Consider the following 115343-nt stretch of genomic DNA (forward strand, 5'->3'; position numbering starts at 1 on the left):
GAAAGCTTGCCGGACTACATGATCCCTGCGCACTTTGTGTGTTTGCCTTCATTTCCGCAAACACCTAATAACAAGGTTGATCGCAAGGCCTTACCTAAGCCTGAATTGGAAAGTTTCTCTGATGATTTGAGTGCTAGTTACGCGCGCAACGACTTCGATCGCGCTTTAGTTTCCGTTTGGAGGCGAATATTAGCCCGAACAGCTGTTAGTATCGATGACGATTTCTTTGCGATGGGCGGCGACTCCATGTCGGCGATTACCTTAATTAAAGAAATGAAAGTCGCTACCGGCGTTGAATTTCCTTTGTCGAGTATTTTTGAGGCCCCAACGATAAGGCTACTAACTGCTGATGCGGGCGATGTCTCGTCGAAAAATGCGAGCGTGGTTAGTCTCAACAAAGTTGACGCTTCAGTCGATTGTGTTATGTATTGCTTAGCCGGTGTTGAGATCTATAGACCCTTAGCCGAAAAGTTCTCCGATATTCCGGTTTACGGCGCCTATGCGAAACAAGAAATAAATATTATTGAGCATCAGGCGAGCGGCGCATCGAAATTAACCATCAATGGTTTAGTGGATGCCTATATAGAGGCTATTACGAGACAGGACGCCAGTAAGAATATTATTTTAGCCGGGCTATCATTTGGTGGACTATTGGCCTTAGAGGTTGCGGTGCAATTAGTCGCACGTGGATATAACGTTAAGCATATTGTGCTTTTAGATACGCGCTTACCCAACCAGAAAACACGGCGCTTTAGAAAAATAGTCCCCGATATTATTAAGCTCTGTCGGCGCCAGGGTGTGGTTAATGTGGCGAATCGGCTGTTAAATAAGGTAATAAAACCAAAGCAGGTTTCAGCAACGGTTAATTTGAAACGGCCAAATCCGCAGGGCGCAGCATTACGCGTACTTACTCAGATGTATAATGTTGATGAGCATAACTATCCGTTTGATGTCTTGCTAGTTAAAGCAAGCAGTGAGCAAGTTGGCATCGGCTATGAGCTCAAGCACGATTATGGTTTCTCAAAAATAGTAAAAGGTAGCATCGAGGTTGCAGAGATAGCCGCGACTCACACGGGTATTGTTCACGGTGGCGCAGTAGATAAGCTGTATGAGCTAATGAGCAAATATTTTAGTCGGTAATTTTGTTCGAAGAGCGTGTATTAGAAAAGGTAATAGCCTGTGAACGCCCCCGCCAAAAGTTACTTGGCGGGGGTATTCAAAATACTAAACAACCCCGAACACCAGGATAAGTGTGGTGTTCCATGGGAGCGGTATTTTTCGTAAATATCGACTAACTGAAAGTCATATTGGGCAAGGAAGTCGATCATTTGGCTTGGCGATCCTTGCTTGTCGTAAAGTGGGCAGAAGTTCATTTCTAGAAAAACGTTCTTGATCAATCCTTGTTCGAAACTCTTTTTCGCCCCTTTAAGTACGTTGAGATCAAAGCCTTGGGTATCTATTTTTAAAAGATCTATTTGGCTTAGATTGTGTTCCTGCACAAAGAGGTCAACAGTGGATACCTCAACGGTTTCCAGTGTGGTTACCGTATCTTTATTGCCGTGAAAAGGATTTCTGGTGTCATCAGCCAAATCTAAAAATGAGCTTAGTAAGGTGTTGCCGTAGTTTTTAAATTCAAGTTCGCTAGGTGCTTCCCCTAAGGCAAGTTTAAAAAGCTCGACATTATTCCACTTGGGTAGATTTTGGCGAATCTTGTCGGCTAGCGCCTGGTGAATTGCGGTAGACGGTTCGAAAGAGAAAACCTTAGGGTTATCTAATGAGTCGACTAGCATTTCAATGGTTTGACCAACATTGGCGCCAACATCTAGGCAAATCGGAGAGCGATTGTTAATGATAGTGGCCAAATCTTCATCAATTTTGTAACCCTTAACGGCGTAATGAGGGTTGGGCTCGAGCCGTTTCCCCAGCTTGTTGAGTGCGCCAAATACTATTGTTTTTAGGAGTCGCTTCATGTGGAGTGTCCTTATAAATAAATGCTGGCGTAGGCTATTGGAAATGCGGTAAGTATTGCACAGGAGATATCCGCGATACTAGCGCAACGTGGAGCATCATTAATGACAACTAAATGTACCTGCGGGGGTTCATTAGAAGTGATTAAAATCTTTGATTTTGCTAAGATCACAAGCCGTAAGCCAGCGTTGTCTAAGCCTGAGCGTAACCCGTTCAAAATCCGAACGAGTACGTTATTAATTCATGTACGTTTAGACTGCCGATCAGCCGTTAGTATCTGCACGGTTAGCCTGCACATGACCCCCGAATTCAACACTAATTCAGTTGTTACTTTCAATTATTGAGGAATCTCTACAGTGACCCCAAGACGAATACCCAATGCAGTCTTTGTTTTTAGTGGCTTACTCTTACTGATTGGATTAATCGCTCGACTACTTCCGTTGTTCGGTGGAGTCGATAGAATAATGCAACAGTTCCCATCTGAAGATGGCTACTTAATGCTGACCATTGCACGTAATTTAGCCCTAGGGTTTGGGATGAGTACCGCCGAGGGTACGATACCAACTAACGGTACACAGCCTTTCGTCACCTTTATTTGGGCTTTGGGGTACTTGGCTGTAGGTGCAGATAAATTCTACGGCGTGATAGTGTCACATTTGGTGCAGTTTGTAGCGAGCTGCCTATTTGCCTTGGTGGTTTACCGTCTATTTTTGAAAGTGTTTAAGACCCATCTTTACGGTAATCAAATTGCAATAATTGGAGCGGCGCTTCTCTTTGCGAGCCCGCAGTTGCTTCCCCATAGCATGAATTTCTTAGAAACGGGCGTATACGCGCTTGTTATCGCTGTGGTAATCAGTACTTTTTATGAGACGGATGCAGATGCAGGTAATCTCTGGAGCTACAAGAAATCCATCGCTGTAGGCTTGCTGTTGGGGCTTTTGTTTTGGGTGCGAATAGATTCCGTTTTTATTATCTTCGCGGCATGCGTGTCGTATCTATATAGAGGTGCACATCTTGGCGCGGCGCATTTACGCGAACGCTTTGTTCGCACCTTGGTATTTGGAACGACCTCCGTTATTGTCGCTTCACCTTGGTTGATTTCAAATTACCTCAACTTCGGTTCGTTTATGCCGATTAGCGGTCAGGCGCAAGACGCTAAGTCGTTCGCACAGAATCTCGTTGTCATACCCTCTACGCTAGTAGAATACCTATCGATAATTGTTCCAATCCCACAAAGCCTGCAGCAGCAACCCGCGGTAGTCGCATTTTGTTGTTTGCTTATAGCGCTGGCGATAGTGTTGTGGGTGATGATGTTTCGGAAGCTTAACCGCGGTCATCGCACCTTGATGATCTTTGGCGCAATAGTCGCATTTTGTTTTGCGTTTTATTACGGAATATTTTTTGGTGCGAAGCATTTCGTAGCGCGCTATTTATCAGTGCTAGCGGTATTTTTTGCCATGTTTACAATTACTATCGCGTTTCATATCTGGTCGATGGTCGGCCGCGCGAAACTGCCTAGCGCGAGTATCGCAGGCCTTGTGGTGGTGTTACTCGTTGCTGGATTAAACGTGCGAATATATTTTACTGGAATGCCCCACGAACATATTCAAGTGATTAATTGGGTGGAGCAGAATGTGCCCGACGACCAATGGGTAGCAGCGATACAAACCGGCACCCTTGGCTATTTTCACGATCGCACTAAGAATTTAGATGGCAAGGTTAACCCCGATGCCTTAGCCGCTAAAAAAGGTCGCGCGTTTTGTCCAGAAGTTGACGATGAAACCGTATTTATTAACGGTAAGAAAAATTGTCTAATGCACTATATTGTACAGAGCGATATAGCTTACTTGGCCGATTGGCAGGGCATTACCGGTTGGTCCGAATACGAGCCATTAAAAAGTAACTTTGAACTCGTGGTAAATGATTCGAAATCGAATTTAGGTGTCTATCGCCGGTACGGAGCTAAAACCAAAGCTATGGTAGAAAAATAGCTGTGGGAAAAATTAATAAAGTACTCACAGTAACCGTAGCCAGTATATTCCTCTACGCCGTTTGGGCATTCTATTCCGGTTTTGATGAAGTTTATGCGGGGCTGCAGCGCGTAGGCTGGGTAGGCTTCGGCCTATTGTTGGTATTGTCACTTTTTAACTATGGCCTGCGTTTTTTTCGCTGGCATTTGATGATTGGTCAGGTTACTGGCGTTTGGGTACCGCTGCGTGCGCATCTAAGTTGTTATCTTTCCGGCTTTGCCTTAACTGCAACCCCCGGTAAAGTAGGTGAGGCGCTACGCTCGTATTATCTACGCCCTCACGGTGTCGCCGTTAAAGATAGTTTGGCGGCACTGTTTGCTGAACGCCTTATCGATTTGATTTCGGTTTTATTCATCGGTGCACTAGCACTTACTCGGTTTGCCGAATATCGCTGGATCGGTATAGCGGTAATCGTGGTTGTATTGTTGGCGGCAGGCTGTGTGCGTAGTCCATATCTCGTAATATTCTTGCGTTGGCTGCAAGCAAAAATTAACAATCAGAAGTTACACTATACGCTCTCTCACCTTATCGACATGATGGAATCAGCTGCACGCTATATGGTTTGGCGAGTGTGGTTAATTGGTTTGATATTGGGTGTAATTGCCTGGGGAGCTGAAGCCTGGGGGTTAATGCTTCTGGTAACCTGGTTAACCGGCGAAGATGCCACATTAATTGTCGCTGGCATCTATGCCCTGAGTATGATTGTTGGTGCGATTTCATTTTTACCCGGCGGCTTGGGCGGCGCCGAAGCGGTAATGGCTGGGCTATTGGTTGCTTTGGGGGTTAGCTTTTCCGACGCGACTGTGGCGACCATCATCTGCCGTGTAGTTACCTTGTGGTTTGCAATCTTTATTGGTCTTGCGGTGATGATGCGTTATCAATATATCGCTGCACAAAAACTAAAACTCTCAAGTGAAGAAACATTATGAGTGAAAATATCGAAGGTGTTCCGCTGCTGGTGGATCTCGATGGATCATTAGTGCGCACCGACACCCTGTTTGAAACAGCCATTCTGTTTATTAAAGGCCAGCCTTGGTTGTTGCCGCTGATGGCGTTGTGGTTGTTGCAAGGAAAAACAACGTTAAAACGAGAACTCGCCGAGCGTACCAAGCTTAATGTTGAGGTGCTTCCGTACCGAACCGAGGTGATTGATTACCTCGAAAATGAAAGAACTAACGGACGGGAAATAATACTGTGTACTGGTAGTTGGTCTGAAGTTGCAAATCGAGTTGCTGCGCACCTAAATATTTTTAGCGGTGTTATGGCGTCGGATGCTAGTCAAAACCTTACCGGCAAAAATAAAGCGCGTACTGCGGTCGAGAGGTTCGGCGAGCGGGGGTTTGATTATCTAGGTAACGAAGATAAAGATCTTTTAGTCTGGAAGCATTCTCGTCGCGCCTTGGTGGTAGGCGATGAAAAACTAGAGAAAAAAGCGGCAGCAGTGACGGACGTCGAAAAAAACTTTAAAGATGAGAAAGCTGGGTTTAAGGTTTTCCTAAAAGCAATTCGCGTTCACCAGTGGGCGAAGAATGCATTATTGGTGGTGCCATTGCTTACTGCGCATCAGCTCGCCAATGTGGGAATGATATCCGACGTTATCGTCGCCTTTATTAGTTTTGGCTTATGCGCCTCGGCGACTTATCTGTTGAATGATATGTTCGATCTGGAGGCCGATCGTAAGCATCGTACCAAATGCCGGCGCCCACTGGCTGCAGGTACCATCAGCATTCCGGCTGGGGTATTAATGTTTACGGGGCTAATGGCTGCCGGCTTAGGCCTTGCCGTTTGCTTGAATCTTCTTTTCGTAATCGCGTTATTGGTCTATTTGTTTCTAACCATTATCTACAGTTTCAAACTAAAGCGTTTGCAGACGGTAGATGTGATCGTATTGGCAAGCTTATTTACAATACGGGTAATTGCAGGTGGCGCAGCGATCAGTGTACCTTTGTCGTTTTGGCTACTGTGTTTCTCAATGTTTTTGTTTCTCTCTCTAGCGATTGTAAAGCGTGTCAGCGAACTGATTAAAACGGCCGAAGAAGTTAATGCTAGCGAAAAGTCTGGAGAAGAAAAGGTGAGTGGCCGCGGATATTATATTTCCGACCTTGTGATCTTACAAAATCTAGGTGGTTGTTCCGCGTTTATGTCGGTGCTTGTTTTGGCTTTCTATATCAACAGTGACGAGGTAGTACAGCTCTATCGCCATCCAGAAATTCTCTGGTTGATTTGTCCGATTATAGGTTATTGGGTTATGCGTGTGTGGATGCTAACTGCTCGCGGGCAAATGAATGAAGATCCAATTAGCTTTGCAATTGTAGATAAAAATAGTTGGTACGCGGGTGGATTGGTTTTGATGGTGTTATTTGTAGCTGGTTTAATTTAGCGGTAAATGTCTATGAAAACGTGGTCGTGGGGAAATATACCAGTAGCTGAGCATCGCTTACTGCCGTTAACTTGGAGCGATAGCGCACCTGATTTTTCTCGTGCCGAAGGCCCTTTCCTCGCCTATGGATACGGCCGAAGTTACGGCGATGTGCCTGTCAACGATGGTGGTGCACTACTGCAAACATCAAGTCTAAATCGCGTTTTATCGTTCGATCGAGACAGTGGTGTTTTGCATTGTGAAGCCGGTACAAGCTTGCAAGATATACTCAGTTTTTGCGTTCCCGCGGGCTGGTTTTTACCGGTAACACCGGGGACTCAATTTGTGTCCTTAGGTGGCGCTGTGGCGAATGACGTCCACGGCAAAAATCACCACTGTGCAGGCACCTTCGGTTGTCACGTGTTGGGTTTCGATTTAGTTAGATCGAATGGTGAAACAATGTGGTGTAGCTTGACTGAAAACAAACCGTTGTTTGCTGCAACAATCGGCGGCTTGGGTTTAACCGGTTTGATACTTACCGTTAAGTTACAGCTTAAAAAGATAGTAAGCAATTTAGTTGATGTCGAAAATATTCCCTTCGCCAATCTTGCTCAGGGGCTAGATTTATTCAAGCAATATAACGCCTCGACCTATAGCGTGGCCTGGATCGATTGTATCGCCGGCGGTTCCGCTCTCGGGCGTGGAATATTTTCCTATGGTGAGCATAGTGAGCGTCGCTCGATTACAACTCCTGCTAATCGTCAAGTCTCCGTGCCTTTTAATTTCCCATCATTTGCGTTGAATAAATACTCAGTGCGGGCGTTTAATGAGGTTTATTACAAAAAAGGTTGTATGGGCACGCCTGGAATTCAGCAGAGCTATTACGAACCCTTTTTCTACCCGTTAGATAAACTTCTTAAGTGGAATCGCATCTATGGAAAGAAAGGGTTTTATCAGTATCAGTGCGTTGTTCCCTTTGGTGATAATGACGAAGGCGCAGCGGCAATTGAAAAAATGTTAACCCTGATTAGTCATTCGGGTAACGCGTCGTTTCTTGCCGTTTTAAAAGTTTTTGGGGATAAGCAATCACCTGGAATACTTTCATTTCCAATGAAGGGTATAACCTTAGCGCTGGATTTTTCTAACCGCGGTGCCCGCACCCTGGCGCTATTTTCTGAGTTAGATAAAATCGTCATTAATAATGGTGGACGGGTGTATCCTGCAAAAGATGCGCGTATGTCCGCAGACGCATTTTCACGCTTTTTCCCGCAGTGGCAGGAATTTGAGCAGTATATAGATGATCAATTTAGCTCGAGCTTTTGGCGGCGAGTGACTGAGGGATTGAAATGAATAAAATACTTATCGTAGGTGCGACATCCGCGATTGCCCAGGCAGTGGCGAGACAGCTTGCGGAGTTGGAGAAGGACACGGCACAATTTATTTTGGTTGGTCGAAATGTGGATCGATTAGAGTCTATCGGTACTGATTTAAGTGAGCGGTTTGGCTGTGTTGCAACTTCGGTAGTTGCTAACTTGGATGCACTCGATGACATCGATGCTTTGATTCAACGTTGCTGGGACACCTATGGCGGTGTAGACATTGCGCTTATCGCCCATGGCGATTTACCCGACCAAGCTAAGTGCGAAAATGACTGGGCAGAATTTAGTCGAGTGTACAATGTAAACGCATTGTCCTATATGGCGGTTATGCACGCGCTTGCATTAAGAATGGAAAAGGTACGACAGGGGACGATTGCTGCGATTGGCTCAGTAGCGGGGGATCGAGGCCGCAAGAGTAACTACGCCTATGGTAGCGCTAAAGGTGCTGTCGCTATTTTTTGTCAGGGGTTACGCAATCGCTTATTTTCAAAGGGCGTTCATGTGCTTACGGTTAAGCCGGGTTTCGTTGATACTCCAATGACGGCCGCTTTTGACAAATCGGGGCCGCTTTGGGCAACGCCAGATGTAGTTGCGAAAAGTATTGTGAAAGGGATCGTTTCGAAGAAAAATACCATCTATACGCCGGGGTTTTGGTGGTTGATTATGACCGTTATAACAAACATTCCCGAAATGATTTTCAAGCGTTTGTCACTCTAACCACTATGCCCAATTCACTCGCTCATATTATGTTATTTGGCTGGCCAATTTTGGCTGGCTTTGTAATTAAGGGGCGGAGCGCGTCTGAAGCAGCGGTACTGTTATTGTTGGTACCCTACTTACTTCTTCCCTATGGATTTGGGATAGACCTACCTTTACTTCCACCAATTGATAAGTCAACGTTGCCATCGCTGGTAGCGTTGTTCTACATGCGTTCGCGTTATTACAAATTCTCGCTAATCCCCGACAATCCAACTTTAAAACTGCTGTTATTTTTATCGATACTTTACCCACTGTGTACCGCGTTAGCGAATGGCGATGCTTTGGTGTATGGGCCAACGGTTCGCCCTGGGTTAACCATTTCCGATATTATCAGTATGGAATTTAACAGTTTTACAAATCGCTACGTGCCGGTGATGCTCGGTGCGACGTTTCTAGCTACGGCCAAGAGCCATAGAGAGTGCCTTAGAATTTTTATTATTGCTGGTGTGATCTATACAATTCCTTCGCTTTGGGAGGTTCGTATGAGCCCGCAGCTACACGCGAAGTTTTACGGTTATTTCCCTCATTCTTTTGGCCAGCAAATGCGCGATGGTGGCTTTCGTCCCGTTGTATTCTTAGGGCATGGACTCTACGTTGCGATGTTTATTGCTATGAGTTCAATAGCATGTGCGATTTTTTGGAAAGAAAAATTTGCCGAGATGAAAAAGTTCGGCTTTCTAAAAATGACATTTATGATCGTTGTTTTAGCGCTGTGTAAAACCTGGAGCGCGGTGATCTATGCAGTTATAGCCTTGTTGGTAATTCAGTTTACCTCGACAAAAATATGGACAAAAGTCGCCTTTGTGTTTGCGTTAATTGTGTTTCTTTACCCGATGTTGAGGGCGGCAGAGGTCATCCCAACGGATGATATTTATGAATTTTTCTTGGCAAGAAGTGAAGATCGAGCACAAAGCTTAGGTTTTCGCTTTATGCATGAAGACCGATTGCTAGAGAAAGCGGGTGAGCGATCTTTATTTGGATGGGGTGGCTGGGGCCGTCAGCGAATTTGGGATCCGATTACCGGCGAGGATCTTAGTGTAATTGATGGTACATGGGTAGGTGTGTACGGCGCCTATGGATGGTTAGGTTACCTTTCATTCTTCGGTTTACTCTGTATACCGATATTTCTCCTAATGTTTGGTGAGGCAAAGAAGAAGTTTGTTGTACCTGTTTATACCGCTGGGCTAGGTTTTTTACTTTCAATCAATTTAGTTGATTTGTTACCTAATTCTTCTCTAAATTCGATAACCTTCCTGATTGCCGGGGCCATCTTCGGTTACGTAAATCGTGGCTACACTGTTGAAGAACGATTGACCTGATCGGTTGCAGTTTGGCAGTGTTTAAAGGGGTTCCCTAGGGTTACTGCTGCAGTTCTGCCCAACTTCTATTCGCTCTAAAACGTCCGTCGGATGTTATAAAATGTAATAGCTGGAACTATGTCACATTAAATGCGCTGCCCGCTCAAGCGCTGAGGTGTTAGTGATATAGCTCAAGTCCTACAATAGAGTTGCCCCGTAAACTACCCACCTGCGGCATAATGCGCGCGTGATTTCGTTCCACCTTCTATTTATTTTCTGAGGTTCACTTATGTTTAGGGCCATTACGAAGCTATCGACTATAGCCCTTACGGTACTTTTTTTGAGTGCTTGCGGTGGCGGGGCTAGTGAAAATAGCTTAATCAATGAAACAGCCAATGGTCCCGGCGATGGTGTCGGTAATGGTTCTACTACAAGTAGCAGTTCGACCAGTAGCTCATCGAGTTCAAGTGGTAAGTCCACAAGTGGCGGTAGCACTAGTTCAAGCACCAGTACTAGTTCCAGTAGCAGTGGCGCCAGCTTCCCGAGTTTACCGCCACCAGAGATACCCACTGAAAATTCTGCGCGCGTATGTGAGGGTGATCCGGTAGAGGTTGTGGGTTTGCATCCAGAAGTAACACCGCCCGATACAACCATGCACGACGATGTCATAAAGCAAAATGAACATATGGCGGCAATGGAATTGGTATCGGGTGATGACGTAACCCATACCGCTGTAGCGAGTGGGCGCTGGTGCGATACCAGTACGTGGGAGGGCGGTCGTATTCCTGGCCATAATGCAGCTGTTCTGATCCCCGCAGGACGAACAGTTGTCTACGATGAAGTGTCTACAGCAACGATTAAAACAATACGAGTTGACGGCACGCTGAGTTTTTCAACGTCCAAGTCAAGCCGTTTACGGCTGGACACCATGGTGGTTGGTGTTAACGGTAATTGGATTATTGGTACAAGCAGTAACCCTGTTCAGAGCGGCGTAGAAGTTGAAATCATCATTGCCGACAATGGTGATATCGACGTCGATTGGGATCCACTGTTGCTTAGCCGCGGTATTATCGCGCACGGCCATACGTCCATCTATGGCCAACAAAAGACTTCTCATGTGAAAGTTGCGTCTGATCCTTCACAAAATGACAGTACACTTACCTTAATGCAGACGCCGCTCAACTGGCAGGTTGGCGATACCATTGTTATCGCTGCAACCAAATATATTGGTTGGCGCTGGGATGGCTCTGCCGTTAGCTACGGTGGTAGCGAAGACGAAGTTCGAACCATAGCCGCAATTAACTCGAATCTTGTTACCTTAAGTGCGCCGCTTGCCTTTGACCATCACTCCCCACGCAGTGATTTAAAAACCAGCGTTGCTAACTTCACCCGCAGTGTCACGATTCGCACCGAGAACGCGGATCAACTTCCCGTGCATCGTCGTGGCCATGTGATGTTTATGCACAGCAATGATGTCGACGTACGCTACGCGGAGTTCCACGAGTTAGGTCGTACCGACAAGTCTATTGATAGCCAAGATATTGAAGACATAGTAGATAGTGCAACCGGCGTACACCCAGATAGCAATGCGCGAGGCCGCTACAGTTTTCACTTTCACCGTTCCGGAACCGCTGATCATAGCAAGCCGGCGATAGCCGTTGGCAATGCGGTGTTTGGGTCTCCCGGCTGGGGATATGTCCACCATGATAGCCACGCGATGTTCCACAATAATGCGAGTTTTAATACCCACGGCGCTGGCTTCGTTGCGGAGACGGGCAATGAAATTGGTATTTGGAGTAACAACATTGCGATTCGCGCTAAGGGTAATAAAAACGTCAATCCGAAGTTAGGCAACGATGAGGCGTCTTTTGATATTGCACGTAGTGGCGACGGCTTTTGGTTTCAGGGTCGCTTGGTTAAATCGTTTGGCAATATTGCGGCGAGTGTTGGTAGTGGCTTTACCTATTTTCACCGCGATCACACTGGAACAATGATCTATGTAGACCCTAATGACTACAGTCTTTCCGATGCTATCGCATTGCGCAATGACAGCGTTCATGTTGAAGATACACCTATCCGTAGCTTTACCGACAACGAAGCCCTGGCGTCGAAAATCGGCTTGTTTGTTGGTAAAGCAAACCCTGAGCAGGGTCACGATATCTACACTGTATTGGCCAATTTTACCGCGTGGGAAGTGAAGAATGGCGTTAACCTAGAGTACACGGGCCATTACCTGTTGCATGATTTTGATCTTATTGGCGCAACTGGCCAGGCGGAGTTAGGCGTTGAGTTTGGGCAAAACACATTTGATATGGTTGTCGCTAATACCAGTATTGAAAATTTCTCCGAAGGTGTGTTGTTGTCTAAGGTTCATGCGAAAGATAACGAGCGTTATATGGGGCATGATCAATATGCGCTAGTGGGTGTGAGCTTTAAAAATGTTGAAACTGAATACCTAGATTACGATTCTAAAGTGGACCAAGTGCTTTCAGTTACAGATCTAGTTCCCGGTCGGTTTAGTGTAAGCATTGATAACGTAAGCGAAGATCTGTTGGCAACTGGCGGCGGAACTATGACATTTTCCGGCAGTAAAGCCGACAGTATTGGCACCAACCCCTTGCCTGGCGGCGGGGATGTTTTGACGTTTAGCAGCAACCATTTCCGCCGTATTCTAAGTGAGGATGGTTACTATATAGAGCCGCTTAGCGGCGATTACTTCGTTGTATTCCGACAGTACTTTAGTGACCGCGCGACCGGGGAGTTACATAAATATGGGTTTAAGGTTCGCCTAACAGATGAAGCGAAAGACACGGTTGAGCGGGGAAGCTGGGAAGCGCAACTCAATGGTGAAATCAATTTACTAAGTGTACCGCCGGTTGCAGGTAACGACGTGTTTAACGTTGATGCCAATACTGACGTAACTCTCGACTTAATTGCCAATGATCTTGATGTTGATGGCGACAAGTTAACGATCGACAGCTACGAAGACCCAATTCATGGATACCTTTTTTACGATTCCAGTGCACGCTTAACTTATAGACCAGCGATTAATTATGTTGGCACCGATACGTTCAACTACTGGGTGAGTGATAATCAGGGGAATATATCTAAGGCAAATGTCTCGATTCGTATTGGTCTGAACTAACGAAGATATTGGCGTTAATCGGCTCCAGGTGGGTATTTTTTGGATAGGCTACTGAGCGAGATTAGTTGGTCGCCGCAAATTGGTGACCCCAGTGTTGTTGGCTGGTTAACCGTGTTGGCCTATTTGGTGGCGGCGGTAACGGCGACACTGGTTTACACAAAATATAACCCGCCAGCCTTAGCTCAGTATCCTGTGCGGCTAGTAAAGCTACGCAGGTTCTGGTTGTTTGTCGCTATAACCTGCATGTTGCTGGCAATTAACAAACAGTTAGATTTACAGAGTCTGTTTACCCAGCTGCTGCGCTATAGTGCGGCAGAACACGGTTGGTATAGCCAGCGACGCCATTTTCAGCTCTTGTTTATTTACAGCATGGTGGCGTTAAGCCTAGTGGGTGTGATCGGGTTAACCGCCTACTATCGAACAGAAATGGTCTTTATTGCTACTGCGATTGTCGGCATCGGGCTTCTGATATGTTTTGTATTGGTCCGCTCTGCTTCTTTTCATCACGTTGATTTTTTGATCAATTCAACGCTCCTCGGTGCCAAAGTAAATTGGCTAATAGAACTAACAGGAATAAGTCTTGTTATATTCAACGGTACTATTTCGCTGCTAGCATCAAAAAGGCAGGTATGAACTCGCCCCAACAAAAAACACCACTAAAGTATGATTAATTGTAATAAATGGAATATAGAGTTTATGTTGTACGGTGGAGAAGCACATACCAACTTCTATTATTTTATCTAGATCAACAGTGTATAACCTCGGATAATCGTTAAAAAGAGGTTTTTCGTGCCAGAGTTAATTATAAAAACCGATTATCTATAACCTATTGCGATTAAAATGGCGCCTAGCTATTCCTATTTCGGAACTATCTCACACTATTTAATTGGTACTTTAGTTCCACTCATTTGCTGTGACCGACTTCACTATTCACATCCCATTAATGGCTAAACTGCCGTTGAAGTCTGCTGATCGAGAGATTCGGCAACATACGTATAATGAGGTATCGGAATAATGAGAGTAGTAAATTTTAAATCTGTAGTATTGGTTGGTTGGGTCGCATTAGCGGTTGGTTGTGGTGGTGGCACAGGCGAGAATAGCCTTGTGACTGGGTCGACTCCCAGTTCAACGCCGCTCAATACCGATAATACACCTGCTGTACCAACAGACTCGCCTGTCGTCGAACCTACTCAAATCCCCGTACCACAGCCAACTACAGTCACAACATTAGTACCTACCGTTGCACCAAGCTTGGCTCCAACAGTTTCACCTAGCTTAGTCCCAACAGCTAGCCCAACGGCATTGCCTACTATTGCACCAACCGCAGCGCCAACCGCGATACCAACTGTCGCACCAACCGCGTTGCCGACTGCTTCTCCTACAGTATCGCCAACGGCTGCACCGACTACTACGCCAACTGCGCTGCCAACAACTGCACCTACCCTAGCGCCGACAGTGGTACCAACCGCTGAACCAACGCCAATCCCTACCCCAGTTCCAACAAGTGTAGGCTCGAAGCCCAATAATAAGGCGTGTAAGGGACTTGCCTTGGCTGAGATGGCAACGCAAACGAACATAGAAACGACGGATGGCGTTCCTAATCATCAGGACGTTTCGAAAATGAACGAGCACATGGCGATGATGGAGTTGGTTGACTATCAGCTTGTGACTCACGCAGTAATAGCCGACGGCGACTGGTGTTCAGCGAGCATTTGGGCCGAGGGCGCAATTCCTGGGGATGATGCACGAGTACTTATTCCAGAAGGCTTCACGGTAACCTTGGCAGATGTCGCCGGTGCCCGCCTAGACACCTTGCGTGTTGATGGCAGCCTGATTTTCTCTTCGAGTTCTTCATCACAACTAACCGTAGATACCATGGTGGTTGGTACACTTGGTGATTGGATTATGGGTACCGAAGAAAACCCTGTTCAAGAAGGTGTAAGCGCAGAGATCGTCATCGCTGATAACGGCGATATAGATGTTAGCTGGGACCCAATGTTATTAAGCCGCGGCATTATTGCCCATGGCCACACGGCAATTCACGGTCAAGAAAAAACAGTACACCTGAAAGTGAGTCAGGATCCATCTCGCGGTGACACAACGCTTACACTCGTCAAGGCTCCAACAAATTGGCACGTAGGTGACACCTTGGTAATTGCAGGAACGAGTTATATGGGCTGGGGCTGGGACGGTTCTGCCGTTAGCTATGCAGGCACTCAAGATGAAGTTAAAACAATTGCATCAATTAACCGCAATGTTATAACGCTCGATTCTGCGTTAACTTACGATCACCACAGCCCACGGGCCGACCTTAAAACCAGCGTTGCCAACTTTACTCGCAACGTTACTATCCGCTCAGAAAATGCAGCGAGCCTGCCAGTACATCGTCGCGGCCACCTGATGTTTATGCATAGTAAAAATGTGGATGTACGCTATGCGGCTTTCGACGGCTTAGGTCGCACCGATAAATCTGTAGAAAGTTTTGATATCGGCAATATTGCTGACGTTAAAGCGGACAGCAATGCCCGCGGCCGTTACAGCTTTCACTTCCATCGCAGTGGAACAGACGACCACCGCAACCCAGCGATGGCGATCGGCAATGCTGTATTTGGTTCGCCAGGCTGGGGCTATGTTCATCACGATAGCCACGCAATGTTCCACAATAATGCTAGTTACAACACCTTTGGTGCTGGCTTCGTAGCCGAGACGGGTAACGAGATTGGTATATGGAGTAATAACATCGCCATCAAAGCTGAGGGCAACAAAAAGATAAATCCAAAGCTAGGCAACGACGAGCATAAGTTCGATATCGGACGCAGTGGTGATGGCTTTTGGTTTACCGGTCGTCTAGTAAAGTCGTTTGACAATATTGCTGCTAGCGTGGAAACCGGGTTTACCTATTTTCATCGCGACCACACTGGCACCATGATTCACGTAGACCCAAACGATTACAGTCTGTCTGATGCTATAGCACTACGCGATGGTACGGTACACGTGGAAGATACCCCGATTCGTGGCTTTGAAGATAACGAAGCCTTTGCCGCAAAAATTGGTTTGTTTGTTGGTAAAGGTAACCCAGAGCAGGGCCATGATATATACACAGTGTTTAGCACCCTCACGGCTTGGGAAGTACGAAATGGCGTTAACTTAGAGTACACCGGACACTATCTATTAACAGACTTCGATCTGATTGGTACAACTAACGACTCTCAGCTTGCTGTTGATTTTGGTCTCAACACGTTTGATATGGTTCTTAAAAATACCAAGATTCACCATTTTGAAGAAGGTATACGTCTTTATAAGTCACACGCGAATGACAAGGTGGAATATATGGGCCGTGACCAATATGTTCTTGTCGGCAATACAATCACAGACGTGGAACACACCTATGTTGATTATAATGAGGGCGTTGATAAGGTCATCAATCTCAACAATCTGAGTTTGGATCGCTTTGAATTGTCGTTCGATGGGATTGGCGAAGATCGAGTGATTACATCGGGTGGCTCGGTAAGTTTCTCGGGCACTAAAAAGGATAGTATCGGTACTAACCCACTGCCTGGTGGTGGCGATAAGCTTGAATTCAGTAGCACCCATTTTCGTCGAATCCTCACTGAAGATGGTTACTATACTGATCAAGCGAGTGGCGACTATTATCTAATATTCCGCCAATACTTTAGTGATCGTGCGACTGGTGAACTGCATAAAGTTGGATTTAAAACTAAGTTGAATGCTAGCGCTGTCGATGCAGTAGATCGTGGTAGCTGGGAGGCGAACGACCTAGGCACTATAGATCTAAATAGCAAAGCACCTGTTGCTGTAGATGATCTACTGGTTGTAAATTCTGGAGGAGCGATTACCGTAAATCTAACCGCTAATGATCTAGATGTTGATGGCGACACTCTCAGTATGGATGGTTACGAGCCACCAATACATGGCTACATTATTAACAATCAAGACGGCACTATCGAGTATCGTTCAGCCCACGGTTTTACCGGAACCGATAGCTTTCATTACTGGGTGACCGACAACCAAGGTAATTTCAGTAGAGCGACCGTGTTAGTAACGGTTAATTAAGAAACAGCAGAAGCTGCTGGAAACGCAAATAAAAAGCCGTCGCTAAAGTCACTTTTTAGCGGCGGCTTTTTGTACAAAACGCATAATTGGGTTAGCGCAGATAGTGTTTACTGGATCGTAAAATTGAATGTAGTTGATGGTTTTTGCATCATCTTCACCGTCGTGAAAATAATTTGAAGACAACAGAAATTGTGAAACAACATTATTCTCTAGGCGTCGCAGCGGATTGCCCTGCGGCAGTAAAGCATAGGGAGAAAAAAATCGCATGGGATGCGATGCAAGTGAAAGCAGCCGTAGCTTTTTTTGTTCTGACTTTTTAAATGCAACATAGTCAGAAGAAAATTTCAGTAGATCGTCATGGTTGATATTCAAATACCCCAGGCGCCGCTTTAATATAGCAACAACGATATCTTGAGGTTGACCGGTTAACCATTTAAAAATGCCGTAACCCGTAACTGAAATGCCAGAGGCAAGACCACCCAGCAGGAAAAGTCGTCGATTAAACTTAATAGTCATAAATTTGCCCTTAGCTCATTATCTGCCGTGCAGCACGTACTGACAGCGCCGATAAGGTTAATGTCGGGTTTGCTGCCGGGCAAGATGGAAATGCACCGCTACCGAGCGCCAGTAAGTTGCGGACCTTGTGATGAATTAACCCCGCGTCGACCACGCTTGTATTTGGGTCTACTCCCATTCGCGTTGTGCCCTGCACATGGGCTTCACCGCCTAGGCCTTCGGGGTGTTTTATCGAGAAACTTTCAACTGGCAGGCCGTCGAGTAGATCAGCAACTATCGCTTCGGCGTTTGCCAGCGCATTATTAGCGTAGGCAGAATTATCTGCGTAATTCACCTCAGGTTTATCTGGGTGTGCAGCCGAAAGGCCAACAAAATTGGATTCTTGTGGGATCTCTTCAAAGACAAGTTTGAAATATCCGCGTTCGCGAAAGCGTCCAGCTTCGGCACGTAACCAAGGTACGTTCCAGTTTTCGAGTAAAAACCCTGGGGTGTCTTTTCTAAAATCACCATCCAACTTCATTATTCCTAGGCCCGTCATAATCTGACTGCCGTCATAATTTCTTACGCCGTCGAGTAATACATCCACGCCAATCGAAACTTGTTCGTTTAAATAGCGTCCGAGTGCGTTATCGGTTAGTCCTGAGTTTAACAAAATATAGGGTGTCATAATGCCGTGCGCACCGACCGCGGCTAAATCGCAATTAACGTAATGCTCGGCACCATCTTTCGTGTAATGAATGCCGGTTACTATCTGATTGCGAATATCAAGGCTGGTAACATTTGCTTCGGTAATTAACGTAACTCTGGGGTCTTGATAGATAGCGCGCATATGGAAATCGATTTGAAACTTTGCAGCCACTGGGCAGGTGTCGCAGATACCGTTAGCACAACAGATGGCTCTACCTGCACCAGCGGCACTAGGCCGTGCGCTCGGCATGGGAATAAGTTCACCGGGGTATTTCCGTAAGAACTCGCGATCGAGTGCATTTAGTCGATGCGGCGGAAGTAAATAAGGTTTAGAACGTGGAAAGGGGCCGTCGGCCGAACCGCTAATCCCCATGGTATGTTCGACGTCTACATAAAATGGTTCGAGATCTTGATAGGTAATTGGCCAGTCTTCACTGTGGCTGTATAGGCTTTTGGTCCTAAAATCGTTAGGGTGCATGCGGGGAGTGTTGCCAGTCCAGCAGGTGCCTCCGCCAAAACCGATACGTTGTACCCAGCCTTTACTTGGGTTGGTGTTAACTATTGATTGGTCAAACGAAAAACCTTTATGTTCGCCGTATTCTCTTCCTGGTGCACCGTTGTTAAAAGTGCCTCTTTCTAGCACCACGACGGTATCGTTTTCACCAAGATGGTTTAGATACTCCTTTAGGAAAAAAGAAGAGGCGAAACCGGTTCCGACTACAGCGAGGTTGTAATGAGAATTTTTCATTTTCTGAATGTTGGCCAAGTTTGTTTAGTGAAGTTAGTTAAATACCAATAATTTTTCTAACGCTGTTGGTGCTGCGCCACGAAAATATTTCCTCGCTTGCGCCAGCGGTGACACGAAGCGCCTCAGCTGAGTCGACGTAACTAATTCTCAACCATTCCGCCAAAATTTGCGCGGGAATATAGCCGAGATCGGCAAAGTCTTGCTGAGAAAACTTAGGCAGTTCAGCCGTTTCAGCGCGCGCTCGTAACACCGCCTCTTGGCCGCGATTGAATACTGACATCCAAAATTTGTTTATGGCGATCTGTTCAACAAAAAAATCCACAGCGATAGTAAGAGTAGCTGAATCTAGGTGTGGGTTTCGCAGGCATAACATTTTTAAGAGGCGCGGCTTATTGTCGAGTGAGACCTTTGGGAAATTTCCCAGATGCATATTACTCATCGCTTCAAAGTTTTCCATAGCTCGCAAAATCGCGAGTGTCGAACGCTTTCTAAATGCGCCGAAACGGCTCAGTCGTGTTCTACTTTCACTATGAAGTTTTTCGCTAGGTATGGATTCCAAAATCTTTTGAACGGCATTCCTGCAATTGGCCTCATAGACGATCTTGGTGGCAAAAACGCGCGTGACCGAATCGGCATAGATAAACAAACCGCGCACGCCGCGGGCACCAAGGAGTTGTTCGAGAAAGCTCCCGCCGTCACATTTCCCGGAGCCAAGCACCGCGCTGTTAACAAACGCTTTAATCATTGCTGGAGGGCCTGCGCAGGCACGGTCGCCATCCATAAACAATTCTCGCGACTCGATAAACTGTATGAGTTGGTCGGAGCAAACAGCTGAATCAGGATCAGCACCATCCAGCAACATGACCTCCGGCGCTAGATGTAAGCCTTGCGCGGCTTTAAACATTGCCGAGACTCTAGCGGGGACATTGTCCTTAGTAATGCTGGATTTCTGCTTGACCAAATAGACCGGAAGAGAGTCTAAGGCACGGGTAAAGAACCAAAAGTTTTGAAGGTTGAATTCTGTGCAGCCAATAAACTTTAAGTAAGCATCACGCAAATAAATCGTATCAGAAATAACATTTTTAATTTGTTGAGATAAGCCTGGAAGCGCGCTTACATTCATGTTCTTTTCATAGCGACTCCCGGAATAGGGGCAGCGTCGCAAATCAAACTCAATATCTTTTTTTAGCTCGGAAACCGCCGTTAATTCTGCCAGCGGTCGGCCATCCGTCGCCATATAATTCGAAGCAATAAATACTGGCTCTAATAATGTTTCGTGTTGTAGTTCGGTAATGTCAGTCATCGCTGTGTGGCCGAATGGTGGCAGGGAAATTAAAGTCCGATTTGTAGAGTTTTTCTGTAATGGCCTGTGCCATACCAACAACGTTGGGTTGCTTAAGTACACCAACGTGGTCGCCGGTAATATCAATGCGTTGAATGCCGCCGATAATGAAATTATTCCAGCCGTGGTCGTAAGAATCGATACCTTCTGGTTCAACAGCACCATCGAGCGCATGTATTAAAATGGTATCGACGTTGATGGGTTGCATCTGCTCTGCGTATCTTAGTGCCGCACGACGGTAGGCCAAACCGCGATAAAGATTGAAATCAACATCGTCAAGTTGTTTGGATTTTTCTTTCAGTGTATGTGTTAGCCGCTGCTCCCGGCGCCACGCGGTATACACCTTTACGATCTTTCTCATAACGAAGGTAATGTAGCCTAGGCCGTTAAGTTTTAATCGATCAAACTGACCGACTATACGTTTTAGGCTGATGGCTTTACGACGACAGGGGACGAAGGAGTCAATCAAAACGAGATTCTCTACTTTTTCACCATCGGCGATTAGTTGACGGCTAATTTCAAAAGCGAGTATCCCACCGAATGAAATACCGACAAGCTTAAATGGCCCAAAAGGTTGGTTCTCGCGAATAACCTTTACATACTCTGCAGCCATTTCTGGTACGGACGGAAGTCTGAAGTCGCCAGTTTTGGCACTAAAAGATTGCAGCATCTGTTCTTCAACGGGAAGGAAAATACCGTAAACCGGTTGGCGCTCCCCAAGATTAACCGCGAGCTCTTTATAAATATCGACACCGCAAATGCAATAGATGGGGCAGCCTGAGCCTTTTGCCTGTAGCGAGAATAGGCTGCCGATAGATGGCAGTGTTTGTTCAATGTTTACTGAGCCTTGTGTTTCGAACTCGGCTATCAAAGCATTTAATTGCTTAACTGAGGGGTCGGAGAAAAATTCCCGTATCGGAATCGTTACGCCGTACTGGCGTTCTATCTCGGAAAATAACCGAACCGCCAAAAGCGAGTGACCGCCAAGATCAAAAAAACTGTCGTTAATCGAGCTGGGTGTAATCCCTAAGAGTTTTCCCCATAGCGCGATCAACGCTTGTTCACGCGGTGATAGTTCTTGGGTATGACTCGTGTTCAGTTGGTCACTCAAGTTACTGTCGAGATAGTCTTGCCAGAGCGCTGCGCGATCTATTTTGCCGGCGCGAGTTGTTGGTATCTGGTTCAGTATTCGAATAATTGATGGAACCATATGGGACGGTAACAGAGTCGTCAAATGGGCTTGCAAGCGTTGGGTATGACGTTCGCTTGAACCTTTTGCTTCGACGAAGGCAATGAGAGTGCCCGTATTGTTTGGATCGGTTAACACGGCGGTGCTGAGGCTGCCGGGGCAAGAGAGAATAGCGGCTTCAATTTCGCCGAGTTCAATTCTATAACCACGCAATTTAATTTGATGGTCTGCACGGCCAACGAAATAGAAATCCTGCCCGTCGTTAAATACTTGATCGCCGGTGGCGTATACACGCTGGTTTCCCAGTGCGGGATGGACGAATTCTAGAAATTTAGTTGCGGTGAGTTCTGGGTTGTTTAGGTAGCCGCGAGCGACGCCCTTGCCGCCGATGTAGAGTTCACCCGTTACACCTGGAGGGCAAAGGTGCAGATACTTGTCGAGAATAAAATGGTTTGCACCCGCGATCGGTTGACCAATAGGAAGCGAGAGTTTGGAAAGCTTTTCCAGCTCTGTTTTCTGCGATGAAAATACCGAGGGGACAACAAAGCAGGTTGAGGTAATGGTTGTTTCGGTGGGGCCGTAACCGTTAATAAACTTAATATGGCCGGTTTTTTGTTTTCTAAACAAAGAAAATATATGTGTGTCGATACGCTCACCACCGACAACCAAGGTTTTAATGCACAGTGGCCAGCTCACCTGTCCTATGGCTACGGCATCGACTAGGGTCGCCCAGAAAGCGGTTGGAATATTCAAGATTGTGATATTGAAGGTGCTAACCCCGGTGAAAAAGGTTCGCGCCGTTTGCAGCATTTCGCTACTGCGCAATACCAATTTTGCGCCGCGAGTGAGGGTGGTGAATATCTCTTCAATATGAACATCAAATACGGTTGACGAAAACTGCAGTGCACAGGAAAACTTGTCGACATCAAAGGTGTTAGCCAGGGCAGTACAGTGGTTTGCCAAGCTGCCGTGTTCAACTAGAACGCCTTTGGGGTTACCGGTGGTGCCAGATGTGAAAATCGCATAGGCCGCTGAATCCTCGCTTACCTTTGGGGAAACCACCGAGCTGCTGGTGGCGGCTTCAGGCTGATCAACAAGCAGTGTAGGTACCGCCGCCGCGGCGAACAGATTGGCGAGCTCTGTACTGGTAACCACAGCGGTCAGTTTGGCGTCTTCGAGAATGGCATTCAGTCGTGTTTGAGGTTCGTTGGGATCGATTGGCAAATAGGCTGCGCCAGATTTTAAAATGGCGAGAGCAGTGCTGACAAAATTGATCGACCTAGGTAGGCAGATACCGATTAATGCATTTGCCTTGGCACCTTGCTGGATAAGTTTACGGGCAAGCTTTTCACTGCTAGAAATAAGTTCTCTATAGGTAATTTCATCGAAGCCATCGATAACTGCCGTTGCATTTGGCGATTGCAGGGCAACCGCTGCAATCGCGTCGTGCACTGGGACAAACGAGCTGTCAGCTTCGGAATAAGTGTTTGCACCTAGCGTACTTAAGGACTGAACATTTGCGCTAGCGGCCGAGGTTAATAGCGCTATATCGGATTTGTCGAGTGGGTCGATCTCGCGTACCGACGGATTCGCGGTAGTGCTGAGTGTTGCCAGTATGTTGGTGTAGTGACGTAAAATTTGGGCGACGCCATCGCGATCGAACTTATCCACATCGTAGTCGATGCGGACGACTATTTGCTCGCCGATTCGAATATTGCAGGCCAGCTCAAAGCTACTTTCGTAACGGTCGAATAGCTCACAGGCTTGCCAGCGTTCGCTGACTGAATTGCGTAGTCTTTCTTGAATATAGGGCTCTACATGTACTGCAGTACTCAACAGTTCGTGGCCGTTAGGGTGACCGCGAAAGATCTCGGTGAGGGATGTATCAGGGTACGTGCGGCGTGCGTTGGATTGTCGCTCTAATGTATGCAGCAATTCATTTAGCGTGGGGCAATCATCGAGCACTACGCAGACTGGGAAGGTATTCAAATTAAAACGTGTTGTGCTATCGGCTGGCGAGAGTTGCTCCGTCGATGCGGCGAACACAATCTCATCTAGCTGGCAGTAGCGATGTAGTAATATCACCCAGGCTGCATGGGCTAATGTTTCTATGCTGATGTCGCGCCGCTCGGCTTCGGCAATCAGTTGCGAGCGGAGCCTGTTGTCGAGCATCTGCTCATGTTGCCAGTGACGTACGTAATAGGCGGAGTCGGACACGCCGATACTGAGTTTTGGCACAGGTGGATGAGGTGTCGCGCTAATGAGTTCACGCCAGTAGGTTGGGTTACTCTTTTCGCTACCGCTAGACACTGACGCCCTATTTGCGCCAACAGCGGGCGCTGTTCGACCGTCGAGTTGGTTTAACAGTTGGGTTAAAAAGCCCGCAAAGCTGGCATTATCTAATAGTGATTGGTGGTAAGAGAAAATTATCGACGTGCTGGATTCATCAATATCGAGTTGCGTTGTGCGGAAAAGTGGTACGCCATCTTTGCAAAACCCTTTGCGGCGGTCGATTGCAATGATTTGCTCAATCTGTTCTTGCTCGTCATCTGATGATGAAGTCGTTAGCCGGTAATGGGTGGGGGCAACCAGCGAAGGCGTACCAAGGCTAAAGAAATATGCAGATGATGTAATCGATAGGGTATAAGTTAAAAATTCATAGTGTTGTGTAAGTGCGACGAGTGCAGCAGCAAGTTCACTATCGGCAAGTAAAAAAGGCACTTTTAGTACCCATTGAACTACGTTGACAGAGAGTTGCGATTGCGACTGCAGGAGCAGTGCTTCTTGCATCGATGTGAGTGGGGGGACAGAATTCAACGACTGCTCCTTAACTGCCTAAAGATTCGAATTCAAATTGTTATGGTTGTTGAAGGCTGCCGAATCATTCCTTTAGGCAAGGTTACATCTATTTCGTTTAAACTAAGTTGAATACGATACCGGAACTGACCTTACATATCGAGTCAATTCTTTCGCAAAATACGAGTACAATAGCCGCTATTAGGCTCGTAATAAATTGCATTAACACGCTGCTGCACGGCGCAGCCCTGCAGTGTGCCGACTTTTTTAACACTATTTAAAATTGACCGGCGTTGCTTAGCAGCTGCAGGCTCAAACTTAGGGGGAAGAATGCAGCGCGTAATCAACGTTGCGGAGTTGGCGAAACCCGATTGGAACTTTATTGAAGACCATTATCAGGGCCATCCCGTTACTTGGAGTTACCACTCCGCAAATCCATGCAATGTTCTCGAACGGTTAATTACACGCCCTAAAATTGGACGGTATCGAGCCTGCGCTGCCGCCAGCCTGAAGTTAAAATCAGAGCGCGACGTCGTGATTTCTCATTTGCCCAGAACCAGCCATTGGCAAAGCGTATTCATGAAAAAGTTGGGCAAGGAAAATCGCCATCTCGCCTTCTCATTCAATTTCACTGATTTGCCCGATGCCAAACTGCGTGCAAAGATGACTGAGAGCTTTCAAACAATCGACGCATTTGTTGTGTACAGTGAATACGAGAAAAAACTCTATTCTGACTTTTTTAGTATCCCCAGAGAAAAAATTGACATGTTGCACTGGGCAGCGGGTGAGCCGGTGTGTGATGACACCATTGTTAGCCAACTGCCAAAAAACTATTACTGCTCGGTGGGCGGTGAGGGGCGAGATTATCGTACCTTAATTAAGGCATTCGCAAAGATGCCAAATTTGCAGCTCGTAATCGTAACCCGACCTCACGCGATAGAAGGTATTTCATTGCCGAGCAATGTGCACCTCTACTGTAACCTACCGAGCAGCCAGTATTGGAGTGTGGTGGCAAATAGCCGAGCGTTACTGCTTCCATTGCGTGACCAAGACACACCCTGTGGCCACATAACTTTGGTAGGCGCGATGCGCTTAGGTAAACCGATTATTTCCAGTTTTTCGCAAGGAACGACCGACTACTTTAAACCCGGCGAGGGCGGTTTGGGTTTTGAAGCAAAAAATATTAGTGCGTTGAAGCAAGCGGTAGAAGCCTTTGAAGATGATTTGTCTGAGCTAGATCGCTACGGGGATTTTAATCGAGCGTTTGCCCGAACCCATTGTGACGTGAAAGTGTGGAGCCGTTATGTGCAAGGCTTTATCGAAGCGGGACTTAGCTAAGCTCGACGTGACTACTGCAATCATAGGATAAGTTGAAAATGAATTCTTCGTTAAAGGTTTTAATTGTAGCGCCGAATGCCTCGGCAAAATTTGGTGGCGAAGCAATCTTGCCGCTTCATTATTTTGAAAAGCTAGCCGCGCGTAATATTTCGGTATTCATGATCGTGCACGAACGTACCAAACTCGAATTAGAGGTGCGCCTTGGTGAAAACATTGAAAAAGTTACGTTTATTCAAGATAGAAAGCTACATCAAATATTGTGTAAGTTGAGCATGGCACTGCCGCGAAAAATCGGCGATTTTAGTTTCGGTGTTCTCTTGGATTTGGCGACTCAATGGGAGCAGCGAAACATTGCGCTTAAGCTTATTAAACAACATGATATTTCCGTGGTGCATCAGCCTACGCCCGTTTCGCCGAAATCCCCATCAATGATGTATTCAATGGGAGTGCCAGTCATCATTGGGCCAATGAATGGTGGGATGGTTTATCCCGCGGCTTTTGCAGGGAAAGAAAGTCTATTTGAGCGCGTTTTTATGCGCTGTGGACGTGCTGCATCGAACTTGATTAATCAATTGATCCCCGGCAAGCGCAATGCCAATACACTATTGGTGGCGAATAATAGAACACGTTTAGCCTTGCCAAGTGGTTGTCATGGTGAGGTTGTTGAGCTGGTTGAGAATGGTGTTGATCTTAGGGTTTTCAAACAACCCGAGCGCAACAACGCCGGCGAGCAAGATAATGAGAAAATAAAATTAACATTCGTTGGGCGTCTGGTGGGATGGAAAGCTATTGATATTCTTTTGGATGCCGTCGCGACCATAGAGAATAAAAATTTCGAACTGCATATCTTGGGCGATGGAGATCAGCGCATCAATTTACAACAACAGGCGAAATCTCTAGGGATAGAACAGCAGGTTATCTTTCACGGATTTCTTGAGCAGCGTAAATGCGCTGAATTTCTAACCAGTTGCCGATGTTTAGTACTGCCAAGCCTTTACGAATGTGGGGGTGCTGTAGTATTGGAGGCAATGGCGTTGGGTGTCGCGGTGATTGCATCTAATTGGGGAGGCCCAGCCGACTACTTGGACGATTCTTGCGGAATTTTGTTAGACGTGAGTCGCGGCCGCGAAGCATTTAAAACAGAGATTGCCGAAGCGATAGCGAAAGTCTTAGACGATCCTGATTCCTGTAAGGAGATGGGACGTTGCGGTAAACAGAAAATACAGGATCTCTATAGTTGGGACAAAAAAATAGATTCAATTCTAGAAATCTACCAAGGTGCTATTGCCGGTTAAGCGCAAAAGACGCTTAGCGACTGATCAAACCTTCTACCATATGAAGCTTCAGTAATTTAACAATATTTTGTTGCGCGCCAGTCAGACTAAACTCAATACCGTGATTATTTAAGAGCGCCTGAAGGATAGCTAGTTTGGCTATCGCGGGTGCTTTAATATCCGTTGCCGAGGTTATATCCAAACTCATTTGTTTAGAGTCCTGCTCAGCCTGCAATATTTCTTTCAGTTGCGCTAGCAAGGTGTCGCAATCACGCGCAGAAAACGTACCGTTAAATAACACCGATATGGGCTGGTCCAAACTATCTGCACGGATTAACAAGGTCGCGGTTGAATCTTCGGTTTGATTATTTTCGCGAAGCTGACGAAGGTACAGGGGAATAACCCGCGTAAAAAATAGTTGAGTGAACATTTTTCCGTCGGAAAAATAACGTTTCCATAAAGACGGCTCTTCAATAATTCGCCACAGCCATTCCGCACCGATACGCTGCCAGAACTTCGGCGCGCGAGAAACAGAGCCGGCGACAAAATTAATGACGGCACCTAGGTGACTAATCACCGACGCGTCTAAGCGATGTTGGTTGTGTTGTATCCAAGCTTGTCCTTTTACGGCGCCGAGCGCGATCAGCAGAAAATCTGGCTTTGCAGTATTTATTTTTTCGATAATGTCGGCGCTGCTCATATCGTCGATGGAACCAAAACCCGGATCGTAAAACCCCACCGATTCCATTCCAGGACTGACGCGGTTGGTTTCTTGGTGAGCAAGCTCTGCTACACCTGGGTTGCCGCCAAAATAAAAAACTTTAATTTTACTATTAGCCGGTGTTTTGTAGAGCTCCTGAAATACGCTTGAGCCCGCTACTCGCTCAGGTAGGCAGGGCCCTGCTAGTTTTGAAATCCAGATTAGTGGCATACCATCGGCGACACTTAGATCACTCTCTAGAACAGACTGCCTAAAGCTTCGATTGTTTTGCGACGCGATTGCAAAATTTAAATTAGGTGTTGATAGAAAGCAGCGTTTGTTAGATTCAATACAGGAAATCAAATGGTCGATTGCTTGACGTTCGCTGACGACATCGAAAGGTAAACCAAAAATAGACGTGAGCTGTCTGGCCTGAAGGTTCTCTAGGGCCGCTAAAAGCGATGTGTTGTGCATGTTGGGTCTCGGCCAGAAGCTAGAATTACGTGTTGCTATTGTCTTTGTCGGCGTTGGTACTGGTATCGCTGTTGCTGGTATTGTCGTCACGCTCGGTGCGAATCCAGCTGGTTTGGCGCTTTTTAATAAAGCCGGTATAAATCAGCAACTTGGAAACGGCATAAAGAGGAGCGTGGATAATCTCAGCGGCGGAGAGCACGTGCCGTGCGAATTTCCACCAAGATAAAATGACACTACCGCAGAGTAAACAAAATACCGTTACCACGATAAAAAATGGCATTAAGTTTTGAGTAAAGAAAATACCTAGAAATTGAATAATAAGGATGAGTAGCGTAATCGCAATTAACAACGATAGCGGCGGGATGATCAAGTCTAAGGTAAATAAAGCGATAGATAACTGACGCTGCTGGAATGTGCTTTTTAGTAGCGGCAGGCCGTAGCGTTGTATCAAACCCAAATGGCCGTGCTCCCAGCGTTCGCGCTGTGTCTTTAAAGCGGCGGCTTGCGTGGGAAGCGTACTGGTAACCAGAGCGCTATCCAAGTAATAGGCTCCCTTTCCCTTACAAGCAAATTCAATCCCGAGCTTCATGTCTTCAACAATTTCACCGGAGGCAAGGCTCACCTTGGCAATGTCATCCCAGAGAAAGGCCATTCCAGAACCAACAAGGGGAACTGGAGCCTTGAGTAGGTTTTGGCCTAAGGGTCGCACTCTGTTTTTGACGAGAATTGCAAACTCAGAAATTTTTGCAGAGATTGCCGAGTTGGGCGGTGCTTGGATAAGGTATTGGCCTTGAATAGGGCGTTGTAGTTTTATCGAGGCCTGCGCTAAACGCTCGATACTATGCGGCTGAACTTGGCAATCAGCATCCACAAAAATCACCAGCTGTGGGGGCTGGTCGGCAAGGTGTGCTAACGCGTGAGCGAGGGCGTAACCTTTACCTCGCTCGGTATCATGTTGACGCTCAAGTACCGTGCAGCCAGCGGCGCGTGCAATATCAGCCGTCTCATCAGCGCAATTGTCTGCAACTAACACAATATCTGTCGCACTTTTTAGCTGTGGAATAAGGCTGCTAAGCGTCGCGTCTAAACACGCGGCCTCATTGTGTGCGGGAATTATGATTTTCAAATTATAGTTTTGCTGCTGTTCGTTCTCAGCCTCGCTGTGCTGGCGGGAGAATGCCGCGCCGATGCATTGCGTTACAAATAGTAAAGCGGGAATAGTTAGGGCAATGGCTAACAGATAAAGCAAGCTAAGCAACACTAGGCGATAACCTCTGCAAATTTTTCCGCAAGCTTGTTCGCTTCGGTCAAGCTGTTGTGCCGAGCCGACACACGTTCGAAACCGACACTGCCTAAATTTGAAATTACGTCTAGTGGGGTTTCGGTAATTAATTCAATTTTAGCGGCGAGCGCATCAACGTTACCGGCGGCAACCAGCCAGCCGTTGTCGGCATCAATAAGTTCGGGAATACCTGCGATATAAGTACTTAATACCGGACGGGCGCGAGCGTAGGATTCCATAATCACAACCGGCAGCCCCTCTGCAAAACTCGGTAACAAGAGTGCGCATGATCGATCCAGTGTGTCGACGATCTGTGCGGTCGACTGCCAGCCCAGCAATTTGACAGATGTGGAGAGGTCGTTCGCTAGAATAAAGGCTTCGATTTCGGGGCGTAGTTCGCCGTCGCCAATTAAGTCGAGCTGAATATTCACACCTTTACGTTTTAATTGTGCGATGGCGGCGAGTAATAGCATCTGGCCTTTTTGTTCACAGAGCCGACCAATACTCACAAAGTGGGTGTTGCTCGTAATAGGTAGGCGCGGCTTGGCTAATAATTCGGGGTCTACAGCGCAATGTACTTCTAGCATCTTGTTCCAATCGGCGAACTCGCACCAGCGGTAAAGCTGGCTGGTGCAATAGGAGGTAATTGCAACGACGAAGGCGGCGCTAGAAATTTTCTCGGAAAGTGAAATTTGCAAAGGCTTATCGAATTCTTCCGGACCATGTACGGTAAAGCTATAACTCGGCCCGCCGAGCAGTTTAACAAGCATAGCGACCGTGGCGGAGTTGGTGGCGAAATGGGCGTGAATATGCTGAATGTTTTCTTTTTTACAAATGCGCTGCAACAGACAGGCTTCGATGAGGTAAATACAATAACTCACAAAGCGGTTGCGATCATTCAGTGCCAACTTGACGCTGGCGATTAGGGCACGAAAAAAGAAAAGTGGGCTGGAGACCGCAACCAAAAGTGCTGAGCTAATTAATGCCGCCTTGCTGCCCGTGGCGATACAGCGAGTTTTTTCCATCTCTTGTTGGTCTAGCGGATCGACAAGTTCTGCAGGTGTATTTCTTGCGGCTATACGAACAACCTCAACACCTAAAGTTTCCAGCGCTAAAATTTCTCGCCGGATAAAAGTATGGCTCACTTTTGGGTATTGATTAACGAAGTAACAAATTTTCATTGTAGAGTTAGCGTCACTATTTATATTCGATGATATTAAGCGCCTGGCCGCGCTTTAATTTCCAAAAACATTCGATTGCGCCTAAGGCCTCGGGGATTTTCCCAACGACGGTCAACAAAGCCCAATAGCTGCGAACGCGTTTGGGTGAGATATCGCTACGGGAAAACAAGCGCAAAACCTGCAGTGGATATACTAGCGTGAGTATTAATGCCCAAGGGGTAATCAATGCACAGCCAATAATAAGCAAGGGTATCGCAGCGCCCCAAAGCAAAGCGCGTCGTGTTTCGCCGACCCAATGTCGCTCGGGTGGAGCGCCGTGTAAGTACTTGCCTAACGCGAACGCAAAACCACAACGCCGCGTGCGCTTCCACCACTGTTTGAATTGGGTGATGTTAGCGTCGTGTAATGTCATATCTTGTTCTAAGCGCTGTATTTTTTTGCCTTGCTGGCGTAATCGTACGCATAGCTCAGGTTCTTCACCGGCGATAACGTCGTCGCGGTAACCATTTGTGGCGACTAAACTTGATGCGGTAAACATTGCATCGCCGCCACAGGCAAGCGCTTCACCAATCGGTGTGTTCCATTCAATATCGCACAATTGATTGTAAATGGAGCGCTGCGGATATCGTTCCAGGCGTCGGCCGCACGTTACTGCGAATTCAGGATTGTTTTCGAGAAACTCGCGGGCGACAGGAATCCATTCTGGGCACAACTCACAATCGCCATCGACAAACTGCAGGTATTGAATCTCTGGGTGTTGTTCTAACAAGGTGCGCCAGCCGATATTGCGCGCTCGAGCGGCAGTAAAGGGTAAGCTTAAATCCAAACTCACCACCAAAGCACCGAGCGACTTGGCGTTACCAACGCTGTCGTCGCTCGAACCGGAATCCACGTAAACAACGTGTTGAGTTGCCTTTAGGGCCGACTCCAAACAAAGCGTTAAACGTTCGCCTTCGTTGCGACCGATAATGACAACCCCTAGGCTCATGAAATAATACCGTAGGCCTTCAATTGCTTGAGCACATTACCGGTGATGGCCGATAAATTTTGCTGGTCGGTATCAATTTCAATTTCGGGCTGCTCGGGACGCTCGTAGGGCGAATCGATACCGGTGAAATTGCGAATTTCGCCAGCGCGGGCTTTCTTGTACAAACCTTTTGGATCGCGTTGTTCACAAATATCTATTGGTGTGTTGACGAATACTTCAAAAAATTCGCCTGGTGCGACCATTTGCCGAACCATCTGACGCTCGCGGCGGAACGGCGAGATAAACGAAACCAAAACGATTTGGCCTGCGTCGACCATTAGCTTTGCAACTTCACCAACGCGACGAATATTTTCTACGCGGTCGCGATCACTAAAGCCAAGATCGGAACAGAGCCCGTGTCGAACATTATCGCCATCGAGTAAGTAAGTGCTGTAACCCATAGCAAACAATTGCTTTTCAATCGCATTCGCCGTGGTGGATTTGCCAGAGCCAGAAAGCCCTGTAAACCAAATGATGGCAGGCTTTTGTTTGAAGCGCTCGGCGCGAGTAAGTTTGCTCACATCCATCGAATGCCAAACAATATTTTCCTGACCCAGTGGTTCAACCACCATGCCGGCACCTACGGTTACGTTGGTGAGGCGATCGATGAAAATCAAGTTGCCGGTATGGCGATGATTTTTATAGGTGTCGACGGTAACCGACTCAGTCAATATTAATTTACAGCGCGCAATACCGTTTAAAGGCACGGTTTGGGTTTCGGTATGCTCGAGTGTGTTGACGTCGACTTGATACGAAATTTCACTGATGTAGCCGGTAACCTCGGCCGAGCCGACCTTAACGTAATAATTTTTTTCGAGCTGAAGTTCTGCTTCGTGCATCCAGACTAAATCGATGATCATAGCGTTCGAGGGGCGAATCGTGTCGGTATCGGCTACCAACATATCGCCGCGCGAAATATCTATTTCGTCGTTTAGGGTAATAGTTACCGCATCACCAGGGTAGGCTTCGGGCAGCTCTTTATCGGCCAAAATAATATTTTTAATAGTGCTGACTTTTTCTGATGGAAGCGCCTTTACAGCCATGCCAACCTTGGCAACCCCGGAGGCAAGTGTGCCGCAAAAACCACGGAAGTTCAGGTTCGGACGGTTGACATACTGCACAGGGAAGCGCAGGTCGGCCAAGTTGTCGTCGTCATCTAGCGGCATGCTTTCAAGCATCTGCAACAGATTATCTTCTTTGAACCAGCTTAGCAGCTTGCTGTTTTCGGCAACGTTTTCACCCAGCAGCGCAGAAATTGGTACGAAGCGAATATCGGGAACGTCGAGATTACTTGAAAATTCCAAATAGGCTTTTTTTATTTCTTCGAACTTTTCTTGTGAATAATCGACCAAATCCATTTTGTTGATGGCGATAATAAAATGCTTAATGCCGAGTAGTGAGCAAATAAAACTGTGACGGCGGGTTTGCGTTTGTACACCGTAGCGCGCGTCGATCAATAAGATTGCTACGTTTACCGTAGATGCACCAGTCGCCATGTTGCGCGTGTACTGCTCGTGCCCTGGGGTATCGGCAATAATAAATTTTCGTTTGTCGGTAGAGAAGTAGCGGTAGGCAACATCGATCGTAATACCCTGCTCACGTTCAGATTGCAGGCCGTCTACCAGCAGTGCAAGGTCAACTTCTTTACCTGTTGTACCGTGAGTTTTGCTATCTTTAGAAATTGCCGCGAGTTGATCTTCGTAGATCATTTTAGTGTCGTGTAGAAGGCGACCAATAAGGGTCGACTTACCGTCGTCTACGCTGCCGCAGGTAATAAAACGCAGAAGATCTTTTTCTTCGTGCTGTTTGAGATAAGCGTGAATATCTTCAGCAACGAGATTATTTTGATTAGACATGAAATTTCCTTAGAAGTAACCTTCGCGTTTTTTCTTTTCCATTGAACCAGACTGGTCGTGATCAATGGCGCGGCCCGAGCGTTCGGATGTTTTGGTAAGTAGCATCTCCTGAATAACATCAGGCAGTGTTTGCGCTTTAGATTCCACCGCTCCAGTTAAGGGGTAGCAACCTAGGGTACGGAAGCGCACCCACTTCTCTTCTGGGACTTCTCCCTCGGCGAGCGGCAAACGGTCATCATCAACCATAATTAACATGCCGTCGCGTTCAACGACTGGGCGTTTTGCTGAAAGGTACAGCGGCACGATTGGAATTTGCTCGAGATAGATATACTGCCAAATGTCGAGCTCAGTCCAGTTGGAAAGCGGGAAGACGCGAATCGACTCACCTTTGTTAACCCGAGAGTTATAAAGATTCCACAATTCTGGGCGTTGGTTTTTAGGATCCCAGCGGTGGTACTTATCACGAAAAGAATAAACGCGCTCTTTTGCGCGAGACTTTTCTTCGTCGCGTCGCGCGCCGCCAAATGCAGCATCAAAGCCAAATTTGTCTAGCGCTTGTTTGAGCGCAGAGGTTTTCATAATGTCGGTGTACTTGGCGCTACCGTGATCAAACGGGTTGATGTTTTCGGCACGGCCTTCTTCGTTGGTGTGAACCAACAACTCCATTCCCGCATCTTTCGCCATCTGGTCGCGAAACGCGATCATCTCTTTAAATTTCCACGTAGTATCGATGTGCAATAAAGGGAACGGCGGGACCCCAGGAGCAAATGCTTTGCGCGCGAGATGTAGCATGACCGCAGAGTCTTTACCGATCGAGTACATCATCACCGGGTTATCGAAGGTAGCGGCGACTTCACGAATAATATGAATTGATTCGGCTTCGAGTTGCTTCAGGTGAGTGCGACGGTTCTTTGTACTATTCATGAGCTGATCCTAAGTTACTCGTGTTGCGATACCACGGCAGAGACGGCTCTGCGCACACAATAAAGAAAGGGTTTAAAAGAGACTCTTTGCTGTTGCAGCGCAGTGGCTCGAGGGTTTCCCAGTTTAGAACGACACCGCCGGAGGCTTCTACAACGGCTTGTGCGGCGGCGGTATCCCACTCGCTAGTCAAGCCCAGGCGCGGATACAGGTCGGCGCTGCCGTCGGCTATCATACAAAGTTTGAGTGAGCTTCCCATTGCGACTATGTCGCAACTTTCAAACTGAGCAACGAAGGTTTTAAAGTCTTCGCTTTGGTGGGAGCGACTGCCGACAACTTTCCAAGTATCGGTAACACTTGGCGGAGCTGAGGGCGTAATCGGTGTTGGCGTAGAGTTCTGTTTGGCGTTTTCAACTTTAAACGCGCCAAAGCCCGTAGCGCCATAGTAGAGTAATTCTTTTGCGGGCGCGTAGACGCTCCCCAAAATTGGCACACCATTTTTAATCAGCGCGACATTTACGGTAAATTCGCCGTTGCGCTTGATAAATTCTTTGGTGCCATCGAGTGGGTCTACCAGCCAATATTGATCCCAGGTTTGACGCTCAGCCCAGCTGATGTCAGCGTCTTCTTCGGACAGTACCGGGCCGCAGTTTAATTGGGTTAAGCCAGCTGCGAGCACTTCGTGAGCCGCTTTATCGGCAAGCGTTAACGGCGAATTGTCATCTTTGTATTCCACCCCTAAATCGCTCTTGGTATAGATATCCATAATGGCATCGCCAGCGGCTATGACGAGGGTGTTTACCTGTTCGAGAAGTGCCTGTGTGTCCGGATTATTCACGCCTTTATCCTTTTGTGTGTTGCGGCCAAAAACATTGCAAGCTGCGCAGTGTGATTGACAGTACTATTTTAAATAATTGAGTGAGCGAATATTGATTCGCTGTTGCATCTTTGCTTTAAGACCTTTTAAGCCGAGGCGCTTGCTTACTACAAATGCCAGCCATGTAAAAAACCCCCAGCGCTTTATATTCAAATTAATACGATACAGATGGCTGTGGGCTTTAAGTCTAAGTCGGGTTAAAGGGCTAATGCTCGGTGCGTCTGGCGCTGCCAATGCGTAACCACGTTGTTGCATCATCTCTTTACAGTGATGTTCGACCCAAGATATTTCTGCCACGCTCATTTTACGCTTCCATTGCTCTGCAAATTTAGCATCAGGGCGGGTGTAGGATGTACGAGCTTCGAGTTGCAACATTTCATCGGTATAAGTAAGCCCTAAGAACTCACACAGTTTGGTGAGTTCTTGTTCGGGATTTTTTACCATTTCTTCGTAGCGAATTTCAAAAATTTGTTCGGGTTTTACCTGCTGTTTGAGAAGATCCCAGTGTTGTTCTGGCTCTAGCCAATATTTAGCGCCTTCAAATACATTGCCAACCCAGCCCATGCCAATACACGAGCGGGCCACGTCTCGCGGGTCGCGCAGCAGGTGAATAAAGCGTGCGTTTGGCCAAAGTTTAGGTAGTAAATCTTGGCGGGAGTGAACCGAGGCGGCAATGATCGATTTGGGGTTGCGTTGATGTAGCTGCGCTACAAAACTGTGCACGAGCTGTTCGTAGGAAAGAGATTTATCAACAGTAAAATTATAAGAGCCAGCTTGGCGATCGGTTGCTAAAAATTCATGAAATGAGCTTAGTTCTGGCCAAGTGTTGCCCACGGCTTCAGAGACGGCTGCTTCAAATTCTCCAAAGGCATTAATGTCTGGGTGGTGATCTAAAATTAAGCGCAATAATGTAGTGCCGGAGCGCAAGGGGCCAACTACGAATACGGGGGAGTCAGTTACTTCGGTATCGGCAATAGTCATAGCATTAAACTACCATTTTGTTAGGCACGTGGTTTAAGGTTTAGTCTTGCCTGAAGCGGCACTAAATGATTGGTAACTTAAGTCGCTACCTAAAATCTCGCCAAGAGAACGCAAATCTTTATCGAAAATATCGACTAAACGTTGGCGTGACTGGTCTGATAATTTCGGACGTTTTTGCATGGTAAGTTTTTGCTTTATCGAGTCGCGTAATTTGCGAGGCACTAAAATTCTTCGCGCGGCTGCAAGCGGCGCGGATTCAATTAATAGGTCGTATAGCGGAAATTTACGTATTCGCTGCGCCGAGACATTTCGGCTTTCCATATTGAAATCCCACTGCGGATTGCCCTGATAGTTTAAAAATGTGCAAATCCGTTCGAGCTCTTGCTGTGGCTCGTCGCGCAGGCTATGGAAAAATACAGGCAATATATTTTCTGCGGGGTAGTGCTTTAAGTAGTGATCCAACTGATAAAAATATCTCGAGTAATTAATGAGTTCGGGGTGCTTGTCTAGGGCGCTGTCAATATCGGTATTGATGACGCCTTGCGACCATTCGTGAATGTAATGGGACACTAAACGATCAATCGGATCGCGCATTACATAGACGAGTTTAATGTCATGCAAGCCGTAGGCCAACATCCGGTTAATTGTTTCGGGATAGGTTGGGAACTTAGTGTAGTGGGTTGAAGACTCGCCACATAGCTGAGCATTCGCGCCCGCAAATAAATTGGAGTACCAATCGAGCCCCTGAGTGTATATTTTATCGTCACTAAAAAAGTTGGGCTCTTTTGGTGTGCTCATAAACACACCGGGCTGATTTGCCAGCTGGTCGTGCAGGGTACTTGTTGCACATTTCATCGCGCCGATAATGATGAAATTGGGGCGATTATACTGATTCGAGGTCATTAGTTTTTCCTGTAGCTTTTCAGGGGAGAGCTCAGATTTTTCCAGATATCGATTGGCGCTTTTGCGCTGGTAGGAAAGTCATCTTTGCCGCCCCACTTGCGCAAAATGGCGATTAGGTTGCCGATGTGCCACAGCAGGTTGGTGAATATAAAGCCGGCAATACCGTAGTGCTTGGCAAAATAACGAGTGCGAGACTCATAGACGTAGCTCGGCAAGCGCTTTCTTAGGGTACTGTTCTTTTTAACGGGAGAGCTACCGCCACGCAAGTGCACAACGCGTGCGCTTGGGATGTTGACAATTGACCAACCGGCGGCACGCACGGAGCGGCAGTAATCCACATCTTCGTAATATAAAAAATAGTCGTCGTCCATAAGGCCGACATCGTCGATCACCGAGCGACGTACCATAACGCAGGCGAAACTTGTCCATTCGGGAAAGCTCGGTTCTGGGTCTATATCAAGCGGTACATCCCAGCGCGACAGAAGTTTAGTTATCGCTCCGGTGCTTGCGCTGCCGATCAGTTCGCTGACGGGGTTGTGATACCTAAAGCAGCTAATTTGTGGGGTTTCGTCTGGCCATTCCAGACGCGGGCTGATCAATCCTGCGTGCGGATATTGTTGCGCAGCTGCAAGCATTTGCTGCAGCGCACCTGCACGCAGCAGCGTATCGCTGTTTAGCAGTAAATAGTAGTCGGCTGCACAATGTTGGATGCCGATATTATTGCCACCTGAAAACCCGGTGTTTTCGTCAGATTGAATAAAATCAATTTTATCGTCACCATTTTGCGCTAACCACTGCTGAATAATTTCAGATGAGCCATCACCGGATGCATTGTCAACAATCACAACTTTCTGATTAGCCTCGAGTTGCGGCAGTACGGTTTTAAGGCAATCAATAATTAAGTCGGCAGTTTTGTAGTTGATGATAACGATCAGAAGTTCGAGAGGCTGGCGTTCAGAAGTTGATGTCATAGCGGCGCTAACTACTAATTGTTGTGGTCGTGGGTTGACGAAGGTCACATTCTAACCTGTAACGTGCCATGAATCATCGCTTGTCGTTGAATAATTTCAGGCATAAATATGCTTGCGTATTTATTCGGTATTCCTTATGTTCACTGCATTGCTAGATCTCGCCTTGCGCTTTGTAAATTAATTCGACTATACGGCAGGTCAAGCGATGCTGTCGGTTAAACTACCCAGCTTGTCGAACCGGTCGGTAGAAATGGTTGCACCGGTTTTGGTGCAGCGAAATTTATGATACAAGGCTAGTTCTCCCCCTTAAACCCAAAGAAGATGCTCATGACCTACGAGGCATTAATTACAATCGTTGTGTTGGTGTCTGTAATTGCAGCATTAATTTCAAACAGAATCTCCGCAGACTTGGTATTAATGGCGGCGTTGGCGGCACTGGTTGTTTCGGGTGTATTGTCACCCGAGCGCGCGCTTTATGGGTTCGCTAACCCTGGCATCATAACAATTGCGTGCTTGTATATTGTCGCTTCCGGGCTGATGGAAACTGGCGCCGTAAATTGGGTTGCATCGCTATTGTTAGGGGCGCCAAAATCGACGTCTGCTGCGCAACTTCGAGTGCTTTTGCCTGCATCACTACTAAGCGCTGTAACCAACAATACCGCAGTGGTAACGATGTTTATCCCCGTTATTCAAGAATGGGGTGAGCGTTTGAATATTCGCCCCTCCAAACTTCTTATACCGCTAAGTTATGCCGCGATCTTAGGTGGCACCTGTACGCTAATTGGAACCAGTACAAACTTAATTGTGGATGGGTTGTTACAGCAGGAATATGACTTGCGCTTGGGCTTGTTCGAAATCTCATTAATCGGCATTCCTATAACGCTTGCCGGTGCGCTTTACCTCTATTTCTTCGCCGATCGACTTCTGCCTAGTCGCGGTAGCGTATCGAATCAAGTTAGTGAGCTGCGCGAGTACTGTGTGGAGTTTGTTGTTGATCCGACCGGCCCGCTGCAGGGTAAGTCGATTGCAGCCGCGGGGTTGCGCAATCTAAACTCCGGATACCTTATGGAGATCCATCGCGGTACAGACTTGCTTGCCGCGATCGACCCAAGTTGGACACTGCAAGGTGGCGACAGTCTGGTGTTTATCGGTGCTCCAGAGTTAGCGTCGGAGCTTAGAAAGTTTCGCGGTATGCAGCCAGTCGAACATCAGTCTGGCGGGTTGAGCATTGAAAATAATCAGCGCTGTATTGTTGAAATCGTACTCGGGCCTGAGTTTCCGGGCATTGGCAAAACGATTAAAGAGTCGAGATTCCGCACACGTTACAATGCTGTGGTGTTGTCACTCTCGCGCGGCGGAAAGCGACAGCCGGGTAAGCTTGGAACCTTAGAGTTCAAAGTGGGTGATACGCTGTTAGTGGAAACCAGTTTTGACTTTGTTGAGCAGTATCGATTCCGCAAAGATTTCCTCTTGGTTAGTCCGCTAAATAATTCGACACCACCAGATTACACCAAAGCGCCTCGTGCAATATTAATTCTCTTGTTAATGATTGGCTTGAGTGCATCTGGATTTTTGACCGTATTTGAATCGGTGCTGCTCGCCTCGGGAGGCATGATCGCGGCGCGTTGTGTAACAGCTACGAAAGCCCGCCGACAAATAGATTTGCGAGTGTTGATTGTGATTGCGGCATCGTTTGCACTTGGTGCGGCAATGAAAGATTCGGGCGCGGCAGATGCTATTGCCTCAGTGTTGTTGCCCAGCGGGTCGCCAGCGCCAATGCTAGCTCTAGGCGCGGTATACCTGTTGACGGTATTGTTTACGGAAGTAATGACAAATAACGCTGCAGCCGTACTGATGTTTCCAGTGGCGCAATCTTATTGCGAAAAATTAGATGTTAGCATTGTGCCCTTTGCCATTATTATTATGGTGGCGGCGTCGGCCAGTTTTATAACACCGCTTGGTTATCAGACCAACCTTATGGTGTATGGCCCGGGCCAATATAAATTTACGGATTATATTAAAATAGGCTTGCCGTTGAGTATTTTGGTCGCAATCGTGACCATCACGCTAGTGCCCATGATTTGGCAATACTAGCGTGATCGAACTTACTAATAGCGCGATATTTTAATGAGAACACACCATGTCGGTTAATGTACCAATCCTTCTCTGGAACTATGCTAGATGACCTCGGATACTGCCTCGCATCACCAAAATTACCTTTCGACCAAACATATTCTTTCATTAAATGGTGTTCGCTGCCTGTGTATTTTGGGCGTTTTATGGCATCACGCGGCTGATTTCAAAAACCTGCCGAATATCACTTTGTTAGGGTATCTTGGCGTCGATATGTTTTTCGTTCTTAGCGGTTACTTAATTGTTACCTTGGTGCTGCGGGAAAAAAGTAGAACCGGTGAGTTCTCGCTTAGAAACTTCTATATTCGCCGTACCCTGCGTATTTTCCCTGTCTATTACGGAACCTTGTTAGCCGTATCGGCGCTTTATTTTATTTTTAAGCCAGCTGATGAAAGTACTCAGGTATTGGCTGAAACGCTCCCCTATTATCTAACCTTTACCGCGAACTGGGCGCTTATTCATGCGGCGAATATGGGGATCTATTGGTCGCTGGCAACTGAAGAGCAGTTCTATTTGGTGTGGCCATTCCTGGAAAAGTTTTTCAGTTTAAAATTTCTTTACACAGTTTTGGTTGTTGCTATTGGTGTTAACCAGCTGATTAATTTTGGTTTGCTAGATGGCTATCTAAATGCTTGGTGGGGTGAGGGCGCTACAGAAAAACTGAATATATTGGATACGACGTTTACACCTATATGCTTTGGTGTTGCGCTTGCACATGCGCTGCACCGCAAGTCGAGTTTCGATTTCCTATACGCGTGGCTTGGCTCTTGGCGGGCGTCGTTAATCGTGTTGTTGACTTTGGTGTTGGTGCTGCAATTTGCGACGGGAGATATTTCCGGTGCTGTACGGCTGTTGATACAAGCGCTAATGACGGTATGGCTTGGGTGTATTGTGATGAATTCTAAGCACTTTCTAAGCTCCGTATTGCAGTGGCGAATTGTCGACCGTATCGGTGCAATTAGCTACGGCGCTTATATCTATCATTTGTTGGTATTCCACTTTGTAAGAGAAGTGCTGGCCAAGTTAGGCTGGTCGGTGTTTGGTTTGGAGATGTTTTTGTTCGGCACCTTGGCGACCTTGATCGTCTCCGAATTAAGCTTTCGATTCTATGAGAGCCCCTTCCTATCACTGAAGAGTAAGTTGGAGTTTAAGCGGTCAAGTCTACCTGTGTAGAGCAGGTTAGATGTAGACGCTAATACAGTCAATGAAGCGGTGTTAGGGGTGTTTGCGGCAGCTCTCAATTGTCGAGAGACCGATGTATGCCGAGTGAGACAAAAGGCAGATACAAAAAAGCCCCGTCTAACGACGAGGCTATTTTTATATGGCGCACCCGGAGAGATTCGAACTCCCGACCAAGTGGTTCGAAGCCACCTACTCTATCCAGCTGAGCTACGGGTGCGTGGCGAATACCGGTTAAAGAGCATTCGCGGTGCTGCTGCTAGCAGTGCTGCGCATAATACCTGTAGAGCGCAGTCTCGTCTATCCTTAGTATCAGCGCCGTCAAATCCGTCAGGCAGTGCTGCCTATTTCGGGTGTTTACCGCTATAATACCGCGCACAAAATTTGGTTAATTTTTCTACAATTTAGCAGGGTGATAACTATGAAGTTGTTCAAAGGTGCTTTGTTTGGTCTGGTTGCAGCCGTAGCTGTTGGCGTATTTGCCGGTTCAGACCTCGGAGATCGCATTAAGCCGGTAGGCGAAACCTGTATGGCTGGCGACGATTGCGCAGCGGCTGTAGTCGCAGCGGCCGATGCTGGCGCGGCGCGTTCTGGTGAGCAAGTGTATCAAAAGTGCGCCACTTGCCATGCCACGGGTGCTGCTGGTGCTCCCAAGCTTGGTGATGCCGCGGGCTGGGCACCACGCCTCGAAAAAGGCTTAGATGAGCTTTATGCAAACGCGATTGGCGGCTTCAAAGGTATGCCAGAGAAGGGTTTGTGTTTTGATTGTTCCGATGACGAGATTAAAGCGGCTGTTGATTATATGGTTGAAGGTTCTAAGTAGTCCTCACACCTTAGCGCAGTTTAAGCCATACGAATTAAGCTAGATTCGGTTGCTTGTAACGTTAAATGCCCAGCGATATCGCTGGGCATTTTTGTATCTGGGGAATGTTATGAAATTGGTCAGGGTGGGATTTATCGAGTGCGCATACTTTATGCGTCGAGTGAGATGGTTGCCGCCGTGGCGCGTCTCGAAATCAGATTGGTTTAGTTCAGGTTTATCTGAGCAATTGTCAAAGCGCCAACCGCGTAGCCCGCTAATATCATAGGAAGCATAATAAATTCCCGCTTCAGATTCAGGAACAGATATTTTTTCATAAGGTATAGGGATATGAGTGCATTGGCGACAGGTGTTGCTGCAATCGCCCAAATAACACCGTTTATTCCACTGGTTACGAAGGCTAGTGGTACGACTGTGTAAAGTATAAATACTTGCGAGGCGATAAGTGCAGTTGTTAGTTTCGCTTTGCCGTGCGCCAAAAAGCACTGATTGGCTAAGCTGAACCCAGTCGCAACGAGCGATAGACCAAGAATTTCTAAGTAGTGACCAGCTTCGTGATAGCGATCGTCGTACATGATTTTGATAATGTTGGTTCCGCTGGCGAATAGAAAGCCAGCTGCGAACATGGATACACCATCAATTTTAATCCTGATTTTATAATAGATTCTCTCGACATCTTGCGGTGCATTGCGAAAGGTTTCGCTCAATACTGGGAAGAAAATAGATTTAAATAAGGTGAATAGTAGTTCTTTTGCGGCCATCGCTAGAAAGTAAGCGATGTTGTAGATGCCGAGTACTTTTGCCGTTACAAGCCCGCCGAGTAGAAGCCTGTCGCCATGATTTAAGCAAAAACCAAAGATAGAGCCGACAAAAACCCACTTGCCAAAATTCAATATTTCTTTGGCGCAAGATCTGTCGAGCTGGAGTGCGGGGCGATCGCCAAAGGTTTTTAAATGTGATCCAGCCACTTTAATGACGGCGGACACTATGTTGCCTAGCAGCAGCGCCCAGATGTCTCGCCATAACCAAGCAAGAAATATCGTAACAATTAAACCGATAACCTGTGAGGAGAGCTCTAAAATGGTGATTTTTGATGCGGCGAGATTGCGTCGCTGAACAAAAATATTAACGGAGAGAAACCCGAAAATGGGCGCGCTTAGGGCGGCTATCGCCAACAGTATAGGAAGGGTCGGATCTGCGTATACAGTATCGCCGGTAAGTATTCCCGCTGATTGAACAAAATAGAGCGCCAGGCAAAGTAGTGCTGCGATAAAGTAGATTAAAAACCCACGGATGATTTGAATCGTCCAGGCGGTATTTAGAAAGAGCCGTTGGCTTCCGCGTTGGCTTTGGACAATATTTTGTAGCAGCCCTATGTCCGAAAACATATTGATGCCGATGAGCACAACGGATACAGCGCTCATTAAACCAAACATTTCGGGGACGAGCAGGCGCGTCAATATCAGGTTACTGACGAGGCGTAATACTTGAGCACTAAAATGCCCAGTAATCATCCAGCTTCCAGCGTACATAGCTCGTCGCTTTAACGAGAGTGGTTTGGCTGTCATGATGAGCTTACTGCCTCGGCGCTAAGATACAAAATAGTTGAGCCCCATATGTTTGCCGCAGGAGCGCGATGTGTGTTGCAATAATTTGAAGAGCAAAACGTTACATCCGGTTAACTGCGCCAAGAGGGTCTGGGACATTAGAGTTTCGGAGGTGATTTGGGTTATATGATTTCCGCGCAGATTATTCAATTCCGCTACACATTAACCTTGTGAGGTTATCGACCGACATTATCTTACAACAGTTCGGAATATAGCAAGGCGTCGCTCAAGTCGGACATCTTAGCATTGATTACTCTGTAAATTTTGATAACTGCTTTCCTAATCATCAAACATCCCTTTAATTGACGACATAGTTACCGCCTTCTTCTTTTCCAGCTGTTCTGGGTTAACTTCGCCAAAGCCTTCTCTTTCCAAATCAACTTCTGGCAACTCGTCTAGAAAGCGACTCGGAGTTGTTTGGTTTTTCTCGCCAAATTGTTTGCGAGTAGCGGCTAGAGACATCGTTAATGTTTTTTGAGCACGAGTTATGCCAACGTAGGTTAAGCGGCGCTCTTCTTCGATGTTATCTTCTTGAATACTGTTGCGGTGCGGTAGAAGCTCTTCTTCCATACCAATAAGGTAAACGTGTGGAAACTCAAGCCCTTTGGACGCATGTAGCGTCATAAGTTGCACGCGGTCGGTTAAATCCTCTTCGTCTTGACGATCTAGAAGATCCTGCAGCACTAAGCGGGCAATGGCGCTGTTCAAGCGCTCTTCGCCGTCGGCGTCTTCATTATCATCGCGCTCCATGGTGGATTTAATTGAATCGACCAAGGTCCAAACATTTTCCATTCGGCCGGCAGCAACTTTCGGTGAGCTGGCATTTTGTTGAAGCCAGCCCTCGTAGTCAATATCGTTTAGCATCTCGCGGATAGCGGCAACTGGATCGCCGCTATGACAGTTGCTTTGCACGCGCAGTAGCCAATCGCTGAATTCCTGTAGTTTTTCTAACCCTTTTTTGGGCACGATGGTTTGTAAACCGATCTCGCTACAGGCATTGAGCAGCGATATTTCCCGCTCGGTTGCATAGCGAGCAAGAGCTTCAAGTGTGCCGGTGCCGATTTGGCGACGTGGTGTGTTGATGACCCGCAAAAAGGCGTTATCGTCGGTCGGGTTAACCAGTAGGCGTAAATAGCCCATCACATCTTTAATTTCAGCGCGCGCGAAAAAACTGGTGCCGCCACTGATGTTGTAGGGGATTTGGTGTTGCTGCAGTTTTAATTCGATCAAGCGCGCTTGGTGATTGCCGCGATAGAGCACCGCGAAGTCGCGGTATTTACATTGGCGACGCATCCGCTGGGTGAGTATTTCAGTGGCGACACGCTCGGCCTCGGCGTCTTCGCTGGGGCAGCGAATCAAGCGCAACGGCTCGCCCATACCGAGGTCGCTCCACAAGGTTTTGTCAAAATCGTGGGGGTTGTTCGCGATTAATTCGTTCGCCACCTTCAGAATACGTGCAGTGGAGCGGTAATTCTGTTCCAGTTTAATAACGTGTAGGCTGGGGAAGTCTTGCTTTAATAGGCTGAGGTTTTCGGGGCGGGCGCCACGCCAGGCGTAGATCGATTGATCGTCGTCGCCAACCACGGTGAGTGACCCCTTGTCGCCAATAAGCTGTTTAACGATTTGATACTGACTTGAGTTGGTATCTTGATATTCATCTACGAGTAGATAGCGAATACGCTGACGCCAACGTTGCAGAACTTCATCGTTGTGGGTAAACAGTAGTGACGGCAGGCGAATAAGGTCATCGAAGTCGACTGCATTGTATGCTTGCAAGGCTTTATTGTAGCGTTCGTAGACGCGCGCCCAGCTTTGCTCGCCTGCACTTGCGGCCTGCTCTAGCGCCTGCACAGGCTCGATTAGGCCGCTCTTCCAATTGGAAATCTGATGTTGTACCGATTCGACTATGCTGGTGTCTAGGTCGCCGTCTTTAAGCATGAGCTCTTTAAGCAGGGCGCGAGCATCTTCGGCGTCGAAAATGGTAAAGCCGCTTTTGTAGCCAAGATGAGAGAGTTCGCGGCGAATAATATTCAGCCCGAGATTGTGAAAGGTAGACACCGTAAGGCCGTGACTGGCTTTGCCTTTTATCAGCTTGCCAACACGCTCCTTCATTTCCCGTGCCGCCTTATTGGTAAAGGTTACCGCGGCAATATGGCGCGCAGGCATGTTGCACTCTTGGACAAGGTAGGCAATCTTGCGGGTAATCACACTGGTCTTGCCACTGCCAGCACCGGCCAATACTAAACAGGGGCCGTCAATATACTTTACGGCTTCACTTTGGCGGGGGTTGAGTTTGTTCACGCTACTCCACAGGCCAGCTTGGCCGCGATTCGATTGGGTGCGCGATTTTAACAGAAGACATACACTTTTTAACGACTGATTCGAAGCTATATACCGTTAGAATTGGCTTTAGGATAATCATAATAAGGGGACATTTATGTTCAGGTTACTGCCATCTCTACGTGCCGCTATCGTGCTGTGCTCGGTTTGTTTCATGCTTCTTTCCGCCCTGATTGCAACGCCTCTGCGCGCTGCCGAGCTACCCGCCCCATTGCAGGGTTGGCAGGATTGGGTGTTAAAAGACGCCCCTGAGCACAGCTGTCCCTTCTTATATAACGGTGCTACGCGAGCTTGCATTTGGCCAACGGAACTAAAGCTACAGCTAGACGATAATGGTGCTGAATTTTTCTATAAAGTCGATGTATTCAAACGCGAATGGGTGCCACTGCCGGGCGATGCCGGACACTGGCCGGTGGCTGTTAGTAGCGGTGGGAAAGCGTTACCAATAGTCGAGCAGCGCGGCAGCCCCGGCGTTTGGCTGGAGGCGGGGCAATATTCGTTAAAGGGAGAGTTTAGCTGGCGCAACTTGCCGCGCAGTATTCAACTGCCGCGCTCCACAGCATTACTGAAGTTAAAGCTGCGTGATAAACCCGTAGCAAACCCCAACCTTGATCAGAACGGCTTGCTCTGGCTGGAAGCGCCGCAGCTAAAGCGAGCCCTGTCGAAAGCCGCGGCGGTACAGCAGGATGCGCTCAGCGTGCGAGTGTTCCGCAAACTTATAGATGGCAACCCACAACAACTGGCTACAGAAGTGTATTTGTATGTGAGTGGTGCTGAGCGCGAAGTGCAACTTGGGCCAATGCTGTTGCCGGGGTTTGTACCGCGTCAATTCGATAGCGCCTTGCCTGCCCGCATTGAGGCTGATGGCAGCCTGAAAGTACAGTTAACGCCTGGCCAGCATCGTATTGCGCTTCTGGCGCACGCAACTCAGCCGGTAGCGAGTTTTAGCTTTACGCCTAGCAACCCGTTTTGGCCACAACAAGAAATCTGGTCGTTTGCGGCAAGCCCACAATTGCGAACCTTACAGTTGGACGGGGCGACCTTGATCGATCCGTCGCAAACGCAAATGCCGCAACACTGGCAAGAGTTGCCAGCCTACCTGCTCACTCCAGATACTAGGCTTAGCGCTAGCGAACTGTTTCGTGGCGACCCCAACCCACCAGCAAATGAGTTAGTTTTAAATAAAACCTTATGGCTAGACTTTTCGGGCGAGGGCTTTACCGCCAAAGATGAGATTAGTGGCGAAATGCTGCAAGGTTGGCGTTTAGATATTGCCGCGCCCTACGAACTGGGAAGCGTAAAAATTGATGATGAGCCGGAATTAGTAACGCGGCTGGCCGATAGCGAAAGTGCGGGAATAGAAATTCGTGACGCCGATGTAAATGTGCAGGCGGTGAGTCGTGTTAAGCGCGATGGCAGCTTGCCCGTGAGCGGCTGGTTGACAGAATTCAGTCGAGTAAGCACCGAGTTGGTGTTGCCGCCGGGTTGGTCGGTTTTACATGTTAGCGGTGCCGATTCCGCTCGCGGTGCATGGCTTAGCAGTTGGTCTTTGTGGGATATCTTTTTACTCTTAGTGATTTGCTTAAGCTTGGGCCAGTTACTCAACAAAGCCGTCGGCGCACTTGCCTTTATTACCTTGTTAACTATTTATCAGCGCGATGCCGCGCCCACGCTTGTCTGGTTAAATTTGGCGATTGCCTTAGCCATATTCCCCTATGCCAGAGAGCGTATAGCGCGACTCGCCAAGGTCTATTTGGTCGCCAGTTTTGCCTTAGTCGCATTACAGTTACTACCTTTTATTACCGCTGAAGCGCGTTTAATGGTGTACCCCCAGATGCAAAATAGTGCTGGCCTTGCACTGTTTAGTGCGTCGAACAGCGTGGCACAAGAGCGTGATCAATACGCCCCCGAGCCTGCCGCAAGATCAAAAGTGAGGACTATGCGCGACGACATCGGTGCGGTTGAAGAGGTTCTGGTTAGCGGTGTTCGCGCCGCAAAAACTGAAAGTTATAGCCAGCCGGACTACAACCCTGGGCAGCGAATTCAAGCGGGGCCAGGCTTACCAAGCTGGCGTTGGCAAAGTGTCTATATCAATTGGGGCGGGCCAGTAACGGCGGCTGAAAGCCATCGCATTTGGTTGGTATCGCCGTTGTTGAATCGGTTCGGCCATTTAATGGCAGTGTTACTTAGCTTAGCGCTATTGGTTAGTTTGCTGCGCAAAGGATTACAGTTGTCGCCCCTGCCGAAAATCAGTCTTAAGCCGGCCGCGACTGTTGCCCTAGTGTTGCCTTTTATATTTGCGGTTCTAGACGCTCCCAAGGCGCAGGCAGGGGATATTCCTTCAGCGGAGCTTCTCGCCGAATTGCGCCAAGAGTTACTTAAGCCGCCGCAGTGTTTACCTAAGTGTGTGGCGTTGGAATCTGTTGTATTGCGAGCCGATAGCGACGCCTTATCATTAGAACTCAACATTCATACACAGGAAAAACTAGCCCTTCCTTTACCGGCGCAGTTGGGCCAGTGGCTGCCAAGCCGTGTAACCTTAAATGGTGTATCGCAACCCTTGTTACACAGCCGCGAAGGTCGTGTTTGGGTATTGCTTAGTAGCGGTGTAAGCAAACTTAAATTAACGGGGAGCCTTAGTGGGCGAGAGAGCTTAACGCTAGATTTTGGTATGCCATTACACAATTTCAGTGCCGAGGTTAACGGCTGGAATTTGAGCGGTGAGCCGAGCGAACGCCTTAGCAGTGCTAGCCTGCAGTTGCGTCGCAAACCAAACTTGGTGAATGACGAAAGCGGTCAGGCGAGTTCCGAGCCAAATGCAGAGGCAGGCTCCGAGGGCGGGGAAATCTTAGAGGGTCAGTCGGGACGCCTACTGCCAGACCCCATAGCACCCTTTCTGCGGGTTAGCCGCAGTCTAGATGTCGGCATGGAGTGGCGTTTGCGCACAGTAGTGGAGCGCATTGCTCCATCTACCGGTGCAATCAACATGACGATCCCGTTAGTGGCGGGAGAGTCTCCCGTTTCTGGCAACCTCAGTAAAACGGCTGCTGTAGCCTCAATGGATGTTCGATTCGATAGTAATCAACAGGTCGTCAGCTGGGAAAGCACACTTTCAGAAACTGAGCAGCTAAGCTTAACGGCGCCGACAAATGTTGCCTGGGTGGAGGTTTGGCAGTTGCGCACCGCCTCAATGTGGCACAGCCGCAGCGAGGGAATTATGGCCTCGCCAAATCATGGTGATGAATCAGTCCCACTTTGGCATCCTTGGCCTGGTGAGAGTGTAACCATTCACTTTACTCGGCCTGAGCCGGTCGCAGGCGAAACGCTTGCAATAGACAAGGCAAGCATAGAATACCGGCCAAGTCGTCGTGCTAGCGATACGTCGTTAAGCTTAAGTTTGCGTGCGACTCAAGGCGGCTACTACGAGCTGCCGCTGCCCGAAGGCAGTAAATTAAAGTCGGTTAACATTGATGGTCGAGATACACCTACCAGCTTTGTTCAAGGTTTGTTGCGTTTGCCGCTGCGTCCAGGTGAGCAGCGAGTGCTGGTCAATTGGCAAAATGACGACGGTCTTGAGATATTCGCCCGCACGCCATCGGTTAACCTCGGTCATAGCGCGGCGAATTTAGAAGTAGAAGCAAAGGTGTCGCGTGATCGTTGGATTATTTTGGTTGGTGGCCCTTTGCTAGGCCCTGCCGTGTTGTTCTGGAGCATGCTGCTATTGGTGCTTTTATTGGCCGTTGGCTTAAGCCGAACCACACTTACGCCGCTGAAAACCCGCGAATGGTTGTTGTTAAGCCTTGGTATTGCGACGATTAATCTCGTCGTGTTGGTAATTGTGGCCATTTGGTTTGTTGCATTGCAATGGCGCGGTAACTGGCAGCCGGACACTGCGCCAGCAACAAAGCGACACATGGTGAACGCGCGTAATTTGATTCAAATAGGTTTGTTTGCAATCTCTGTAATCAGTTTGATGTCCTTGGCTGCAAGTATTCCCATGTCGTTGCTGTCGGTACCGGATATGTATATAGGTGGGAATGGTTCCAGTGCCAGCAGCCTCAATTGGTTTGTCGATCAGACCGAAGGGCAGCTCCCCAGTGGTTGGATTATTTCACTGCCGGTAATGGCCTATCGTATCGCTATGTTGTTGTGGAGCTTGTGGCTAGCAACCGCATTGTTGCGCTGGGTACGTTGGGGCTGGGGTCAGCTGGGCGTGCAGGGTTATTGGTTTGATGAAAAAGAAAAAGGGCAGGCTTAGTGCCTGCCCTTTATTAGTTGTTAGAGAGTTGCCAATTGAGTTGCAACCAAAATAACCAGCCTCTTACGAAGCTGGTTATTTTAATAATTAGATCGTTAACGTGATAAGCATTTAATGCTAGAGGCTAAATTAACCTAGTCGGTTTGGCCGAACTGCAAGACTAAAACCTCCCACTCATAAACTTGCCCCAGTGCGTCGGTAACTACTGCTGTGCCAACGATGTTGGTAGCGCTCGCTGGAAAGTCAAACGTTACTTCTGTAGAGCCAACGGCAAGTATTAGCGTGTCGTCATCTATTTCTCCCTCGAGTACAGCGCTAGTAGAACCGTAACTGGCACCGGTTTCGGAGTTACTGAAAGACATGGCAACACTCATGGGGAAGGCGTTAACACCGCTGTAGGCATAGATCACAATGGTATCTACATCGTCGTAGGCATAGGCATAAACGTAACCGAGGGGTTCAGGATAGCTGGCGATAAAGTCTTGCACTTCTACGATACTGCCGTCGTCTGATTTTTCATCGCTATCAACTACACCATCGGGCGTTACGGTTTTTGTTGTCGCCGTTTCGTCGTCGGTAAAGTAAAAGCTCGAAAAGTCGTAGAGCAAATACTCGCCACCGCAAGGTAAGCTGAGCCGATATTCGCCAGCACTGTCGGTAACACCGAAATCGTAGAAATAATAATTAGTGGTTTGTGGAATGGCGTAAATAACACCGCGATCTACGGCGGTTCCATCAGGGTAGGCTATTTCCCCAAACACTTCACACTGCTTGGGAACGTCAAACACCCGTTCCTGAACCTCTGGGGTTTCACAATTTTCGGAAAGAGTAATAGTGTCTTCGGTGTAGCCGTAGGCGTCCACATTATAAATATAGATTTCAGCGCTGCTATCGCCACCTTCGGAAGTTTGGGTTACCGTTATTAAGGCTTCGCCATTAGCGTCGGTGACAAAATAGCCAGAGCTAAAGTCGAAGCTTTGATCTTTGTCGCTAATAAAACCCGGAACGCCGGAGAGCAGCTGATCACTGGTATTTTTAAAGCGCACCCGAGCACAGAGTTGTCGTGGCTCTGAAAACAGTAGTGGGTAATCTAGGTTCCACCATTTGCTGATAAAGATCTCGTTGGACACGTGTATCTCTAGGGTGTAACCAATATCGATGCAATCAAAATTGGTTTCACTCGCATCAACTTTTACCCCTGCGTTGGTGTAAACAGTACCCTGCCCCAGCAGATCCCAAAGCCCTGTAGTTGGGTTGTAGGTATAAACGGGAACCTGAAAACCTTCGATATCCTCGGCACTATCGCCCATACCAGTAAGCACAGAACAGCTACTTGCTGGGATGCCGCGATTGACAATCACGGGCGTATCTTCCGGGGCTTCGAGGCCAAGTTGCCGCGCTTTACTCAATTTTTGCTGACGAACTTTTTGCATCGCTTTTTGCAGTGGAACGCCGTCGTTGGTTTCAATTTCGGCAAAGTTAAAAGCAACGGATACAAGTTGGTTGCCACTTGAGTCTGCGTAGTCACCGGGGAAATACTCGGCATCTCCGGCATCGTTAGGATCGAAGGTACGCATCGCAACCTTAAGTGATGTTGTTTCCGCGTCGAGTAGACTATCGGGAATACTGATACTTATGGCATCACCAGTGTCGCCGCCATCGGCTTCGTTGAGGCTGAAATTAAAGCCGTCCACTGACTCACCGGACACCGTTGTTGCGATTGAGCTGGTTACAGAATTAGCGCTTACTGCTTGTAGTTTGGCGTCAAAGTAAATCACATCTTCTAAAGGGTAGCGGCGCGAGTAGCTGGTGAACCCTGGGTAATCAACATCTACCGAAATCCACGCCGCGTCGTTACCGGATAGCTCTGCATTAAATCGCAGCTTATCACCGCCGATGGCAGCGTTTTCGCTAATATCGGGAGAACTCGTGGCGACAACTGAATCCGTGAGGTCGAGTAGATTTATTGTTACCTGAACTTTTTCCACGTCGATAGAGACGGAATTGCTAGTCGAGGTAAACGCGGTAATAGAACCATTAATACGCGCCGATACAGTTTCTCCGCCGCTGGATGACGAACTCGAAGAGCTGGACGATGAACTCGAAGAAGAGCTGGAAGATGAACTAGATACTTGGTCGCTAGGATCTGGCGTTGGTTCCGAGGGGGCAGGGTCGTCGCCGCCACCACATGAAATCAGAGAAAATGATAGAAGGCAGGTTGCGAGAAGGGGGGTAAGTTTCATGCGTAAACTCCATGTATATGATGAAAATGTCACATAGCCTTAATGTTCGAAATCTTGGGGTCGGCTGTGATTCCGATTTACCAGTAGGTTTGTATTCTTAAGAAATGACTTTGAAAAAATTACGAGCGGGATAAATTCTGAAGCAGCTTACGTCTAGCTTTAAGCAAGTACAAGCGTGTGTGGTGACAATGGCGCGAAACACCGAAGCCGAAAAATATACCGCATTTATATTAAGGAAATTGTAGCGACACCGTAATTCAAGAAACACAGAACTAGAAAAGTGTACTCCTCTTTATGCTGGTGTGAGAGTGTTCGAAGATGGTGCGCGGTCGAGGCTGCGATAACCTAAAGCTTCACTAATATGAGGCATCTCAATTTTTTCGCAGCCCGCTAAGTCAGCTATTGTACGGGCAACACGCAGTACGCGGTCGTAGGCGCGAGCGGAAAGGTTAAGACGTACCAGTGCGGTAGCGAGCAGTTCTTTTTCGTACTCGCCCAACTTACAAAACTTAACAAGTTCTTTATTTCTAAGCTGTGCATTACATTTTTGTTGCCGTTGCAATTGTCGCTCGCGACTGACAACAACACGTTGCCGAACGACTGCGCTGGTTTCTCCGTCAGGCTTTTCTTGTAATTCGCGTAGAGGAATGGCGCCAACATGTACGTGCATATCAATGCGATCCAACAGCGGGCCAGAAATTTTATTGCGGTAACGGCTTACCTGCTGTGGCGTACAGCGACAGCGGTCGGTACCATCATTAAAATAACCACAGGGACAGGGGTTGAGCGCAGCCACCAATTGAAATTGTGCGGGGTATTGCACTTGCGCGTTGGCGCGCGAGATACAAATGTGTCCTGTCTCTAGGGGTTCTCGGAGTACCTCCAGTACTTGACGAGAGAATTCAGGAAGCTCGTCCAAAAATAAAATGCCGTTATGAGCGAGCGAAATTTCTCCGGGGCGAGGGTTTGAACCACCGCCCACCATAGCTACCGCAGAAGCGGTGTGATGCGGCGAGCGGTACGGACGAGAGAGCCAGTCCGCGCCACTGATGTTATTCGCGATAGAACGTATTGCTGCAACCTCTAACGCTTCTGTTTCGTTGAGGGCTGGCATAATTGTCGGCAGACGCGATGCGAGCATTGACTTACCTGTACCCGGAGGGCCAATAAATAGCAGGTTGTGGCCGCCAGCTGCAGCGATTTCCAGCGCGCGACGAGCATGCGGTTGACCTTTTACATCGCCTAGATCAATGTCATAAAAAGCATTGTGTGGCACCGGTTTTAAGGGTTCTGGTAATTCATTGCGGCCGTGCAAGTGGGCGCACACGCTTAATAGGTTGGATGCGGTTAAGGTATGCGTATTCCGGCAAAGTGCCGCCTCCGCCATATTCAGGCGAGGCACAACTAAGCTTCGCTCGCTGTTACTGCAGGCTATTCCTGCGGGGATACAGCCATTTACACGTCGCAATTCTCCTGAGAGCGCTAACTCACCGATAAATTCGTATTTTTGCAGCGGTTCTTTTGGGATCTGTTCCGAGGCCGCGAGAATACCTAGGGCAATAGCCAGATCGTAGCGGCCGCCTTCTTTTGGCAAGTCGGCTGGCGCGAGGTTGACGGTAATGCGTCGCTGCGGGAATTCAAAATGGCTATTAAGGAGTGCACTGCGTACGCGATCTTTACTTTCGCGCACCGCAGTTTCGGGGAGGCCGACAATGGTAAAACCGGGGAGCCCATTCGAGAGGTGTGTTTCAACGGTAACTAAAGGGGCTTCCACGCCGAGTTGGGCGCGTGTAAAAACAATAGCGAGTGACATGGCCATCCTTGTAATGTCTTCTTTTACTTGGCTAGTGTCGAGACAAGGCACTTAGCACAATCATCCATCCGTGATGATAGTGTTACGCAGCCTCTATTGAATGTGAGAGATTGCCGCTAACCCTTGTAGGCTTTTTCGAATTCTGTGAGTTTTGCTTCCAGCGCGGCGATTTTCTCGCGGGTGCGCAGTAGCACCGCTTGTTGTGCGTCGAACTCTTCTCGTGTGACGAGGTTAAGCTTGCGCAGTGCCGACTCAATAATCACTTTTAATTGTGATGCGGAGGCGTCGCCGGCATCGCTAGCAGAGTTAAACTTTGCGCTGAGGTCGTTAAATAATTGTTTAGCGAGTTGGTCAATCATAGATGTTGTGACTGTAGGAAGCTGTAAGGTCGGTTATTGTAGCGCTGCAGCCTCGTTGGAGCCAGCAAACGAAAATAAAGGCGATTCGGGCAGGAAAATTGCATTTTCAATCAATACTAGTGCGGCGCCGGAGCGTTATGCCTATTTTTGGGTCGAAACGCACGAATATTGTGGTGCGCGCAGGCTCTTTGTGCGCCATATTGGTGCTTGCAATCACTTAGCCAGGGTAAGGCCAGCTAGCTTAGCTTACCCCTTGAACCTACTACTTTAAGATAATAAGAGGAATTGGCGTGCCAGCCAGTCTAGTGCCAGTCGACCCCGTTACCTATTTAGAAAAGGCGAAACAGGAATCGCGTTCGTCAGCAGCGGTGACTGAGCCAGTGTCGCCGAGCACAATCGGAGAAAGGCAGTGGTTGGCCAGTATTGCGCTGCAGTTTAGCGCACGTGAAGATAAAACCGTGTTACTGCAGGCGAAGCATCAAGGCCCCTTACGGGTTCAACGGCCTTTTTACCCCGAGGGCCCAGCTTGCTGCCATATCTATTTATTACATCCACCGGGTGGAATGGTAATTGGCGATCGTTTATTAATTTCGGCGGAGCTGGCAGAGAATACGCAAGCGCTTATCACTACGCCCTCAGCGGGTAAGATATATGGCGCAAAAGGTTCTGCCTTAGTGCAGTCTCAGCAGGTGGAGTTTTCCCTTGCTGAAAATACGGTGTTGGAATGGCTGCCGCAAGAGACGATTGTTTTTAATGGTGCAAGAGGGCGCTTGCAGACGCGAGTACATCTGCAGAGTAATAGTTGTTATGCCGGTTGGGATATCGTCCGGCTTGGTCGAGCGGCGAGTGGCGAACGCTTTGTTCAGGGCGAGTGCTTGCAGAGCTTGGAGGTTTATCGTTCTGGCAGGCCATTGTTTATCGAACGCAATCGTATTGTTGCCGGTAGTAAACTGCAGGCAAGCGTCTGGGGCTTAAATAACAAAAATACACTGGGGACTTTTATTGTAACCGTGTCGTTATCCCGAACCGATATTGACGAATTAATTGAATCGGTAGAAGCGCTTAGTGGATGCGTGGCTTCTGATTGGAGTATGACGCAAAAAAATGATGTATTTATTGCTCGCTACCTCGGCGATGACGTAAGTTTTTGTCGCCGTGGGTTCGAGCATATTTGGAATAGTCTAAGGCCGGCATTTAAAAACAGCGCGGCCGTACGACCACGAATTTGGAACACTTAATTTAGCCTGGGGAATACCATGGATCTCAGTCCAAGAGATAAAGATAAATTGTTGATATTTACAGCCGCTCTGCTTGCCGAGCGGCGTAAAGCACGCGGCGTTAAACTTAACTACCCAGAAGCAATTGCTTTGATCAGCGCCGAAATAATGGAGGGCGCGCGCGACGGTAGAAGTGTGGCGGAGCTTATGAGCCACGGACGCACAATTTTAACCCGCGACGATGTGATGGAAGGGATCGCCGAAATGATTCACGACGTGCAGGTCGAAGCAACATTCCCAGACGGAACCAAGTTGGTGACCGTACATGAACCGATTGTATAGAGGCGAGAGCGATGATTCCTGGTGAATACGATATCCAACCCGGCGAGATCGAATTAAATAAGGGCCGCAAAACCTTAACCGTAACCGTTGCCAACACCGGCGACCGCCCTGTTCAGGTCGGCTCGCATTATCATTTTTACGAAACTAATTTGGCACTGAGTTTTGATCGCGAAGCTGCGCGTGGTTTTCGGTTGAATATTGCCGCGGGTACGGCGGTGCGATTTGAGCCAGGCCAAGATCGCCAAGTCGAGTTAGTTGAGCTTGCAGGCAAGCGAACCGTCTATGGTTTTCGTGGCGATATTATGGGCGAGCTCTAAAGTCAGTTGCGCTTGGATACGATTAAACAGTGATTAAAAGATTGCATACAAGATTAAAAAGGAACGGCGAATGAGCACAATAGATCGCAAAGCCTATGCCGATATGTTCGGGCCTACTCTAGGCGACCGAGTAAGATTGGGTGATACAGAATTGTGGTTAGAAGTTGAAAAAGACTTCACTATCTATGGCGAAGAAGTAAAGTTTGGTGGCGGCAAAGTTATTCGTGATGGTATGGGTCAAAGCCAAGCGTCCACCACATTAACCCCAGATACGGTTATTACCAATGCATTAATTCTCGACCACTGGGGGGTGGTAAAAGCCGACGTAGCGATTAAAGATGGCCGTATTATTGCGCTAGGTAAAGCGGGCAACCCCGATATTCAGCCGGGTGTCACAATCGAAATTGGCCCGGGAACAGAAGTTATTGCTGGCGAAGGCCAAATTCTGACAGCGGGCGCAATCGATGCGCACATCCACTTTATTTGTCCGCAGCAAATAGAAGAAGCTTTAATGAGCGGCGTTACCACCATGCTTGGCGGCGGCACTGGCCCGGCAACGGGAACCAATGCCACCACCTGTACGCCAGGCCCTTGGCATATTCGCAAAATGTTAGAAGCGGGCGAATCCTTCCCAATGAATTTAGGATTTTTAGGTAAGGGTAATGCGAGCTTGCCAATTGCGTTAAATGAACAGCTTGAAGCTGGCGCACTGGGTTTAAAGCTTCATGAAGATTGGGGCACAACCCCAGCGTCAATCGATAATTGTTTGAGCGTTGCCGAAAATTACGATGTGCAGGTAGCAATTCATACAGACACGTTAAACGAGTCGGGTTTTGTTGAAGATACTATTGCCGCGTTTAAAGGCCGTACCATTCACACCTATCACACCGAGGGTGCAGGCGGCGGACACGCGCCGGATATTATTAAAGCCTGTGGGCTCGACAATGTATTACCGTCGTCGACCAATCCAACACGACCCTACACCGTAAACACCGTAGATGAACACTTGGATATGTTGATGGTATGTCACCACCTCGATCCGAATATTCCCGAAGATGTCGCCTTTGCCGACTCGCGCATTCGTAAAGAAACCATTGCAGCGGAAGATATTTTGCACGACCTCGGCGCCTTCTCGATGATTTCCTCAGACTCGCAAGCGATGGGTCGCGTCGGTGAAGTGATTTGTCGCACATGGCAAACCGCACACAAAATGAAAGTTCAGCGTGGCAGTTTGCCGGAAGACAGCAGTCGAAGTGATAACTTCCGAGCCAAGCGTTACATTGCGAAGTACACGATAAACCCCGCGCTTGCACATGGCATTAGTCACGAGGTGGGCTCTGTCGAGGTCGGAAAACTAGCTGATTTGGTGTTGTGGAAACCCGCATTTTTTGGTGTTAAGCCAGCTCTCATAATTAAAGGCGGCGCAATTGCTGCCGCGCCAATGGGTGATCCAAATGCGTCAATCCCAACACCGCAACCGGTTCACTACCGCCATATGTTCGGTGCCTATGGCAAGGCTTGTACTGGCACGTCGGTAAGTTTTGTGAGTCAAGCCGCTTTAGATGCCGGAATAAAAGGTAGTTACCAGTTAGAGCGTCGTTTAGTGGCCGTAAAAAATTGTCGCAGCGTACAAAAGCGGGATATGGTCCACAACAATTATCAACCCCAAATGGAAGTGGACCCAGAAACCTATGAAGTACGGGCCGACGGTCAGTTGTTAACCTGCGAGCCCGCCGAGACATTACCTTTGGCTCAAAGATACTTTTTGTTTTAATCGCTTCAATAAAAAATGGAAGATGATTTAAGAGGAATTCATGTTAGAAGCATACGAAATATTAGCGACGACGAGTGATGACTATCAAGAATTGGTAGCCACCTACGACGAGCGGAAAAAAAGTCGGCACCGTACAACGACGAGTACCGGAGCAGACGTTGGTTGGTTTCTAGAACGTGGCCGCGTATTGGAAGATGGTGAATATTTAAAGTGTAGCGACGGCACGGTAATTAAAATTATTGCCGCCATGGAATCCGTGAGTGAAGTCGTTTCCGCAGAACTTTTGCTGCTGACTCGTGCGGCATACCATTTGGGTAATCGCCATGTACCCTTGCAAATTGGTGTGCAGATAGGCAAAGAATCGGATGCGGGATTTCTGCGTTATCAACATGATCACGTATTAGATGACATGGTGCGCGGCTTGGGTTTAACTGTCGCACATGCGGACAAACCTTTTAATCCGGAGAATGGCGCCTATCATGGTTCTAGCCACGGACATTCGCATAGCCACGATGGCGATCATAGTCATAGTCACTAGTTGTGGCGGATTGATACCGATACAGGCCTATATACAGTCGTGTTAATACATACGAGCATTAAACTGTAGGCCCTATTCAGCAGGCCTATTCAGTAGTGCCTATTCAATTAGACTTACACCATTAAATTTATACAAGTATTTTATATCAGCTATGCAAAACTACCGTCTACTTCATTTAATGCATCTCGTTAGTCCGGCGCTACCGGTAGGCGCCTACGCATATTCGCAGGGGCAGGAGTATGCGGTCGATGCCGGTTGGTTGGTTGCCGATGGTGCGCTAGAAGACTGGATAGCCGGAATATTGGAAAACAGCTTTGCATATTTAGACTTGCCACTGTTAAAGCGATTCTATTGTGCATGGCAAGCAGGTGATTTAGTCGCGGTAAACTATTGGAACGATTACCTTCGTGCGAGTCGCGAAACACACGAACTACTTTTAGAGGATGAACAGCTCGGTGTAGCTTTGCAACGTCTGTTGGTGTCACTTGAAATAGACGGCGCTGAAAATAAATGTTCTGCCGCGCCTTGTTTTGCTAACTTGTTTGCCTTGGTGGGTTTGCGCCGAGAAATCCCGCTTGAGGATTTGATGCAGGGCTTCGCATGGAGTTGGCTTGAGAATCAAATTGCGGCAGCGACTAAAGCGGTTCCTTTGGGGCAGACGCACGCGCAAAAATTAATAACGAAGTTAATGGTATTAATTCCACCCGCCTGCGACTTGGCACTGGAACTTCCAGATGAACAGTTGGGCGTAGGCCTGCCGGGGCTGTCTATGGCATCGGCAAAACACGAGCGGCAATATTCTCGACTATTTCGATCCTAGTCGAATGCGATTGCCAACTATGCTTGGTTGAGATCGATGGTTGGTTGACACCTATGATTGATTGCAACGGTGAAACGCTGGAGCGGCATAATCGAATTTATAGCAAATTAATTTAAACAGTAAGAGATCCAAATGAGCCAACAGATGAATAACAAAAAACCAACTCTACGATTAGGTATTGGCGGTCCGGTGGGTTCCGGCAAAACCGCATTAGTAAAAACCTTGTGCGAAGCGATTAAAGATAAATACAACATTGCCGTGATAACCAATGATATTTACACTCGCGAAGATGCAGAATTTTTATTGCGTCACAACGTGCTTGAGCAAGAGCGTATTCTCGGCGTTGAAACCGGGGGCTGCCCACATACCGCTATTCGCGAAGATGCTTCGATGAATCTAAGTGCCGTTGCCGAGTTAAATGATCGCTTTCCCGATCTCGATGTCATTTTAATTGAGAGCGGTGGCGATAACTTGGCGGCAACCTTTAGCCCTGAATTATCCGATCTAACCTTGTACGTTATTGATGTCTCGGCCGGCGATAAAATTCCGCGAAAAGGTGGCCCCGGTATTACAAAATCCGATTTGCTCATTATCAACAAAATCGATTTGGCGCCTATGGTTGGAGCAGATTTGAGCGTAATGGATCGCGATGCAAAAAAAATGCGCGGCGAAAAACCGTTTGTATTTAGCAATTTAAAAGACGGTACAGGTGTAAGCGAAATTGTTAGCTTTATTGAAAAGCAGGGCATGTTAACGCAGAACACGTAGCGGCGTTTGATTTTGTCGATTTCGTAACGGCGTAGTTTAGTCTTTTATCCCAGCGTAGCTGAGACAAAGCTAGGAGTGGTAACAATGGAACCCATGGGTTTAAGTGTATTTTTGTTGATGGGATTGGGGTTGGGCATGGTGCATGCTTTCGATCCCGACCATATTGCTGCGGTTGGCGGTTTGACCGCGGGCAATGGGCGCGTTGATACCCCGGGTAATATTGATACGGGTATCGCTAGTAAAGGTCATCAGGTTTATTTGTTGCGCAGTACACCAATCGGCAGCGGCGATTGGCTGCGAGGCTTTCAATGGTCACTCGGTCACGCCACCGCACTGCTGGTTATTTCGCTGGCGGTATTTGTTGCTGGCACCGCGATTCCCCAGCAACTGAGTATTGTCGCTGAGCATAGCGTTGCTTATATGCTGATATTTATTGGGCTTACGGCTTTGCTGCGCCTGTCTAATATTGGCAAACAAAAAAAAGAAACCTTTACTGATAAGCGAACAAACAAACAAGGTTTTTCCGCGCCGCTAGTGGGGCTTATTCATGGTACCGCGGGATCTGCACCGCTATTAGCGCTCATTCCTATTTCTCAGCTTGCCCAGCCACAAGTCGGTTTGGTGTACGTGCTATTTTTTAGTGCGGGTGTAATGTTATCTATGAGTGCGATGGGTGGCGCTCTGGCATGGAGTTTGAGAAGCTTGCATCGTTTTGATGCTATCTATTGGCGTGCACTACAGGTATTGATGGCGGGATTCTCGTTATTCTTGGGTGTATATCTCGCATTTCAGGTATAAATTCAGATTCGTTTATTGGTTGTGCACCATTTTGGCCTAAGTCTCCGTCACCCGCAAAAAACAAGCCCCTTTGTAGGGCGCTCGTCCCTACTTTTAAATCCTACCATTTCAAAATGCATCCCATTTAACGAAGCATTCAACCCGCTTAGTTATTGATTTATTTGAACATTTAATCGATTCAATTAGTTTTTTTTCGAGTTGGCACTAAACATGCGTTATCAGTGTGCGTTTCATTTAGGGGCCTCTCTTGGGGGGTCGAACACAAAAAATATAATTGTTTAGCTCAAAGGAGACTAAAGCATGCACAACATCATTAAAAAAACAGGTTTAACGCTGGGTGCGGCCATTCTGAGTTTTGGCGCTTACACAGCGCAGGCGGCAGATACGATTAAAGTCGGTGTGCTTCACTCGTTGTCTGGCACCATGGCTATTAGTGAAACCACTTTAAAAGACACAGTGTTGATGATGATTGAAGATCAAAACGCGAAAGGCGGTTTGCTCGGTAAAAAATTAGAAGCTGTAGTTGTTGACCCAGCATCAAATTGGCCGTTGTTCGCGGAAAAAACGCGCGAGCTACTCGCTAAAGATAAAGTTGATGTCATTTTTGGTTGTTGGACGTCGGTTTCTCGTAAATCAGTTTTGCCGGTAATTGAAGAATTGAATGGTCTGTTGTTCTATCCCGTTCAATACGAAGGCGAAGAATCCTCCAAGAACGTTTTTTACACCGGGGCAGCGCCAAATCAACAGGCGATTCCAGCAGTAGATTACTTGATGAGCGAAGAAGGCGGCTCGGTTAAGCGTTGGGTGCTGGAAGGCACCGACTATGTTTATCCGCGTACCACTAACAAAATTCTTGAGCAATACTTGATGAGCAAGGGCGTAGCCAAAGCCGATATTTCTATCAGCTACACGCCGTTCGGTCACGATAAGTGGTCCACTCGTGTTGCAGAAATCAAAAAGTTTGGTTCAGCGGGCAAGAAGACAGCGGTAGTTTCTACAATTAATGGCGATGCAAACGTTCCTTTCTACAAAGAGTTGGGCAACCAAGGTATTTCTGCAGAAGATATTCCAGTAGTCGCTTTCTCTGTTGGTGAAGAAGAATTGTCTGGCTTTGATACCAAGCCTTTGGTTGGTCACTTGGCTGCTTGGAACTACTTTATGAGCGCCGAATCTGACGCTAACGATGCGTTCATTAAGAAATGGCAGAAGTTTATTAAAGACAAGAAGCGTGTAACCAACGATCCAATGGAAGCAACTTATATTGGCTTTAAAATGTGGGCGCAAGCTGTAGAAAAAGCGGGTACTACCGCCGTTGATGCTGTTCGCCCTGCAATGTACGGCATTACTGAGCCTAACTTGACTGGCGGCATTGCGGTAATGAATACCAATCACCACCTAACCAAGCCAGTATTAATTGGTGAGATTCAAGAAGACGGCCAGTTTGAAACTGTATGGGCTACAGCTGGTGGTGTAATTGGTGATGCTTGGACTGACTTCCTTCCTGAATCTGCCAACCTTGTTGCTGACTGGACTGCTCCTATTAAGTGCGGAAATTTCAACATCAAAACCGGTAAGTGCTCTGGTCAAAACTACTAGTGATGTATCGGCCATTCAGTTAGCTGGTACTAGCGATTTTAAATAACGTTTTACCTCACGTTAATTTAAAGCCAAGGCCTGGTGGTTCTATCCGAATTGCCAGGCCTTACTTTTACCCCAAAATTTAAATAAAAATGAGCGTGAGCGATGAATACGCTCATCGACGCAGCCTAATCCACTTGGATTAGTACAGTTCTTAACTCTCGTTAGAGACTGGACGATTATGAATATACTAATAAGAGCAATATGCCTAGTTGGAGTTATCTCCTTATCCGCGCTGGTGCAAGCGCAGGAGATAAAGAGCGAAGATCCTCAAGCGTCGGAAGCAACCTTAACCGAACAAAGGCAAGCAACCGAAGCTGAATTTAAATCATTGTTGGAAGATTTGAACGGTAAATCTTTTAGCGCAAAAAGTAAGGCTATTACAGCGTTGTCATTATTGAGTGACGACCGTACTTTGCCTATTCTGAAAAAAATGCAGGACGGTGAGCTTTTCTATCGAAAGAGTGATGGCGTCATTGTGTTTGTTGCTGAAGTCGAAGAGGGGCTGGAGCTAACGGATGTGATTAGTGGCGAAAGCCTAGGCGTAGTTGGCAGCCGCGATGCCCGTAAAATCAGAATCAATAACGGCGTTCGACAACAGCTTCGTTCTGCTGTTGCGTTACTAGAGCTGGCGAGCCCAGATCGAAAATTACGTTTAGAATCTGCCCGCAATATGATTAAGTCGCCCGATGATTCCTTGCGCGAGGTATTGGCTCTGGCATCAAAAAAAGAAAAGTCGGACGAAGTTAAACACCTCCTCGATGTGGCAATTGCGCGCATCGATATCCAATCAGACGACCAAGAAGTTCGCGCTGATGCGGTTGAGGTTCTAGGTACAGCAGTCGAACCCGAAGCTGTAGCAGTATTAAACAGCCTTGCAAAAAAAGGTGAGGACGGAAAATACCTAGAGTCCAATGTCGAAATTGCCAAGCTAGCGGAGTTAAAGCTGAAGAGCATTAATACCAAGCTTGGCATATTCAAGTTTACCGAAAACCTAATGTTTGGCTTAAGTCTTGGTTCTATTCTGCTACTAGCTGCAATTGGTTTGGCGATTACGTTCGGCGTGATGGGTGTAATTAATATGGCCCACGGCGAAATGATTATGCTTGGTGCCTACACCACCTTTGCAATTCAGCAACTCTTACCAAATCACATTAACGTTTCACTGCTGTTGGCAGTTCCCGCTGCATTCTTAGTTTCGGGTACAGCTGGTGTGTTGATCGAGCGAATTATCATTCGTCATCTCTATGGCCGACCACTCGATACCCTATTGGCAACTTTTGGGATTAGCCTGATTTTACAGCAGGCGGTGCGGATGTATCGGGCGAATAACGTCCCGGTGGTTACACCTGATTGGCTGAGCGGATTTTGGCAAGTGAACGGTGCTTTATCCATTACTTATAACCGTATTTATATTTTAATTTTCGCGTTATTTGTATTGGCAGCCTTAGCTTTGCTGTTGAAAAAAACCTTGGTTGGCTTGCAGATGAGAGCGGTAACTCAAAATCGCGCAATGGCGAACTCTATGGGTATTCGCTCCAATTGGGTTGATGCACTCACCTTTGGACTGGGCTCCGGTATCGCCGGCATCGCTGGCGTTGCGCTCAGCCAAATTACCAATGTAGGCCCTAACCTTGGCCAAAGCTATATTATCGACTCGTTTATGGTGGTGGTATTTGGCGGTGTCGGTAATCTGTTGGGTACTTTTTTCGCGGCTATGAGTCTGGGTATTGTGAATAAATTCTTGGAGCCGGTAACCGGCGCCGTAATCGGAAAAATAATTGTGCTTGTTTTTATCATTCTGTTTATTCAATGGCGGCCGCGCGGATTATTCGCGTTAAAAGGCCGGTTTGCGGAGGATTGATAAAATGCTAAAAAATTCAATTCTCTATACGCTTATTATGAACGACAAAGTTGGCCGCTACATTTTGGCTGCGCTTTTAGCTTTGGCAATATTGGTACCCATACTGAATATTGTTATGCCAGAAGATTCGTTTCTACATGTACCCACTTACACGGTTAGTTTGCTCGGTAAGTACCTGTGTTATGCCTTACTGGCTTTAGCCTTAGATCTGGTCTGGGGTTATTGCGGTATCCTAAGTTTAGGCCACGGCGCATTTTTTGCCTTGGGCGGTTACGCCATGGGCATGTATCTGATGCGCCAGATTGGTGATCGCGGTGTTTATGGTAACGCCGAATTGCCTGACTTTATGGTGTTCCTAAACTGGGATAGCCTGCCCTGGTATTGGCTTGGCTTCGACAGCTTTACCTTCGCGATGATTATGGTAATCGTCGTTCCCGGTTTGCTGGCATTTGTGTTTGGTTGGCTTGCTTTCCGTTCACGGGTTACCGGTGTGTATCTGTCGATCATTACCCAAGCTTTAACCTTTGCGTTAATGCAGGCTTTTTTCTTAAATGATTTTGGCTTCGGTGGTAATAATGGCCTTACCGACTTTAAAGAAATTTTAGGGTTTGATATACAGTCAGACGGAACCCGATTAACCCTTTTTGTTTTGTCTGCCGTGTCGGTAATACTGGCTTATCTCGCCTGTCGATTTATAACCACAAGCAAGTTCGGTCGAGTCCTTGTGTCGATACGCGATGCGGAAAGTCGCACACGTTTCTTAGGCTATCGCGTCGAGCACTACAAATTATTGGTGTTTATTTTTAGTGCCATGCTCGCCGGTATCGCCGGTGCATTATTTGTCCCTCAAGTTGGCATAATTAATCCAGGCGAATTTTCACCGATTAACTCTATCGAAATTGTAATTTGGGTAGCTCTCGGCGGCCGCGGTACGCTTTACGGCGCCGTAATTGGGGCCTTGGTTGTTAACTATGCGAAAACCTATTTTACTGGTGCTTTTCCGGAGATTTGGTTGTTTATGTTGGGCGGGTTGTTCGTTATTTCTACGACCTATTTACCGCGCGGTATTGTTGGCGTGGCGGAATCACTGATGGGCAAACGTAAAGCGCGCTCTACTCATGGTAGCGATGATTCACCAGACCAAAGCGATGCCGATAATGACAAAAACATAGGGGAGGTGAAGTCGTGACTACACATCAACCGATCAACGCCTCGGCAGAAATCCGCAGTATTCTTTATTTAAATGGTGTTACTAAAACGTTCGATGGTTTCAAAGCCATTAACAATCTGTCTTTGGATATAGCTCCGGGTGAACTGCGCGCGATTATCGGTCCTAACGGCGCCGGCAAAAGCACGATGATGGATATCATTACGGGAAAAACCAAACCGGACGCCGGTGAGGTGCGCTTTAAAGATCATATTGATCTAACCCGTTACGACGAGGCTGATATTGCCAACATGGGTATTGGCCGCAAGTTCCAGAAGCCAACGGTCATTGATAGCTTATCGATTTGGGATAACCTAGAGCTTGCTCTCGCCGGCAATCGTGGTGTGTTGCAAACGCTTTTCTATAAGCTTAAAGCCGCTCAGGCAGATCGCATTGACGAGGTGATTAATCTTATTGGCCTTTCCGAAAAGAAAAAAGACCTAGCCGAAAATCTATCTCACGGCCAAAAGCAGTGGTTGGAGATTGGCATGTTGTTTATTCAAGAGCCAGAAGTGTTATTGGTCGATGAGCCGGCAGGCGGGATGACCGATTACGAAACCATGGAAACCGCACGCCTATTAAAAGATATAGCGAAGAGTCATTCGGTTATTGTGGTCGAGCACGACATGGAATTTGTCCGCGCCTTGGATTGTAAGGTAACGGTTTTACACGAGGGTAGTGTATTGGCCGAAGGCACGTTGGATAAGGTTTCTTCCAATCCGCGTGTAATCGAAGTTTACCTCGGCCGCTAACAGGGGAATATTATGTTAAGTGCAAAAAATATTGATCTTCATTACGGCGCAAGTCAGGCGCTAGAAAACGTTAGCCTAGAGGCCGCTAAGGGTGAAATCACCTGTATTCTCGGTCGCAACGGTGTAGGTAAAACCAGCTTGATGCAGGCCGTAACCGGAAGGCAGGGTATTACCTCCGGCAGTGTTGAGTGGAATGGTCGTGATATTTCCAAACTTAGCGCGGCAGATCGCGCGCGTTTAGGAATTGCCTATGTGCCGCAGGGGCGACAAATATTTTCTCAGTTAACCGTGTTGGAAAATTTGAAAACCGGCTTTGCCGCGCTGCCTCGTGGCGAGCGAAAAGTTAACGATGAAATTTTTGATTTGTTCCCTGTGTTGCGAAAAATGTTGCACCGTCGTGGCGGCGACTTGTCTGGTGGCCAGCAGCAGCAGCTATCGATTGGTCGCGCGCTGGTAATGAAACCGAAATTATTAATTTTGGATGAGCCAACCGAAGGCATTCAGCCGTCAATTATTAAGGATATCCACAATGTAATTTCGATTTTGCGGCAGCAGGGCGAGATGGCGATTATTTTGGTGGAGCAATACTTTGAGTTTGCTCGCGACTTGGGGGATAAATACGCGGTGATGGATCGCGGTGTTGTTACTTTGTCGGGGGATATTAAATCGATGGATGAACAGGCCGTTCGTAAGTTCCTTACCGTATAACCTAGAAAGAAAAGATGCTGCTACAGCGCCGTCACTTTATCGATTAAGTGATAGCGCTGTAGTGGTACTTAGTATTAACGCGCCTCGAAATAAGCCTCTTCACTTAAGCGGTGGTACTCTCGCACTCCGTCCAGATACGCCTTGTAAGATTTATACACCTTTGCAAATACTGGGTCGGATGCCGACATTTCGTCGTACAGTTCGAAAGAAATACGTTTGAATTCCGCCAGTACATCGTCGGGAAATTTGCGTAGTTCTACCCCTTTGACGTTGATCAATTCATCAAAGGCGGCAACGTTGCGTACGGTGTACTCGTCGAGCATATCTTGATTGACCGCGCGTGCTGCGGTTTCGACGATAGCTTTTAAATCGTCCGGTAATGTATTGAAGGCATCTTTATTTACAATAATTTCTAGAGTCGGGCCGGGCTCGTGCCAGCCGGGGTAATAATAGTATTGAGCGATTTGATGGAAACCAAAGGCTAGATCGTTATAGGGGCCAACCCATTCGGTCGCGTCGATAACGCCAGACTGTAGCGAGGTATAAAGTTCCCCGCCGGGAATGTTGACGGCGGTTCCGCCCGCGCGACTAAACACTTCGCCGCCCAATCCGGGGATACGCATTTTTAGACCCTGCAGGTCCGAAATAGAATTTATCTCGCGATTAAACCAGCCGCCCATTTGTACGCCAGTGTTGCCGGCGGCAAAAGGGACGAGATTAAAGTCGTTGTATATTTCTCGCCACAGCGCCATGCCGCCACCGTAGTGCAGCCAGCCATTCAGTTCTTGTGCATTTAAGCCAAAAGGCACAGCGGTAAAAAAGACTGCAGCCGGAACTTTACCTTTCCAGTAGTAGGCCGCGCCGTGGCCCATTTGTACGCTGCCGGAAGAGACTGCACCAAATACCCCAAGTGCAGGTACTATTTCGTTAGCGCCGTGTACTTGTATTTTTAACCGACCGCTACTCATTGCGTCGACCATGCGCGCAAAATTTTCTGGCGCGGAACCTAACCCCGGAAAATTCTTCGGCCAAGTGGTTACCATTTTCCAAGTAAATGTGTCTGTGTCGCCGCTTGTCTCGCTTTGATGCTGGGCCGTTGTGTTAGTGCTGTCGAGAACGAGCAAAGTAAATAGAATCACACACAGGGATAGTGCCGCGACTAGTGCGGTTGGTAGCCACCATGGGGCATAACGTGCTTGCATGAGGTATTAGCCTTTTCTTGGAATGCTTATTATTAATTTTTTAGGCCGGCGTACTGTTTACGATGGTGTTCGTATTAACTGAATCGCCGCGCAGTTTACGCGGGCTCTAATTTTGCGTAGCGCAACACTAACCATTTACTACCTTCGGAACCGAAATTGACGCTCACTTGTGCGGAATCGCCGTGGCCCTGAAATTGTAAAATAGTGCCTTCGCCAAAAACCGGATGCTTAACTAACTGACCTAGGGCTAAGTTTGGGTAAGCACTCTGCAGCGACTGATTGCCCAATGCTTGGCGCACGCGTGTTTCCGCTGCGGAAACAATGCTGCGGCTGCCAAAACCGCCGGGCTGGCCACCGTATGAGGCGGGGCGAGTGATCGTCGATTTAATTCTGACTTCTTGCATTAAGTCTTTAGGAATTTCGCGCACGAAACGCGATACTGAATTAAAGTTTTCAGTGCCGTGTAGGCGTCGGCTTTCGGCGAACGAGATCACCAGTTTTTTCATGGCGCGGGTAATGCCGACGTAACACAAACGTCGTTCTTCAGACATTCTGCCCGGTTCTTCGGCTGACATTTTATGGGGGAACAGGTTTTCTTCCATACCGGCTAAAAATACCAGTGGAAACTCCAAACCTTTTGCCGAGTGCAAGGTCATCATTTGCACGGCGTCTTCAAATTCGTCGGCTTGGGTGTCGCCGGCATTGAGTGCGGCGTTATCTAAAAATTGTTGTAGTGGGGTTAGGTCTTCGTCATCGGCAACAAAAACACGACCGGCATTCACCAGTTCCTCTAAGTTTTCAATGCGCGCTTGGCCTTTTTCACCCTTTTCTTTTTTATGGAACTCAAGCAGTCCACTTTGATTGATAACGCGTTCAATCGCGGCATCTAAACTCAGGCCGATAATTGTGTCTTGGAGTTCACTTAGCAATGCGTCGAAGCCGCGTAGCGCGGTGCTGGCCCGAGCGGTAAACACACCTTTACTGATGGCGCCGCGCATTGCATCGAACAGGGAGCAACCTTGTTCGCGCGCGAATAAGCGCAGGGTTTCGATGGTTTTACTGCCGATACCGCGCGTTGGCGTATTGATGACACGCTCAAAGGAGGCGTCGTCGTTGCGATTGGACAATAGACGCAAATAGGCGACGGCGTTTTTAATTTCTAAGCGTTCATAGAAACGTTGGCCGCCGTAGATTCGGTAGGGCATATCTTCGCGAATAAAGGCTTCTTCCAATACACGCGACTGAGCGTTAGAGCGATAAAGAATGGCGCAATCACTGTTGTTGGCTTTGTTTGCACTCACCCAGGAGGTAATGCTGTCGACTATGTAACGGGCTTCGTCCTGCTCATTAAATGCGGTATAGAGATCAATTTTTTCGCCGTCACCGTCGCTGGTCCAAAGTGATTTACCTAGGCGGTCGGTATTGTTTTCGATCACCGCGTTTGCCGCGTTCAGAATCGTAGCGGTGGAGCGGTAGTTTTGTTCGAGTCGGGTTACCGCCACGGGGGCAAAGTCGGTTTCGAAGGCTTGGATGTTTTCAATCTTAGCGCCGCGCCAGCCGTAGATAGACTGGTCGTCATCGCCGACTGCAGTGATATGGGCTTCTTTGCCGGCCAACACACGTAGCCAGGCGTATTGTACCGAGTTGGTATCTTGAAACTCGTCGACTAATAGAGCTTTGAAACGCTGTTGATAGTGCTTTAGTAGTGTGGGGTTTTTCAGCCACAATTCGTGGGATCGCAGTAATAATTCTGCAAAATCGACCATGCCGCCGCGTTCACAGGCTTCTTCATAGGCGTGGTATATCGATTTCATGGTGATCAGAAACGGATCGTGTCCGGCGTCGATATGCTGAGCGCGCCGACCTTCGTCTTTTTCCGAACCGATAAACCACATCGCCTGTTTGGCTGGGTAGCGGCTATCGTCAATATTCAGTGCCTGATAAACCCGTTTTACCAAACGTAGCTGGTCGTCGCCATCGAGAATTTGAAAGTTCTGGGGTAAACCCGCTTCTTGCCAGTGTGCTTTTAGTAAGCGATGCGCAATGCCGTGAAAGGTGCCTACCCACATAGTGCGTAATCGGCCTTCGCCGAGGGTGTCGCCAAGCAGTTGGTGTAAGCGCTCTTTCATCTCCTTGGCGGCCTTGTTGGTAAAGGTAACTGCCATTATTTGGTTGGGAGAGTAGCTTTCTTCCTGCATTAGCCAGGCAATGCGGTGTACCAGCACGCGAGTTTTGCCGCTGCCGGCGCCCGCAAGTACCAATTGGTTGGCGGGAGGGGCAGACACGGCTTCGCGCTGGGCTTCGTTTAAGTTGTTCAATAGTCGATGATCATTCATAGGCGGGGATTGTAGCAGATTGCATCGAGTGTTGAGCTTGCGTTTACCCCTTGCAGGTATAATTCTCACATTCCTCCCGTCCTTAGAACCTCCGCCACCCATGAAGCCATCAAGTTTGTCGCTGCTTTCGCCACCGGCGCTGTTAATTTATCTATTGTCGTTATGTATCGGCACGCTCTACGCGCTAGTTGTTCCAACCTTAAGTGTCTACCTCGCCGATCATTTGCAGGTGCGGCCAATGCTTATCGGGGCCTTTTTTGTCTGCATGGCGCTAACCGGTGTGGTCTATTCCCAGTCGGTAGCTCTGTGGTCCGATAAGTTGTTGGACCGACGCAAGCTGATTTTCGTGGCGATGATCTGCGGTGGTCTTGCCTGTATAGGCTTTGGCTTGGTCACATCTTATGCGCTGGCGATTTTAATCGCGGTTACGTTGTTTAGTTTATCTTTCCCCTCGGCTTCGCAAATTCTGGCGCTGTCGCGGGAATTTGCCGATCAGCAGTTGCCGCTAAAACAGGGTCGCTTGTTTAATTCGATTGTGCGTTCAACTATCGCGTTGGCATGGGTTGCGGGGCCACCGCTTGGCTTTCTTTCGTTTTACCATTTCGGTATTCATCTGCACTACCAGCTAATGGGGCTCTGCTATTTTGTTGTAGCTGTTCTGGCAGTTTTGTTTCTCCCTAAACTCGTAGTGCTGGAGCAGGCACCGCAAACCCCGCCGGTTCTGGGTCGTGGTCGCTGGGCAATTGTGGTCGGGGTGGTAGCCTTTTCACTTTTGTATGCAACCAACCAAGGCTATGTGCGTTCACTACCGCTTTACTTAGATCAATATCTCCAAGTCGAAACGGTATACGCGGGTTATCTGTTGGGGCTTGCTGCAGCAATAGAAATACCATTAATGATTATTGCTGGTTGGCTTGCTGGCCGTGGGGAGCTATTACCGTTAATTAGGGTTGGTGCGATAGCCGCCGTGGTATTTTATTTTGGCATCTGGTTGGCAGACGATCTCTGGCAACTGTTTGTTCTGCAGTTTTTAAACTCGACCTTTATTGGTTTTGTTTCCGGCTTAGGTGCGAGTTGGTTCCAAGATAAAATTCCAGGGCGGGCGGGAAGTGCTTCTGCGCTTTACATCAGCACTTCATCTGCCGGTACGGTATTGGGCAGTATTTTTATTGCGGTTGTTGGCGAGCTTTACGACTATCGACAAATCTATTTGTTGAATGCTTTTGTGGCGGCTATCGCGCTAGTTTTACTTTACGTTATTAGTAAAATAGAAAAGCGCGAAGCTACAGATTAAGCTGTGCTAGTTTCGATTAACTAGAAACTATTAAACTTTAACGGCTAAGCGTTAACGGTTTCCGGTTTGTCTGCTATCGGGGTGAGTGTTTCCCCTTCGCTGCGAGCGACAAAGGTTGCACAACAGCTATCGCTAAAGACATTTACCGCAGTGCGCGCCATATCCAAAACTCGATCGGTAACCAAGAGCAGGGCAATCCCGTCTGGCGGCAAGCCGATAGAGGTGAGAATTACCGAAATTGCCACCAAACTTGCGGCGGGAATACCGGCAACACCAATCGACGTTAGCAGCGCTATCACCACAATACTAAATTGTGTTGCAAAGGTTAGTTCTAGGCCGTAGGCCTGAGCGATAAAAATGGCGGCGACACATTCATACAGTGCGGTGCCGTCCATATTTACCGTTGCTCCTAAGGGTAAAACGAAGGATGTTGTGCGTTTTGATACGCCAACATTTTGCTCCATACACTCCATTGTGATTGGTAGCGTACCAGAGGACGACGCCGTAGAAAACGCAGTGAGCATCGCTGGCGCCATGCCGCGAAACTGTATAATAGGGTTGATTTTTGCGACATATTTTAGAATCAGCGGCATGGTAATAAACATGTGTATGCCGAGCGCAAGAGTTACGGTAATGAAGAAAATTAGCAGCGGCTTAAATGCAGCAAAGCCGGTTGCGGCAATGGTGTTGGCCACCAATGCGAACACGCCGATGGGGGTGAACTTCATGATAAACATGGTGATGCCCATCATGGTATCGAACACGCCTTGCCAAAAATTAACCATGGTGTCGCGGTATTGCTTGGCGATGCGCAACATGAAATAGCCAAACATTAGACTAAAACAAATCAAGCCAAGCATTTGGCCATCGGCTGCCGCTTGCACAATATTGGGTGGCAGCATACGGTGAAATACCGCAGCGATATCGCCGGTGCCGCGACCTTCTATTTTGGCAAGTTGTTGTTCCACTTCGGCACTGGTAACTAAATTCAACTGATCCTTGGCGGGCTCGCCATCGATAATCCCAGGCGTTAACAGGTTAACTAAAAGCAAGCCGGTGAGAATCGCCATTAAGCTCGAGGCAAAATAAAAGCCGAGGGTTTTGCCCCCCATGCGGCCAAGGCTGCCGCCGCTGCCCATCGACGCTACGCCATTAATAATCGACGCTACGATCAAGGGTACGATGATCATTTTCAAACCGTTTAAAAATAACGTGCCAACAAACGCAAATATGGTTTGTACCTGGCCGCTCATTGCGCTGCCGTTTTGTTGCGATATATTTAGACCAGCGCCAACAACAGCGGCGGCTGCAATGGCGATGAGTATTTGCCAGTGAAGAGCGAGTCGCATAATGGAAACCTTTTCTGGGGTGAGTTAAGTTGGCTTAGGGCTGATTCGTTTTATTCTGATTTTGCCGCAACAAGATTGCGGAGCTTTTCGCCGGCTTTAAAACTTACCGCATGGCTTGCGGGGATGGCGATGCTAGCACCGGTACTTGGATTTTTACCCGAGCGTGCGGCACGGAGCTTGGTGCGAAAGCTGCCAAACCCTACCAGTGTTACCGTTTCATCGCGCGCTAAGGCGTTGGTAATCTGTTCGACAACCGACGAAACAACCTCATCGGCTTGTGCAGCGGTTAAACCTGTAGACAGTTTTACCGCCGCGACCAGTTCCTGTTTTCGCATATCTCTAGAGCCTTAGCTACTTATTGTTCGTCGTATTGTGGGTTATATGGCGCCGTTCAATGGAAATCGAAAATGCTCGTGCCGCTTGGCTGCACCCATTTTTCGTTTTACGCGCAGCGGTTTGCCGAAAACACTAGAATCGGGGCTGTCCACATTCGGCGGGCGAAGATAAATTGTCTCGGAGTATCGAGGCATCGCCAACTATACACTTGGTGTAGCGGTTGTTCGAGCACGCAGGTTTTAAGTTTGAAATCTCGGCGGTGTACCCCAGCGGAATTTGTATTACCATTGCCGCCATGAAAATCCCAATGTTTTTAACCCTGGCAAAACTCAAAATCTACGCGCGGCTGATGCGATTAGACCGCCCGATAGGCATTTATCTAGTGCTCTGGCCTACCCTCTGGGCGCTCTGGCTCGCGGCCGGAGGCTTCCCTGATTGGGATAATCTCATTATTTTCGTTGTCGGTGTGGTGTTAATGCGCTCGGCGGGTTGTGTGATTAACGATTTTGCCGATCGCAAAGTCGATGGCCATGTAGCGCGCACTAAAGCGCGTCCGCTGGTATCGGGTGAAGCGACGGCAACGGAAGCCGCAGTGCTTTTTACGGTGCTGGCCTTTACCGCATTCCTGCTGGTGTTATTGACCAATAAGCTGACTATTTATCTGTCGTTTGCCGCTATTGGTCTGGCGTTCAGCTACCCATTTATGAAGCGGTTCACCCATTTGCCACAAGTGGTACTAGGGGCAGCGTTTGGCTGGTCGGTGCCAATGGCATTTGCGGCGCAAACAGGAGAATTAAATCAGGGTATTTGGCTGGTGTATGTCGCTGTCGTTGTTTGGACGGTCGCTTATGACACCTTCTACGCGATGGTTGATCGTGAGGACGACCTCAAAATAGGGGTGAAATCTACCGCTATTTTGTTTGCCGAACAAGATCGTGCGATTACCGCGATGCTGCAGTTTATGATGTTATTTGCCATGGCTATGGTGGGGCAGCGGTTCGAGTTGGGGGGCGTGTATCAGTTTAGTTTGTTGCTTGCGGCAGCTCTTTTTGGTTGGCAGCAATACCTAATTCGAGTGCGAAAACCCAGTGACTGCTTTGCTGCTTTTTTGAATAACAACTGGGTTGGTATGGTTATTTTCCTCGGAATTCTGGCGGATTACGCCCTTAAATAGCCGATTAGACGCTAAATTTGTTATGGTCATAAAACGGTAACAAAACCTTTATTTAATGCAGCCCAGTGCGGAGATTCCGCCGAGGGCAAGCGGAGCTTGCTGGATGATTTACTTTCATGAGTAAAAAAGAGCCGCAAATGGTAGATAAAACAATTTTAATCGTTGATGACGAGCGCCCAATTCGCGATATGTTACGGGTAGCGTTGGAGATGGCCGAATACAAAGTATTGGAGGCCGCCAACGCCCAAGACGCGCATCGCTTAATCGTCGATAGCCGCCCAGACCTGATCCTTCTGGATTGGATGTTGCCGGGGATAAGCGGAATGGAGTTGGCGAGGCGATTGAAAAATCAAGAAGTTACCAGCGAAATACCTATCGTCATGCTCACCGCCAAGGGTGAAGAAGACAACAAAATCCAAGGCTTGGAAACGGGCGCCGACGATTACATAACTAAACCCTTTTCGCCGCGTGAGTTAGTGGCACGCCTTAAGGCGGTGCTGCGGCGCAGCGAGGGCGTATCGTCAGACCCCATTACCGTTGAAGGCCTGTGTTTGGACCCTTCGAGCCACCGCGTTACCATCAGTGAAGTCCCTTTACAAATGGGCCCGACGGAGTATCGCTTACTGGAGTTTTTTCTCACTCACCAAGAGCGCGTCTATTCTCGCAATCAGTTGCTAGACTATGTTTGGGGTGGCAACGTCTATGTTGAAGAGCGTACAGTAGATGTTCATATTAGACGTTTACGGAAAGCGTTAAAGCTGGAAGGCCACGATCGATTAGTCCAAACTGTTCGCGGCGCGGGTTACCGTTTCTCCAATAAGATCGCGGTTGCTGCCGATCAACTATAAGGCTTCACATTTTTCATGTTTCGACGCGGTATAGCCTCCGAAATCCGGTGGTTATTGCTTTACCTGTTTGGTGCCATGCTTTTGGGCGCCGCCTTAGACGCTGTTCTAGCGACCTTACTCTATGCGGCTCTGGTGTATATAGCGTGGTTATTCTTTCGCTTGCATCAGTTGGCGGCTTGGATGGAGAGTGCGCGCCATCGCGGCCCTAAACCCCATGACTTTTCCGGTGTTTGGGGCGAGATGGCCGAGGATGTCATCCTGCTCAGTAAGCGCTATGAAAAAGATAAGGTGCGTTTGCAGGATGTGGTTGCCAGAGTGCAAGAGATGACCACGGCGCTGCCCGACAGCGTGATTATTGTCGATAAGCGCGGCAACATTGAGTGGTGGAACAAAGCCGCCGAGTGGCAGTTTGCCTTGGAGGCGCGCGACCGAGGCCACAAGTTAACCAACTATATTCGTCAGCCGGTATTTGTGAGTTATTACGATAGCGGCCAATACGATGAGCCGTTGGAAATGAACAGTAGCCAGAGTGATGCTACCTGCCTTGAATTTCATATCCATCCCTTTGGCGCAGGCGATCGTTTAGTCATCGCTCGGGATGTTACCCATGTTTCCCGTCTCGAGCGGATGCGCAAAGACTTCGTTGCTAACGTCTCCCACGAATTGCGAACCCCGCTTACCGTTCTGTGTGGCTATTTGGAAACCCTAACCGATATTGGTGGGGCACCAAAAGCTTGGTTGCGGCCGATGAGCGAAATGCAGCAGCAGGCGAAGCGGATGAACGCTTTGATCAACGACTTGTTGATGCTCTCTCGCTTGGAAACTGAAGACACCGAAAATGATGATATTCCCGTACAGTTGCACCCGATGTTGCAAGGTATTGTGCGTGATGCTGTTGCCCTGAGTGGCGACAGACAACACCAACTAAGCTTGAATTGCGATGAGCAGGTCGCGCTTTACGGCAATGAGCAGGAACTGCGCAGCGCGATCGCTAATCTAGTCTTTAATGCGGTGAACTATACCCCAGCGACTCGACGTATCGATATTGAAGTCAGCGGTGATGAGCACGAACTTGTGGTTGCAGTTAAGGATAGTGGCGAAGGTATAGACCCGAAACACCTGCCGCGTCTTACGGAGCGCTTCTACCGTGTCGATAAGGGGCGTTCTAGCGAGACCGGTGGCACTGGCCTTGGCTTGGCGATCGTCAAACATATTTTGTGGCGCCACAATGCGGAACTGGATATCGAAAGCAAGCTTGGTAAAGGCAGTACCTTCAGTTGTCATTTCCCGCGACAGCGCGTTGTGGTTGAATAGCGGCTATCCGTTCCAAAAATTAACCACAATCTAGATTGCCGCGGGGCGTTCAACCAATGAAGTTGCAGGTGCAGTTCCTCGATTCCGTAACTCAGATTGACTCAGCGGAATGGGATGCGGTTTGGGCGAGCGATTACCCTTTTGTGCAGCATGCTTTTCTTGAGCTGTTGGAGCGCTCAGCGGCGACCACGGCGGCAACGGGTTGGAAGCCCTGCCATCTCGCTATTCGCGCTGCTGATCGAGTTGTGGCGTTAATGCCGCTCTACGAAAAATACCACTCCTACGGCGAATACGTGTTCGACTGGAGCTGGGCCGACGCCTATCAGCGCGCCGGCTACGACTACTACCCTAAACTCCTTAACGCTATCCCCTTTACACCCGCCACAGGGCCGCGCTTAGCGATGCTAGCCGATCTTGGTGAGGCAGAGCAGGCCGCGGTGTTAGATTGTCTTGGGCAAGCGCTGCATAGCCAAATACAGGAGCGCGGCTGTTCGGGGTTCCATAGCTTGTTCACAGATGCAAAATCGGCGCAACGGCTTGCCGGAATGCGACTGGCCCGGCGTCAGGGGTGCCAATTTCATTGGTTTAATCAAAACTTCAAAGACTTTGACGACTTTCTAGCCGGCTTTAATTCCCGCAAGCGCAAGAGCTTAAAACGCGAGCGCAGCAAGGTTAAAGCGCAGGGGTTTGAATTACAAATTCGCAGCGCCAAAGAGCTGAGTGAGTCCGACTGGGAGGCCTTTTATTTGCTCTACCAGCGCACCTATATAAAGCGTAGCGGCAGTCGCGGATACCTCACTCGTGATTTTTTTATGGGTTTGGCGCGAGTATTCCCCGATCAGGTGGCGGTAGCAACGGCTCACCGCGATGAACTCGTGGCACCTATCTTTGCAGCGGCACTTTATTTTCGCGACAGCACAACGTTATACGGACGCTACTGGGGTGCTATGGACGAGGTCGATGGCCTCCATTTCGAGACCTGTTACTACCAAGGGATCGAGTATGCCATTGCTCAGGGACTGCAGCGTTTTGACCCCGGCGCGCAAGGAGAGCATAAGATACAGCGCGGATTCACATCGGTGCTTACCGATTCATGGCACCATTTGGTACACCCGCAATTACAGCAAGCCGTGGCGTCTTTTGTTGCCGAAGAGCGCCCGCAAATACAGGCCTACTGCGCGGATGCACGCCGTTATTTACCCTTTAAAGACGGCTATTTGTTACCGACAGATGACGCCTTAATTCAGGACTCAGCGGAAGACTGAGACGCCAAACGCCCCCATCTATTTAATTCAACCTCCGCCTAAAAGCACCCGCACCAATTGAATGCGTTTGTAGTGTGCAGGATTAATGCGCACGACCCATATTGGTGCGCGCCTGTGCCGTAAAAAAGATCAAAATCTTCTGGAAATACTCTAAGTTTTTGTAATTTAACGAAAAATAAAAGTTGGCGCGTTTAGTGCTAAATCTACGTCAAGCTCGTTCGCTTTGACAGAAGATCAAGCTCTAATATTTACCAAAACTTAAAAAGTAAAATTTCCGGAGGAAGCATTATGAAAACTTCACAAAAATTATTAGCAAGCGCTGTTGCCGCTTCAACTATAGCTTTGGCTGCCGTTGCTCCTGTTGCTAACGCAGAAGTATCTGGTTCAGTTGGTGTTGCAAGCTCTTACTTGTGGCGCGGTATTGATCTAGGTGCAGGTGAAGGTACGCCAGCGGTATCGGGTGACTTGAGCTACAGCGAAAGCGGATTCTACACCGGTATCTGGGGTAGCTCTGGTGATACAACCGGTGGTACTGAATACGATTTGTACCTTGGTTACGGTGGTGAAGCTGGTGATTTCAGTTACGACGTTAGTGTTTGGTCTTACCAATACCCAACTGCGGGTAACTCCGTTGGTGTAGAAGCTTCTAATGACATAGGCGATTTGATGGAAGCTGTTGTATCGGTAGGCTACGGCCCCGTTAGCATTAGCTATTACCACGGCCTTCAGGATTTGGAAGATTACTACTACATAAACGCTAGCGCTAGCTTTGGTGCGTTCGGTGTTGCACTTGGTGTTCACGAAGATGACATGATGCACCTTGATTTGTCTTACGCCTACAACGACAACCTGAGCTTTACTATCAGCCAAGTAGTTGACGACGTAGACGGTGGTTACGATGACGACACCAACTTCGTTGTGTCCTACAGCTTGCCTTTAGGCGAGTAAGACCGACCAAACAAAGGCGATTTTGTTAACACTTAATCGCCTTTGTTATTAATGCTTTAAGCAAAAACTGCAAATAATGTAAGGAGCAGTGCAAATGAAACTAATTACTGCCGTTATCAAGCCTTTTAAGCTGGATGCCGTGCGTGAAGCACTTTCGGAAATTGGTGTACAAGGTATTACCGTTACCGAAGTAAAAGGTTTTGGTCGCCAAAAAGGTCATACCGAACTTTATCGCGGCGCAGAATATGTTGTTGATTTTCTGCCGAAAACCAAACTCGAAGTTGCGGTTGCTGACGATCAGCTGGACTCCGTTGTAGAAGCCATTAGCAAAGCTGCTCACAGCGGAAAAATTGGTGATGGAAAAATCTTTGTTTCCTCACTTGAACAGGTTATTCGCATTCGCACCGGAGAGTCCGGCGAAGAAGCACTTTAACCTGACGTAAAAGAATTCTAAGTTCCGGAGAATCCTTATGGAAAACTCAATTTTTGAATTGCAATACGCATTAGATACCTTTTACTTCTTGGTATGCGGTGCACTTGTAATGTGGATGGCCGCTGGTTTCGCAATGCTCGAATCCGGCCTAGTTCGCGCTAAAAACACCACCGAAATCCTAACTAAAAACGTTGCGCTGTACGCAATTGCTTGCATTATGTATTTCGTATGCGGTTACGCCATTATGTATGGCGGTGACTACTTCTTAACAGGTATTGCTGCGGACGGTGTTGCCGGTGCAGACGAACCTGCGACCTACGCTCCGTCGGCCGACTTCTTCTTCCAAGTGGTATTCGTAGCAACCGCTATGTCTATCGTTTCGGGTGCAGTTGCTGAGCGCATGAAGTTGTGGGCATTCTTGGCTTTCGCTGTTGTAATGACTGGTTTTATCTACCCAATGGAAGGTAGCTGGACTTGGGGTGGCAACGCGGTATTTGGTATGTACACCTTGGGCGACCTTGGCTTCTCTGACTTTGCTGGTTCCGGTATCGTTCACATGGCGGGTGCTGGTGCTGCATTAGCGGGTGTATTGGTACTTGGTGCTCGTAAGGGCAAGTACGGTCCAAACGGTGAAGTGAACGCAATCCCAGGTTCAAACTTACCTTTGGCGACCCTTGGTGCCTTTATCCTTTGGATGGGTTGGTTCGGCTTTAACGGTGGTTCTGTATTGGCGACCGCTAGCGTTGAAAGTGCTAACTCAGTTGCTGTTGTGTTTATGAACACAAACGCTGCTGCTGCCGGTGGTCTGGTTGCTGCACTTATTGTTGCACGCATCTTATTCGGTAAAGCAGACTTAACCATGGCATTAAACGGTGCGCTAGCGGGTTTGGTTGCTATTACTGCCGAGCCGTCGACACCATCTGCTTTACAGGCAACTCTGTTTGGTGGTCTTGGCGGTGTGTTGGTTGTGTTCAGCATCCTCGCGCTAGATAAAGCAAAAATCGATGACCCTGTAGGCGCGATCTCTGTGCACGGTGTTGTTGGTCTGCTTGGTTTGTTATTGGTACCTGTAACCAATGATGGCTCTAGCTTCAGCGGCCAGTTGATCGGCGCAGCGACTATCTTCGTATGGGTATTTGTTGCTAGCTTGATTACTTGGGTTATTATCAAAGCCGTTATCGGTGTGCGTGTTAGCGAAGAAGAAGAATTCGACGGTGTCGATATCTCTGAATGCGGAATGGAAGCTTACCCTGAGTTTACTGGCGGTAAGTAGTCGCTTTGCTCGATGACCTTACTCAAGGTGGGTAAGGTCATCGATGAAGTAGCAAAAAGCTAACAAAGAGAGAAATAGTAAAAAAGCGGCGCTCAAAGGGGGGAACCCACAAGAGCGCCGCTTTTTTTTGCGCCCTTTTTACCCTTCCCCCCAACCTAGCTATCGTGTAAATTGGGCTTGCTATGGGCGCTGGTTAGCCCGCTGTAAGCTATGCAAGGGTTGCAAGGTCCCGTTCAGCACAGCTTATCTATAACGATAATGACAACATTTGGTGCACTAAGGATAATTCTATGAAACTAATCACTGCTGTAATCAAGCCGTTTAAACTTGATGACGTTCGCAACGCCTTGTCCGAGATCGGTGTTCAAGGGATGACTGTTACCGAGGTAAAAGGTTTTGGTCGTCAGAAGGGCCATACCGAGCTCTATCGTGGTGCAGAGTATGTGATCGATTTTCTACCCAAGGTTAAGCTGGAATTAGTTTTGGGTGATGATTTGGTCGATCAGGCGGTCGAGGTAATTACCAAGTCGGCGCAAACCGGTAAAATTGGCGATGGTAAAATATTTATTACTCCATGCGAAGATGTGATTCGTATTCGCACTGGCGAGACTGGCCCAGACGCGGTTTAAACGCTCTTATTAATTGTCGGCGCTGTCATTGAAGGCAGCGCTAGCCCTCTTCGCATGTTCCGCCCCCCTATATTTACTCCCTCTCCCCGTTCTCTGTTTTGGCCAACCTATATAAACACTTAACCTGCTAAGTGAATGATTTTACAGTGGTTTGTTCTGCGTTACCTCTGGAAATAACCAAAATTTAATTTACGGGGAAATTACTAGAACAAAAAAAACTAAAAAAAATCATTTTCAGATCATGACTTATACACGGCTTTAGACTATAAATTACGTTCAATTACAGTGTGTTGGTCGAGGTGTTTTAGCGCTCGACGCAAGCACTGATATTTTCCGGTGCGCGCCGAGTTAACAGCGGGGCGTAGATGACAAGCTAGGAGATTACTCCTGTTGTCGAACCACGGTTATGTAACTACTGAGAAAATTGTAGTGAGGGCTTAAAGCGTGAAACATACTGATACAGATGATACAGATTTACTCGATGACGATAGCGATTCGAGTGATAGTGATGACGGCGTTCAAGCGTCGAGTAAAGAGGAGGTAATTCCAGATTCTGTAACGGCTAAAGATGCCGAGCGTCGAAGATTGCAAGCGGAAGTGGATGCGTTTTTAGCGCGGGGTGGCAAGATTAACCACATTGCTGCAAATGTTGTGGCAGACCCCCCGAAAAAACCGGAATCTAATTACGGTGGCCAGCCGATTTAAACAGTGTTTGCTGACGTTAACGCGATACAAAAAAGCCGAGGTTTTATACCTCGGCTTTTTTGTATGATTGTTCTGGTTCTAGCGACTAGCGAAATGTTAACGATCGTTTAGGTGGCGAGGTAACAAGCGGTTAAGCACCTCAGCAATATAACCTAAAAAGAGTGTGCCCATACTCGAGCGGTAGTAGGCTGGGTCTTGATTGCCGATTACTAATACACCTAAAGGGCTACCGTACTGCAATACCGCTAAAGCCGCGCTGCCAATGTTGTGTGAGTCGTCGTCGAATAAATATTCGCACTCTTTTATGTCGATGCCGCCACTCACGCTTTTGGTCGACTTAAGGCGTTTGCCAATATGATCTCGAGCATCGTTAATCGATACAACGCGCGCGGCGCTGCTAGGGGTGGCATTATTGCCGAACAAAATTAAACGTGTGTAATGAATATTAAATTCTTTGTCGAAGCTGTAATAAAGCGCGTCGACTAGGTCACCAAGGTCGTTACACTCAAGTAGAGAGAGCACCAAGCGTTTAGTTTTGTCGAACAGGCGGTCGTTATCGCGGGCGTTGTCTAGCAAGCTACTGAGACGGTGACGCATATCCATATTGCGCTCGCGCAGTACCGCAACCTGCCGCTCTACCAAGGAAATCGCCGAGCCGCTTTGATGGGGCAGGTCCATTTCCGTAAGCAGTTCTAGGTGTTGCTCAAAAAAGGCCGGGTGCTTTTTTAAATACTCGGTTACCTGCTGCTCGTTCAACTTATCTTTATTTTGGTGGATCGACGATTCACTCATATTTTTATCTGTCCGTGGAACACAGTGGTGGCGGGCCCAGTCATCTTAACAGGCTTTCCGGGGCCGTCCCATTCGATCTGCAACTGCCCGCCTGGCAGGTTTACACTGACTTGGTTATCGAGCAAACCGCGCTGAACGCCGGACACCATGGCTGCGCAAGCACCGGTGCCACAGGCGATTGTCTCGCCGACACCGCGCTCGAACACCCTTAGGTGTATTTGGTTGCGGTTTATAATTTGCATAAAGCCTGCGTTGACGCGATTCGGGAAACGGCTGTGGCATTCGACTTCCGCGCCTACCTCTGCAACGGGGTAGGCGTCGAGATTATCGACGAGGGTGACCGCATGAGGGTTGCCCATGGAAACCGCGCCGATCTCGAGTTCTTGCTGATTAAGCTGTAAGCGATAGCTAGGGGCTTCAGACGGCGCGACAAAAGGGATTTCAGCAGGAGTGAGCCGTGGAGCACCCATGTCGACGGTAACGGAATCGTCGGGATGCACGTGAAGTTGCAGCATGCCGCCGCGAGTTTCCGCATTGATAATTGTCTTGGTGGTGAGATGACGCTGGCGTACAAAGATGGCGAAACAGCGAGCGCCGTTGCCACAGTTTTCGACTTCGCTACCATCGTGATTAAAAATCCGATAACTAAAATCGGCGTCTGGGTTTTGCGGCGCTTCAACGACTAGCACTTGATCGCAGCCAACGCCGAAATGACGGTCGGCGAGTTGCCGAGCGCGTTCGGGGGTGATGGCCACGCGCTGGCTGATGGCGTCGACCATAACAAAGTCGTTGCCCAGCCCGTGCATTTTGGTAAATCGCAATCGCATTAGCGAGTCCCCTGGGGTAGCAGTTGTTCCCCCTGGATGATATCTGCAAAGGTTTCCCGAGCGCGCACCAGAAAATGCTGCTGGGAGTCGACCATAACTTCGGCCGCACGGCCGCGGGTGTTGTAATTAGAGCTCATCACAAAGCCGTAAGCACCGCTAGACAGCATGGCGAGGCGATCGCCAGCTGACAAGCTCAAGTGGCGATCTTTCGCAAGAAAATCGCCGGTTTCACAAATCGGACCAACCAGGTCCCAGTCCATGGTAGGTGCGCTTTGGTCGGATTTGAGGGGCACTACTTTTTGCCAAGCCTGATACAGAGATGGACGAATATTATCGTTCATAGCGGCATCGACCACGGCAAAATTCTTGTGCTCGGTAGGCTTCAAATAGAGTACTTCGGTAAGCAATACGCCAGCGTTCGCTGCGATCGAGCGACCGGGCTCGAGCACTAGCTCGAGAGCGCGTGTGCCCAGCTTGGCTTTCACCGCGCTTAGGTATTCACTTGGCGACGGGGGTGTTTCTTCGTTATAGGTTACGCCCAAGCCACCGCCGAGATCGAGGTGACGTATCTCAATGCCGCTTTTTGCCAGCTCGTCTATTAAACCCAAAATACGATCGAGCGCGTCGATAAAAGGCGTCAGCGTAGTGAGCTGTGAGCCGATATGGCAGTCGACCCCAATTGGATTGACGCTGGCAAGCGCCGCTGCACGACGGTAGACGTCCGGAGCCTGCTTGATATCTATGCCGAACTTGTTCTCTTTTAGACCGGTAGAAATATAAGGATGTGTTTTGGCGTCAACGTCTGGGTTTACCCGCAGCGAGACTGGCGCGACCAGCCCCATATCGGCCGCCACTTCTGCCAAAGCTTCTAGCTCTGCGGCAGACTCGACATTAAAGCAGGCGATACCGGTGTTGAGCGCAAAACGCATTTCATCCCGAGTTTTGCCGACACCCGAAAAAATAATCCGCTCGGGTTTGCCGCCGGCGGTGAGCACACGTTGTAATTCTCCTTGGGAGACAATATCAAAGCCTGCGCCCAGTTCGGCTAATACCTGTAAGACTGCAATATTGGAATTCGCTTTTACCGCGTAGCAGATCTTGCCGGGATGATCGCCCAGCGCCTCGGCATAGGCGCGGTAATGCTCGCTTAGCGCTGCGCGGCTATAGACATAGCAGGGGGTGCCGTAGTGATCGGCGATAGTCGTTAAAGCGCAACCTTCCGCATAGAGGCTGCCGTTGTGGTAACTAAAGTGCGACATAACAATTCCAAAAAAGAGTGGCCCTCGCGTTTCGCAGAGGCTGAAATCTAGGGTTTAGCTATTCATTATCGGGTTAGCTAGTGCTGTTGAGGTGCCTGCACAATACTGCCAAAGCACCGCAAGACGACCTACCCGTGGCCTAAGGGGCGGCGGTAGCGTCGTTGCTTGAGGTGGCGTCGGTAGTGGTGCCGTCCTCCACAGATACTTCGGAGTTTGGTGCCGGCAGCTTTAACGGGCCTTTCTGCCCGCAGCCGGTAAGACAAACTATGACCAGACTTAATGCGACCAACAGCGGCGCGCCGAAGCGGTAAGTTTTACTCACTTGAACATGAAGTGAGAGCGGGGTTTGTTTTCTACTGCCCATGAAGTTCCCCAGCGGCAAGCCCGATGTAATTTAAACCATATAAAAGAAAGCGAGTATAGCGGGAAGCGCGGGGCAGGATAACCCTGTAACTGAAAAATCAGCGGTGTCGAAACTTGTTGTGAGCCTTACCGGCGCGGCTATTTGGCCAATAGTATCCCGATTGCCTGATTCAGTTTAAATTCCAAGCGGCGCTTAAGCTTTAGGTAGTGGCTTATTTGTAAGCTGCGGGATTCGGAGAGCTGATTAATACATAAGCTAAGGTCTAGGTCGGTAATGTAGACCGGGTAGTTCTCATTCGACTGACGTTGCGCGATGATAAATTGACCGACCACTAAAAATAGTTGTTCGCCAAAGGATACCGATGAAAACTCTTGCTCATCGCAGTAAAAGTCGAAGCTAACCTCGTTATTTGCATCGGGCAGGGCCACCGCTTTTACCTCAAACCCTGAGTCCGACTGCAGTTCACTCGCTATACGTCTTTGTTGGCAACTAAAGCCTTTGCGGGGTTCGTGTTTTAATTCGTAGAAATGAATAGGAAAAACACCGAAGTCCTGCAACAACTCTTGGTTCATGCGCGAGTGACGATTGATCACCGAGCGCAAAAAATAATGCAGTGGTTTGAGCGGTGAAAAGCGGTTGCTGCCGAGATGCTGGGTGTGAATTAACGAACCGAATTCATCGAGTACGTAAAGCTCCATGCCGATGTCGAAACGGCGATAAAACACGTCGATTGCGCCCGACCAAGCGCGACCGCCAACACTCCCAGAAATCGCTGCGGTGATGGCTGGGAGCGCGTTATCTTTAAGGGCGCGGCTATCAATTTTAATTGGACTTACCGTTTGCTGTTCTTCACCGAGATAGCCGATGAGTGTGTCGATATTGCGATGTTCCCGCACTAGCATTCTTGGCCCGCGAAATTGCAGGCTATAGTATTTGCCGCCCATCTCGAAGAGGTAGCGGGTAGTGGCCGGGTAGCGACCGTCATAGAAACAGCTACAGATTTCTGCGAACCAGCTTTCAACTCGCGTGGCAATTATGGATGCGTGAGTGGCACCGACGCAGGCGACTTCGAGCTTGGGGGGCTGTTGGTGAGTGCCGGGTAAGGATAACTGTAAAAACTCCTGTAGTGCATCTAACAGCGCAGTTTCGCGGTCGAAGCGACGGGTGTTAATCTCGTTCCAGCTGTTACGGGTGACTAAGTCGACCGAAGCGACTAGATTTTCTTCAAATCCAGAATAGCGCAGCGCATCGACATTGCTGCTAAGGCGCTGCATCCCCTGCTGGTCTAATTGGGGGGTTGGCGACTTGCCTGCATTAATTAAAATCAAAGCGCTCACCGGACGAGCGGAGTGTTTAAACGCATCGTGATCTAGAGTCGGTAACGGTAGTGGCAGCCAATGCTGCAGCGCTTGCAGTAGACGGTTTAATTCTACGGGGTTAATCGACGGTGATTGTTGTAAATCAAACCGAGTACTGAGCTGAATAACCTGATTGAAATAGCTCCACAACACCAGCTCGACTAAGTTTGCGGAAGATTTTATAGCGATTCCCGTGTTGCCATTAGGGTCGTTAAGAGTATGTGCAAACGAGGTCCACACAAGGGTATTAGAGCTTTCATCGTAGACTTCAGAAAGTGAAACAATGGGTTCACCGATATCGTCGGAAATGCCAGGGTTTATCCACTCAAGCTTGCCCGGCCGGCGCTCGAATGCCGCCTGTAGCTTGCGCCCTAAAATCGTAATCTCTTCATTGGAAATCGCGCGCACAGCGCCGGTTTCCGTCGCGAAGCGCTGTAAAAAGTGATAACTATTGTTTAGCTCTGCGACCAAAAGTCCGCGCTCTTCCGCCACCCTTGGCGCCTTCCACTGAGCGCGCTTATCGAGGCTGGCCAGATATTGGTCAGACCAGCCCCAAGCAGCGGTTAGGTCTTCTAACAGTTCGCGCTGCCAAGACTTTTGTCGCCCTTTGGGTGGTAGTGAGAGGGGCTTGTTTACTTTGAAATAAAAACAGCGGCGTGCAAGCTCGAGACGTTTGTGTTGTTGTTTTTCGATAAGGTACTGTTCGATGTGTCGGTACACCATCAGGTAGCTGTCGAGTTCATTGATGTCGACGCGGCCCTTGTAGACCAATTTTTTATAGCTCAGCGATAGCGGTCGGATTTTCGGATGTTGATGTGCGTAGGCTTCTAGCAAGAGCAATTTCAACACCGACTTATAGGGCGACTCGATAGCTTTATACAGTTGCCAAATAGCGGCACCGACAAACTCGCCGTCGGGCAGGGTGGCGATGCCGCCAAAATCCAGAACGCTGTCATCGCGGATAAAACGTTTGTGTAGCAACACCTCGGCATAGCGTTTGTAATTGTCTTCCGATGCCTTTGGAATAAACCACCAGAGCGGCATACGACCGCCCATATAGATTGCGGTACGGTAAAACTCGTCAAGCAACAGAAGGCGTTGGGCACTGCCGCTAGACTCCTCGTTTAGCGCATCCAGCTTACCGTGCTTAAAAGCCTCGGAATCCATGAGGAAAAAATGTACTTCCAAACGGATTTCCATCGCCCACGCGGAAATTAATGTGCATTTTTTGTTTAAGTTGATCAGCTGGGTCGGCGTTAGGCCGGGGCGATGGCAAAGCCAAATATCTAAATCACTACTTTCACTCTGGGCGATAGTGCCGACACTGCCCATAACATAAATGCCATAAATATCGCAGTCACCGCCGCTTTCATGTGGCAGAGTAAAGCTGCGAGCGATCATCCGGCCGAGCTGTATGTCGGCTTTTTCTGGCTTGTAATTAGCTAGGCGGCAGGGCGTAACGCGAGAACAAAATCCCGGCATCATCGGGTGGTTGGTATGAAATAGCAGTGCTAGCGTATCCAAGAACAACTTCTGGCGGTCACTTAGCGCATCGCGCATCCTGGTGAGTCGCTGTTGGTTAATACTTAAAAATCGCTTGCGCAAAATCGTCAGGTTGCGGCGGTCCAACCCCTGTTCGATTTCTCCATTTTCTATAGCGAGTAGATTCACGCGGCGTCACATCAGTTGATTTGGCTAGAGCCTTAAATTCCTTTACAGCGTCTTCCGGCGCAATGTTGAGCGCGAGAGTAGCCATGATTAAGTCTAGTTGTTAGAACTGATGAGGGGGCGGGGTTTTTATGCGATTTGGTTTTACGAGGAGGAGAATTCAATCGTTGGAACTATAAGCGTTGCGATTGACTTTGTAGCAATTGGGCGCGGCACAGTCTAGCTCACTGAGCCGCGCGTAAATCCATAAGCCTAGAGCTGGGTAGTCCCGAGGGAACGATATTTTTCGCTCAAGGCATCGCGAACTAAGGTGGGAACAAATTTGCTTACATCGCCGCCGAGTGATGCAATTTCTTTAACGAGTGACGACGAAATATAGGAGAGGTGTTCGGCCGGCGTCAAAAACAGGCTTTCCATCGAGGGGGCGAGCGCGCGGTTCATGTTGGCGAGCTGAAATTCGTACTCAAAGTCCGATACGGCGCGCAAACCACGCACTACGCCATAGGCTTCTTTTTCTTCAACTAAGTCTTTCAGCAGGCAATTGAAACCGCAGACTTCAATATTCTTAATGTCTTTCAAGCAGACTTTAGCCAGCTCTACGCGTTCCTCAATCGAAAACAGCGGGTTTTTACGATTACTGGAGGCGACCGCGATAATGACGGTATCGAATAGCTTAGATGCCCGTTGTACCAAATCGATGTGGCCATTGGTAATCGGGTCGAAAGTGCCAGGGTAAACAACACGCTTCATCTTCATGTATGGGCTATCCGTGATTGGGAGGAGAAAGAGAGAAATAACAGGAGGGTTCGCTCCCAAGTGCGCGCATTTTAACGGAATAATCCAGCAACACCAAAAAAGTCTCGTTTGCCTAAGCCGGTGGGTGTGTGCTGACGGGCAATGCAGGACTTGTTAAGGCTGTTCGGCGGTTATCTGGAAGAGCCCGTAGCGCACGGCACCAGCGGTTTTTTCCTTGTGTTGCTGCCAATTGAGAGGCAACTGAAGTTGCTGGTTTTTGGGGCACTCTATGTAGACGAGTGCATCGGTTTGCAGCCAACCTTGGCTCAGTGCTATAGAGGCTGGGTGCCACAAATTCTCGGCAAAGGGCGGGTCGAGAAAGATAATATCGAATGGCTCTGGGGGCTTGGTTCGCAACCACTCGACGCCGTCTCCAGCGTATACCTGCGCATTATCGCAGTTTAGGCTGGACAGGTTGTGCCGCAATTGCTGTACCGCGCGGGTATTGTACTCGGCAAATTGAACTTCCGCGGCACCGCGCGAAGCCGCTTCTAAACCCAGCGCACCGGTGCCGGCGAACAGGTCTAAGCAGCGCGCGCCAGCGGTATATGGGGCGAGCCAGTTGAACAGGGTTTCGCGGATGCGGTCGCCAGTCGGGCGCAGGCCGTCAGCGTCGATCACTGGCAATTTGCGGCCACGCCATTGACCGCCGATGATTCGAATGGTCGAAGCGACGGATTTTTGTGTGTTTTTCTTCGGGCGAGGCAAAAGATTCCACTCCAGAAATGGTAGGATACGCGGCATTAGCGTTAATGGTGGAGCATCATGTTTTTTAAGCGCAAAAAAAGCAACCCAGAAGTCGCGGATCAAACTCCGGTAGACACAAATTCAACGACCATCGATGTGGCTGTCGACCCTCAGGGGGACGGCGCTAACACCGAGGTGGATACCTTTACCCAAGAAAAACAGAGCATGAGCCTGTTCGCGCGGATGAAGCGTGGTTTGGCTCGTACCAGCAGCCAGTTTTCGCAGGGGCTTGCCGATCTGTTGCTCGGCAAAAAAACAATCGATGACGAGCTGTTAGAAGATATCGAAACGCTTTTGCTCACCGCTGATGTGGGTGTTGATGCAACTACCGATATTATCGACGACCTCACCGCACGCGTGGCGCGCAAGCAGCTGGCCGATTCCGACGCGCTATATGCGGCACTTAAAGTTTCATTGAAAACGCTAGTGCAAGAAGTCGAGGCGCCACTCAATATTGAAACCGGTGCGGCGCCTTTCGTCATTTTGGTTGTTGGTGTCAACGGCGTTGGTAAAACCACCACCATAGGTAAGCTGGCCAAGCGTTTTCAGCAGCAGGGCAAGAGCGTTATGCTGGCGGCCGGCGATACTTTTCGCGCTGCGGCGGTTGAGCAATTACAGGTTTGGGGCGAACGCAATAAGGTCGCCGTGGTAGCGCAGCATACCGGTGCGGATAGTGCTTCGGTAATTTTTGATGCGGTGCAGTCGGCGCAGTCGCGCGGTATCGATGTGGTTATTGCCGATACCGCAGGTCGTTTGCACAATAAGAGCAACCTGATGGAGGAGCTGTCCAAGGTTAAGCGGGTTATGGGCAAACTCGATGCGACTGCGCCACACGAAGTGTTGTTGGTGTTAGATGCTGGTACTGGGCAAAACGCCGTTAGCCAAGCCGACCACTTTTTGAAAGCGGCGGGGGTTACGGGTATAGCGCTGACTAAGCTCGACGGCACTGCGAAAGGCGGAATTATTTTTGCCTTGAGTAAAAAACATAAAATCCCGGTGCGCTTTATCGGTGTGGGCGAGGGGATTGACGATTTACAGACGTTTGATGCCGATAACTTTATCGACGCCTTGTTCGGTAGCGTTAGCGAATAGCGATTTACCGCGGGTGCTCAACCCATAATAAAAACGGCGTTTTGTCGAAGTGAAACTGGCCTTGCGTGGCCGCCATTTAAACCCATCTGCTAAGCCGTGAATTGAAACTGTGATTAACTTCAGCAATGTCTGTAAGCGTTACGAAAGTGGTCAGCAAGCGCTGCTCGATCTTTCGTTTGATATTGAACAGGGAGAAATTGTTTTTCTCACTGGGCATTCGGGCGCAGGTAAAAGTACCTTGATGAAACTGATTATGTTGATGGAGCGAGCGACTACCGGCCAAGTGGTGATCGCTGGGCGCAATGTAAATCGTCTTCGCTCAGGTCAAGTTCCTTTCCATCGTCGCCAGATTGGAGTGGTGTTTCAGAATCACCAACTGCTGTTCGATCGCAGTGTGTTCGAAAACATCGCCCTGCCACTTCAAATTGCGGGCTTTCAACATCGCGAAGTTGGGCGTCGGGTTCGCGCCGCCCTTGATAAGGTCGGTTTGCTTGATAAAGAAAAGGCCAACCCCATTACCCTTTCTGGCGGAGAGCAGCAGCGTGTCGGTATTGCACGGGCCGTTGTCAACAAGCCGCCGGTGCTTCTGGCCGATGAGCCCACCGGTAACCTCGATCCAAAACTCTCCGCTGAAATTATGAATTTGTTTCGCCAGTTTAATGATGTGGGGGTGACCATTATGATCGCCAGTCACGATTTAAATTTAATTCAGCGGCTCGGTCGTCGCGTATTAACGCTCGCCAATGGTCAGTTGATTCACGATGGCGTCCTGCAAAGCGCGGAGATGCCCTAATGGCCCGCGGCGATAACAGCGCTAAACACAACTCAAATAAGGCCCAGACGACTAAAGTTCAGCCGAGCAAGGGTGCTGTGCAAACTAAGACGAGTCTCCGCGACCGTTTTCGCGCCTATCGCGGTCATCACCGCGCCTCGTTTAGTGACAGCTTGAGCCGCTTGCTACGCACTCCGATGCAAACCCTAATGACCGCTTTAGTGGTTGCCATCGCATTAGCCTTGCCGGCAACATTATTGGTTGCTCTAGGGAATATCCAACAGCTGGGTGAAAGTTGGGATGCGAGCCCGAAAATATCGGTATACCTTCACCTGCGCGCTAGCGACGAAGCGATTAGCCAATTAGTACAACGCTTGGAGCGTTTACCCGAGGTGCGCACTATCGAATACCTCTCGGCCGACAAAGCATTGCAACAATTCCAACAAATGTCGGGGTTTGGCGATGTCATCGCCTCTCTCGATAGCAACCCCTTGCCCGCCACACTAATTGTTACGCCGAGCGCCACGGCGATTGAGCCGGAGGCGTTAAAGCTGTTGGGGCAAAAATTAGCGGAAGAGGCTATTGTCGATGAGGTGTCGCTGGATATGGACTGGGTGCGACGCCTGCGCGAACTTATGGTACTGGGGAAAAAAATCGTTGCGGCACTTGCTGGTTTGCTCGGCTTGGGGGTGTTGTTAGTGATTGGCAATACCGTACGTTTGGCGATCGAAAATCGCCGCGATGAAATCGTGGTGGTGAAGCTTGTTGGTGGTACCGACGGTTATGTACGCCGCCCATTTTTGTACACCGGAGCTTGGTACGGTTTTATGGGGGGGGTGCTGGCTTGCATAATTGTCGCTGCCGGATACCTTTCGTTGCACTCGACTGTGAGTAATCTCGCCATGCTTTATCAGAGTGATTTCAGTTTGCAGGGCTTGGGTTTGGTGAAGGGGTCGCTGTTACTTGGCGCAAGTACGTTGATCGGTTTGCTTGGTGCATGGCTAGCGGTTGGTCGTCACTTGGCTCAAATAGAGCCCTGATCAACAGCACGTATAATTACAGTCGTAAATTAAACTCGTTAGACTCGCCCAACACCTGCAAAATATTGTTTAGGGTGTGCTGATCTGCACGGCTTATTTTGGTCGTTGAAATATCAATTTCTACTTCGTTGCTATTCGACTTAATCAAACAGTAGTCAACCTTTGCCTTGATGCGAATCTTAACGGCTTGATCAATAAACTTTAGTGCGAACTCTAGATTCATTTCTGTACCTAGGGGCACGGCTTCGTTAAATCGAATGGTAAGGCCGTTGGCGTGAGCCGACGTAACGATGGCGGGACGAATAATTTTATCGGCCATAAATAATCGAGCGCGCCAATTAACCAGAAAACGGTGCTTCCCTTTGCGCTCGATAGACTTACCTGTGATCCCTGAAAAACCCGCCATACTCACCTGCCCAGTGCTGCCCTAAACTCACCTGCCTTTTAGTTTAGACCAGACCGCCGCAAGGGTAGGCAGGATTAGGATTCAGTCGCCGATTGTGTTGGTTTTTTGCGAGGAATACCCAAACGCTGACGCCGCTCCCACAAACATTTGCGGCTTACCCCTAGTTTCCGGGCCAGTTCCGTTTCGCTCATGGTTTCTTGATGTTCCAGGACAAAGCGTTGGAAGTAGTCTTCTAGCGACAGGTCTTCGTTGGGGTCGGCTTTAGAGGAGTCGTTAGGGTGTTTTTGCCGGTTATTTCCCGGCGCCAGAGGGCTGTCGTCGTTGTCAATTCTAACTAGGTCTAGATCGATCGCCAGCTGGTTGTGATCAATTTCGGTCTCGTTATCGCAAAGAATTACGGCGCGTTGAATGGCGTTCTCCAGTTCGCGAATATTGCCAGGCCAGGTGTAAGTCGTAATAGCTTGGATCGCTTCTGGGGTTAGGTTTAGTGGCGGTTTTAGCATCTCTGCGCAGAAGCGTTTCACGAATGTTTCGGCGAGCGCCAAGATGTCTTTGCCGCGATCGCGCAATGGCGGTAGCTTCAGTTGGACAACGTTAATACGGAAGTATAAATCCTCGCGGAATTTACCCTCGCGCGACAGGCGGCCAAGGTCGCGGTGGGTCGCAGCAACAAGTCGAACGTCGACTTTACGCGATTCCACGGAGCCAATCGGTCTAACTTCGCCTTCCTGTAGTACGCGCAGTAAACGCGCCTGTGCTTCTAGTGGCAGCTCGCCAATCTCATCTAAAAATAAGGTGCCACCATCGGCAGCAGAAACTAAACCTTCACGCGTCGAGGCGGCGCCGGTAAAGGCGCCCTTTTCGTGGCCAAATAGTTCGGCTTCAATGAGTGTTTCGGGAATGGCCGCGCAGTTTACCGAGATCAGTGCCTTGTTGCGACGAGGGCTTTCACGGTGAATGGCATTGGCGACCAACTCTTTGCCGGTTCCCGTCTCGCCCTGTACCAGCACTGTGGCGTTGGTGGGGGCGACCTTGTGGATTTTGGCGTAGAGTTCTTTCATCACGTCGCTGGAGCCGATCATGCCGTCCACAGCTGTGTGATTGTCTGCAATTTTGGTCTTAGCGCTAGTGGCTTTGCGGGTATTCGCTTTGCCGATGACGCGCTTGATCGCGGCGAGCATTTCATCGTGATCGAAGGGCTTGGCAATATAGTCGACGGCACCCATGCGCATGGAATCTACCGCTGAGCGCAAACTCGCGTAGCTGGTCATTATTAATACCGGTACGTCACCAGCTAGCTGGATCAGGTCCGTGCCCGGCGCGCCTGGCAAGCGCAGGTCACTGATAATGAGTTCGAAAGTATCTAGTTTGTGTTTGCTGGTGGCCTCGCTAACGGAGCCCGCTTCTTTAACATCGAATTTGTTGCGTGTTAACAGCTTGCGTAGTGCGGTACGAATGATGTCTTCGTCTTCGACGATGAGAACTTTGCTCATATTAACCATCTTTGCATAGGAGAGTGGGTAGCCCCAAGCTGGCGCTATAATCACTCGGGCGAAACGCCTCAACCTGTTTGATGTAGATGCGTAATCTACTTACTTAAAGTACCAATTACTTAAAGTACCTATTACTCAAAGTACCTACGCAACGCACATTGTGTATGGGTTAATCCAACCAGTATCTTGGCGCGTCCTGTGCCTTTTGTAACCTTGATCCGACCTAGAGCTGGGTCGATAACGTGCAGCTCAAAGTTAATCTAGTTCCCTAGTGTTACCCCTATTGGCGCCATTTTCAAGGGTAACGGGTAGCTTAATCACAAATTTTGTGCCTTTTTGTAACACCTTGTCAGCGGGGCTGACAATTTCGAGTTGCCCTTTGTGTTCTTCAACAATGCTGTAAACCATCGACAATCCAAGCCCTGTACCTTCTCCCGGCTCTTTAGTGGTAAAGAACGGTTCGAAGATTTGGTCGTGAATATGGTCGGGAATACCCGACCCTTCGTCGGTGACCGTGATGATGGCATAGCCACCTTGGCTGGGTTCACTAGCAATGGTGATATTGGTTTCTTCTGGGCTCGCATCGCGGGCGTTGGTTAGGAGGTTGACGAACACCTGAATTAACCGCTGGCTGTCACCAGTAACCTTGATTTCAGGTTCTACAAGATTGTGAAAAAAGACGTAACCGCGTTCTTTTTGTAGGCGCACGAGGTTAATGGCTTCTTGCGCGCATTCGTGAAGCACTGTGGGGCGGAAATCACTCTCATCCTGCTGGCCGGTGTGGGAGAAGCTGACTAAGGAGTGAACGATACGGCTTACGCGATCCGTTTGCGAGAGAATCTGCACCACCGATTCTAGTATCTCGGGGTCGTCTGTTTCATATTTCATATTCTGCGCGAGGCAAGCGATACCGGTAACGGGGTTGCCAATTTCATGGGCGACCCCAGCCGCCAAGCGACCGACAGAGGCAAGTCGTTCGCTGTGCATTAACTCTTTTTCAAGTAGCTCGAGTTCGGTGACGTCTTCCAGCAGTAAGACCTGACCATCGGCTTTGTAGGCCACTGACGAAGGGATTAACGCTTGGTGCAGGGTGATCCAGTGAATTCGTCCGGCAAGTTCGACCTCTTCTTTATAGAAATGCGGTTGTGATGACGTGGCAAAGCGATGCAGTAGTTCGCCCCAGGGTTCAAGAATGGCCGATAGGTGTGAGCCGGTAACCGACTCGCTGGTAATTCCGGTTAGCTGTTCCATGGCGTTGTTCCACATTAACACCTCCATATCCTTACCTACCGAGCACACCGCCATCGGCAGTTCTTCCAGGGTGCGACGGTGATAGAGGCGCAGATTGTTTAGCTCGGCGGCAAGCCCTGTGAGGTGGTCGCGGTAGTCATTGATACGGCTTTCCATTAGGTTGATGTCGGCCACGCCATCGACATCAGGAACGCGGTAGGGGATTTGCTTATCCATAATCTCGGTTGCCATGGTAATCCCGATTAGGCCGGATAAGTTGGCTTCCACTTCATCGCGCAATCGCCGCAGCGCATAAGGCCGGCTTTCACCAGCGTTTAAACCGAGCTGTTCCATCGCGCGATTTACCTCGGCACGAGCCGTGTACTCGCCGATGCGCGCAATCAAGCGGCCAACGATCTCTTCCGGCGAGCGAATATCTAGGGTCATACGCACGGGGTGGCTAAGTTCATCCTCGGCGCAGAGTTCCGCACTGTATTTCTCATCGTCCGATTGGCGGGTTGTCAGCGAGACGATAACGAATACTAGGGTGTTGATTCCCAAGGACCAAAGGGTGATGGGTTCCCAGTATTCAACGCCGAGGTGCAAGACGAATCCGTAGAGCGGAAGCTGAATGGAGATTGCACCCATTAACATCGGAATTAATAGTGCCGCTAGCCAAATTATCATGCCGGTAGATAGGCCTGCGACCATACCGTTGCGATTGCCGCGCGACCAAAAAGCGACCGCGATAATACCGGGCAAAAATTGCAAGGTGGCAATAAATGAGGTGAGTGCGAGATCCGTTAGGCTGAAGCGATTCGCCAGTGCAAGGTAAAACCCGTAGCCGCTAATAATAACAACGGCGATTAGTGCGCGTCGCATCCAAACTAATTGGCCGTAGATTTCGCGGTGTGTTTTAAGCGGTGCTGCGGGCAAGATCCAGTGGTTCAGCATCATCGTGGTGAGCGCTAGAGAGATGGCAACCGTTGCCCCCGTGGCGGCTGAAAGCCCAGCGACAAAAGAAATAATCGTAAAGGTCACGCTGCCGGCCGCAATCGGCACCGACAGGGTGAAATATTCTGTAGGGAAAAACCCACCGCTTTTTATTCCGGCCCAGAGAATCGGGAACACCGGTAGCGCCATCATTAATAAAAATAATGGGAAGGCCCAGCTAAGCGTGCCGGTAACATTTTTAACCGGATTTTCTACCACGGTAATGTGGAAGATATGCGGCATCGAAATCGCTGTGGCAATAAAGACCAGTAACAAAGTATGGGACGAGTTACCGGCAGCGGGGGAGTGAAGGTTTTGCAAATATTGGGGGTGCTCAGTCAGCCATTGATCGAGCCCGAGTGGGCCATCAAACACTTCGAACACCGCAAAGAAACCAACGGCCGTCAAGCCGATGATCTTAATCAATGACTCGAATGCCATCGAGGTTAATAGACCCTTGTGGTACTCGCGTTTTGAACCGAACACCATGGCGAAACAGGCAATGACTACACAATACACAAGGGCCAAAATCTGGCGAGTGTCGAAAGCGCCACTGGGCATTGGCGTACCGCTGCCATTATTGCGGGTGAGAATGTGGATGGTATCGGCAACCGCCTGAATTTGTAGGGCGATTAACGGCGCCATAGCGATCAGCATACAAAAAGTCGCAATTCCGCCAACGGCATGACTGTGGTAGCGAAAGGTGAGTAGGTCGGCGGTGGAATTTATTTGGAAGCGGCGAGCAAGTTCCATTAACGGCTTTAAGGCCACCGGCGCAAACAAAAATAATGCGCCTGTTCCTAAGTAATAGGCGAGCGCACCGTAGCCAAATGTACTGGCGAGATCGACAACGCCGTAGTAGGCCCAAGCGCTGGCAAAAATACCGAGGGAGAAGATATAGGTTACCGGGTGGCTAACAATTTTATCGCTAATCAAGCCCTTTTCAGTGGAGTAGGCCACTGCGAATAAGACACCGAGGTAAGTGAAGCAAATTAAAGCAACATGCAGAAAGCTAAATGTCATGGTGCGGATATCCGATAGTGAGCATGGTTGATTGGCGAGACGATAAAGTAAGTTGTTTCGGGAAGCCGGTGGGACTAAGCCGAATTAATGGGGTGGTAACCCGCTCCTGCTTTTACGGTCTTGTTGCAGCACGAAGGCTATAACGATAACCAGCGCCCAAATAATAAAGGGGCGATACCACGCCGATCCGGGCTGTGTTACCCAGCTCAGCAGCGTTGGCGAAAAGATATAAACCACCAGGATCAGTAGTAAAAGTGGGCGTTGTCGTTTCATTTATTCAAACATCTTTGGCTTGTTGTGGTTAGCTTGCGACTTGCTCCCCATTTGTCGAGCGCAGGTTGAGCGCAACAGGACTGGGCGTCCGCATATCGCCTTGTCGGTAAATCGATTAGCAGTGTGCAGTGTATTACATTTGTTGGATTAAGGCCGTGTTGATTCGCCTAGCCTGCCGTGCCGGCGGGTCAATTATCAAGGCTAGCTAGCGTGGAATGGGTTGAATTAACCCTGCTGCGAGACCAATTGTTCGTCGCCCATTGCAATAACTGCGCGGGTGTTTTGTCGCGGTATTCGCGAATAAAGTCTGCATCGCAGGGTAGACCTAATGCGGTAAAGACCTTTAGTAAATTGGCCGTGGGTGTGGAGTGGTCAATCGCGCGCGCATGGTTCTGTTTACTGAGCTTGTTGCCATCACTGTCGGTAATAAGCGGGTGGTGACCATATTCGGGCGGCTGCGCGCCGAACAGCTTGTGCAGTAGTTGTTGCGCGCTGGTCATACAAAGTAGGTCTGCACCGCGAATTACGTGACTGACATTTTGGTAGGCGTCGTCGACAACAACGGCGAGCTGGTAGGCAAACAGCCCGTCTTTGCGGTGGATGATAAAGTCGTCACAGCGCTCTAGTTGGCCGCCTTGTGGGCCAAGCAGTAGGTCGTTGAAGCCGTTGTCTGGGTGTGCGATCAGAGCATCGCTCAGTGCGAGCCTAATCGCGCAGGGCGTATCAGCGGGGGCATGTTGGCGGCAGTGGCCATCGTAGCGCCCGCCTAGTGCTTTAATTCGAGCGCGAGTACAGTTGCATCGATAGGCGAGTGCCTTGGCGGTGAGCTGTTTCAGGGCCTGCTGGTAGGCGCTAGTGCGCTGGCTTTGATAGAGCGGTTCAGCATCCCAGATTAAACCGTGGGAAACCAATGCTTCGAGTATCTGGCGGTCGGCACCGGGTTGTTCGCGGGGTGGGTCAATGTCTTCGATTCGAACTAGCCAACGCCCTTGATGTGCGCGTGCGTCCAGATAACTGGTTACGGCGCAGAGCAGCGAGCCTAGATGCAGCGGGCCAGAGGGCGAGGGAGCGAAGCGGCCGATATAAACCATGGCTGGAAGCCGGCGGCCATAGGGGCCGCCTACAGTCTAGATAGAGGTTTGTCTTTCTTTGATTTCTGCAAGGGTTTTGCAGTCAACGCAGAGGGTGGCGGTGGGTCGAGCTTCTAAGCGACGCACGCCAATGTCAACGCCGCAGGCATCGCAGTAACCGTAATCGTCGCTTTCCAGTAGCTCTAAGGTGCTATCGATTTTTTTGATCAGCTTGCGTTCGCGATCGCGGGTGCGAAGTTCTAAGCTGAACTCCTCTTCCTGGCTCGCTCGGTCTGCTGGGTCGGGGAAGTTGGCCGCTTCGTCTTTCATGTGACTTACGGTGCGGTCTACTTCTTCCATCAATTCGCGTTTCCACGCCAGCAACAACTTGCGAAAGTGTTCCTTTTGGTCGTGGTTCATGTACTCTTCGCCTTTCTTTTCCTGATAGGCAGGAATATCCCGGAAAGCGAACTTGGTTGTGGTTTGTGACTCGGGCATCTTGTTATTTTCGCCTCATTGCTAACAATCGCAGGTCTAAATGGGGGCCAGTTGGAGTGTTTTCAAGTGCAGATCGGAGCTTATCGGTTTGCCTTAAAAGCTCGAGATACCCTAAGATCCGAGCCGGATCTGTTTAGGATCTGCGCCACCCAACTCAATCAAGCGGAGAAAACTACCAGATTCGCTTTCGGCTTGCTAGCTTTTTTGGCTCTCGCATATAGCCTGTACGACAAAGCAAAAATTTAAATGCCAAGTTTGGCGACCCCGTCTCTATCTATAGTGAACCGAAACCATGCTGTTCGACCCACCTCTTATTCCCGCTACCTTGCTGCGTCGCTACAAACGGTTTCTAGCCGATGTACGTCTGCCGGACGGCCGTGAGCTTACCGTGCATTGCCCAAATACTGGCAGCATGAAGAATTGTGTTGTCGAGGGTTCGTCATGTTTCCTGCTGGATTCAAACAACCCAAAGCGCAAGTATCGCTATGGTCTTGAGTTGATCACCGCTGAGTGTGGCCATTTGGCTGGAGTGAATACCGCACGCGCCAATCACTTGGTTGCTGAAGCAATAGAAAACGGTGTGATTTCGGCCTTGTCTGGATACAGCGAGTGCCTGCCGGAACAGCGCTATGGAGAAGAAAATAGTCGAATCGATTTTCTGTTACGCAGCCCAAGTCGCCCAGATTGTTATGTTGAGGTGAAGAGCGTAACGCTGGCTGTGGCGGAGCGGCAGGGGCTATTCCCCGACTCGGTTAGTGCTCGCGGGCAAAAACATTTACGTGAGCTGATGGCGATGCGTGCTCAGGGTTTTCGCGCGGTATTGGTATTTTGTGTGCAGCATCAGGGGATTGATAGCGTTGCACCGGCCGATGAACTCGATCCGCATTACGGAATCTTGCTGCGCGAGGCTGCCGCTGACGGGGTGGAGGTTTATGCATTTCGCGCTGAACTTAATCAATTCAATAGTCGTTTGAGCGCAGCTTTACCGGTGAAATTATAGCGGCGACGTTTAGTCTGAAAGATAAACGCCGTCGGGTTTGATATTTAGTTTGATGGGCTGTAAACACTTGCCTGTGCAGGGTCCAGAAATACATTCCCCGCTATCGATTAAAAACAGTGCGCCATGGGTTGAGCATTGAATCAGCTCGCCTTCGCTGTCTAGAAATTGATTTTCCTGCCAGTTTAGCTCTACCCCGATATGGGGACAGGCGTTCAGGTAGGCGTAGATTTCACCGTCTTTTTTGATTGCAAAGGCGCTGGTGATGTCTCGCGTTACTGAAGTATTGCTGTTGGGCAGGGTAAAACCAATGGCTTCGCCCTCAGCAAGAATATTTGAATCAAAAAGCTTTGTTGCCACTGGCTAGAATGCTCGCGGGGTATTGTCTGCGTTGGCTTAAGTAAGGCGTGATGTGGAACTCTTCACCACCGCGGTCAAACCCCAGTACTTTCCGCCGGAGCTGCCGATTCGGCTTCTTCGACTAGTTGCGCTTTAAGGTCAGGAGACAAGTCATTCCAGTGGACGTCCATAAGCGCACCTTGCAAGGCGTAAAGCATAACCTTGGATACGTGGATACCGCGCGCTTTGATGCGACGGTAGGCTTCTACCGCGCCCATCTCAGACAGCTCGTCGTATGAATTAATACCTATGGCATGAAGGATGTTGACCGAAGCCATACCCAAATTTTTTAACTCTAGAAGTTCGCCGTTGGTGGAAGTCATTTCAATTGATCTCCCAAGATCTTTATTATTTGTTTTTATTGGTTTTTTTGTTCGCTGGCGGTAAACAATTGTTGGCGATGAGCGTGTTATTGTACCCTTGCGTTGCAAAGGCTAGATTGAAAACTGCCGCACTCATTGTTATTAATCTAACGTCTTCGGCGGTTTATATTCCATCAACCAACCATAACTTAATGAAGAGCTAGGGTTAATGCCAGCAGCGAACAATAATACAGACTTATGGCTGCGGCGCAATGCGTGGACCGATAGATGGCCGGTATTTTCGGAGTGTTTGGCGTGAAAAATGACGAGTTTCAACAGTTTGTTGGGCGTAGTTCTGAACATATTGATTTTGAGAGTTTAGAGCAACCCGTTCATAAGCAACTCGTTGCCCCCTTATTGGCGCTAAAGGCCGCGGCCTCAGCGGTTGGATTTGATCTGCGTGTCGCCAGTGGTTTCAGAAGTTTCGACCGCCAATTGAATATCTGGAATGCAAAAGCTACAGGTGCTCGCCCCCTGTTGGATAGCGCCGGTTGCTTGCTCGACCCGACGTGCCTATTGCCGGAGCAGGTGATGATGGCGATCTTGCGATGGTCGGCCCTGCCTGGCGGATCGCGCCATCACTGGGGGTGCGAAATTGATATCTATGATGCCGCGGCGGTGGCAGGCGATTATCGGTTGTTGCTTGAGCCCAGCGAAAGTGAGGGCGATGGCCCCTTTACAAAAATGCATCGCTGGCTAGATGGCTACTTGCCCAGCACAGACTTTTATCGGCCTTATGCAAAAGATACGGGTGGTGTTGCTCCTGAGCCTTGGCACCTCAGCTATGCGCCATTAGCCGAGCAATATAGCAATAGCTTTGAGCAACAACAGCTATTTGAACTAGTGCAGTCAACCGATATAGCCTTGAAACCACAGATACTTGCCCACCTTGACATGATCGTGACGCGCTTCATGTGTCTACCCTGCGGTAACTCCAGCGAATCATGGGTTTAGGTTCGCACCATGACTTTGCTAAGCGCAAGTCGCTCGAAAGTAAACCGTTTTGTTAACGAAGGTATTGATCAACACGCGGTCTTGCCAAGATGACGTTCAACCAAGTAGGTATAAATGCTGATTATCTTTGATTGTGATGGTGTGCTTGTCGATAGCGAAACCTTGGCTGCGCAAGTGTTTTCTGAAGAACTTCGCTCCTTGGGTATAGAAATGACACCGGAGCAGTGTTTTGCCCAGTTCCATGGCCACACCCTTCCCTATTGCTACCGCTGGATTGAAGGTGAATATCAGCAGCAATTGCCATCTGATTTTGATCGTCAAGAGTTTGACCGGCAGTTGATGGTCGCAACCAGCAAGGCATTTGATGCAAACCTAAAGCCTGTTGAAGGTGTGGTCGAGCTGATAAAACAATTGCGTCAACGCAATATTAGTTACTGTGTGGCATCAAACGGCCGGCATAGCAAAATTAATCGTTCGCTCGCGCTAACGGGATTGGATGAATGGTTTAGTGCCGAGCGGCGCTTTAGCGTTGAAGATGTTGAGCACGGCAAGCCAGCTCCAGACCTATTTCTATATGCAGCAGAAGCTATCGGTGTACCCGTGCAGTTTTGTACGGTTATAGAAGATTCAACGTCGGGTGTGGCAGCGGCTGAGGCGGCTGGAATGAAAGTAATGCAGTTGAGCGTGGAAGAGCGAGTAGGCGATAAAACGGATGTATTTAGAACCATGAACGACTTGTCTAAGGCGCTTGAAAGCAGCTTACAGGGCCCGTCGCTAGCCAGCTAACGGCGGGTTACTAATAGGGGATGTGGGGGGCGGGAGGTCTATTGCAAGCTCAACCAATCGCGCACCGATTCGCGGCTGAGTAGCATTTCGCGATAGGTAGAGAGCATAACGGAATTCGGCGTTTTCATTTTTTCGATGGTATTGATGCGGGCGTTTAAGAATGAGATATCTTCATTAACCTTCTGCAACACAGCTAATACATTTACCCGTTGCGATCCGAGCATAACGACTTTGTCGTTATTGATTTGTGCGGCGATCTGTTTTATTGCTGCATCGGCTGCGGCGGCATCTACCACATTGCTAGCCTCTCGGCGTTGATCAGCTGGATTCTTTGAGGTTTGCATAACAGTACTATCTTCCTTTTGCGGACTTCCGTTGTCGCAGACAAATCGCTGCTGTTGGTATCAGCCATGGCTCAGTTTGCGACACGTTACCTGCCGCATCTACTGACCTAGTATCTAAGAACCCAGCTATCTGTATACAAGTTGCTATAATTTTAGCTAACAGCGTGATCTTGTAACTGACGTAATGCCTATCATGTAAAGGTTATTAGGCGGGGCTGGGTAGTATCTCTAAATCACAAACTAAATTGCAGATGCCAAATAGAGGCCATACACGGCTGATCTAATGGCAATTGTGGTCAATTGGTGATCGAATTGCCAGTTAATAATAGTTTTTCACTGTAATATTTTGTTCAGTTGGCGCTTTTACAGCTTATGTCGAAAGGTAAGATAATGACCGCTGAACGTGAACGATTATGTATTCTGCCTCGACTAGCCACGCGCTTTATAAAGCATTATTTGCGCCGGTTACCGGCAATTCCGATTAGCGGTCATCGCACCGAGATCAACGGAGTCTAATTCCGCGTCGGCTTGGCGTTAACGGGCTATTGAGCAACCTAAAATTTAATAATGGCTAAAAATATGACTACCAACGCAGATGCTGAAACAGAAACCTACGACCTTGTATTCAAGGGCGAGTTGGTAAAGGGGGTGGAACTCGACCTTGCCAAACGCAATATTGGGCAGCTGTTCAAAATAGACGCGGCTAAGGTTGAAAAGCTTTTTTCTGGGTCGGCAACGGTATTGAAAAAGGGCTTGAATTTTGAAGCGGCAAGCCGTTATCGAGTAGCTATTAAAAAGGCGGGCGCACGAGTAGATCTAAAGCCCTGCGGGGCCGTGCCGCCGCGTGCAGCGGGAAAGGCGCAATTTGGCCCGGCGTCTGAGGCACAAGCAACTACCCCCACCGTTCCGTCTCAGGTAAAGCCTAGCGCTGAAACCATTGCCTCAGGGTTCAGTCTCGCACCAGCGGGTAGCGACCTATTAAGTCCTGCTGAAAAAATGCAGCAAGAACCCGTTGTGGTCGATACCTCGGCGATCTCTGTACGGGCTCAACAGGGCAATCTGTTAGATGAAGAGGAGTACCAACAAGTTGTTTCGCTGCCGCTCGATCTGGATGGCTATGATTTGGCTGAAGTGGGTACCGATGTGCTGCGTCCCGAGGAGCGTGCACCAGATGTGCGCGCAGACGTTGATATTTCAGGGTTGAGTTTGGGGCCAGTGGGGGAGCGTTTGGCGCCCAAGAAAGCTGCACCGCCACCACCACCGGATGTGAGCGCTATTCACTTAGTGGGCGAATAAGAGGGTTGGCGAATGATATCAGTAAGGTGTTCTGTGCGGGAGATGAACTATTTACGTAGTGTACCAATGGATGCGGCCGCTGAGGTTGCGAGTAATGACGCGAGTGAGCTTAGGTCTCGCTCGCGTCATTTTAGTAGCGGTTATTCGTTCACAGATACTGCTTCGCGGATACTAGTGATAGTAGACGCTAGTGGCAGCTAAAAGCGTGGCTTTTCGGCTAGAGCGTTGAAGTTTTCAATTGACTGCTTAATTTCGGCACGAGCTTCTTCGGCATTGCCCCAGCCTTCAATTTTTACCCACTTACCTTCTTCCAAATCTTTGTAGTGCTCAAAGAAGTGAGCAATACGCTTAACCTTGATTGACGAAAGGTCTTCAATCGACTTCACGTCCTGGTAGAACTTGGTCACGCTATCAGACGGTACGGCGATAATTTTTGCATCTTCACCAGACTCGTCAGACATTTTTAAAACACCCACAGGGCGACACGAAATCACCGAACCAGGTACCAATTGACGGTTCATGTAGACCAATACGTCAGCGGGGTCGCCATCGCCACAAAGTGTGTGGGGGATGTAGCCGTAGTTACAGGGGTAATGCATAGCAGTACCGAGTACGCGATCCACAAATAGGGCGCCGGAATCTTTATCTACTTCGTACTTAATGGGGTCGCCGCCCATAGGGATTTCAATAATAACGTTAACTTCTTCTGGAGCGTTTTTACCGGTCGGTACTAGGTGAAGGCTCATGTGTAAATCCTGTATTTAGATGAGTCGAGAAGGGTGAGAAAGGTTAAAAACCGCAGCGGATAAGCTATTAAATAGTCGGTCTCTGAAGGGCCGCGATTGTATCACAACCACCTCGCGGCACAATCGAGTCGGCCTGATTGTTTACCCTTTGATCAACCTGAACTAGACTCGCTTTAGTTGCAGTCGCACATTCTGTATACGGCAAGCAGTATCCCCGCCGTGCCCGAACATAATCGATAACAAACAGGGGGTCTCATGGATTTCATTATTTTGCCGCCAATCATCGGTGGTCTTGGACTTGTTGTAGCTTTAATTATTTACCTTATGGTGATGCGCTTTCCCGCAGGCGAGGGAGCCGTGGCCGAAATCGCCGCTGAAATTCAGCGTGGCGCGATGGTCTTTATGCGACGCGAGTACTCCGTTCTTGCGGCCTTTGTCGTCGTCGTTACTGTTCTTCTTATCCTTGGTTTCCGTTCATGGCAGGTTCCATTTGCATTCGTGGCTGGCGCTTTGTGTTCTGCCGTGGCTGGCTATATTGGTATGTGGGCCGCGACCAAGGCCAATGTTCGCACTACGGTGGCGGCAAGTACCGGAGGCACTTCCGAAGCCCTGGGTGTAGCATTTTTTGGCGGATCGGTAATGGGCCTAACCGTTGCTTCAATGGGGTTACTTGGCTTAGGCAGTCTGTATCTTTTATTCGGTGCAGAGCATGCGGAACACATTCATGGTTTTGGTATGGGCGCCTCGACAGTAGCCTTGTTTTCCCGTGTTGGTGGTGGAATTTTCACAAAAAGTGCTGATGTTGGTGCTGATCTAGTCGGTAAAATCGAGGCCGGAATCCCCGAAGACGACCCGAGAAACCCCGGGGTTATTGCCGACAACGTCGGCGATAACGTTGGTGATGTCGCCGGTATGGGCTCCGATATATTCGAGTCCTATTGTGGTGCCATGATCGCCACCATTGCGATTGCCTCAACCATGGCTGTGGTGTTGGTCGATCAGCTGGCGGCAGCGCGCGCTCAGTTAATGTTTGCTCCCTTAGCGTTGGCGTCGGTGGGGTTACTCTGTTCGGTTGCTGGCATCATGATCGTTAAGGTGATGTCGGCCAAGTCGCCCGAAGTTGCGCTGCGGATTGGCACGGTGAGCGCAACCATTCTGTTTATTATCGCGGCACGTTTTCTACTTGCGGCCTTGGATATTCGTACGGCGGTTTGGCTGTGTGTTGTTGCCGGTGCCGTTGCCGGGATTGTTATTGGTTTGATAACGGAGTATTACACCGGTGGAGCGCCAGTTAGAAAAATTGCAAAAGATGGCGAGACCGGGCCCGCTACAGTGATGATTTCGGGGTTGGCGACCGGTATGGAGTCAGTGGTAATACCGGTACTTTCAATCGCGGCGGTGATTTTGATTTCCAGCCTACTCTTGCCAGAAGGCGCTGGCGTTTACGGTGTCGGTATTGGTGCCGTGGGTATGCTCGCGACGGTCGGTATCACCATGGCGATTGATGCCTACGGCCCAGTCGCCGACAACGCCGGTGGTATAGCCGAAATGGCTGGCCTTGGCGAGGAAACACGCAAAATTACCGACGGCCTAGATGAAGTTGGCAACACCACAGCAGCGATCGGTAAGGGTTTTGCGATCGGTGCCGCGGGTCTAGCCGCCTTGGCAATTATTGCGGCCTATATTGAAACCGTCGCATCGCACAACCCTGGATTCAGCTTGGAGATTAGTCATCCGCGTGTGCTGGTGGGCATGTTCTTGGGAGCGATTTTCCCCTTTTTGGTCAGCGCTATGACCATGCGTGCGGTTGGCGATGCAGCGTTCGACATGATCAAAGAGATTCGACGCCAGTTTAAAGAGATACCGGGTCTGCTTGAGGGTAACGCCAAGCCCGACACTGACCGCTGCGTTGATATCGCAACGCGCGCGGCGCTTAAGCGCATGGTGCCACCCGGGGTGTTGGCGGTGGCGGCACCGGTGGTGGTGGGTTTTAGCTTGGGCCCAGAAACTCTAGGCGGAATGCTAGGTGGAGCGCTAATTTGCTGTGTGCTAATGGCGTTGATGATGGCCAATGCCGGCGGCGCTTGGGACAACGCAAAAAAATATGTCGAAAAGGGCAACTTTGGCGGCAAGGGCTCAGCCGTTCACGCCGCTGTGGTAGTTGGCGATACGGTTGGCGACCCGTTTAAAGATACTTCTGGCCCGGCGATGAATATTCTTATTAATGTGATGGCAATTGTCAGCTTGGTGATTGCACCGCTGCTGTAGTCGTTGAAAAATATTTAGAGAACTCTTAAGACGTGCAGGTACTGCAGGCCACCATAATATAACGACCGGTATGGTCATTACGTAGCGGGCGCGGCTGTTGGTCGATGGCTGTCATGGAGTGGTAGAGCGCATTTTCACGGCGAATAGTTTTATGTTCGTGCTCAAACGGGTAGATCAATGCACCCATGCCGCCACTGGCGATAAAGGCTTCTGAATTCAGTAGCATATCGCTGGCGTGTAGCAGTTCATGTAGTAATGCGTCGGCTGGGGAAGCGACGCAGTGCTGAATCTTTTCATCGCAGCGGTCGTGAAATTTAAGTTTGGCGCCGGTGTTTGGATCGAAAAAAATCTTCGCACTCGCAACCTTTAAGCGCGTGCCGGTCACTTCTGTTTTAAATGTCGAAGCTTGGTAATGTAATTCCCACGGGGCGTCCTCAAGTGAATCGAGCAATGCGACGACCTTGGGGAACCGACTGTAATAGCGTGCGAGTTCTTGCACGCTGTCACGAATATCTTCTGGGTCCTCTGGTGCTTGCCGAAAATGCTTCTTTAAATTTTTTAACAGACGGTTGCTTATGGCCCGCGCTTTTTTTGCCGAAGTGGAAATCTTAGCTTTATCGGTTGCGCTTGCTGCCCGCTCAAACCACAAGGCATCGGCTTTCTGATCTTGGTGATTTGCGGATTCAATTGGACCTAGAGTATCGATTAAATCGAGTTGTTTACTCCAGCCGTGTTGCGCGCTGATATGTGTTTCCGCATCGTGTTTATCGGCATCTGCCAGTGTTGGTTCGGCGTTCATCGAAATTGTAAGCAATAAAATTGGCAGCCAAGACTTGCGTCGGTCGGCCGCAATGCGAGTAATTTCGCTGCGCCGTTCAGCTAGCAAGCGTATGCCCTGTTGTTTCGCGTAGGCAGTTAAGGTGCTGAAGCTGGTTGGGTCTTGTTCTGGCAGGTTGCGGGCGTGAACAATATGCGGTTCGCCGTTGATAACGCAGCTGTGAAACAAGTGTTGTTGATCCCTGACTCGCTGTTGCAACGGGTTTGACGAATCGAGACGAATATCGCCATCAAGCCGTTCGGCGGTGATACTAAATTGTGCCCCCGCGCGGTTTGTCCCACCGCTACTTGCGACAACACTATTGGTCTCGTGGATAGGTGTCGAAGCGTTGTTTGTGGCGTTACAGCTCTGCGACTTGGCTGTGAGGCGAGGTTTTTCCTGCATGACAATGACCTGCAATGGTTATTCTTGAAGCATAGTCGCTAGTTAAATAGTCGCTAGTCAAAATACGTCAAGAACAAATCTTGCGGGGGCGGCGAGTTTTTGCGGCGGTAATTTGATTTCGTACTAACTATTCTAACTAGAAAATAACCATTAAATGGGATTGCTGAAAACAGGTTGTTGCAGGGCGTGAGTTACACCTTATAGAAAATATTCCAGCAAGCTGTTGAGAAACAGGCTGCCTTGCGGGCTGGGTTGGATCCGCGTAGTGCTTTGCTCCAATAGTCCCTTTGTTGTTAGCAAGTCTAATATCGGTTGCACCTGACTAAGTGCTAATCCGGTGCGCTGTTGAAAGAGTGCGCGTTCAACCCCTTGATTGAGGCGTAGTGCATTCATCATAAATTCAAAAGGCAATTCTTGAATGGCGATAGCGTTCATCTGTGCGGTGTAGGGATTGTTCGCTAGTGCTGTGCTGCGCTGGGATTTATCGCTGCCGATAATGGCTCCAGTAGCTTTTGTTGCTGCGGTCAAATAGTGTTGAGGCAGGCGGGTTTTATTGAACCGAAAAATAGGACTGACTTGCTCGTTGTTTACCGTCTGGCGTGCAGTGCTGCCGGTCAAATCACTATCCAGAAGCGTAATCTTCCCGTGTGCACCGGCGCCGATCGCTAGATAATCGCCGAACCCCCAATAATTTAAGTTGTGCCGCGCCTGTTGCCCTGAGCGCGCATAGGCCGAAATTTCATATTGTTGGTAGCCCGCTGCAGCGAGTAGGGTTTGGCCTTCTGTTTGGATCTGCCAAAGCTGTTCGTCTTCGGGGAGTTTTGGTGGGCGAGAGTAGAACTCGGTGTTAGTCTCAATGGTGAGCTGGTACCAAGACAGGTGCTCGGGTGCGAGTTCTAGCGCTTGCTGTAAGTCTTTCATTGCAGCGGTAGCCGTTTGCCCTGGTAAACCGTGCATCAAATCTAAATTGATATTGTTAAAACCGGCCTCACGCGCCATGGCAAACGCGCTGAAAACCTCGTCGGGGTTGTGAATCCGGCCTAAAGTTTTGAGTTGTTGGGCATCGAAGCTTTGCACACCCATGCTGATGCGGGTGACGCCAGCATCGCGATAACCGCTAAAATTATCGTATTCGGCTGTGCCTGGGTTCGCTTCTAGGGTGATTTCCGCTTCGGCTTCGAGGCCAACAATACGCTCTACTGACTGTAGGATTTTGGCAATAGCGCTGGCTGGAAATAGCGACGGGGTGCCGCCGCCGAAAAAAATCGAACTAATCTTACGGCCTTGGGCGAGGTAGGCGTCACTGCTCAAATCTTCAATAAGCGCGGCGGTATAGGCCTTCACCGGCAATTCACCTTGAGGCTGGTGTGAATTAAAGTCGCAATAGGGGCATTTACGCACGCACCAAGGAATATGAATGTAGAGTGCTAATGGTGGTAAGCAGCTAAGCTTAAGATGTGTTTGCTTTGAAATTACGGGCATGGCGGCGAAGCTTTTCTAAAGTGGAGGCTACTGTAGCTGTGAGATGTGTGCTGCGTCCAGTTATTACAAATTGAAACAACCCCGAGAGCGCCATATTTGAAACAATAAGTGGCTGTTACTGAACGACTTATTAGTTAAGTGCGCATTACTTAAGTGTGCGCATTACGAATTGTCTATTAACAAAGCATGCGGAATTTCTATGATTAAGATCGCTACCATTATCAACCGCCATAACGCCGAACAAAAAAGCGCGCTTGGCCGCAGCTCGATTTCCCAGTTCGTTGCCGTTGTCTTGCTGGGTTTAGTTGTAGCTGAGCCGGCGGCGGCGGTGAGCTATGGTATTTTTGATTCCCGTGGTTTAGCTATGGGTGGCGCTACGGTTGCTGCAAGTAAATATCATAGCGCGCAGTATTACAATCCGGCGCTACTTGCGCTCCACGATACCCACGAGAGCAAAAGTCGAGACGCCCGGTTTGTGTTCCCCGATTTGGTTTTACAGTACAGCAACAACCTCGAAGAGGTTGCCGATGTGGTTGAAGCTGATATCGACACGACTATCGAGAATGCCGTGGTTGCCTTCAATGTGGATGCCAGCGTTGCCAATGCGACGGCTATTGCTAATGGCGCGCGCGAACTGCGCGACGCGCTTGGCGATCTAGGGAATCAGGATTATGTGGTCGACGGCTTTATCGGTATGTCGGTAAGTGAGCCCTCCAAGTTTCAGGGCGGCGGCTTTTTCTTTGGTGTTCGCACCCTTGGCGCTGGCTCATCGACTATTCCGCAAAGTGATCTCGATCTTATCGATCGTTATATTGATGCGCTCGATTTAATCGCTTCCGGTGGGGACCCAGCCGATTTACCGCCGGACTTGATCGACGCTAACGGAAATTTAATCGACCCCAACGACAGAATTGAATCTAGCGGCCAAGCCGGCGGTTTAATCATGAGCGAGTGGGGCGTTGCCATGTCGAAGCGCTTTGATGTTTGGGGGCAGGGCCTAGCCGTGGGTGTTACGCCTAAGTTATTGCGTGTTGATGCCTATCGAGAAAATGTAACTTTTACCGATCGCGACGCCGATCTATCTGAATCTGAACTCACTCACCTGACTGGCAATGCCGATATTGGTGTGGCCTTAGAGCTGTTCGAAAACTACCGTATCGGTTTGGCGGTAAAAGATATTATTAAAAAAGAATTTGATACCGCAAATGACTTGCGTTTAAAACTTGCACCGCGGCCACGTATGGGTTTGGCCTATATGAATAGCTGGTTTACCTTTGGCGTTGATATGGATCTGGTTGAAAGTGAGCCCCTGGCGAACGAAGCGCCCACAAAAGAAATGGCGGTAGGCATGGAGGTTACGCCGCTTGCCGGTCTAGATCTGCGAGTTGGCTATCGCGAAGATATGGCGGGGGAACGAGCGCCGGTTACCTCCTACGGTGTGGAGTTGCGCGGTCGCTATCTAACCCTTGAGTTAGGCTATAGCGAGAGCGAAGAAATTCGTGGAGGTTCGATTCAGTTTGGCTTTATATTTTAATTTAGTGATCTCTATCGGTGGCGTGCCGAGCGTGTAACAACTGAGCTGAACCAGTGTTAGCCTAGCGCCGCTAATAACGCCTGCATCGCAATCGCACGATGACTAATGCTGTTTTTTAATGCCTTGCTAAGTTCTGCGGAGCTGCAGTCTTGCTCCGGAACATAAAACAGCGGGTCGTATCCGAAACCGTTTTGTCCGCGCGGCTCTTCCAAAATTATTCCTTCCCAGCTGCCTTGGCAAATTATCGGTGTCGGGTCTTCAGCGTGCTGCATAAAAACCAACACACATTGATAGCGTGCGGTGCGTTCCGACCGAGGCAACCCCGTTAATCGCTCAAGAAGGTAAGCGTTGTTGCGAGTATCGTTAGGGCTTGTTTGCAGCGCTTGCGGTGCAACCCAGTCGCGAGCAAAGCGTGCCGAGTAAATACCTGGAGCACCATTGAGTGCGTCTACCTCGATACCCGAATCGTCGGCAATTGATGGCAGCCCAGTGTGGGTGCAGGCGTTACGGGCTTTCAAAATTGCGTTTTCGACAAAGGTTAGGCCGGTCTCGTCGGCTTCCGGTACGGCGAAGTTCGATTGCGGTTGAATATCGTAACCGCAATTGTTCAGCAATGTCTGAAATTCTTTTAGCTTACCTTGGTTGCCGCTGGCGAGAACAATTGTTTGGCTCATAGAGGTATTCTTTAACTATTTTGATTGATACAGCTTTTGACTGAATGTTGTCGATAAGATGTCGCCGTTACTTCGCACTTTTGCGCTAATGTTGAAATGCACCAATTCTTCGCCAGAAATCCGTATCGGAGCAATATAGTAGACCGTACTCTCTTCTTTTATCTCAATAAATTCGAGGCGTTTCTGCTGTTGCATCAAGTTTGTAACCGTGCCGGAAATGTCAGCTTCAACACCACCGTACTTACCGCTGTGAGAAATAGACACATTGATGAGTGTTTCGTATTCGCTACGTTTTATTTTGTAGACCGCGGCCACTTCGGGCAGTAAAAATGTACTGGGGAAAAGGCTGTAATGCAGATCGAAATTTTCGAACGAAGCACTACCTTGAATATTACTTTCAGCATGGGCTGAATTGGCGATTGCGAAAACAGTGCAAATGGCGAAAACGCAACCTAGGGCTAGGCGATGTGTTGTTATTAATAGTGACATAATTTAAAGCTTTTTAGTCAGGCGATAGAGAGCCGTAACACCAAATAAATTTGGGTTCAGCGTTTGCAAAAAACGTGTGTTGGCACTGGTGCCCAATATTTTTCGATTTACGATATTTAAGTTAAGCGATTTACATAGCTCGTCAAAGTCGTGAATGGTACAAAAGTGAATGTTGGGGGTGTTGTACCATTCGAATGGCAGTAAATCGGAAACGGGCATACGCCCCTTAACTGTCAAATACCAGCGAGCCTTCCAGTGGCCGAAATTAGGTAGAGTGATAATGCATTGGCGGCCGACGCGCAGCATTTCCATTAATACCTTGTCGGGGTGGTGCATGGTTTGAATGGTTTGCGACATGATTACCGTATCAAAACTTTGATCGTCGAAGTTAGATAGACCTTGGTCGATATTCTGTTCGATAACATTTACGCCGTTCTCGACACAGCGGAGAATATTCTCTGAACTTATTTCAATGCCATAGCCGTGAATGTTTTTGCTGGCGGTGAGTTGCTGTAATAGCGAGCCATCGCCGCATCCAAGATCGAGTACACGAGAGTTTGGTGCAACCCAGTCTTTAATGACTTTGTGGTCGATACGCATTAGTTTGAGCTCCCGTCTAAACTGACGTCTATACCCTGCATATACGCCGAAAATAGATCCCAGTAACGTTGCTGGTTGGGTACCAAAAATGCGTCGTGGCCATAGACTGACTCAATTTCACCATAGACGACATCGCGATCGGCACGCATCAAGGCGGTTACGATTTCTTGCGATCGCTCGGGTGCAAATCGCCAGTCGGATGTAAAAGAAATAACTAAAAACTTGCACTTGGCGGAACGGAACGCCTCTGCTGGGTCATCGTTGTACTCGCGGGCCAAGTCAAAGTAATCGAGCGCGCGAGTCATAAGGATATAGGTGTTGGCATCAAAACTTTTCGAAAAGGTTTTACCTTGGTAGCGTAAGTAGCTTTCAATTTGAAACTCTACTGGTTCCTCGAGGCCTCGCTCGAAACTGCCGGAACGCAAATCGCGGCCGAATTTTTTCCCCATACCATCGTCAGAAAGATAGGTGATGTGGCCGATCATTCGTGCAATGGATAAGCCACCTTTTGGCAACGTATCTTTTTCTAAATAGTCGCCGTCAAAAAAGTCTGGATCGGACATAATTGCCTGTCGTGCGGTTTGGTTGAAGGCAATATTTTGTGCGGTGAGTTTCATCGCTGACGCAATTACCACACAGTGACCCAAGCGGTCAGGATATTCCAGCGCCCAGCGCATGGCCTGCATGGCGCCAAGACTACCGCCAACCACGGCCGCCCATTTTTGAATGCCGAGCCGATCGGCTAGACGAACTTGAGAGTGTACCCAGTCGCGCACGCGCAAGTTGGGGAAGTCTGAACCCCACACCTTGCCAG

The 115343-nt window shown here is 48.7% G+C and carries 94 protein-coding genes and 1 tRNA gene (1 of these 95 running past the window's edge); 48 read left to right on the forward strand and 47 right to left on the reverse strand.

Going from position 1 to position 115343, the window contains the following annotated elements:
- Window positions 1-1140, forward strand: a 1140-nt coding sequence (locus IDZ20_RS00055) for a phosphopantetheine-binding protein (protein ID WP_245792026.1), incomplete at its 5' end; no start/stop codon positions are given.
- A gap of 59 nt (window positions 1141-1199) precedes the next feature.
- On the opposite strand, the gene IDZ20_RS00060 is transcribed toward IDZ20_RS00055, so the two are convergent.
- Window positions 1200-1970, reverse strand: coding sequence for an FkbM family methyltransferase (locus tag IDZ20_RS00060; RefSeq protein ID WP_188149384.1), 771 nt, complete (start codon window positions 1968-1970; stop codon window positions 1200-1202).
- Window positions 1971-2324: 354 nt separating this feature from the next.
- Between IDZ20_RS00060 and IDZ20_RS00065 the strand changes: the two genes are divergently transcribed.
- The 9 genes from IDZ20_RS00065 (at window position 2325) to IDZ20_RS00105 (ending at window position 17012) form a co-directional block, all read left to right on the forward strand.
- Entirely contained in the window at window positions 2325-3959 is a 1635-nt protein-coding gene (locus IDZ20_RS00065; RefSeq protein ID WP_245792027.1) for a hypothetical protein, read from the forward strand.
- 2 nt (window positions 3960-3961) lie between these two features.
- Window positions 3962-4927 carry a lysylphosphatidylglycerol synthase transmembrane domain-containing protein gene (locus tag IDZ20_RS00070; RefSeq protein WP_188149385.1) on the forward strand — a complete coding sequence of 322 codons (966 nt, stop codon included), beginning with the start codon at window positions 3962-3964 and terminating at the stop codon, window positions 4925-4927.
- A complete protein-coding gene (locus tag IDZ20_RS00075) occupies window positions 4924-6378 on the forward strand; it encodes a UbiA family prenyltransferase (protein WP_188149386.1) in 1455 nt (484 codons plus the stop codon). Before IDZ20_RS00070 ends, IDZ20_RS00075 begins: the two co-directional genes overlap by 4 nt.
- Window positions 6379-6390: 12 nt before the next feature.
- The gene (locus IDZ20_RS00080) at window positions 6391-7707 is read left to right on the forward strand and encodes an FAD-binding oxidoreductase (protein WP_245792028.1); all 1317 of its coding nucleotides are present in this window, start codon (window positions 6391-6393) and stop codon (window positions 7705-7707) included.
- Window positions 7704-8453 (forward strand): SDR family oxidoreductase, encoded by a 750-nt coding sequence (locus tag IDZ20_RS00085; RefSeq protein ID WP_188149388.1) that lies wholly within the window; start codon window positions 7704-7706, stop codon window positions 8451-8453. Before IDZ20_RS00080 ends, IDZ20_RS00085 begins: the two co-directional genes overlap by 4 nt.
- Window positions 8454-8458: 5 nt before the next feature.
- Window positions 8459-9814, forward strand: coding sequence for a hypothetical protein (locus IDZ20_RS00090; protein WP_188149389.1), 1356 nt, complete (start codon window positions 8459-8461; stop codon window positions 9812-9814).
- 268 nt (window positions 9815-10082) lie between these two features.
- Window positions 10083-12938 carry a G8 domain-containing protein gene (locus IDZ20_RS00095; protein WP_188149390.1) on the forward strand — a complete coding sequence of 952 codons (2856 nt, stop codon included), beginning with the start codon at window positions 10083-10085 and terminating at the stop codon, window positions 12936-12938.
- A 39-nt stretch (window positions 12939-12977) separates the two neighbouring features.
- Complete coding sequence (locus IDZ20_RS00100) at window positions 12978-13571, forward strand: isopropylmalate isomerase (protein ID WP_188149391.1); 594 nt, start codon at window positions 12978-12980, stop codon at window positions 13569-13571.
- A 381-nt stretch (window positions 13572-13952) separates the two neighbouring features.
- A complete protein-coding gene (locus tag IDZ20_RS00105; protein ID WP_188149392.1) occupies window positions 13953-17012 on the forward strand; it encodes an Ig-like domain-containing protein in 3060 nt (1019 codons plus the stop codon).
- Window positions 17013-17060: 48 nt separating this feature from the next.
- On the opposite strand, the gene IDZ20_RS00110 is transcribed toward IDZ20_RS00105, so the two are convergent.
- From IDZ20_RS00110 to IDZ20_RS00125, 4 genes are read right to left on the reverse strand one after another with little or no spacing between them, the layout of a single operon-like run.
- Window positions 17061-17528, reverse strand: coding sequence for a hypothetical protein (locus IDZ20_RS00110; protein ID WP_188149393.1), 468 nt, complete (start codon window positions 17526-17528; stop codon window positions 17061-17063).
- 10 nt (window positions 17529-17538) lie between these two features.
- Complete coding sequence (locus IDZ20_RS00115; RefSeq protein ID WP_188149394.1) at window positions 17539-18963, reverse strand: GMC oxidoreductase; 1425 nt, start codon at window positions 18961-18963, stop codon at window positions 17539-17541.
- Window positions 18964-19000: 37 nt separating this feature from the next.
- A complete protein-coding gene (locus IDZ20_RS00120; RefSeq protein ID WP_188149395.1) occupies window positions 19001-20266 on the reverse strand; it encodes a hypothetical protein in 1266 nt (421 codons plus the stop codon).
- A complete protein-coding gene (locus tag IDZ20_RS00125; RefSeq protein ID WP_188149396.1) occupies window positions 20259-24311 on the reverse strand; it encodes a non-ribosomal peptide synthetase in 4053 nt (1350 codons plus the stop codon). The genes IDZ20_RS00120 and IDZ20_RS00125 overlap by 8 nt, the downstream gene beginning before the upstream one ends.
- A 309-nt stretch (window positions 24312-24620) precedes the next feature.
- Between IDZ20_RS00125 and IDZ20_RS00130 the strand changes: the two genes are divergently transcribed.
- The gene (locus IDZ20_RS00130; RefSeq protein WP_188149397.1) at window positions 24621-25628 is read left to right on the forward strand and encodes a glycosyltransferase; all 1008 of its coding nucleotides are present in this window, start codon (window positions 24621-24623) and stop codon (window positions 25626-25628) included.
- Window positions 25629-25666: 38 nt separating this feature from the next.
- Complete coding sequence (locus tag IDZ20_RS00135; protein ID WP_188149398.1) at window positions 25667-26923, forward strand: glycosyltransferase family 4 protein; 1257 nt, start codon at window positions 25667-25669, stop codon at window positions 26921-26923.
- Window positions 26924-26936: 13 nt separating this feature from the next.
- On the opposite strand, the gene IDZ20_RS00140 is transcribed toward IDZ20_RS00135, so the two are convergent.
- The 10 genes from IDZ20_RS00140 to IDZ20_RS00185 form a co-directional block, all read right to left on the reverse strand.
- The gene (locus IDZ20_RS00140; RefSeq protein ID WP_188149399.1) at window positions 26937-28076 is read right to left on the reverse strand and encodes a WecB/TagA/CpsF family glycosyltransferase; all 1140 of its coding nucleotides are present in this window, start codon (window positions 28074-28076) and stop codon (window positions 26937-26939) included.
- A 25-nt stretch (window positions 28077-28101) separates the two neighbouring features.
- Window positions 28102-29337 (reverse strand): glycosyltransferase family 2 protein, encoded by a 1236-nt coding sequence (locus tag IDZ20_RS00145; RefSeq protein ID WP_188149400.1) that lies wholly within the window; start codon window positions 29335-29337, stop codon window positions 28102-28104.
- On the reverse strand, window positions 29337-30539 hold the full coding sequence (locus tag IDZ20_RS00150; protein WP_188149401.1) for a glycosyltransferase: 1203 nt from the start codon (window positions 30537-30539) through the stop codon (window positions 29337-29339). Before IDZ20_RS00150 ends, IDZ20_RS00145 begins: the two co-directional genes overlap by 1 nt.
- 16 nt (window positions 30540-30555) lie before the next feature.
- Window positions 30556-31527: a glycosyltransferase family 2 protein gene (locus IDZ20_RS00155; protein ID WP_188149402.1), complete on the reverse strand. Its 972-nt coding sequence runs from the start codon at window positions 31525-31527 to the stop codon at window positions 30556-30558.
- The gene (cysN, locus tag IDZ20_RS00160) at window positions 31524-33422 is read right to left on the reverse strand and encodes a sulfate adenylyltransferase subunit CysN (RefSeq protein WP_188149403.1); all 1899 of its coding nucleotides are present in this window, start codon (window positions 33420-33422) and stop codon (window positions 31524-31526) included. The genes IDZ20_RS00155 and cysN overlap by 4 nt, the downstream gene beginning before the upstream one ends.
- A gap of 9 nt (window positions 33423-33431) precedes the next feature.
- Window positions 33432-34346 (reverse strand): sulfate adenylyltransferase subunit CysD, encoded by a 915-nt coding sequence (cysD, locus tag IDZ20_RS00165; RefSeq protein WP_188149404.1) that lies wholly within the window; start codon window positions 34344-34346, stop codon window positions 33432-33434.
- Window positions 34339-35181, reverse strand: a complete 843-nt coding sequence (cysQ, locus tag IDZ20_RS00170) for a 3'(2'),5'-bisphosphate nucleotidase CysQ (protein WP_188149405.1) — start codon at window positions 35179-35181, stop codon at window positions 34339-34341. Before cysQ ends, cysD begins: the two co-directional genes overlap by 8 nt.
- 63 nt (window positions 35182-35244) lie before the next feature.
- Entirely contained in the window at window positions 35245-36201 is a 957-nt protein-coding gene (locus IDZ20_RS00175; RefSeq protein WP_188149406.1) for a sulfotransferase family protein, read from the reverse strand.
- Between the two features lie 33 nt (window positions 36202-36234).
- Window positions 36235-37104, reverse strand: a complete 870-nt coding sequence (locus tag IDZ20_RS00180) for a sulfotransferase family protein (protein ID WP_188149407.1) — start codon at window positions 37102-37104, stop codon at window positions 36235-36237.
- Window positions 37104-38075 carry a glycosyltransferase family 2 protein gene (locus IDZ20_RS00185; protein ID WP_188149408.1) on the reverse strand — a complete coding sequence of 324 codons (972 nt, stop codon included), beginning with the start codon at window positions 38073-38075 and terminating at the stop codon, window positions 37104-37106. The genes IDZ20_RS00180 and IDZ20_RS00185 overlap by 1 nt, the downstream gene beginning before the upstream one ends.
- Before the next feature lie 327 nt (window positions 38076-38402).
- On the opposite strand from IDZ20_RS00185, the gene IDZ20_RS00190 reads away from it, so the two are divergent.
- Together IDZ20_RS00190 and IDZ20_RS00195 are read left to right on the forward strand one after the other, a co-directional pair.
- Window positions 38403-40169: an SLC13 family permease gene (locus IDZ20_RS00190; RefSeq protein ID WP_188149409.1), complete on the forward strand. Its 1767-nt coding sequence runs from the start codon at window positions 38403-38405 to the stop codon at window positions 40167-40169.
- An 87-nt stretch (window positions 40170-40256) separates the two neighbouring features.
- Window positions 40257-41381 (forward strand): acyltransferase family protein, encoded by a 1125-nt coding sequence (locus IDZ20_RS00195; protein WP_188149410.1) that lies wholly within the window; start codon window positions 40257-40259, stop codon window positions 41379-41381.
- A 149-nt stretch (window positions 41382-41530) separates the two neighbouring features.
- Here IDZ20_RS00195 and IDZ20_RS00200 read toward each other — a convergent pair.
- Window positions 41531-41607: transfer RNA gene (locus IDZ20_RS00200), tRNA-Arg, on the reverse strand.
- Window positions 41608-41802: 195 nt separating this feature from the next.
- Here IDZ20_RS00200 and IDZ20_RS00205 point away from each other — a divergent pair.
- Window positions 41803-42210 (forward strand): c-type cytochrome, encoded by a 408-nt coding sequence (locus tag IDZ20_RS00205; protein WP_245792033.1) that lies wholly within the window; start codon window positions 41803-41805, stop codon window positions 42208-42210.
- A gap of 203 nt (window positions 42211-42413) precedes the next feature.
- On the opposite strand, the gene IDZ20_RS00210 is transcribed toward IDZ20_RS00205, so the two are convergent.
- Both IDZ20_RS00210 and rep read right to left on the reverse strand, forming a co-directional pair.
- On the reverse strand, window positions 42414-43775 hold the full coding sequence (locus tag IDZ20_RS00210) for an oligosaccharide flippase family protein (protein ID WP_188149412.1): 1362 nt from the start codon (window positions 43773-43775) through the stop codon (window positions 42414-42416).
- A gap of 318 nt (window positions 43776-44093) precedes the next feature.
- The gene (gene rep / locus IDZ20_RS00215; protein WP_188149413.1) at window positions 44094-46115 is read right to left on the reverse strand and encodes a DNA helicase Rep; all 2022 of its coding nucleotides are present in this window, start codon (window positions 46113-46115) and stop codon (window positions 44094-44096) included.
- Window positions 46116-46308: 193 nt separating this feature from the next.
- Between rep and IDZ20_RS00220 the strand changes: the two genes are divergently transcribed.
- Window positions 46309-50412, forward strand: coding sequence for a hypothetical protein (locus IDZ20_RS00220; protein WP_188149414.1), 4104 nt, complete (start codon window positions 46309-46311; stop codon window positions 50410-50412).
- A gap of 134 nt (window positions 50413-50546) precedes the next feature.
- On the opposite strand, the gene IDZ20_RS00225 is transcribed toward IDZ20_RS00220, so the two are convergent.
- The 3 genes from IDZ20_RS00225 to IDZ20_RS00235 form a co-directional block, all read right to left on the reverse strand.
- Window positions 50547-52655, reverse strand: coding sequence for a hypothetical protein (locus IDZ20_RS00225; RefSeq protein WP_188149415.1), 2109 nt, complete (start codon window positions 52653-52655; stop codon window positions 50547-50549).
- Window positions 52656-52947: 292 nt separating this feature from the next.
- Window positions 52948-54468, reverse strand: a complete 1521-nt coding sequence (locus IDZ20_RS00230) for a YifB family Mg chelatase-like AAA ATPase (RefSeq protein WP_188149416.1) — start codon at window positions 54466-54468, stop codon at window positions 52948-52950.
- Between the two features lie 116 nt (window positions 54469-54584).
- The gene (locus IDZ20_RS00235) at window positions 54585-54827 is read right to left on the reverse strand and encodes an accessory factor UbiK family protein (RefSeq protein WP_188149417.1); all 243 of its coding nucleotides are present in this window, start codon (window positions 54825-54827) and stop codon (window positions 54585-54587) included.
- Between the two features lie 290 nt (window positions 54828-55117).
- Here IDZ20_RS00235 and IDZ20_RS00240 point away from each other — a divergent pair, with 290 nt between their 5' ends.
- From IDZ20_RS00240 to urtE, 13 genes are all read left to right on the forward strand, one after another.
- On the forward strand, window positions 55118-56065 hold the full coding sequence (locus tag IDZ20_RS00240; protein WP_245792029.1) for an urease accessory protein UreD: 948 nt from the start codon (window positions 55118-55120) through the stop codon (window positions 56063-56065).
- A gap of 18 nt (window positions 56066-56083) precedes the next feature.
- Window positions 56084-56386, forward strand: a complete 303-nt coding sequence (gene ureA / locus IDZ20_RS00245; protein WP_188149418.1) for an urease subunit gamma — start codon at window positions 56084-56086, stop codon at window positions 56384-56386.
- A gap of 11 nt (window positions 56387-56397) precedes the next feature.
- Entirely contained in the window at window positions 56398-56703 is a 306-nt protein-coding gene (locus IDZ20_RS00250; RefSeq protein ID WP_188149419.1) for an urease subunit beta, read from the forward strand.
- A 70-nt stretch (window positions 56704-56773) separates the two neighbouring features.
- Entirely contained in the window at window positions 56774-58477 is a 1704-nt protein-coding gene (gene ureC, locus IDZ20_RS00255) for an urease subunit alpha (protein WP_188149420.1), read from the forward strand.
- Window positions 58478-58517: 40 nt separating this feature from the next.
- Entirely contained in the window at window positions 58518-59015 is a 498-nt protein-coding gene (gene ureE, locus IDZ20_RS00260; RefSeq protein ID WP_188149421.1) for an urease accessory protein UreE, read from the forward strand.
- Window positions 59016-59166: 151 nt separating this feature from the next.
- The gene (locus IDZ20_RS00265; RefSeq protein ID WP_188149422.1) at window positions 59167-59835 is read left to right on the forward strand and encodes an urease accessory protein UreF; all 669 of its coding nucleotides are present in this window, start codon (window positions 59167-59169) and stop codon (window positions 59833-59835) included.
- 144 nt (window positions 59836-59979) lie between these two features.
- Complete coding sequence (gene ureG, locus IDZ20_RS00270) at window positions 59980-60603, forward strand: urease accessory protein UreG (RefSeq protein WP_188149423.1); 624 nt, start codon at window positions 59980-59982, stop codon at window positions 60601-60603.
- A gap of 84 nt (window positions 60604-60687) precedes the next feature.
- On the forward strand, window positions 60688-61401 hold the full coding sequence (locus IDZ20_RS00275) for an urease accessory protein UreH (protein ID WP_188149424.1): 714 nt from the start codon (window positions 60688-60690) through the stop codon (window positions 61399-61401).
- A gap of 300 nt (window positions 61402-61701) precedes the next feature.
- Complete coding sequence (gene urtA / locus IDZ20_RS00280; protein ID WP_188149425.1) at window positions 61702-62997, forward strand: urea ABC transporter substrate-binding protein; 1296 nt, start codon at window positions 61702-61704, stop codon at window positions 62995-62997.
- Window positions 62998-63220: 223 nt separating this feature from the next.
- Window positions 63221-64903, forward strand: a complete 1683-nt coding sequence (gene urtB, locus IDZ20_RS00285; protein ID WP_188149426.1) for an urea ABC transporter permease subunit UrtB — start codon at window positions 63221-63223, stop codon at window positions 64901-64903.
- Window positions 64904-64907: 4 nt separating this feature from the next.
- Entirely contained in the window at window positions 64908-66092 is a 1185-nt protein-coding gene (gene urtC / locus IDZ20_RS00290; RefSeq protein ID WP_188149427.1) for an urea ABC transporter permease subunit UrtC, read from the forward strand.
- A complete protein-coding gene (gene urtD, locus IDZ20_RS00295; protein WP_188149428.1) occupies window positions 66089-66862 on the forward strand; it encodes an urea ABC transporter ATP-binding protein UrtD in 774 nt (257 codons plus the stop codon). Before urtC ends, urtD begins: the two co-directional genes overlap by 4 nt.
- A gap of 12 nt (window positions 66863-66874) precedes the next feature.
- Window positions 66875-67570 carry an urea ABC transporter ATP-binding subunit UrtE gene (gene urtE, locus IDZ20_RS00300; RefSeq protein WP_188149429.1) on the forward strand — a complete coding sequence of 232 codons (696 nt, stop codon included), beginning with the start codon at window positions 66875-66877 and terminating at the stop codon, window positions 67568-67570.
- Between the two features lie 74 nt (window positions 67571-67644).
- Here urtE and IDZ20_RS00305 read toward each other — a convergent pair whose 3' ends face one another.
- The gene (locus IDZ20_RS00305) at window positions 67645-68772 is read right to left on the reverse strand and encodes a TRAP transporter substrate-binding protein (RefSeq protein WP_188149430.1); all 1128 of its coding nucleotides are present in this window, start codon (window positions 68770-68772) and stop codon (window positions 67645-67647) included.
- A 95-nt stretch (window positions 68773-68867) separates the two neighbouring features.
- Entirely contained in the window at window positions 68868-71108 is a 2241-nt protein-coding gene (uvrD, locus tag IDZ20_RS00310; protein ID WP_188149431.1) for a DNA helicase II, read from the reverse strand.
- A 100-nt stretch (window positions 71109-71208) separates the two neighbouring features.
- On the opposite strand from uvrD, the gene IDZ20_RS00315 reads away from it, so the two are divergent.
- Window positions 71209-72402 carry a sugar efflux transporter gene (locus IDZ20_RS00315; RefSeq protein ID WP_188149432.1) on the forward strand — a complete coding sequence of 398 codons (1194 nt, stop codon included), beginning with the start codon at window positions 71209-71211 and terminating at the stop codon, window positions 72400-72402.
- 44 nt (window positions 72403-72446) lie between these two features.
- Here the strand turns inward: IDZ20_RS00315 and IDZ20_RS00320 are convergent, their stop codons facing one another.
- Window positions 72447-73754, reverse strand: a complete 1308-nt coding sequence (locus tag IDZ20_RS00320) for a cation:dicarboxylate symporter family transporter (protein WP_188149506.1) — start codon at window positions 73752-73754, stop codon at window positions 72447-72449.
- A 47-nt stretch (window positions 73755-73801) separates the two neighbouring features.
- Complete coding sequence (locus IDZ20_RS00325; protein WP_188149433.1) at window positions 73802-74086, reverse strand: HU family DNA-binding protein; 285 nt, start codon at window positions 74084-74086, stop codon at window positions 73802-73804.
- Window positions 74087-74382: 296 nt separating this feature from the next.
- On the opposite strand from IDZ20_RS00325, the gene ubiA reads away from it, so the two are divergent.
- The 9 genes from ubiA to IDZ20_RS00370 all read left to right on the forward strand — a co-directional run bounded on the left by ubiA (window position 74383) and on the right by IDZ20_RS00370 (window position 82676).
- Window positions 74383-75261, forward strand: a complete 879-nt coding sequence (ubiA, locus tag IDZ20_RS00330) for a 4-hydroxybenzoate octaprenyltransferase (protein WP_425443397.1) — start codon at window positions 74383-74385, stop codon at window positions 75259-75261.
- A 137-nt stretch (window positions 75262-75398) separates the two neighbouring features.
- Entirely contained in the window at window positions 75399-76109 is a 711-nt protein-coding gene (gene phoB / locus IDZ20_RS00335) for a phosphate regulon transcriptional regulator PhoB (RefSeq protein ID WP_188149508.1), read from the forward strand.
- A 15-nt stretch (window positions 76110-76124) separates the two neighbouring features.
- Entirely contained in the window at window positions 76125-77423 is a 1299-nt protein-coding gene (phoR, locus tag IDZ20_RS00340) for a phosphate regulon sensor histidine kinase PhoR (protein ID WP_188149434.1), read from the forward strand.
- Between the two features lie 56 nt (window positions 77424-77479).
- A complete protein-coding gene (locus tag IDZ20_RS00345) occupies window positions 77480-78688 on the forward strand; it encodes a GNAT family N-acetyltransferase (protein ID WP_188149435.1) in 1209 nt (402 codons plus the stop codon).
- A gap of 288 nt (window positions 78689-78976) precedes the next feature.
- The gene (locus tag IDZ20_RS00350; RefSeq protein WP_188149436.1) at window positions 78977-79636 is read left to right on the forward strand and encodes a TorF family putative porin; all 660 of its coding nucleotides are present in this window, start codon (window positions 78977-78979) and stop codon (window positions 79634-79636) included.
- A 94-nt stretch (window positions 79637-79730) separates the two neighbouring features.
- Window positions 79731-80069, forward strand: a complete 339-nt coding sequence (glnK, locus tag IDZ20_RS00355; RefSeq protein ID WP_121467126.1) for a P-II family nitrogen regulator — start codon at window positions 79731-79733, stop codon at window positions 80067-80069.
- Between the two features lie 37 nt (window positions 80070-80106).
- Window positions 80107-81342: an ammonium transporter gene (locus IDZ20_RS00360; protein WP_188149437.1), complete on the forward strand. Its 1236-nt coding sequence runs from the start codon at window positions 80107-80109 to the stop codon at window positions 81340-81342.
- Window positions 81343-81632: 290 nt separating this feature from the next.
- On the forward strand, window positions 81633-81971 hold the full coding sequence (locus IDZ20_RS00365) for a P-II family nitrogen regulator (RefSeq protein ID WP_188149438.1): 339 nt from the start codon (window positions 81633-81635) through the stop codon (window positions 81969-81971).
- A 444-nt stretch (window positions 81972-82415) separates the two neighbouring features.
- The gene (locus IDZ20_RS00370; RefSeq protein WP_188149439.1) at window positions 82416-82676 is read left to right on the forward strand and encodes a hypothetical protein; all 261 of its coding nucleotides are present in this window, start codon (window positions 82416-82418) and stop codon (window positions 82674-82676) included.
- 96 nt (window positions 82677-82772) lie between these two features.
- On the opposite strand, the gene IDZ20_RS00375 is transcribed toward IDZ20_RS00370, so the two are convergent.
- The 7 genes from IDZ20_RS00375 to rsmD form a co-directional block, all read right to left on the reverse strand.
- Window positions 82773-83468 carry a DUF484 family protein gene (locus IDZ20_RS00375; RefSeq protein WP_188149440.1) on the reverse strand — a complete coding sequence of 232 codons (696 nt, stop codon included), beginning with the start codon at window positions 83466-83468 and terminating at the stop codon, window positions 82773-82775.
- On the reverse strand, window positions 83465-84295 hold the full coding sequence (gene dapF, locus IDZ20_RS00380) for a diaminopimelate epimerase (protein WP_188149441.1): 831 nt from the start codon (window positions 84293-84295) through the stop codon (window positions 83465-83467). Before dapF ends, IDZ20_RS00375 begins: the two co-directional genes overlap by 4 nt.
- Window positions 84295-85554 (reverse strand): diaminopimelate decarboxylase, encoded by a 1260-nt coding sequence (gene lysA, locus IDZ20_RS00385; protein WP_188149442.1) that lies wholly within the window; start codon window positions 85552-85554, stop codon window positions 84295-84297. The genes dapF and lysA overlap by 1 nt, the downstream gene beginning before the upstream one ends.
- Window positions 85555-85693: 139 nt before the next feature.
- Entirely contained in the window at window positions 85694-85918 is a 225-nt protein-coding gene (lptM, locus tag IDZ20_RS00390) for an LPS translocon maturation chaperone LptM (RefSeq protein WP_223144879.1), read from the reverse strand.
- A gap of 137 nt (window positions 85919-86055) precedes the next feature.
- Window positions 86056-88947 (reverse strand): class I adenylate cyclase, encoded by a 2892-nt coding sequence (locus IDZ20_RS00395; RefSeq protein ID WP_188149443.1) that lies wholly within the window; start codon window positions 88945-88947, stop codon window positions 86056-86058.
- Between the two features lie 249 nt (window positions 88948-89196).
- Window positions 89197-89694, reverse strand: a complete 498-nt coding sequence (gene coaD, locus IDZ20_RS00400; protein WP_188149510.1) for a pantetheine-phosphate adenylyltransferase — start codon at window positions 89692-89694, stop codon at window positions 89197-89199.
- Window positions 89695-89853: 159 nt separating this feature from the next.
- Window positions 89854-90447, reverse strand: coding sequence for a 16S rRNA (guanine(966)-N(2))-methyltransferase RsmD (gene rsmD, locus IDZ20_RS00405; RefSeq protein WP_223144881.1), 594 nt, complete (start codon window positions 90445-90447; stop codon window positions 89854-89856).
- 57 nt (window positions 90448-90504) lie between these two features.
- Between rsmD and ftsY the strand changes: the two genes are divergently transcribed.
- The 3 genes from ftsY to ftsX all read left to right on the forward strand — a co-directional run bounded on the left by ftsY (window position 90505) and on the right by ftsX (window position 93390).
- Window positions 90505-91578, forward strand: a complete 1074-nt coding sequence (ftsY, locus tag IDZ20_RS00410) for a signal recognition particle-docking protein FtsY (protein ID WP_188149445.1) — start codon at window positions 90505-90507, stop codon at window positions 91576-91578.
- 109 nt (window positions 91579-91687) lie between these two features.
- Window positions 91688-92371, forward strand: a complete 684-nt coding sequence (gene ftsE, locus IDZ20_RS00415; RefSeq protein WP_188149446.1) for a cell division ATP-binding protein FtsE — start codon at window positions 91688-91690, stop codon at window positions 92369-92371.
- Window positions 92371-93390, forward strand: a complete 1020-nt coding sequence (gene ftsX, locus IDZ20_RS00420) for a permease-like cell division protein FtsX (protein ID WP_188149447.1) — start codon at window positions 92371-92373, stop codon at window positions 93388-93390. Before ftsE ends, ftsX begins: the two co-directional genes overlap by 1 nt.
- A gap of 16 nt (window positions 93391-93406) precedes the next feature.
- On the opposite strand, the gene IDZ20_RS00425 is transcribed toward ftsX, so the two are convergent.
- The 5 genes from IDZ20_RS00425 to dksA all read right to left on the reverse strand — a co-directional run bounded on the left by IDZ20_RS00425 (window position 93407) and on the right by dksA (window position 100376).
- Complete coding sequence (locus IDZ20_RS00425; protein ID WP_188149448.1) at window positions 93407-93796, reverse strand: hypothetical protein; 390 nt, start codon at window positions 93794-93796, stop codon at window positions 93407-93409.
- Between the two features lie 74 nt (window positions 93797-93870).
- Window positions 93871-95289, reverse strand: coding sequence for a sigma-54-dependent transcriptional regulator (locus tag IDZ20_RS00430; RefSeq protein ID WP_188149449.1), 1419 nt, complete (start codon window positions 95287-95289; stop codon window positions 93871-93873).
- 255 nt (window positions 95290-95544) lie between these two features.
- On the reverse strand, window positions 95545-98535 hold the full coding sequence (locus IDZ20_RS00435; protein WP_188149450.1) for an ATP-binding protein: 2991 nt from the start codon (window positions 98533-98535) through the stop codon (window positions 95545-95547).
- Between the two features lie 461 nt (window positions 98536-98996).
- Window positions 98997-99899 carry a tRNA glutamyl-Q(34) synthetase GluQRS gene (gene gluQRS / locus IDZ20_RS00440; RefSeq protein WP_188149451.1) on the reverse strand — a complete coding sequence of 301 codons (903 nt, stop codon included), beginning with the start codon at window positions 99897-99899 and terminating at the stop codon, window positions 98997-98999.
- 36 nt (window positions 99900-99935) lie between these two features.
- Window positions 99936-100376, reverse strand: coding sequence for an RNA polymerase-binding protein DksA (gene dksA, locus IDZ20_RS00445; RefSeq protein WP_188149452.1), 441 nt, complete (start codon window positions 100374-100376; stop codon window positions 99936-99938).
- A 292-nt stretch (window positions 100377-100668) separates the two neighbouring features.
- Between dksA and sfsA the strand changes: the two genes are divergently transcribed.
- Complete coding sequence (gene sfsA, locus IDZ20_RS00450; RefSeq protein WP_188149453.1) at window positions 100669-101376, forward strand: DNA/RNA nuclease SfsA; 708 nt, start codon at window positions 100669-100671, stop codon at window positions 101374-101376.
- Between the two features lie 9 nt (window positions 101377-101385).
- On the opposite strand, the gene IDZ20_RS00455 is transcribed toward sfsA, so the two are convergent.
- Entirely contained in the window at window positions 101386-101733 is a 348-nt protein-coding gene (locus IDZ20_RS00455; RefSeq protein ID WP_188149454.1) for a Rieske 2Fe-2S domain-containing protein, read from the reverse strand.
- A 74-nt stretch (window positions 101734-101807) separates the two neighbouring features.
- Complete coding sequence (locus IDZ20_RS00460; protein ID WP_188149455.1) at window positions 101808-102095, reverse strand: TfoX/Sxy family protein; 288 nt, start codon at window positions 102093-102095, stop codon at window positions 101808-101810.
- Window positions 102096-102362: 267 nt separating this feature from the next.
- Here IDZ20_RS00460 and IDZ20_RS00465 point away from each other — a divergent pair, with 267 nt between their 5' ends.
- A complete protein-coding gene (locus IDZ20_RS00465) occupies window positions 102363-103088 on the forward strand; it encodes a M15 family metallopeptidase (RefSeq protein WP_188149456.1) in 726 nt (241 codons plus the stop codon).
- A 114-nt stretch (window positions 103089-103202) separates the two neighbouring features.
- Window positions 103203-103874, forward strand: coding sequence for an HAD family hydrolase (locus IDZ20_RS00470; RefSeq protein WP_188149457.1), 672 nt, complete (start codon window positions 103203-103205; stop codon window positions 103872-103874).
- A gap of 38 nt (window positions 103875-103912) precedes the next feature.
- Here the strand turns inward: IDZ20_RS00470 and IDZ20_RS00475 are convergent, their stop codons facing one another.
- Window positions 103913-104218, reverse strand: coding sequence for a hypothetical protein (locus IDZ20_RS00475; protein ID WP_188149458.1), 306 nt, complete (start codon window positions 104216-104218; stop codon window positions 103913-103915).
- Between the two features lie 579 nt (window positions 104219-104797).
- Here IDZ20_RS00475 and IDZ20_RS00480 point away from each other — a divergent pair.
- Window positions 104798-105514, forward strand: a complete 717-nt coding sequence (locus IDZ20_RS00480) for a hypothetical protein (RefSeq protein ID WP_188149459.1) — start codon at window positions 104798-104800, stop codon at window positions 105512-105514.
- A 197-nt stretch (window positions 105515-105711) separates the two neighbouring features.
- Here the strand turns inward: IDZ20_RS00480 and ppa are convergent, their stop codons facing one another.
- Entirely contained in the window at window positions 105712-106260 is a 549-nt protein-coding gene (gene ppa / locus IDZ20_RS00485; RefSeq protein WP_188149460.1) for an inorganic diphosphatase, read from the reverse strand.
- A gap of 255 nt (window positions 106261-106515) precedes the next feature.
- On the opposite strand from ppa, the gene IDZ20_RS00490 reads away from it, so the two are divergent.
- The gene (locus IDZ20_RS00490) at window positions 106516-108528 is read left to right on the forward strand and encodes a sodium-translocating pyrophosphatase (protein ID WP_188149461.1); all 2013 of its coding nucleotides are present in this window, start codon (window positions 106516-106518) and stop codon (window positions 108526-108528) included.
- Window positions 108529-108553: 25 nt separating this feature from the next.
- Here IDZ20_RS00490 and IDZ20_RS00495 read toward each other — a convergent pair whose 3' ends face one another.
- On the reverse strand, window positions 108554-109750 hold the full coding sequence (locus tag IDZ20_RS00495) for a hypothetical protein (RefSeq protein ID WP_188149462.1): 1197 nt from the start codon (window positions 109748-109750) through the stop codon (window positions 108554-108556).
- A gap of 198 nt (window positions 109751-109948) precedes the next feature.
- On the reverse strand, window positions 109949-111232 hold the full coding sequence (gene hemW / locus IDZ20_RS00500; RefSeq protein ID WP_188149463.1) for a radical SAM family heme chaperone HemW: 1284 nt from the start codon (window positions 111230-111232) through the stop codon (window positions 109949-109951).
- Window positions 111233-111431: 199 nt separating this feature from the next.
- Here hemW and traF point away from each other — a divergent pair, with 199 nt between their 5' ends.
- Complete coding sequence (traF, locus tag IDZ20_RS00505) at window positions 111432-112766, forward strand: conjugal transfer protein TraF (protein ID WP_188149464.1); 1335 nt, start codon at window positions 111432-111434, stop codon at window positions 112764-112766.
- Between the two features lie 56 nt (window positions 112767-112822).
- Here the strand turns inward: traF and rdgB are convergent, their stop codons facing one another.
- The 4 genes in view from rdgB to metX are tightly spaced (at most 15 nt apart) and all read right to left on the reverse strand, a layout consistent with a single transcriptional unit that may run on beyond the window.
- Window positions 112823-113440, reverse strand: coding sequence for an RdgB/HAM1 family non-canonical purine NTP pyrophosphatase (gene rdgB / locus IDZ20_RS00510; RefSeq protein ID WP_188149465.1), 618 nt, complete (start codon window positions 113438-113440; stop codon window positions 112823-112825).
- A gap of 15 nt (window positions 113441-113455) precedes the next feature.
- Window positions 113456-113929 carry a DUF4426 domain-containing protein gene (locus tag IDZ20_RS00515; RefSeq protein ID WP_188149466.1) on the reverse strand — a complete coding sequence of 158 codons (474 nt, stop codon included), beginning with the start codon at window positions 113927-113929 and terminating at the stop codon, window positions 113456-113458.
- A gap of 3 nt (window positions 113930-113932) precedes the next feature.
- On the reverse strand, window positions 113933-114529 hold the full coding sequence (gene metW, locus IDZ20_RS00520) for a methionine biosynthesis protein MetW (protein WP_188149467.1): 597 nt from the start codon (window positions 114527-114529) through the stop codon (window positions 113933-113935).
- Window positions 114529-115343, reverse strand: the 3' portion of a protein-coding gene (gene metX / locus IDZ20_RS00525; protein WP_188149468.1) for a homoserine O-succinyltransferase MetX. Its footprint extends 370 nt past the window's final position; the window shows 815 of its 1185 coding nt (coding positions 371-1185); its start codon lies beyond the right edge, outside the window — the gene reads right to left on this strand; the stop codon is at window positions 114529-114531. Before metX ends, metW begins: the two co-directional genes overlap by 1 nt.

Source organism: Teredinibacter waterburyi, from assembly GCF_001922985.1.
Lineage (GTDB): Bacteria > Pseudomonadota > Gammaproteobacteria > Pseudomonadales > Cellvibrionaceae > Teredinibacter > Teredinibacter waterburyi.

What these genes read in the sequence shown, in the direction of transcription:
- IDZ20_RS00515 (WP_188149466.1), bottom strand. Translation starts at nt 113,929, where the DNA reads ATGTCACTATTAATAACAACACATCGCCTAGCCCTAGGTTGCGTTTTC.
- IDZ20_RS00490 (WP_188149461.1), top strand. Translation starts at nt 106,516, where the DNA reads ATGGATTTCATTATTTTGCCGCCAATCATCGGTGGTCTTGGACTTGTT.
- traF (WP_188149464.1), top strand. Translation starts at nt 111,432, where the DNA reads ATGATTAAGATCGCTACCATTATCAACCGCCATAACGCCGAACAAAAA.
- IDZ20_RS00375 (WP_188149440.1), bottom strand. Translation starts at nt 83,468, where the DNA reads ATGAGTGAATCGTCGATCCACCAAAATAAAGATAAGTTGAACGAGCAG.
- ureG (WP_188149423.1), top strand. Translation starts at nt 59,980, where the DNA reads ATGAATAACAAAAAACCAACTCTACGATTAGGTATTGGCGGTCCGGTG.
- rdgB (WP_188149465.1), bottom strand. Translation starts at nt 113,440, where the DNA reads ATGAGCCAAACAATTGTTCTCGCCAGCGGCAACCAAGGTAAGCTAAAA.
- dksA (WP_188149452.1), bottom strand. Translation starts at nt 100,376, where the DNA reads ATGCCCGAGTCACAAACCACAACCAAGTTCGCTTTCCGGGATATTCCT.
- IDZ20_RS00475 (WP_188149458.1), bottom strand. Translation starts at nt 104,218, where the DNA reads ATGCAAACCTCAAAGAATCCAGCTGATCAACGCCGAGAGGCTAGCAAT.
- IDZ20_RS00275 (WP_188149424.1), top strand. Translation starts at nt 60,688, where the DNA reads ATGGAACCCATGGGTTTAAGTGTATTTTTGTTGATGGGATTGGGGTTG.
- IDZ20_RS00460 (WP_188149455.1), bottom strand. Translation starts at nt 102,095, where the DNA reads ATGACTTCCACCAACGGCGAACTTCTAGAGTTAAAAAATTTGGGTATG.
- IDZ20_RS00140 (WP_188149399.1), bottom strand. Translation starts at nt 28,076, where the DNA reads ATGCACAACACATCGCTTTTAGCGGCCCTAGAGAACCTTCAGGCCAGA.
- urtA (WP_188149425.1), top strand. Translation starts at nt 61,702, where the DNA reads ATGCACAACATCATTAAAAAAACAGGTTTAACGCTGGGTGCGGCCATT.
- glnK (WP_121467126.1), top strand. Translation starts at nt 79,731, where the DNA reads ATGAAACTAATTACTGCCGTTATCAAGCCTTTTAAGCTGGATGCCGTG.
- phoB (WP_188149508.1), top strand. Translation starts at nt 75,399, where the DNA reads ATGGTAGATAAAACAATTTTAATCGTTGATGACGAGCGCCCAATTCGC.
- ureC (WP_188149420.1), top strand. Translation starts at nt 56,774, where the DNA reads ATGAGCACAATAGATCGCAAAGCCTATGCCGATATGTTCGGGCCTACT.
- IDZ20_RS00235 (WP_188149417.1), bottom strand. Translation starts at nt 54,827, where the DNA reads ATGATTGACCAACTCGCTAAACAATTATTTAACGACCTCAGCGCAAAG.
- metW (WP_188149467.1), bottom strand. Translation starts at nt 114,529, where the DNA reads ATGCGTATCGACCACAAAGTCATTAAAGACTGGGTTGCACCAAACTCT.
- IDZ20_RS00265 (WP_188149422.1), top strand. Translation starts at nt 59,167, where the DNA reads ATGCAAAACTACCGTCTACTTCATTTAATGCATCTCGTTAGTCCGGCG.
- IDZ20_RS00195 (WP_188149410.1), top strand. Translation starts at nt 40,257, where the DNA reads ATGACCTCGGATACTGCCTCGCATCACCAAAATTACCTTTCGACCAAA.
- IDZ20_RS00360 (WP_188149437.1), top strand. Translation starts at nt 80,107, where the DNA reads ATGGAAAACTCAATTTTTGAATTGCAATACGCATTAGATACCTTTTAC.
- IDZ20_RS00095 (WP_188149390.1), top strand. Translation starts at nt 10,083, where the DNA reads ATGTTTAGGGCCATTACGAAGCTATCGACTATAGCCCTTACGGTACTT.
- IDZ20_RS00085 (WP_188149388.1), top strand. Translation starts at nt 7,704, where the DNA reads ATGAATAAAATACTTATCGTAGGTGCGACATCCGCGATTGCCCAGGCA.
- IDZ20_RS00180 (WP_188149407.1), bottom strand. Translation starts at nt 37,104, where the DNA reads ATGACCTCGAATCAGTATAATCGCCCCAATTTCATCATTATCGGCGCG.
- IDZ20_RS00305 (WP_188149430.1), bottom strand. Translation starts at nt 68,772, where the DNA reads ATGCAAGCACGTTATGCCCCATGGTGGCTACCAACCGCACTAGTCGCG.
- IDZ20_RS00155 (WP_188149402.1), bottom strand. Translation starts at nt 31,527, where the DNA reads ATGAGCCTAGGGGTTGTCATTATCGGTCGCAACGAAGGCGAACGTTTA.
- IDZ20_RS00350 (WP_188149436.1), top strand. Translation starts at nt 78,977, where the DNA reads ATGAAAACTTCACAAAAATTATTAGCAAGCGCTGTTGCCGCTTCAACT.
- IDZ20_RS00120 (WP_188149395.1), bottom strand. Translation starts at nt 20,266, where the DNA reads ATGACTGACATTACCGAACTACAACACGAAACATTATTAGAGCCAGTA.
- IDZ20_RS00465 (WP_188149456.1), top strand. Translation starts at nt 102,363, where the DNA reads ATGGCCGGTATTTTCGGAGTGTTTGGCGTGAAAAATGACGAGTTTCAA.
- IDZ20_RS00230 (WP_188149416.1), bottom strand. Translation starts at nt 54,468, where the DNA reads ATGTCACTCGCTATTGTTTTTACACGCGCCCAACTCGGCGTGGAAGCC.
- IDZ20_RS00470 (WP_188149457.1), top strand. Translation starts at nt 103,203, where the DNA reads ATGCTGATTATCTTTGATTGTGATGGTGTGCTTGTCGATAGCGAAACC.
- IDZ20_RS00495 (WP_188149462.1), bottom strand. Translation starts at nt 109,750, where the DNA reads ATGCAGGAAAAACCTCGCCTCACAGCCAAGTCGCAGAGCTGTAACGCC.
- urtB (WP_188149426.1), top strand. Translation starts at nt 63,221, where the DNA reads ATGAATATACTAATAAGAGCAATATGCCTAGTTGGAGTTATCTCCTTA.
- IDZ20_RS00225 (WP_188149415.1), bottom strand. Translation starts at nt 52,655, where the DNA reads ATGAAACTTACCCCCCTTCTCGCAACCTGCCTTCTATCATTTTCTCTG.
- ubiA (WP_425443397.1), top strand. Translation starts at nt 74,383, where the DNA reads ATGAAAATCCCAATGTTTTTAACCCTGGCAAAACTCAAAATCTACGCG.
- IDZ20_RS00430 (WP_188149449.1), bottom strand. Translation starts at nt 95,289, where the DNA reads ATGAGCAAAGTTCTCATCGTCGAAGACGAAGACATCATTCGTACCGCA.
- gluQRS (WP_188149451.1), bottom strand. Translation starts at nt 99,899, where the DNA reads ATGGTTTATATCGGCCGCTTCGCTCCCTCGCCCTCTGGCCCGCTGCAT.
- coaD (WP_188149510.1), bottom strand. Translation starts at nt 89,694, where the DNA reads ATGAAGCGTGTTGTTTACCCTGGCACTTTCGACCCGATTACCAATGGC.
- urtE (WP_188149429.1), top strand. Translation starts at nt 66,875, where the DNA reads ATGTTAAGTGCAAAAAATATTGATCTTCATTACGGCGCAAGTCAGGCG.
- lptM (WP_223144879.1), bottom strand. Translation starts at nt 85,918, where the DNA reads ATGGGCAGTAGAAAACAAACCCCGCTCTCACTTCATGTTCAAGTGAGT.
- IDZ20_RS00435 (WP_188149450.1), bottom strand. Translation starts at nt 98,535, where the DNA reads ATGACATTTAGCTTTCTGCATGTTGCTTTAATTTGCTTCACTTACCTC.
- IDZ20_RS00150 (WP_188149401.1), bottom strand. Translation starts at nt 30,539, where the DNA reads ATGAAAATTTGTTACTTCGTTAATCAATACCCAAAAGTGAGCCATACT.
- IDZ20_RS00130 (WP_188149397.1), top strand. Translation starts at nt 24,621, where the DNA reads ATGCAGCGCGTAATCAACGTTGCGGAGTTGGCGAAACCCGATTGGAAC.
- IDZ20_RS00075 (WP_188149386.1), top strand. Translation starts at nt 4,924, where the DNA reads ATGAGTGAAAATATCGAAGGTGTTCCGCTGCTGGTGGATCTCGATGGA.
- phoR (WP_188149434.1), top strand. Translation starts at nt 76,125, where the DNA reads ATGTTTCGACGCGGTATAGCCTCCGAAATCCGGTGGTTATTGCTTTAC.
- IDZ20_RS00115 (WP_188149394.1), bottom strand. Translation starts at nt 18,963, where the DNA reads ATGAAAAATTCTCATTACAACCTCGCTGTAGTCGGAACCGGTTTCGCC.
- IDZ20_RS00175 (WP_188149406.1), bottom strand. Translation starts at nt 36,201, where the DNA reads ATGACTATTGCCGATACCGAAGTAACTGACTCCCCCGTATTCGTAGTT.
- IDZ20_RS00250 (WP_188149419.1), top strand. Translation starts at nt 56,398, where the DNA reads ATGATTCCTGGTGAATACGATATCCAACCCGGCGAGATCGAATTAAAT.
- cysD (WP_188149404.1), bottom strand. Translation starts at nt 34,346, where the DNA reads ATGAATAGTACAAAGAACCGTCGCACTCACCTGAAGCAACTCGAAGCC.
- hemW (WP_188149463.1), bottom strand. Translation starts at nt 111,232, where the DNA reads ATGCCCGTAATTTCAAAGCAAACACATCTTAAGCTTAGCTGCTTACCA.
- dapF (WP_188149441.1), bottom strand. Translation starts at nt 84,295, where the DNA reads ATGCGATTGCGATTTACCAAAATGCACGGGCTGGGCAACGACTTTGTT.
- ureE (WP_188149421.1), top strand. Translation starts at nt 58,518, where the DNA reads ATGTTAGAAGCATACGAAATATTAGCGACGACGAGTGATGACTATCAA.
- IDZ20_RS00185 (WP_188149408.1), bottom strand. Translation starts at nt 38,075, where the DNA reads ATGACATCAACTTCTGAACGCCAGCCTCTCGAACTTCTGATCGTTATC.
- IDZ20_RS00345 (WP_188149435.1), top strand. Translation starts at nt 77,480, where the DNA reads ATGAAGTTGCAGGTGCAGTTCCTCGATTCCGTAACTCAGATTGACTCA.
- ftsY (WP_188149445.1), top strand. Translation starts at nt 90,505, where the DNA reads ATGTTTTTTAAGCGCAAAAAAAGCAACCCAGAAGTCGCGGATCAAACT.
- uvrD (WP_188149431.1), bottom strand. Translation starts at nt 71,108, where the DNA reads ATGAATGATCATCGACTATTGAACAACTTAAACGAAGCCCAGCGCGAA.
- IDZ20_RS00425 (WP_188149448.1), bottom strand. Translation starts at nt 93,796, where the DNA reads ATGGCGGGTTTTTCAGGGATCACAGGTAAGTCTATCGAGCGCAAAGGG.
- IDZ20_RS00090 (WP_188149389.1), top strand. Translation starts at nt 8,459, where the DNA reads ATGCCCAATTCACTCGCTCATATTATGTTATTTGGCTGGCCAATTTTG.
- ftsX (WP_188149447.1), top strand. Translation starts at nt 92,371, where the DNA reads ATGGCCCGCGGCGATAACAGCGCTAAACACAACTCAAATAAGGCCCAG.
- IDZ20_RS00220 (WP_188149414.1), top strand. Translation starts at nt 46,309, where the DNA reads ATGCTTCTTTCCGCCCTGATTGCAACGCCTCTGCGCGCTGCCGAGCTA.
- IDZ20_RS00480 (WP_188149459.1), top strand. Translation starts at nt 104,798, where the DNA reads ATGACTACCAACGCAGATGCTGAAACAGAAACCTACGACCTTGTATTC.
- IDZ20_RS00190 (WP_188149409.1), top strand. Translation starts at nt 38,403, where the DNA reads ATGACCTACGAGGCATTAATTACAATCGTTGTGTTGGTGTCTGTAATT.
- cysN (WP_188149403.1), bottom strand. Translation starts at nt 33,422, where the DNA reads ATGTCTAATCAAAATAATCTCGTTGCTGAAGATATTCACGCTTATCTC.
- IDZ20_RS00325 (WP_188149433.1), bottom strand. Translation starts at nt 74,086, where the DNA reads ATGCGAAAACAGGAACTGGTCGCGGCGGTAAAACTGTCTACAGGTTTA.
- IDZ20_RS00210 (WP_188149412.1), bottom strand. Translation starts at nt 43,775, where the DNA reads ATGACAGCCAAACCACTCTCGTTAAAGCGACGAGCTATGTACGCTGGA.
- sfsA (WP_188149453.1), top strand. Translation starts at nt 100,669, where the DNA reads ATGCTGTTCGACCCACCTCTTATTCCCGCTACCTTGCTGCGTCGCTAC.
- IDZ20_RS00315 (WP_188149432.1), top strand. Translation starts at nt 71,209, where the DNA reads ATGAAGCCATCAAGTTTGTCGCTGCTTTCGCCACCGGCGCTGTTAATT.
- IDZ20_RS00060 (WP_188149384.1), bottom strand. Translation starts at nt 1,970, where the DNA reads ATGAAGCGACTCCTAAAAACAATAGTATTTGGCGCACTCAACAAGCTG.
- IDZ20_RS00135 (WP_188149398.1), top strand. Translation starts at nt 25,667, where the DNA reads ATGAATTCTTCGTTAAAGGTTTTAATTGTAGCGCCGAATGCCTCGGCA.
- IDZ20_RS00080 (WP_245792028.1), top strand. Translation starts at nt 6,391, where the DNA reads ATGAAAACGTGGTCGTGGGGAAATATACCAGTAGCTGAGCATCGCTTA.
- ureA (WP_188149418.1), top strand. Translation starts at nt 56,084, where the DNA reads ATGGATCTCAGTCCAAGAGATAAAGATAAATTGTTGATATTTACAGCC.
- lysA (WP_188149442.1), bottom strand. Translation starts at nt 85,554, where the DNA reads ATGTCGCACTTTAGTTACCACAACGGCAGCCTCTATGCGGAAGGTTGC.
- urtC (WP_188149427.1), top strand. Translation starts at nt 64,908, where the DNA reads ATGCTAAAAAATTCAATTCTCTATACGCTTATTATGAACGACAAAGTT.
- IDZ20_RS00110 (WP_188149393.1), bottom strand. Translation starts at nt 17,528, where the DNA reads ATGACTATTAAGTTTAATCGACGACTTTTCCTGCTGGGTGGTCTTGCC.
- IDZ20_RS00105 (WP_188149392.1), top strand. Translation starts at nt 13,953, where the DNA reads ATGAGAGTAGTAAATTTTAAATCTGTAGTATTGGTTGGTTGGGTCGCA.
- IDZ20_RS00365 (WP_188149438.1), top strand. Translation starts at nt 81,633, where the DNA reads ATGAAACTAATCACTGCTGTAATCAAGCCGTTTAAACTTGATGACGTT.
- ppa (WP_188149460.1), bottom strand. Translation starts at nt 106,260, where the DNA reads ATGAGCCTTCACCTAGTACCGACCGGTAAAAACGCTCCAGAAGAAGTT.